103 protein-coding genes and 9 tRNA genes (1 of these 112 running past the window's edge) are annotated in these 115,343 nt (G+C 35.7%); 70 read left to right on the top strand and 42 right to left on the bottom strand.

Features of this window, described 5'->3' with window-relative positions; genetic code table 11:
- Together WH267_RS14860 and ligA are read right to left on the bottom strand one after the other, a co-directional pair.
- On the bottom strand, positions 1-1,626 hold the 5' portion of the coding sequence (locus WH267_RS14860) for a DUF7619 domain-containing protein (RefSeq protein ID WP_340009308.1). It extends 1,083 nt beyond the left edge of the window; 1,626 of the gene's 2,709 nt are visible here — the first part of the coding sequence; its start codon is at positions 1,624-1,626; the stop codon falls past the left edge of the window.
- Positions 1,627-1,733: 107 nt separating this feature from the next.
- Entirely contained in the window at positions 1,734-3,740 is a 2,007-nt protein-coding gene (ligA, locus tag WH267_RS14855; protein WP_340009306.1) for an NAD-dependent DNA ligase LigA, read from the bottom strand.
- Between the two features lie 240 nt (positions 3,741-3,980).
- Between ligA and WH267_RS14850 the strand changes: the two genes are divergently transcribed.
- Entirely contained in the window at positions 3,981-7,076 is a 3,096-nt protein-coding gene (locus WH267_RS14850) for a TonB-dependent receptor (RefSeq protein ID WP_340009304.1), read from the top strand.
- Positions 7,077-7,241: 165 nt separating this feature from the next.
- The gene (locus tag WH267_RS14845; RefSeq protein ID WP_340009302.1) at positions 7,242-7,988 is read left to right on the top strand and encodes a glycerophosphodiester phosphodiesterase family protein; all 747 of its coding nucleotides are present in this window, start codon (positions 7,242-7,244) and stop codon (positions 7,986-7,988) included.
- A gap of 362 nt (positions 7,989-8,350) precedes the next feature.
- Here the strand turns inward: WH267_RS14845 and WH267_RS14840 are convergent, their stop codons facing one another.
- The 5 genes from WH267_RS14840 to WH267_RS14820 all read right to left on the bottom strand — a co-directional run bounded on the left by WH267_RS14840 (position 8,351) and on the right by WH267_RS14820 (position 12,076).
- Complete coding sequence (locus tag WH267_RS14840; RefSeq protein WP_115970942.1) at positions 8,351-9,172, bottom strand: GLPGLI family protein; 822 nt, start codon at positions 9,170-9,172, stop codon at positions 8,351-8,353.
- Positions 9,150-10,184, bottom strand: coding sequence for a grasp-with-spasm system SPASM domain peptide maturase (gene gwsS / locus WH267_RS14835; protein ID WP_340009300.1), 1,035 nt, complete (start codon positions 10,182-10,184; stop codon positions 9,150-9,152). Before gwsS ends, WH267_RS14840 begins: the two co-directional genes overlap by 23 nt.
- 169 nt (positions 10,185-10,353) lie before the next feature.
- Positions 10,354-11,325: a hypothetical protein gene (locus WH267_RS14830; RefSeq protein ID WP_115970939.1), complete on the bottom strand. Its 972-nt coding sequence runs from the start codon at positions 11,323-11,325 to the stop codon at positions 10,354-10,356.
- Positions 11,326-11,332: 7 nt separating this feature from the next.
- Positions 11,333-11,788, bottom strand: a complete 456-nt coding sequence (locus tag WH267_RS14825; RefSeq protein ID WP_115970938.1) for a hypothetical protein — start codon at positions 11,786-11,788, stop codon at positions 11,333-11,335.
- 96 nt (positions 11,789-11,884) lie between these two features.
- Entirely contained in the window at positions 11,885-12,076 is a 192-nt protein-coding gene (locus WH267_RS14820) for a hypothetical protein (protein ID WP_115970937.1), read from the bottom strand.
- A 203-nt stretch (positions 12,077-12,279) separates the two neighbouring features.
- Between WH267_RS14820 and WH267_RS14815 the strand changes: the two genes are divergently transcribed.
- The 9 genes from WH267_RS14815 (at position 12,280) to WH267_RS14775 (ending at position 24,344) form a co-directional block, all read left to right on the top strand.
- Complete coding sequence (locus tag WH267_RS14815) at positions 12,280-12,489, top strand: hypervirulence associated TUDOR domain-containing protein (RefSeq protein ID WP_340009296.1); 210 nt, start codon at positions 12,280-12,282, stop codon at positions 12,487-12,489.
- A gap of 243 nt (positions 12,490-12,732) precedes the next feature.
- Entirely contained in the window at positions 12,733-15,705 is a 2,973-nt protein-coding gene (locus WH267_RS14810; protein WP_340009294.1) for a SusC/RagA family TonB-linked outer membrane protein, read from the top strand.
- 10 nt (positions 15,706-15,715) lie between these two features.
- Entirely contained in the window at positions 15,716-17,161 is a 1,446-nt protein-coding gene (locus WH267_RS14805) for a SusD/RagB family nutrient-binding outer membrane lipoprotein (protein WP_340009292.1), read from the top strand.
- Between the two features lie 40 nt (positions 17,162-17,201).
- A complete protein-coding gene (locus WH267_RS14800; protein WP_340009330.1) occupies positions 17,202-18,767 on the top strand; it encodes a calcineurin-like phosphoesterase C-terminal domain-containing protein in 1,566 nt (521 codons plus the stop codon).
- A 363-nt stretch (positions 18,768-19,130) separates the two neighbouring features.
- Positions 19,131-19,844 (top strand): 3-ketoacyl-ACP reductase, encoded by a 714-nt coding sequence (locus WH267_RS14795; RefSeq protein ID WP_115970934.1) that lies wholly within the window; start codon positions 19,131-19,133, stop codon positions 19,842-19,844.
- Positions 19,845-20,174: 330 nt separating this feature from the next.
- Positions 20,175-21,002 carry a 50S ribosomal protein L11 methyltransferase gene (prmA, locus tag WH267_RS14790; RefSeq protein WP_340009288.1) on the top strand — a complete coding sequence of 276 codons (828 nt, stop codon included), beginning with the start codon at positions 20,175-20,177 and terminating at the stop codon, positions 21,000-21,002.
- 21 nt (positions 21,003-21,023) lie between these two features.
- Complete coding sequence (locus WH267_RS14785; RefSeq protein ID WP_340009286.1) at positions 21,024-21,869, top strand: SH3 domain-containing protein; 846 nt, start codon at positions 21,024-21,026, stop codon at positions 21,867-21,869.
- A 115-nt stretch (positions 21,870-21,984) separates the two neighbouring features.
- Positions 21,985-22,617: an MgtC/SapB family protein gene (locus tag WH267_RS14780; RefSeq protein WP_340009284.1), complete on the top strand. Its 633-nt coding sequence runs from the start codon at positions 21,985-21,987 to the stop codon at positions 22,615-22,617.
- A 668-nt stretch (positions 22,618-23,285) separates the two neighbouring features.
- Positions 23,286-24,344 (top strand): serine hydrolase domain-containing protein, encoded by a 1,059-nt coding sequence (locus WH267_RS14775; protein ID WP_340009282.1) that lies wholly within the window; start codon positions 23,286-23,288, stop codon positions 24,342-24,344.
- A gap of 70 nt (positions 24,345-24,414) precedes the next feature.
- On the opposite strand, the gene WH267_RS14770 is transcribed toward WH267_RS14775, so the two are convergent.
- From WH267_RS14770 to WH267_RS14750, 5 genes are all read right to left on the bottom strand, one after another.
- A complete protein-coding gene (locus WH267_RS14770; RefSeq protein WP_340009280.1) occupies positions 24,415-25,239 on the bottom strand; it encodes a 5'-nucleotidase, lipoprotein e(P4) family in 825 nt (274 codons plus the stop codon).
- A gap of 193 nt (positions 25,240-25,432) precedes the next feature.
- A tRNA-Arg gene (locus WH267_RS14765) sits at positions 25,433-25,506 on the bottom strand.
- Between the two features lie 18 nt (positions 25,507-25,524).
- A tRNA-Pro gene (locus WH267_RS14760) sits at positions 25,525-25,599 on the bottom strand.
- 106 nt (positions 25,600-25,705) lie between these two features.
- Positions 25,706-25,779 (bottom strand) — tRNA-Arg (locus tag WH267_RS14755).
- A gap of 18 nt (positions 25,780-25,797) precedes the next feature.
- Positions 25,798-25,872: transfer RNA gene (locus WH267_RS14750), tRNA-Pro, on the bottom strand.
- Positions 25,873-26,110: 238 nt separating this feature from the next.
- On the opposite strand from WH267_RS14750, the gene WH267_RS14745 reads away from it, so the two are divergent.
- The 6 genes from WH267_RS14745 to WH267_RS14720 all read left to right on the top strand — a co-directional run bounded on the left by WH267_RS14745 (position 26,111) and on the right by WH267_RS14720 (position 30,812).
- Positions 26,111-26,395 carry a hypothetical protein gene (locus WH267_RS14745; RefSeq protein ID WP_340009278.1) on the top strand — a complete coding sequence of 95 codons (285 nt, stop codon included), beginning with the start codon at positions 26,111-26,113 and terminating at the stop codon, positions 26,393-26,395.
- Positions 26,396-26,406: 11 nt separating this feature from the next.
- The gene (locus WH267_RS14740; protein ID WP_340009276.1) at positions 26,407-27,126 is read left to right on the top strand and encodes a hypothetical protein; all 720 of its coding nucleotides are present in this window, start codon (positions 26,407-26,409) and stop codon (positions 27,124-27,126) included.
- Positions 27,127-27,265: 139 nt separating this feature from the next.
- Complete coding sequence (locus WH267_RS14735) at positions 27,266-27,697, top strand: hypothetical protein (RefSeq protein WP_340009274.1); 432 nt, start codon at positions 27,266-27,268, stop codon at positions 27,695-27,697.
- 501 nt (positions 27,698-28,198) lie between these two features.
- Positions 28,199-28,735, top strand: a complete 537-nt coding sequence (locus WH267_RS14730; protein ID WP_340009272.1) for a barstar family protein — start codon at positions 28,199-28,201, stop codon at positions 28,733-28,735.
- An 86-nt stretch (positions 28,736-28,821) separates the two neighbouring features.
- Positions 28,822-29,346: a thermonuclease family protein gene (locus WH267_RS14725; RefSeq protein ID WP_340009270.1), complete on the top strand. Its 525-nt coding sequence runs from the start codon at positions 28,822-28,824 to the stop codon at positions 29,344-29,346.
- 152 nt (positions 29,347-29,498) lie between these two features.
- Complete coding sequence (locus WH267_RS14720) at positions 29,499-30,812, top strand: hypothetical protein (RefSeq protein ID WP_340009268.1); 1,314 nt, start codon at positions 29,499-29,501, stop codon at positions 30,810-30,812.
- A 74-nt stretch (positions 30,813-30,886) separates the two neighbouring features.
- Here the strand turns inward: WH267_RS14720 and WH267_RS14715 are convergent, their stop codons facing one another.
- Both WH267_RS14715 and WH267_RS14710 read right to left on the bottom strand, forming a co-directional pair.
- Positions 30,887-31,717, bottom strand: a complete 831-nt coding sequence (locus WH267_RS14715) for an SDR family NAD(P)-dependent oxidoreductase (protein ID WP_340009266.1) — start codon at positions 31,715-31,717, stop codon at positions 30,887-30,889.
- Positions 31,718-31,800: 83 nt separating this feature from the next.
- Positions 31,801-32,697, bottom strand: coding sequence for a helix-turn-helix domain-containing protein (locus tag WH267_RS14710; protein WP_340009264.1), 897 nt, complete (start codon positions 32,695-32,697; stop codon positions 31,801-31,803).
- Between the two features lie 546 nt (positions 32,698-33,243).
- Between WH267_RS14710 and WH267_RS14705 the strand changes: the two genes are divergently transcribed.
- The 9 genes from WH267_RS14705 (at position 33,244) to WH267_RS14665 (ending at position 39,626) form a co-directional block, all read left to right on the top strand.
- A complete protein-coding gene (locus WH267_RS14705; RefSeq protein WP_340009262.1) occupies positions 33,244-33,693 on the top strand; it encodes a transposase in 450 nt (149 codons plus the stop codon).
- Positions 33,694-33,802: 109 nt separating this feature from the next.
- Positions 33,803-34,126, top strand: coding sequence for a helix-turn-helix domain-containing protein (locus WH267_RS14700; RefSeq protein WP_340009260.1), 324 nt, complete (start codon positions 33,803-33,805; stop codon positions 34,124-34,126).
- Between the two features lie 66 nt (positions 34,127-34,192).
- The gene (locus WH267_RS14695; RefSeq protein ID WP_340009258.1) at positions 34,193-35,098 is read left to right on the top strand and encodes a hypothetical protein; all 906 of its coding nucleotides are present in this window, start codon (positions 34,193-34,195) and stop codon (positions 35,096-35,098) included.
- Positions 35,099-35,111: 13 nt separating this feature from the next.
- On the top strand, positions 35,112-35,960 hold the full coding sequence (locus tag WH267_RS14690; protein ID WP_340009256.1) for a hypothetical protein: 849 nt from the start codon (positions 35,112-35,114) through the stop codon (positions 35,958-35,960).
- 9 nt (positions 35,961-35,969) lie between these two features.
- Positions 35,970-36,878, top strand: a complete 909-nt coding sequence (locus tag WH267_RS14685; protein ID WP_340009255.1) for a hypothetical protein — start codon at positions 35,970-35,972, stop codon at positions 36,876-36,878.
- A 149-nt stretch (positions 36,879-37,027) separates the two neighbouring features.
- A complete protein-coding gene (locus tag WH267_RS14680) occupies positions 37,028-37,819 on the top strand; it encodes an SDR family oxidoreductase (RefSeq protein WP_115970778.1) in 792 nt (263 codons plus the stop codon).
- A gap of 69 nt (positions 37,820-37,888) precedes the next feature.
- Positions 37,889-38,284 (top strand): GlcG/HbpS family heme-binding protein, encoded by a 396-nt coding sequence (locus WH267_RS14675; RefSeq protein WP_340009254.1) that lies wholly within the window; start codon positions 37,889-37,891, stop codon positions 38,282-38,284.
- A gap of 27 nt (positions 38,285-38,311) precedes the next feature.
- Positions 38,312-39,130, top strand: a complete 819-nt coding sequence (locus WH267_RS14670; protein WP_340009328.1) for a helix-turn-helix domain-containing protein — start codon at positions 38,312-38,314, stop codon at positions 39,128-39,130.
- A gap of 4 nt (positions 39,131-39,134) precedes the next feature.
- Complete coding sequence (locus WH267_RS14665) at positions 39,135-39,626, top strand: hypothetical protein (protein ID WP_340009252.1); 492 nt, start codon at positions 39,135-39,137, stop codon at positions 39,624-39,626.
- A gap of 88 nt (positions 39,627-39,714) precedes the next feature.
- On the opposite strand, the gene WH267_RS14660 is transcribed toward WH267_RS14665, so the two are convergent.
- The 3 genes from WH267_RS14660 to WH267_RS14650 form a co-directional block, all read right to left on the bottom strand.
- Positions 39,715-39,788 (bottom strand) — tRNA-Arg (locus WH267_RS14660).
- A gap of 31 nt (positions 39,789-39,819) precedes the next feature.
- Positions 39,820-39,894, bottom strand: a tRNA-Pro gene (locus WH267_RS14655).
- Between the two features lie 14 nt (positions 39,895-39,908).
- A tRNA-Ser gene (locus WH267_RS14650) sits at positions 39,909-39,993 on the bottom strand.
- 135 nt (positions 39,994-40,128) lie between these two features.
- On the opposite strand from WH267_RS14650, the gene WH267_RS14645 reads away from it, so the two are divergent.
- The 4 genes from WH267_RS14645 (at position 40,129) to WH267_RS14630 (ending at position 44,712) form a co-directional block, all read left to right on the top strand.
- Positions 40,129-41,154: an N-acetylmuramoyl-L-alanine amidase gene (locus tag WH267_RS14645; protein WP_340009250.1), complete on the top strand. Its 1,026-nt coding sequence runs from the start codon at positions 40,129-40,131 to the stop codon at positions 41,152-41,154.
- A 72-nt stretch (positions 41,155-41,226) separates the two neighbouring features.
- Positions 41,227-42,627 (top strand): aspartate ammonia-lyase, encoded by a 1,401-nt coding sequence (gene aspA, locus WH267_RS14640; RefSeq protein WP_340009248.1) that lies wholly within the window; start codon positions 41,227-41,229, stop codon positions 42,625-42,627.
- A 73-nt stretch (positions 42,628-42,700) separates the two neighbouring features.
- A complete protein-coding gene (locus WH267_RS14635; protein WP_340009246.1) occupies positions 42,701-43,555 on the top strand; it encodes a glycosyltransferase in 855 nt (284 codons plus the stop codon).
- Between the two features lie 110 nt (positions 43,556-43,665).
- The gene (locus tag WH267_RS14630) at positions 43,666-44,712 is read left to right on the top strand and encodes a hypothetical protein (RefSeq protein ID WP_340009244.1); all 1,047 of its coding nucleotides are present in this window, start codon (positions 43,666-43,668) and stop codon (positions 44,710-44,712) included.
- 39 nt (positions 44,713-44,751) lie between these two features.
- Here WH267_RS14630 and WH267_RS14625 read toward each other — a convergent pair whose 3' ends face one another.
- The 7 genes from WH267_RS14625 to WH267_RS14595 form a co-directional block, all read right to left on the bottom strand.
- A complete protein-coding gene (locus WH267_RS14625; protein ID WP_115973507.1) occupies positions 44,752-46,230 on the bottom strand; it encodes a lipopolysaccharide biosynthesis protein in 1,479 nt (492 codons plus the stop codon).
- Positions 46,231-46,239: 9 nt separating this feature from the next.
- Entirely contained in the window at positions 46,240-47,034 is a 795-nt protein-coding gene (locus WH267_RS14620) for an FkbM family methyltransferase (protein WP_115973508.1), read from the bottom strand.
- Positions 47,035-47,371: 337 nt separating this feature from the next.
- Positions 47,372-48,040, bottom strand: a complete 669-nt coding sequence (locus WH267_RS14615) for a DUF2461 domain-containing protein (protein WP_340009241.1) — start codon at positions 48,038-48,040, stop codon at positions 47,372-47,374.
- A 100-nt stretch (positions 48,041-48,140) separates the two neighbouring features.
- Complete coding sequence (locus WH267_RS14610; protein WP_340009239.1) at positions 48,141-49,370, bottom strand: ABC transporter permease; 1,230 nt, start codon at positions 49,368-49,370, stop codon at positions 48,141-48,143.
- A 20-nt stretch (positions 49,371-49,390) separates the two neighbouring features.
- Positions 49,391-50,140, bottom strand: coding sequence for an ABC transporter ATP-binding protein (locus WH267_RS14605; RefSeq protein ID WP_115973511.1), 750 nt, complete (start codon positions 50,138-50,140; stop codon positions 49,391-49,393).
- A 55-nt stretch (positions 50,141-50,195) separates the two neighbouring features.
- Entirely contained in the window at positions 50,196-51,464 is a 1,269-nt protein-coding gene (locus tag WH267_RS14600; protein ID WP_340009236.1) for an efflux RND transporter periplasmic adaptor subunit, read from the bottom strand.
- 3 nt (positions 51,465-51,467) lie between these two features.
- The gene (locus tag WH267_RS14595; protein WP_340009234.1) at positions 51,468-52,778 is read right to left on the bottom strand and encodes a TolC family protein; all 1,311 of its coding nucleotides are present in this window, start codon (positions 52,776-52,778) and stop codon (positions 51,468-51,470) included.
- A 226-nt stretch (positions 52,779-53,004) separates the two neighbouring features.
- Between WH267_RS14595 and WH267_RS14590 the strand changes: the two genes are divergently transcribed.
- The 8 genes from WH267_RS14590 to WH267_RS14555 all read left to right on the top strand — a co-directional run bounded on the left by WH267_RS14590 (position 53,005) and on the right by WH267_RS14555 (position 61,225).
- Positions 53,005-54,711, top strand: coding sequence for a DEAD/DEAH box helicase (locus WH267_RS14590; protein WP_115973514.1), 1,707 nt, complete (start codon positions 53,005-53,007; stop codon positions 54,709-54,711).
- 151 nt (positions 54,712-54,862) lie between these two features.
- Positions 54,863-55,501, top strand: a complete 639-nt coding sequence (locus WH267_RS14585) for a DUF47 domain-containing protein (protein WP_115973515.1) — start codon at positions 54,863-54,865, stop codon at positions 55,499-55,501.
- Between the two features lie 23 nt (positions 55,502-55,524).
- Positions 55,525-56,667 carry an inorganic phosphate transporter gene (locus WH267_RS14580; RefSeq protein WP_115973516.1) on the top strand — a complete coding sequence of 381 codons (1,143 nt, stop codon included), beginning with the start codon at positions 55,525-55,527 and terminating at the stop codon, positions 56,665-56,667.
- A 103-nt stretch (positions 56,668-56,770) separates the two neighbouring features.
- Positions 56,771-57,742, top strand: coding sequence for a polyprenyl synthetase family protein (locus tag WH267_RS14575; RefSeq protein WP_115973517.1), 972 nt, complete (start codon positions 56,771-56,773; stop codon positions 57,740-57,742).
- Between the two features lie 74 nt (positions 57,743-57,816).
- Positions 57,817-58,770, top strand: a complete 954-nt coding sequence (locus tag WH267_RS14570) for a GSCFA domain-containing protein (protein WP_340009227.1) — start codon at positions 57,817-57,819, stop codon at positions 58,768-58,770.
- Positions 58,767-59,294 carry a DUF4269 domain-containing protein gene (locus WH267_RS14565; RefSeq protein ID WP_340009225.1) on the top strand — a complete coding sequence of 176 codons (528 nt, stop codon included), beginning with the start codon at positions 58,767-58,769 and terminating at the stop codon, positions 59,292-59,294. Before WH267_RS14570 ends, WH267_RS14565 begins: the two co-directional genes overlap by 4 nt.
- A gap of 3 nt (positions 59,295-59,297) precedes the next feature.
- The gene (locus WH267_RS14560; protein ID WP_340009223.1) at positions 59,298-60,068 is read left to right on the top strand and encodes a TatD family hydrolase; all 771 of its coding nucleotides are present in this window, start codon (positions 59,298-59,300) and stop codon (positions 60,066-60,068) included.
- The gene (locus WH267_RS14555) at positions 60,068-61,225 is read left to right on the top strand and encodes a hypothetical protein (protein WP_340009221.1); all 1,158 of its coding nucleotides are present in this window, start codon (positions 60,068-60,070) and stop codon (positions 61,223-61,225) included. Before WH267_RS14560 ends, WH267_RS14555 begins: the two co-directional genes overlap by 1 nt.
- Before the next feature lie 46 nt (positions 61,226-61,271).
- Here WH267_RS14555 and WH267_RS14550 read toward each other — a convergent pair whose 3' ends face one another.
- From WH267_RS14550 to WH267_RS14530, 5 genes are all read right to left on the bottom strand, one after another.
- The gene (locus WH267_RS14550; RefSeq protein WP_340009219.1) at positions 61,272-62,573 is read right to left on the bottom strand and encodes a DEAD/DEAH box helicase; all 1,302 of its coding nucleotides are present in this window, start codon (positions 62,571-62,573) and stop codon (positions 61,272-61,274) included.
- 334 nt (positions 62,574-62,907) lie between these two features.
- The gene (locus WH267_RS14545; RefSeq protein WP_340009217.1) at positions 62,908-63,396 is read right to left on the bottom strand and encodes a DUF6438 domain-containing protein; all 489 of its coding nucleotides are present in this window, start codon (positions 63,394-63,396) and stop codon (positions 62,908-62,910) included.
- Between the two features lie 163 nt (positions 63,397-63,559).
- The gene (gene obgE, locus WH267_RS14540) at positions 63,560-64,543 is read right to left on the bottom strand and encodes a GTPase ObgE (protein ID WP_115973524.1); all 984 of its coding nucleotides are present in this window, start codon (positions 64,541-64,543) and stop codon (positions 63,560-63,562) included.
- A gap of 65 nt (positions 64,544-64,608) precedes the next feature.
- Entirely contained in the window at positions 64,609-65,187 is a 579-nt protein-coding gene (locus WH267_RS14535; protein ID WP_115973525.1) for an adenylate kinase, read from the bottom strand.
- Positions 65,188-65,310: 123 nt separating this feature from the next.
- Positions 65,311-65,865 carry a phosphoribosyltransferase gene (locus tag WH267_RS14530; RefSeq protein WP_115973526.1) on the bottom strand — a complete coding sequence of 185 codons (555 nt, stop codon included), beginning with the start codon at positions 65,863-65,865 and terminating at the stop codon, positions 65,311-65,313.
- 195 nt (positions 65,866-66,060) lie between these two features.
- Between WH267_RS14530 and WH267_RS14525 the strand changes: the two genes are divergently transcribed.
- On the top strand, positions 66,061-67,653 hold the full coding sequence (locus WH267_RS14525; protein WP_340009212.1) for an ABC-F family ATP-binding cassette domain-containing protein: 1,593 nt from the start codon (positions 66,061-66,063) through the stop codon (positions 67,651-67,653).
- A 69-nt stretch (positions 67,654-67,722) separates the two neighbouring features.
- Here WH267_RS14525 and WH267_RS14520 read toward each other — a convergent pair whose 3' ends face one another.
- The 5 genes from WH267_RS14520 to WH267_RS14500 form a co-directional block, all read right to left on the bottom strand.
- On the bottom strand, positions 67,723-68,295 hold the full coding sequence (locus tag WH267_RS14520) for a hypothetical protein (protein WP_340009210.1): 573 nt from the start codon (positions 68,293-68,295) through the stop codon (positions 67,723-67,725).
- A gap of 16 nt (positions 68,296-68,311) precedes the next feature.
- The gene (locus WH267_RS14515; RefSeq protein WP_115973529.1) at positions 68,312-68,830 is read right to left on the bottom strand and encodes a HEAT repeat domain-containing protein; all 519 of its coding nucleotides are present in this window, start codon (positions 68,828-68,830) and stop codon (positions 68,312-68,314) included.
- A gap of 11 nt (positions 68,831-68,841) precedes the next feature.
- Entirely contained in the window at positions 68,842-69,105 is a 264-nt protein-coding gene (locus WH267_RS14510; RefSeq protein ID WP_340009209.1) for a zinc ribbon domain-containing protein, read from the bottom strand.
- A gap of 237 nt (positions 69,106-69,342) precedes the next feature.
- Positions 69,343-70,023, bottom strand: a complete 681-nt coding sequence (locus WH267_RS14505) for a helix-turn-helix transcriptional regulator (RefSeq protein WP_115973531.1) — start codon at positions 70,021-70,023, stop codon at positions 69,343-69,345.
- A gap of 265 nt (positions 70,024-70,288) precedes the next feature.
- Positions 70,289-71,221, bottom strand: coding sequence for an alpha/beta fold hydrolase (locus tag WH267_RS14500; protein WP_340009207.1), 933 nt, complete (start codon positions 71,219-71,221; stop codon positions 70,289-70,291).
- Between the two features lie 640 nt (positions 71,222-71,861).
- Here WH267_RS14500 and WH267_RS14495 point away from each other — a divergent pair.
- From WH267_RS14495 to WH267_RS14375, 25 genes are all read left to right on the top strand, one after another.
- The gene (locus WH267_RS14495) at positions 71,862-73,148 is read left to right on the top strand and encodes an adenylosuccinate synthase (protein ID WP_068941636.1); all 1,287 of its coding nucleotides are present in this window, start codon (positions 71,862-71,864) and stop codon (positions 73,146-73,148) included.
- 160 nt (positions 73,149-73,308) lie between these two features.
- A complete protein-coding gene (locus WH267_RS14490) occupies positions 73,309-73,599 on the top strand; it encodes a hypothetical protein (protein ID WP_115973535.1) in 291 nt (96 codons plus the stop codon).
- A gap of 197 nt (positions 73,600-73,796) precedes the next feature.
- Complete coding sequence (locus tag WH267_RS14485) at positions 73,797-74,642, top strand: energy transducer TonB (RefSeq protein ID WP_340009204.1); 846 nt, start codon at positions 73,797-73,799, stop codon at positions 74,640-74,642.
- Between the two features lie 163 nt (positions 74,643-74,805).
- Complete coding sequence (locus WH267_RS14480) at positions 74,806-75,579, top strand: ParA family protein (protein WP_115973537.1); 774 nt, start codon at positions 74,806-74,808, stop codon at positions 75,577-75,579.
- 70 nt (positions 75,580-75,649) lie between these two features.
- On the top strand, positions 75,650-76,540 hold the full coding sequence (locus tag WH267_RS14475) for a ParB/RepB/Spo0J family partition protein (RefSeq protein ID WP_340009201.1): 891 nt from the start codon (positions 75,650-75,652) through the stop codon (positions 76,538-76,540).
- Positions 76,541-77,182: a DUF5683 domain-containing protein gene (locus WH267_RS14470; RefSeq protein WP_115973539.1), complete on the top strand. Its 642-nt coding sequence runs from the start codon at positions 76,541-76,543 to the stop codon at positions 77,180-77,182.
- 58 nt (positions 77,183-77,240) lie between these two features.
- Entirely contained in the window at positions 77,241-77,942 is a 702-nt protein-coding gene (gene dapB, locus WH267_RS14465) for a 4-hydroxy-tetrahydrodipicolinate reductase (protein ID WP_340009199.1), read from the top strand.
- A 123-nt stretch (positions 77,943-78,065) separates the two neighbouring features.
- Positions 78,066-79,715, top strand: coding sequence for a signal peptidase I (gene lepB / locus WH267_RS14460; RefSeq protein WP_123321229.1), 1,650 nt, complete (start codon positions 78,066-78,068; stop codon positions 79,713-79,715).
- Positions 79,716-79,772: 57 nt separating this feature from the next.
- Positions 79,773-80,390: a WbqC family protein gene (locus tag WH267_RS14455; protein WP_409013150.1), complete on the top strand. Its 618-nt coding sequence runs from the start codon at positions 79,773-79,775 to the stop codon at positions 80,388-80,390.
- 80 nt (positions 80,391-80,470) lie between these two features.
- Positions 80,471-82,144, top strand: coding sequence for a S8 family serine peptidase (locus WH267_RS14450; protein ID WP_340009195.1), 1,674 nt, complete (start codon positions 80,471-80,473; stop codon positions 82,142-82,144).
- A 226-nt stretch (positions 82,145-82,370) separates the two neighbouring features.
- Positions 82,371-82,862: a lipocalin family protein gene (locus WH267_RS14445; RefSeq protein WP_115973543.1), complete on the top strand. Its 492-nt coding sequence runs from the start codon at positions 82,371-82,373 to the stop codon at positions 82,860-82,862.
- 25 nt (positions 82,863-82,887) lie between these two features.
- On the top strand, positions 82,888-83,577 hold the full coding sequence (locus WH267_RS14440; RefSeq protein ID WP_089732520.1) for an OmpA family protein: 690 nt from the start codon (positions 82,888-82,890) through the stop codon (positions 83,575-83,577).
- 108 nt (positions 83,578-83,685) lie between these two features.
- The gene (locus WH267_RS14435; RefSeq protein ID WP_115973545.1) at positions 83,686-84,573 is read left to right on the top strand and encodes a decaprenyl-phosphate phosphoribosyltransferase; all 888 of its coding nucleotides are present in this window, start codon (positions 83,686-83,688) and stop codon (positions 84,571-84,573) included.
- Entirely contained in the window at positions 84,570-85,889 is a 1,320-nt protein-coding gene (locus tag WH267_RS14430) for an FAD-binding oxidoreductase (protein ID WP_340009191.1), read from the top strand. The genes WH267_RS14435 and WH267_RS14430 overlap by 4 nt, the downstream gene beginning before the upstream one ends.
- The gene (locus WH267_RS14425) at positions 85,889-86,614 is read left to right on the top strand and encodes an SDR family NAD(P)-dependent oxidoreductase (protein ID WP_115973547.1); all 726 of its coding nucleotides are present in this window, start codon (positions 85,889-85,891) and stop codon (positions 86,612-86,614) included. Before WH267_RS14430 ends, WH267_RS14425 begins: the two co-directional genes overlap by 1 nt.
- Positions 86,615-86,617: 3 nt before the next feature.
- Positions 86,618-87,205 (top strand): HAD family hydrolase, encoded by a 588-nt coding sequence (locus tag WH267_RS14420; protein WP_115973548.1) that lies wholly within the window; start codon positions 86,618-86,620, stop codon positions 87,203-87,205.
- Positions 87,206-87,229: 24 nt separating this feature from the next.
- Positions 87,230-87,703, top strand: a complete 474-nt coding sequence (locus WH267_RS14415) for a hypothetical protein (RefSeq protein WP_340009188.1) — start codon at positions 87,230-87,232, stop codon at positions 87,701-87,703.
- Between the two features lie 2 nt (positions 87,704-87,705).
- Positions 87,706-88,881, top strand: coding sequence for a cysteine desulfurase family protein (locus WH267_RS14410; protein WP_115973550.1), 1,176 nt, complete (start codon positions 87,706-87,708; stop codon positions 88,879-88,881).
- Between the two features lie 83 nt (positions 88,882-88,964).
- Positions 88,965-89,282, top strand: a complete 318-nt coding sequence (trxA, locus tag WH267_RS14405) for a thioredoxin (protein WP_047099031.1) — start codon at positions 88,965-88,967, stop codon at positions 89,280-89,282.
- A 131-nt stretch (positions 89,283-89,413) separates the two neighbouring features.
- Positions 89,414-89,487 (top strand) — tRNA-Asp (locus tag WH267_RS14400).
- A gap of 32 nt (positions 89,488-89,519) precedes the next feature.
- Positions 89,520-89,593 (top strand) — tRNA-Asp (locus WH267_RS14395).
- A 650-nt stretch (positions 89,594-90,243) separates the two neighbouring features.
- On the top strand, positions 90,244-91,758 hold the full coding sequence (locus WH267_RS14390; RefSeq protein WP_340009181.1) for a reverse transcriptase family protein: 1,515 nt from the start codon (positions 90,244-90,246) through the stop codon (positions 91,756-91,758).
- 44 nt (positions 91,759-91,802) lie between these two features.
- Positions 91,803-95,144, top strand: coding sequence for a WGR domain-containing protein (locus WH267_RS14385; protein ID WP_340009179.1), 3,342 nt, complete (start codon positions 91,803-91,805; stop codon positions 95,142-95,144).
- A 3-nt stretch (positions 95,145-95,147) separates the two neighbouring features.
- Positions 95,148-96,803 (top strand): SWIM zinc finger family protein, encoded by a 1,656-nt coding sequence (locus WH267_RS14380; protein WP_340009177.1) that lies wholly within the window; start codon positions 95,148-95,150, stop codon positions 96,801-96,803.
- Between the two features lie 535 nt (positions 96,804-97,338).
- Positions 97,339-99,081, top strand: coding sequence for an amidohydrolase (locus tag WH267_RS14375; protein WP_340009175.1), 1,743 nt, complete (start codon positions 97,339-97,341; stop codon positions 99,079-99,081).
- A gap of 57 nt (positions 99,082-99,138) precedes the next feature.
- Here the strand turns inward: WH267_RS14375 and WH267_RS14370 are convergent, their stop codons facing one another.
- From WH267_RS14370 to WH267_RS14360, 3 genes are all read right to left on the bottom strand, one after another.
- Positions 99,139-100,320: a phosphatidylinositol-specific phospholipase C domain-containing protein gene (locus tag WH267_RS14370; protein ID WP_340009173.1), complete on the bottom strand. Its 1,182-nt coding sequence runs from the start codon at positions 100,318-100,320 to the stop codon at positions 99,139-99,141.
- 19 nt (positions 100,321-100,339) lie between these two features.
- Positions 100,340-103,186 carry a TonB-dependent receptor gene (locus WH267_RS14365; RefSeq protein WP_340009171.1) on the bottom strand — a complete coding sequence of 949 codons (2,847 nt, stop codon included), beginning with the start codon at positions 103,184-103,186 and terminating at the stop codon, positions 100,340-100,342.
- Positions 103,187-103,321: 135 nt separating this feature from the next.
- Positions 103,322-104,371 (bottom strand): helix-turn-helix transcriptional regulator, encoded by a 1,050-nt coding sequence (locus tag WH267_RS14360; RefSeq protein WP_340009169.1) that lies wholly within the window; start codon positions 104,369-104,371, stop codon positions 103,322-103,324.
- 141 nt (positions 104,372-104,512) lie between these two features.
- On the opposite strand from WH267_RS14360, the gene WH267_RS14355 reads away from it, so the two are divergent.
- The 3 genes from WH267_RS14355 to WH267_RS14345 all read left to right on the top strand — a co-directional run bounded on the left by WH267_RS14355 (position 104,513) and on the right by WH267_RS14345 (position 107,372).
- A complete protein-coding gene (locus WH267_RS14355) occupies positions 104,513-104,947 on the top strand; it encodes a hypothetical protein (protein WP_340009167.1) in 435 nt (144 codons plus the stop codon).
- Positions 104,948-105,456: 509 nt separating this feature from the next.
- Positions 105,457-106,215 carry a response regulator transcription factor gene (locus tag WH267_RS14350; protein WP_115971809.1) on the top strand — a complete coding sequence of 253 codons (759 nt, stop codon included), beginning with the start codon at positions 105,457-105,459 and terminating at the stop codon, positions 106,213-106,215.
- Between the two features lie 113 nt (positions 106,216-106,328).
- Positions 106,329-107,372, top strand: coding sequence for a L,D-transpeptidase (locus tag WH267_RS14345; RefSeq protein WP_340009164.1), 1,044 nt, complete (start codon positions 106,329-106,331; stop codon positions 107,370-107,372).
- On the opposite strand, the gene WH267_RS14340 is transcribed toward WH267_RS14345, so the two are convergent.
- From WH267_RS14340 to WH267_RS14330, 3 genes are all read right to left on the bottom strand, one after another.
- Positions 107,365-107,892: a hypothetical protein gene (locus tag WH267_RS14340; protein ID WP_340009162.1), complete on the bottom strand. Its 528-nt coding sequence runs from the start codon at positions 107,890-107,892 to the stop codon at positions 107,365-107,367. The genes WH267_RS14345 and WH267_RS14340 overlap by 8 nt on opposite strands.
- A 5-nt stretch (positions 107,893-107,897) precedes the next feature.
- Positions 107,898-109,232: a PDZ domain-containing protein gene (locus WH267_RS14335; RefSeq protein ID WP_340009160.1), complete on the bottom strand. Its 1,335-nt coding sequence runs from the start codon at positions 109,230-109,232 to the stop codon at positions 107,898-107,900.
- 123 nt (positions 109,233-109,355) lie between these two features.
- The gene (locus WH267_RS14330; RefSeq protein ID WP_340009158.1) at positions 109,356-109,994 is read right to left on the bottom strand and encodes an alpha/beta hydrolase; all 639 of its coding nucleotides are present in this window, start codon (positions 109,992-109,994) and stop codon (positions 109,356-109,358) included.
- Between the two features lie 349 nt (positions 109,995-110,343).
- On the opposite strand from WH267_RS14330, the gene WH267_RS14325 reads away from it, so the two are divergent.
- Positions 110,344-110,778, top strand: a complete 435-nt coding sequence (locus WH267_RS14325) for a hypothetical protein (RefSeq protein ID WP_115971804.1) — start codon at positions 110,344-110,346, stop codon at positions 110,776-110,778.
- A gap of 45 nt (positions 110,779-110,823) precedes the next feature.
- On the opposite strand, the gene WH267_RS14320 is transcribed toward WH267_RS14325, so the two are convergent.
- Both WH267_RS14320 and WH267_RS14315 read right to left on the bottom strand, forming a co-directional pair.
- Entirely contained in the window at positions 110,824-111,462 is a 639-nt protein-coding gene (locus WH267_RS14320) for a response regulator (RefSeq protein ID WP_115971803.1), read from the bottom strand.
- Positions 111,452-113,488, bottom strand: a complete 2,037-nt coding sequence (locus tag WH267_RS14315; protein ID WP_340009155.1) for a tetratricopeptide repeat-containing sensor histidine kinase — start codon at positions 113,486-113,488, stop codon at positions 111,452-111,454. Before WH267_RS14315 ends, WH267_RS14320 begins: the two co-directional genes overlap by 11 nt.
- Positions 113,489-113,628: 140 nt before the next feature.
- Between WH267_RS14315 and WH267_RS14310 the strand changes: the two genes are divergently transcribed.
- Both WH267_RS14310 and WH267_RS14305 read left to right on the top strand, forming a co-directional pair.
- Positions 113,629-114,051 (top strand): hypothetical protein, encoded by a 423-nt coding sequence (locus tag WH267_RS14310; protein WP_340009153.1) that lies wholly within the window; start codon positions 113,629-113,631, stop codon positions 114,049-114,051.
- A gap of 180 nt (positions 114,052-114,231) precedes the next feature.
- On the top strand, positions 114,232-115,287 hold the full coding sequence (locus tag WH267_RS14305; protein ID WP_340009151.1) for a fatty acid desaturase: 1,056 nt from the start codon (positions 114,232-114,234) through the stop codon (positions 115,285-115,287).
- Positions 115,288-115,343 lie beyond the last annotated feature (56 nt).

Here is a 115,343-nt window from a genome sequence, read left to right as displayed (position 1 = left end):
TGGACTTGTCTGTTGAGGAAAAGTGGCAGTAATGCTTGGCGGGGAAATAGTAAAGTACGCAGGATTTTCAAGAACCGGAGTCACTGTATGGCTGCCTGGCTGTACTGAAATAGAAAAATCTCCGGATGTATTGGCAATTGTAGTTCCTGTAATTCCACTTCCTGTTATGCTGAACTTTTGGAAAGCTTTGTTGACATCATTGGCATCACAGCCATTATTATTAGCATCTACCTTTGTATTTCCCTGAATTATATAAAATGTACCCCCAGGAGTAAAAGAACAGTATGAATTGATTTGTGTCATACCACTATTGATAGAAATATTTTGAGCATCGAAATAACTAATCTCATTTTCATCACAACAAATATAAACAAGGCTTGGATTAGGAAATAAGTTAGTAAGAACAGAAGTCTGAGAGGTTCCGTTCTTTAAAGATATTTTTTTCAGTTTGTGATTATAACTACAAGCTACATCCACCAGTGCTTTATTTTTTGAAAAATCAAGTTCTGTAAATAAATTTTCAAAACACAGCAGTGAAGTAAGGCTGGTCAGCATGCTGACATCCAGACTTAGAAGATTATTAGAGTGACACCATAACGTTTCGATATTTGTAGCTGTAGATAAATTAAGGGCAGGAAGCTTATTGCCGTTGGCATACAGAGTGATAAGTTTAGGTGCGTTATTGATGGTAAGATTGGTCAGTTGGTTATGATAACATTCTAAATGCTGCAGATTATAAACATTGTTTAACACTACAGAAGTAAGATTATTATTCGAAAGATACATGGTACTGAGCGCAGGAAGATTATTAAGACTGATGCTTGTGAGAAGATTGTTTTCCATTCTTACCAAAGAAAGAGCAGTACAGCCGTCAAGAGTTGCTGTCTGAAACTTATTATTGGTACATTCCAGTGTTTTAAGGCCTGTAAGATTGGTCAGATCCAGGTGAGTCAAACCTGTGTAATTCATTGTTAAACTCTCAAGTTTTAAGGACCCGCTCAAATTGAACTGTGAGAGCATTGGAGCGTTACTTATTGAAAGTTCCTCCAAAAATGGCATATTACCCCCGTTAACTGTCTGAAGATTGGAAAAACTTATCGATACTTTTTTAACAGCTGGAATTCCCTGTAGATCTAAATTTTGCAACTGAAGACCACCGGTCGTTAAATTAACTATAGAATTATTATTAAGGGCCTGTGTCGCAAGGTTGTTGCCTGTGATATCAATGGATTGAAGAAGTGGACAATTATTGACATTTATGGAACTTATATAGTTATTAGATAGGTTCAGAGAGGTAAGCACTGGAAAACTTGAATTAAATGAAGTTAAATTATTACTCCCTAGGTTTAATTCTTTCAGATTTGAAAATGCTTCAAGTCCATTTAAATTAGTAATTGACGAATTATCCATGTCCAGTTTATAAACAGTAAGGGCTTCGGTAATCTGAATTTCACCATCATTATCGGCATCTATTTTAATACTGTTTCCGGCGGAATTAACTGCAATATTGTTGGTTGCCGTTGAAGATAAAAGTTTGTTTTTTAGTTTAACATCAGGAATAGTAACAATCTGTGCCTGTACAACAGAAAGCATAGTCATGAGAAGGACTAGATAAATTTTTTTCATGGTTTAGTTTTGGTTATTCGTTTTTTATTCTTTTTATTGAATAGGTTGCAAAAATAAACCATTAAGTGAATATCTTAATGGTTTATTTAATAATTGTTTGAATTTTATTATTGTTTCTCAATCAGATCCAGAAACTGTTGCTCATCCAGAATTTCAATCGTTCCGATGTCTTGAGCTTTTTTAAGTTTACTTCCTGCTTTTTCTCCAACTACGAGATAATTCAGATTTTTCGAAACCGCAGAAATATTCTTTCCTCCGTGCTTCTCTACCATTTCCTCAGCAGCTTCTCTGGTAAATAGTGATAATTTTCCGGTAAAAAGGAATGTTTTTGCTTCAAGAACGTTAGACAAAACTTCATTGGTACTTTCTCCTTTTTCAAGCTGTACCCCGTAAGATTTTAAACGCTCAATCATTAATAAGTTTTCAGAATTCTGGAAGAAATCTACAATACTTACTGCAATTTTGGCCCCGATATCTTCTACCTGACAAAGTTCTTCAACAGTAGCACTTTTTAATTCTTCAATAGTAGGGAAGTTTTTCACCAGTTTTTTAGCAACCGTTTCTCCTACATGCTTGATCCCGATTCCATAGAGTACTTTTTCAAATGGAATTTCCTTAGATTTTTCAACGCCGGTAATGATATTCTGGGCAGATTTTTCGGCCATTCTTTCCAGTGGAAGAAGCTGTTCTTTTGTTAAAACATAGAAATCGGCAGGATTTTCAATCAGTTTTTCTCTGTAAAGCTGTTCAATAGTTTCACTTCCCAGATTGTCAATATTCAAAGCCTTTCTTGAAACATAGTGAATCATTCTTCCCACAACCTGTGGTGGGCAGTGAAGCTCATTCGGGCAGAAATGAATCGCCTGATCTTCGATTTTCACCAGCTCGGTTCCACATTCCGGACAGTGTTTGATGTATTCTATTTCTCTGCTTTCGTCAGTTCTTTTATCTGTATTTACCCCAACGATCTTTGGAATGATCTCACCCCCTTTTTCTACATAGACAAAGTCATTTTCATGAAGATCAAGCTTTTTGATGATATCTTCATTGTGCAGGGATGCTCTTTTTACAATCGTTCCAGCCAATAAAACAGGCTTTAAGTTGGCCACAGGAGTAATGGCTCCGGTTCTTCCTACCTGATAAGAAACACTTTGAAGTTCAGTTTCCACTTTTTCAGCCTTGAATTTGTAAGCCATAGCCCAACGTGGAGATTTAGCTGTATACCCAAGTTGTCTTTGCTGTTGCAAAGAGTTCACTTTTAAAACAATTCCATCAATTTCAAATGGAAGATTGTGACGCTCTGTATCCCAGAAAGTGATAAACTCCTTTACCTCATCCATCGTTTTGCAAAGCTTTGCCTGCTGGGAAGTCTTGAATCCCCATCCCTGCGCTTTCTGAAGCAGCTCCCAGTGAGTTTCAGCAGGAATCTCATCAGAAATAAACTGATACAATACAGAAGAAAGTGAACGTTTTCTTACTTCGGCACTGTCCTGCATCTTTAAACTTCCACTCGCAGTATTTCTTGGGTTCATGAATGGATCTAATCCTTCCTCTTCGCGCAGTTTATTGAGTTTATCAAAGTTCTTTCTCGTTAAATAAATTTCACCACGCATAAAAAACTGCGGGGGAAAATCACCTTTCAGTGTCAATGGAATATCAGAAATCGTTCGGACGTTCGGAGTAATTTCATCCCCTTGAAAACCATCCCCACGGGTTACAGCCTGTGTAAGTTTTCCGTTTTCATAAAGAATGGAAATAGAAGCTCCATCATACTTTAATTCGGCAACAAATTCTACAGGATCATTGATAGTTTTGATAATTCTTTTTTCCCAGTCCTCAAGGTCATCAAAATCATAAGAGTTATCCAGAGAATACATTCTGAATTTATGCTGAATGGTAGGGAATACCTTGGTGATACCACCACCTACACGCATTGAAGGAGAGTTTTGATCGTAAAATTCAGGATGTTTGGCTTCCAGGTCCTGTAACTCTTCCAATAACATATCAAATTCATAATCTGTAATGGTAGGAGTATCCAGTAGGTAATAGTTTTCGTTATGCTGATGCAGCTCTTTGCGAAGCTGTTCTATTTTTTGTTGAATGTTTTCAGACATCGGATTTATATCTTTTGAGCAAAAATAGCTAAAGTAATTTCATTTAAAAAATAAGAGAATTAAATAGTACAGAAAAATTAATAATCTGTAACATGCTTCAATCAACTGACTCTCTAGAAAATAAAGCAAATGTTTAAAGTAATTTAACATTTCGTTTCAATTTAATTAAAAGAATGTTAAAGCTCCCTTAAACAGAAGCCTCTTAAAGTAAAAATACCTTTGCACATCTAATTTAAAGACATGAGAAAAGTAAAGATTGTACTGGGGTTGTTGTTTTTAGGATGGGGAACTATGGCGTATGCACAGACTACGCAGGCTTCCATCATAGGAAAAGTTACCGGGCCGGGAAGTTCCGCTCAGGAAAAAGTGAAGGTGATCATCATCAATGAATCTACAGGGTTCAGAACGGAAACAGAAACGAACTCAAAAGGAGAGTATATCTTTAAAGAAATTCCTTTGGGAGGACCTTACACGGTGATTGTAAATGATGATAAAAGAGAAGGCTACAATGTGAACTTCGGAGATCAGGTTACCGTAAACATGGATCTTGGTGGAGAGAAGCATATTGAAGAAGTAAAGATTACCGGAAACCTGAAAAACAAGATCGGAAACCTGGGAGCAGCTACCGCAATCTCTGCTAAGAACATTGGTATACTTCCGGTGAACGGAAGAAACTTTAACAATCTTACAGAACTGTCGCCTTTAAGTGGAAAAGGAGGAAACCTTTCCGGGCAGTTAGGATCTTCCACAAACTTTACTATTGATGGGATGACAGCTAAAAATCCAACTTCTGCAGGAGCTACTACCAGCCGAAGTGGTGCCCCTTTCTCAATCTCTATTGAAGCGGTACGTGAATTTAAAATTACGACCAACCAATATGATGTGACTTTAGGAAGAAGCGGTGGTGGAACAGTAAGTGCTGTAACCAAATCCGGTACTAATAAATTTTCAGGAAGTGCCTGGGAGTATCTGAGAGCCAACTGGCTTTCCAGCCCTTACGACATCAGAGGAAACAAAAGACAAAATGATTTCTCTACTTCTCAGTTCGGATTCTCTTTGGGAGGGCCGATCATCAAAAATAAATTACACTTCTTTGCAGCCTGGGATCACCAGCTGGATTCAAGACCTTTGATTATTGCTGATATCAGGTCCAAGGAGGATGAAAAGAGATTCAATACTACAACAGAAACACTTAATAAGTTTTTAGATATTGCAAGATCAAAATATGGAGTAGGAAACACTCCACAGTTCGGAAGCTTTGATAAAGTGAGAAATTCTGATGCCGCATTTTTACGTTTAGACTGGCAGATCAATGAGAAGCATTTGCTGACGTTAAGAAACAATTTTACATATGATCTTAATAAAAACGGACTGGGCGATAATACCAATATCAACTTTTTTGAATCTTATGGAAATGATAAAAACCTTGACAATAGCTTGCTATTGACTTTAAGATCCAATTTAAAACCTAATTTAACTAATGAACTGAAAGCTCAGTACCTGTATACTTTTCAGAATAGCTATCAGAATGATGAATTAGGAAGACCTGTACCAAGAGCGATTGTTGAAGGGGTAGCATCAACTGCCGGGTCTACGAATATCCAGATCGGAGGACATCGTTTCGCTCAGGAAAGCTTTAGAAATAATGTATTCCAGATTGTAGATAATCTATATTACAACACAGACAAAGTAAAATATACTTTCGGTGCAGATTTGATGTATACGACTTCAAAATCTGTTTACGGAAGCGAGGTAAACGGAAGATTTCACTTCAAAGAAGATCCGGATAAAAAAATAAGCAGTCTTGATAATTTTGAGAACCTTAAACCTTACAGATTTTACAGAGAAGTACCTTTAATGGATGATCCATCAGTAAGATCCAATATCTGGAATATCGGTGTTTATGGACAATTCCAGACTAAGATTGCAAAAGGACTGGATTTGATGGCCGGTCTGAGATTAGATTATGGAGGGTATCCAAAAGCAGAATTCAATCAGAAACTGTATGATGAAATGGGAATCAGAACGGATAATAAGATCAAATCTTTCGTAATCCAGCCTAGATTCCAGTTTGAATGGAATATCAATGAGCAGAATAAAGATTTCTTAAAATTCGGAGCAGGAATATTCTCCTCAGATATCAACAATTATATGATTATCAATAATCTGGTATTTGATGGAAAACATCTTGCTACAGTAGATGTAGATCCCGCAACGGTTGGACTGACACCGGATTTTAACAGCTATAGAAATAACTACGGTACAGTTCCTACGCTGGCTAATGAGCAGGTCCCAACCATTAACTATACTGGTAAAGATGCTAAAATTCCGATTGTTTACAAAGCGAACATCTCCTATACACACTTCTTTAATGATAGATTCAGAGCAGGATTGGCGGCATATATGGCTTTAGGAAGAAACAATTACTACTATTATGACAGGAATATGGTGGCTAACCCATTCTTCACATTGGATAATGAAGGAGGAAGAGGAGTATTCGTTCCTACTACAGCGATAGATGGATCAAAAATTGACTGGAAAAAAGGAAGAATCAATAATAATTTCGGAAGGGTATTGGAATTGGTAAGTGATGGTAAAGTAAACCAATTTTCGTTTGTAGTGGATACCAGCTACCGTTACTGGAAGGATGGTGAAATTACAGCAAGTTATACCTGGTCTGATATTAAGGATAATACTTCATACAACGGAAACGTAGCAAATTCTGCAACATTGTCCACCATGGTTCAGGGGGATCCGAGAGATTTGAGAATGACATATTCTGACAACCAGTTCCGTAATAAAGTCGTGATTTATGGTAATTCGCCTACGATTGCAGGCTTTACGTTAGGAATCAGATATTCAGGAATTGGAGGTACACGTTTCTCTATGACCGCAGGAGGAAATATAAATGGAGATTTTGTTGATAGTAATGACCTGGCTTATATCTTCCCTAATATTGCCCAGTCGATTCTGGATGATCCTAATGTAGGGAAAGCATTGAAAGATTATGTAGACGCATACAACGGTAAAATTGCAGAGCGTAACGGAGGTAAGAATGGATTCTATGGTGTTTGGGATTTACGTTTAGCCAAGAAAATAAAATTTGATAAAATCGGTGCATTTGAACTTTCTGTAGATATCTTCAACGTAGCCAATCTTCTTAATAAAGAGTGGGGTGTAAATGAATCGTATGGAAATACTTCTATGTACAAGATTAAAAAGTTTGATCCTGTGACCAAGCAGTTTGAGTATAGCAAGAATGTGAGCGGTAGCGGCCTTGCTCCTCTATCCGGAAATCCGTATCAGATTCAGATTGGAGCAAAATACAGTTTTTAATCAATAATAATACTAGCAGCCACAAAAGATAGATTTTTAAGAAAAAGTATTCTAAAATACGCTGTTAAGGTCTTTCTTTTGTGGTTTTATATTTCTCAATAAGTCCTGTAATACCTACCTTTATCAAAAGTTACAGAACTTTGTTTTAATTATCTAAATTATATTATGAAAAATTTTATCTTAGGGTTAGCAGTTTTAAGTACAGTTTTGATGAAAGCACAAACACAGATTATTGCCCATAGAGGATATTTCCAGGCACAGCCTCCTACAACGGAAAATTCAATTAAATCATTGGAAAACGCTCAGAAATTAAAAGTTTATGGTTCTGAGTTTGATGTAAGGATGACCAAGGATGGCGTTTTGGTGATCAATCATGATGAGCACCATGGTAAAATGGAAATCTCTGAAGCCTCATTCAAAGAATTGGAAGCTCTGAAATTGTCGAATGGTGAAAAATTTCCTACTTTAAAAGATTATTTAAAGCAGGGAAAGAAGGATACATCTGTGAAATTAATCGTGGAGATCAAACCGGATAAAACGCCTGAAATCGAAAATGAGATTACCCAGAAGACGATCAAAATGATCAAGGATATGAAACTTGAATCTCAAAGTGAATTTATTTCCTTCAGTCTGAATATCTGTAAAGAAATCAAAAAACTGGCACCATCATTTAAAGTGCAGTATCTGAACGGAGAATTGTCACCGGAGCAGATCAAAAAAGAAGGTCTTGACGGAATGGATTACCACTACAGCGTTTTCCAGAAAAACCCGACATGGATTGCCGAAGCAAAAGCATTGGGACTTATTACCAATTCATGGACAGTAAATGAGGTTGCTGTATACGACGAATTGAAAAAGCAGGGAATCGGTTTTGTAACCACAAATATTCCTGAACAGCTTAAAAATAAATAATATAGACTGAGCTCAGAATCAGATATGTGATAATGTTCCAGTATGTTATTGTAAATACAGAACAGGATATTGCCCTGAATTTTACAAAACTGAGCCCTACAAATAAACCTGTGATGTAAACTTCACTGTTTATTATATTGTTGGGCTGGGGATTGGCTCTGTTTGGGGCATACTCTCGTATGTATAAAAAGAGCATACGAGATCAAGAGCAGAATTCTTCAGAAAATTAACGGAATTTTAGAAGCCCGGGAAAATCCAATTCATAGGATCCGGCAATTTAAAAAAGAATAAACAAAAGCTGTTTTCCGACTATTAAAGTTTTAAATCTTGGTTTTTTCCAAAAAGCTTAACTCCAAAGTAGATTAAGGGTATTTTACCACATCTGATAACTCAATAGGATTATTATTCCGTTTTATTACTTCTTGCTTGTTTTTTGTTAATTCGTTCCAATTGATATTCTTAACTTCATTACCCTTTTCGTCAACAAAATTCATTTTTATTTTCCCCATTTTAGCTTCTTTGTAGGGATCTAAATAATAATTAATGTAAATTTTGTTAAGTTGGTCCTTATTTATTTTAACGATATTTTCAGAATTGAAATCTATACCGTTATAAGGGTCATAAAAATCTTTAGTAAGTTTTTTTAGGGAAAAATCATAATTGTTTTTATCATCATGAACCCAGATAACCAGCCCTGGTAATCCTTTAAAAAACGAAGGACCTTCAGAAATAGGAATATCTTGAGTAAACCACGCAGTCCATTGTCTGTTTTTATATTTTAATGTCGCACTTTGACATTCATACTCACCGATTTTCTTTTTATCGGAACTGATTTTCCATTCCAGGGAAGGCATTTCTTCTGTAATCTCGTATACATCAGTTAATACCCGGTAATATTTTTTCAAATAAGCCTTATTTCTGATTGTAGCATGATTGAAATCCAAAGAATAATATTGGCCTGAGGTTCCATTTTTGCGGATAGAATCACTTTTATACAATTTCTCGGGATAAAATCTTGAAGCATCAGAACTATAAATATCCAGTAGCATGTCATTTTCTTTATGTGCTGATTGTAGTGAATCTGTTTTATATTTCAGATGATATGTTACTCTTATCTTTTGAGCTGAGAGCAATTGAGTGGCAAAAATTAAAAATGCAATATTAGTTAAGGTTGTCAAGTTCATAATATTTAATAGCTTTCAATTTTAAAGGATTAGTACTCCAGTCTTCCCAGATCCCTTTATAAGGATCATATCCACACTTTAAGGGTTTGGAGAAGATATTTTCTGGATTTTCCCTGTACATTCGGCAATCTGTACAGAAATATCTATACTCACAGTCTTTACAGACCTCGATCTGATCTTTGGTAATAAATCTTTCTTTTTCTTTACTTATTTCCTGAGTTAAAGAAGAAACTGAAGCTTTATCTATATTATTAATGATTCTTTGAGAGGACGGGCAGTTTTTCAAATCTCCGTTTCCAGAAATAAATAACTTCCCATAAAGACAGTTATTTACAGCTTTGCTTTTTGAGATATTATTTATATCATTCAGAAAATAATCTTCCTGAATAATACCACAGTATTTGGGATTTATAATATTTTTTTCATAGTAGATAACAGTGAATAAATTATCATCATCAACAACTGATCTATTTTCCGGAGCATTATAATAATAAACCGTCTTTACCCTGGGATTTTTTTCTAATATTTCTATAACCGCAATATTCTCTGACTGATCCGTATAGGGAAGCAGAATTTCAGCTGTTCTTATACTGGAGAACTCAATTAAGGATAAAATTTCATTCAGCCTAACCAAAGAAAACTCCAGAAATCTTATCTGGAGAAAACTTGTAGAAAGTTCTTCTATTATCTTGTATGCTCCGGCTGTATCAAAATCATCTTTAATTTTGTGTTCAATTATAACTTCATTAATCTTGTTCGGCGTTCTCCACTTAAATTTCTTCCGAAATTTTTCTGAAGTAACATTTTCTGTTAATGTGCCAAATTTTTCTTCAATTAAAAATGTTATAACCTCTGAAAGATCCTCATCTACAGGGAAATAATAATCCTCAAAAAAAATGTCATAAAAATCTGTGATATCAAGAATTTTATTAAAATGAACATCAAATAGGAGAATATTCTTTGCTCCTTTCACGATAGAGCAGTCCTGATACAATTCAAAATACTGTCTCATTTTTCAAAAGATTTTAAATCTATAAATGGGGTACATACTTTATCATATACTTTCACTTTATAGTTTATAGAATTGTATTTATGAGAAATAACCCTGTACCTTTCCTTTTCCGAAGTGAATTTTTTAAGGGTTTCTGCAAATTGATCGTCCAATAGGGGATGGATGAGGTTTATGTATTTTTTATGCTGCATTCTTTTAATAATTTTTTTAAGGCAAGGGCAATTTCAATTTCTAAATAAGTATTATTAAATACGGAGTGGTAAGTAAACTGACCCACAGGATTTATTTCTAAAAAATAGTGTTCATTCCGGGTGTTTACAATCAGATCTACGGAAGCGCAGTTTAACTGAAAGGTATCTAACAGATGACGGAGCTTTTCTTCCACATCTTTTGGAAGCTGGTAGATTTCAAAGCGACAGTCGTCATTCGCAACAGAAATACGGTGATCTACCATCGTATTATCGTTGGTAATTATTTTCGTAGAAAAAAACACTCCCAGCAGATAAAATACCCGGATTTCGAACTGCCTTTCAATTTTTGATTGAATAAGTGCTGGTCTAAAATAATCAGGAATGGCATCCAGCTTATCATTTACCGCAGTAGTCTGCATCGTAATAAACCGGTTTTCCGACCTGAAATTGACACAGTTTTCAAATGGTTTCGTAATAAGTTCTTTCCCTGAGTTTACAAGTGTTTTGACTTTTTTCTTATTATTGACAATGAAAGTTTCAGGAACCGAAAGTCCGCAGGCTTTTGCTGTCTGCATTTGAATAAGTTTGTTTTCGGTCATAAAAAAGGGATTCGTCAACCATACCACATCTCTTTTTTTTAATTCAAAGAATAGGTATTCACGAAGGGCTCTGGCTTCAATTAAATTGTATTCTACGAGTGAAAAGTATAAGTTGTTTCTGATATCTTTTTTTTGGCTTTCCTGCAGAGCATAGGGAAATTTTCGAAACCAGACCACTTTAAACATATCAATAGAATACCCCCCAATAAATATTTCTCCGCTGTTGAAATTAATTTCTAAAACATCATAAATATTCTCATTGAGAACAAAAAAAGGTACTTTATATGTATTCAGCCAATTGGCAACCTGCTCGGTTGGGGTATCATCAGATTTTGATATAATTAAAACCATAGTAAAATTACTCTTTCAAGCATTTGAAATTTTTAAAATAAAATTGCATTGTTTCGTCAAATGTAGTTCTGGATATTTTAAATGATAGTGCAGAATTACCACACTGTATAGTTTTAGTAATGAATTGTTTTGATTCTTTCATCTGTTCCGGGAGTTTTTTATTCTCAACCAGCAGAGCGCAATCATATGTTTTATATGTGGAATTTTGAAGATAGAACAATTTGTCACCTTTGTATTTATGGGTAGGCTGGTGCAAGACTTTATTAATAGAATCGAATTCTTTTTTATTTTCAGCCATTTCAAACCCTCCAAATATGAGCATGGTTACATCCAGAGAATCATTTTTAAACCGGTAATAATCCCCTTCTCTTTCAAATGAATTATACTTAGATAATCGGTTGAATTTATTAGTGCCACAGCTGTATAAAAAAAGGATACAGATACCTATTATTAATTTATACATATCGTTCAGAATTAAATTTGAAAAACAAAATAGAGTAAAAATATAACTACCTCAGATTAATCTGAGGTAGCCAATTAAAAAATGTATTTAAATTTCTTAGTAAGGACCATCATTTGTTTGGTCAATTGGAGCATCATCGTCTTCCTGTAAATGATGTACTGTAATTACAATCTCTTTAATTGATCTTGTAGGAGCTCCTTCTCCTCCGAATACTTTTTTACCAAACGTTTTAGTAAAATTACCTAGTCCTTTTGCTTCAAGATTCTTGATTGATTTTTGCTTTTTCATAATTATTTTGTTTAAAGTTTAAATGTATAGAATTTAAATTAAATAACTCTAATAATGTGTGATTAATTTATTATGTTAAATTGCTTTTGCAAAGGGGAATTCAGCCGAAAATAAAATCAGGTGCAGTTTTTTGTAACCAAAAAATAGGACATTATATTAATATATACTGTAACTTTATTCTGGCCGTTTTAAACATAAACAGTATGGAAACAAAGTTCAAAATAGGAGATAAAGTAAGCTGGAATTCAGAGGTGGGCAGAGTATCCGGAACTATTATTAAAGTTCATGCCAAAGATTTTGATTACAAAGGATATATCCATCATGCCACAGAAGAGAGCCCGCAATATGAGATCAAAAGTGATAAATCAGATCATATTGCCGCCCATAAAGGTTCCGCACTTACAAAAATCTGATTGAAGAAATCCTTCTTTGGATTTCACTATTATCTCAAGGCAAGACAATAAAGATACACAAATAAACAGAACTTCAAAAGAGTGTTAAAAAATATTAATTTTTTAAGCGATTGTTAATCAGTGAAATAAATGTTTTTGTTAAGGAATACTTAATGTTGTATTCAGTAAACATTTAATAAACGTTAAAATACTATTAAAACCATACTCATAATGTCGTTTTAATTTTGCGCAAACAAAAAGGATATGCGTAAAGAGGTACAAAAAGTGTTGGTTTTGTCGCTGTTAGGGTTATTCAGTGCCAGTCTGACAGCTCAGCAGAAAGCAAAAAAAGATACTGTTAAAGGACTTGATGAAGTAGTAGTGACTGCTTTGGGAATCAAAAGACATGATAAGTCTTTGGGATATTCTACCCAGACTGTTAAATCTGAAGAAATTTTAAGAACCCAGAACAATAACTGGGCACAGGCTTTGGAAGGTAAAGTAGCCGGATTAAAGATTCAGACTGCCGGAGCTGGGCCATTAGGTACAACCCGTATCACACTTCGCGGCGATATTTCAATGAATATGGGAAACAACGATGCTCTGATTGTTGTAGACGGGGTTCCTTTGAGTGGTAATAAAACCGGAACCGGAACATCAGCGTATGGAGCAGGTTCAGGTGGTGATTTACCTATCGATTACGGAGACAGTTTCAATAGTATCAACCCGGATGATATTGAATCTATCTCTATCCTGAAAGGTCCTAGTGCAGCAGCACTATATGGTTCCAGAGGTTCCAGGGGAGCCATCATGATCACTACAAAATCCGGGAAGAGTAAAAAAGGAAAAGTTCAGATAAGCTTTAACTCCTATACAAATTATGATTCCGTTCTGAAATGGCCGGATTATCAGTATGAATATGGGCAGGGAACCCAACAGAAAGATAAAAACGGAAATTATTACTATTCTTACGGAAATTCCGTTGATGGGATCAATACCGGCTCTACCAGCAGTGCATTCGGACCAAAGTTTGCCGGCCAATACTATTTTCAGTATGATCCGGATATAGAAACACAAGGTAAGGAAAGACAGCTTTGGAAACCTTATACCAATAATATCAAGGATTTCTGGCAGGTAGGTTCCAATTATTCCAACAGTTTGGCTGTAGAGCATTCCAACGAAACCACAGCTTTCAGAACCTCACTTACCTATCTTAAAAATGAGTGGATGATGCCCAATACAGGCTTCGACAGGTTCAGTGCGGCATTATCTTTAGATCATAAGCTTAGCAGCAGACTGAAAATAGGAACCAAGATTAACTTCAGCCAGACAAAAAGTGACAATCTCCCGGCAACAGGGTACAACAACCAGTCTATCTCTTACTTCATGATCTTCCAGAATCCGAACGTAGATCTTGCATGGTACAGACCTGTCTGGAAAAAAGGCCAGGAACAGATTGAACAGGTTCATCCTTTCAGTTCCTATATCGATAACCCTTATCTGATTGCTTATGAAAACCTTAACGGAACCAATAAGAAAACAATTACGGGAAATATTAATATCAGTTACCAGCTGGCCAAGAACCTTGATGTGGTTTATAAAACCGGTTTGGAATGGAACAATGAACTGCGTACCCAAAGAAGACCCTGGAGTTCCGCGAATTACCTGAAAGGCTTCTATAGAGAGCAATATATAAGATACATGGACCTGAATAATGATGTCTTGTTCACCTATAAAAATAAATTCGGAAACATTGGAATGACTGCTTCTGCAGGAGGAAACATCAGATATCATGAATATACCATGAACGATTACAGAGCCAACGGACTGAATAAAGTAGGACTTTATCAGCTTTCTAACGGTATTCAGGTAGAATATAAACTGCCAAGACCTAATGACAAGCAGGTAAACAGTGTATATGCATTGGCTAACTTTAACTATAAGGATCTGATATTTCTGGATGTGACAGCAAGAAATGACTGGAGCAGTACTTTACCCAGTCAAAACAGGTCTTATTTCTACCCATCCGTATCATCATCTTTTGTATTATCAGATATCTTCAAAATAAAATCAGATAATCTGAACTTCTGGAAGCTGAGGTTGTCATGGTCCAAAGTAGGAAATGATACCTACACTTATATGCTTGATAAGTATTATGAAAACAGTTCATTTGTAGGATCAGTAGAATCTCCTTTATTATTCCAGAATCCAAATCTTAAACCGGAAATGATCACCAATATTGAAGCCGGGATGGATTTTACAGTCCTGAAAAACAGATTGACATTCAATTTTACAGCATACCAGAACAATTCAAAAGATCAGTCTATTATTATTCCGATGCTGTATGAAACAGGATACAATAAAAGGATCATCAACTCCGGTGAGCTGAGAAACAGAGGACTTGAAATGACATTGAATGCCTATCCGGTCAAGAATAAAAATTTCTCATGGAACGTGAGTGCTAACTGGTCTATGAACAGAAATGAAATTCTTTCCCTTCCTGAAGAATTCCAGGGGAAACCTTATACCATGGCAAGCGTAGGAAGTGTGGTGTTTTATAATGCTGTAGTGGGAGGTTCGCTTGGAGATATGTATGGAGCAGGATTAGTGTACTCACCAGATGGGCAGGTCATCTATGATAAAGACGGGCTGACCATGAAATCAACTGACATCAATAAAATCGGAAATGCATATCCAAAATGGAGAGCAGGTCTTCAGAATGAATTCAGATATAAGAACATTACTCTAAGTTTCTCTTTTGACGGGCAGTATAAAGGAATGGCCTACTCACATTCTCATCATAAAATGTCTGAGCAGGGAAAACTCACCCATACTCTCGCAGGAAGAGACAATCCAGGTGGCTTGATCGTAGGACAGGGAGTGGTTCAGAATCCTGATGGTACTTTTTCACCTAATACAAAGGGAATTTCTGTTTCCAGTTATTATGGAGACTATTACAGAAGAGCGAATGTGGAAACCAATTCATTTGATACCTCATTCATTAAACTGAGAGATGCCAGAATCTCTTACTCTTTTCCGAAATCGATCATTGAACCTTTAAAAGTTACAGATATTACGCTAGCATTATACGGGAGAAACCTTTGGATGTGGACCAAGTTCCCACTATTCGATCCGGAAGCAGCTACATTGGATGATTCTACCATCGTGCCGGGAGTTGAAATGGGACAGTTACCTCAGGCAAGAACTGTAGGGATTCAGTTAAATGTTAAATTTTAAAATGAAAAAAATGAAAAAGTTAATTTATATATCTTCATTTCTTGCTCTGATAAGCAGTACCGTTTCATGTGACAGAAGTCTTGATGAGATCAATAAAGATACAAGCAGAATTAATGAACCTGTGGCCAGCGCTTTGCTGGTTCCTATCCAGTACAATATGGCTGCAGTGGGATACAACAGAGCCAATGACTTTACCTTTGATATTATGCAGGTTTCTCTGGATTTTCCAAACGAAGGAAACTCATTGAGTCGTTATTACGTGACAGAAAATACAGGAAATGGTTTCTGGAATAATTCTTACAGATGGCTGAAACAGGTTGATGATCTTAAAAAAGCTGCAACTGCTGAAGGCGATAAAAACTATATGGCAATCTCAATGGTATTAAATGCATGGATCTATTCCAACCTTACCGATACCTACGGCGATGTTCCTTTTTCTGAAGCTTCACGACTGGATGATGTCATCTCAAAACCAAAGTTTGATAAACAGAAAGATATTTACATCCAGCTATTGAATGACTTAAAAGCTGCAAACTCTCTCTTCACTAGCAAAATCCTTACCGGAGGAGATTTATTTTTCAAAGCAGATACAGATGTCAACGGAATTGTCAGTTGGAAAAAATTCTGTAATTCACTTTCTCTTAGACTTCTGACAAGAATACTGAACAAAGATGGAGAAATAAACGTTAAAGAAAGGATACAGGAAATTATAAATAATCCTACTGTCTATCCTGTTTTTCAAAGCAATGCTGATGGAGTAAAGGTAGATATTACAGGAATTAATCCTTTGATGCCACCTATTGCAAGATATCAGGATTTTACAACGGGAAGAGCTGTTTCAGAATTCTTTTTAGATGCCCTGAAAGCTAATAATGATCCCCGTGGTCCTATGTTTTTTACTCAGGCAAAAGACTTAAAAGGGAATAATATCGGATACTTTGGAGCCCCTTCAGGATATGCTTTCGGAACAGTGTTTAATGTTCAGCCGTCCAATTTTAACCAAAACCTTGCAAAAGCCCCTCTGAAAATCTTTGTATATCCGTATGCAGAACTTCAGTTTACCCTTGCAGAGCTTGCTTTTAAAGGGATTATCCAGGGGAATGCAAAGACCTATTATGAAAATGGTGTAAAAGCTTCTGTTGAACAGTGGGGAGCTGTAGTTCCTGCAAACTATTTCGATAATCCGGTGGTAGCATATGGAACAGGAGGAATGGAAAAAATAATGCTTCAGAAATACATAGCACTCTTTTTTGTAGACCAGCAGCAATGGTTTGAAAAAAGAAGAACAGGTTTTCCGACACTCCCTGATAATGGTGGGCTTTTGAATGAAGGAAAACTTCCTCAAAGATTGATGTATCCGCCAAACTCAAGAGTTTTAAATTCAGAAAATTATCAGGCCGCAGTGCAGCAGATGGGTGGTGATAATATCAATGTAAAAGTATGGTGGAGTAAATAATTTAAATAAAGAAAAAATGAGTATCAATAAAAAACTTTTAATGCCATGTATGCTGGTTTCAGCAATGGTATTTTCTCAGTCTTCTGTTTCAGGATATGTATTTGAAGACCTTAATAAAAACCAGAAGAAAGAAAACCGCGAAAAAGGAGTAGAAGGAGTAGCCGTTTCCAATGGAGTACAGGTGGTATTAACCGATAAAAACGGACGCTACAGTCTTCCGATCCAGGATGGCCATACTATTTTTGTGATCAAACCGTCAGGATATCAGACTGCTTTAAATAGCAATAACCTTCCTCAGTTTTACTACCACCATAAAATGAAAGGATCTCCGGCAGATTTTAAATATAAAGGAGTTGCCCCAACCGGAGAACTTCCCAAAGAATTAAATTTCCCACTTTATAAACAGAATGAAAACAAAAATTTTGATATTCTGGTTTTTGGTGATCCTCAGCCTTATACAGAAAAAGAATTGGATTACTTTAAAAGAGGAATTGTAAACGAAGTGAAAAATACCAAAAAAAATGCAGTTTTAGGAATCAGTTTGGGTGATTTGGTAGGCGATAACCTAAGCCTTCAGAAACCTTATGCTGATGTGATGAAGGAAGTGGGATTACCCTGGTATAATGTAATGGGAAATCATGACATGAACTATGATGCCAAAGAAGATAAATTTTCAGACGAAACCTTTGAATCCAATTTCGGACCTGCAAACTATTCTTTCAATTTCGGAAATGTACACTTCATTATCCTAGATGATATTCTGTATCCGGATCCAAGAGACGGAAAAGGATATTGGGGTGGATTTCGTGAAGATCAGCTTCAATTTATTGAAAATGACCTGAAACTGGTCGACAAAAACAAACTTATTGTAGTTTCTTTTCATATTCCTTTGGAGCATCACAATGAAGACAGTTTCAGAAATGCAGACCGTCAGAAATTATTTGATTTCCTGAGCCCTTTCCAGAATGTATTGCTTTTATCAGCACATACTCACATCCAGCAGCAGATTTTCTATGGTAAAAAAGCAGGCTGGAACGGAATAAAAGAACTGCATGAGTATAACGTAGGAACCACTTGTGGAGACTGGTATTCCGGAACGGCAGATGATGCCGGACTTCCAACCTCTACTATGAGAGACGGAACTGCAAAAGGATATTCATTTATCAGCTTTACCGATAATCAATACAAAGTAAAATATAAGACCGCCGGAAAACCGGATGATTATCAGATCAAATTATATGTGCCGAAAGTGATTCCATTTCCATCAAAAACCTCTGCAAAGGTATTAGCCAACTTCTTTATGGGAAGCAAAAAAGACAAAGTAGAGTATAGGATAGACAACAGCAAATGGGAAGAAATGGAGTATGATGAAACCATAGACCCAAACTTTGCTCTTTCCGTTTTCAAATGGGATACTACCGAGAAAATTTTGCCAGGAAGAAGACCTTCCAACCCTGAAATGTCAAAACATATCTGGGAAGCAGATTTTCCTAAAAAACTATCCTTAGGAAAACATAAAGTTGAGGTTAGAGCTGTAGATATGTATGGAAATGAGTTCTCCGCTTCAGAAGAATTTGAAGTTCAGAACGCCATCCAGATTCCTTAAGCTTTTCATTTTTTACTATACTTTTTTTAGATTTTAGAACCGGTTCTTCATGAGCCGGTTTTATTTTTTGCTGAAATTGAAGAGTTTAAACCACAAAAGTCACAAAAGATTATTTTGCTGTTTTAGAATAATAAAGATTTATCTAAGTTTGGGTAAAAGTTCAAATAAGATAAAATCTATGATTTTATAAAACTTAAGTATTCTTATCAACAGTATGCACAATAACTTCTATGTGCTTAAGTGGTTAAATCTTTTGTGCCTTTGGTGATTATGTAAAAACCATTAAAAAACTATTAAATATCCTTTCTTTCCATTCCATAAAAATGTTCTTTTGTAACTTTGTGTCATAAAAGTATTACTACTATGAATATAAACGGAAAAAATGCCATCGTAACAGGTGGTGGAAGAGGATTAGGGAAAGCTGTAGCATTAGCTTTGGCGAATGAAGGAGTGAACGTTGCCATTACAGGAAGAAATGAAGAAAATCTTAAAAATACAGTTGATGAAATTCAGAAACTAGGAGTAAATTCCGCTTATGCAGTATTCACTATCGATGATGAATCTGCTGTAAAAGCAGGAATTGAGGCTTTGGCTGAAAAACTTGGGGGAGTAGATATCCTTGTAAACAATGCAGGAATCGGAGACTTCGGTACGATTGAAGATATGCCATCTGAAACTTGGGAGCAAGTGATTAAAACCAATTTATTTGGAGTGTACTATGCAGCTAAAGCCGTTCATCCATTTATGAAAGCTAAAGGAGAAGGAGATATTGTAAACGTTGCTTCTACTGCAGGATTAAAAGGTGGTCCGAACATGTCAGCATATGCCGCTTCAAAAGCAGCAGTAGTTTCTTTATCTCAGTCGATGATGGCAGAATGGAGAAAACAAAATATTCGTGTGATTACTCTTACACCAAGCACTATTGCTTCTGATATGAGTATCCAGGGTGGACTCACAGACGGAAATCCGGACAAAGTATTACAGCCTGAAGATTTCGCAGAATGGGTAAGAGATATCCTGAAAATGAACAGAAGAGCATTAATCGCTAATGGTTCTATTTTCTCTACAAATCCATAAGAAGTTTAAAGTTCAGAATTTAAAGTTTGAAATTGTCATAGAAGAACTAGATGCAATTAATTTTAAATTTTACACAAAGAAATTCAATAAAAGCGGGCTAAAGCCCGCTTTCTTCATAATATCAAATTCCAACGGCTTTAGCCAAAACTTAAAATACAATATGTTCATTGTGATCTGCATGATCCGTACAATCTGTGAGAGATAAAAATTCAATAGAAGAAAGCTTTATGGCAGCGAATAAAACCCAAAATCTGTCAGCTTTATTTAAAACTTACCCTTTCCATTTTTTTAACCGTAATAACATTAGTATTTTTGCAGCAAATTATTCACATGCAAAATTATTTAGAATTCAACTTCAGGATTTCTCCACTGCAGCCCTGGAATGAGATATTAATGGCAGAGCTTATTGAAATAGGTTTTGACAGCTTTACAGAAGAAATTCACGGAATCTTAGGTTATATCCAGACTGATTTGTTTAATGAAGATCAGCTTAAAGCACTTCCGATCTTTGACAATGAAAATGTAAAAATCGAATATTCTTTTGAAGAAATGCCGAACATCAACTGGAATGAAGAGTGGGAAAAGAACTTTTCACCCATCAACATTGATGATAAAGTATTGATCAGAGCAGAATTCCATGAATCTGTACCGGGAATGCATGAAATTATCATTCAGCCTAAGATGTCATTCGGAACAGGCCATCACCCTACCACACACCTGATGATTCAGCAGATGATGGATATAGATTTTAACGGTAAGAAAGTCCTGGATATGGGATGTGGAACGTCTGTATTAGCGATCTATGCCAAGCAACAGGGAGCAGGAGATACCAAGGCAATTGATATCGATGAATGGTCTGTAGAAAACTCAAAAGAAAATGCAGCAAGAAATAGTGTTGAACTAGACATTGAGCAGGGAACAGCAGATAACTTAGGAAATGAAAATTTCGATATCATTTTAGCCAATATCAACAGAAATATTCTGATCTCAGATATTCCAACATATGTTTCTGTCCTGAATGAAGGTGGAAAATTATTGCTTTCAGGACTTTGCTTCTTTGATGTAGATGATATTCTGGAAGTATGCAGAGAAAGTGGTCTTACCCTGAAGAAGCAGTTGCAGAGAGAAGAATGGGTTAGCCTACTGCTTGAAAAATAATTAAAAAAACGAAATACAAATATGAAAACCTTATTGACAGCTTTATTTTTACTGCTGCTGCAGTTTTTTACTGCACAGGAAAATGAAGTATATGCGGATGGTGTTTTTAACTTTACAGAAAATAAAAGCCAGAAGGTCTTTACAGACTGGACCAGAGTAAGGAAAGAGCCTGGAACTACTGCTCAGATAATAGATTCGCTGCAGACTAATCAACAGGTAATGATCCTTAAAAAAGAAGAGGCTGTTCCGGTTTTACAGTTGGGAGAAAGAAGAGCCAATTGGTATAAAGTTTCATATCAGAAAGGAGACGCCACTTCCGAGGGGTATGTTTGGGGAGGCAATCTTTGCGTGGGTTATCGTAATAAAAATGGATATGACTTTCTTTTCGGGTTGTCTAAAACAATAGATAAGAAAACCAGGCCATTTAACGAAATTGATAAGCAGAATATAGCAGGAATCAAAATGATGGAAGGAAATACTCTGATTGATGAGGTATATTTTGATACCGGAAAAGGAGAGGAACTGAGTACGGCATCCTTTAGTATTGAAAGCAATCACAAGCTGCAGGAGGTAGAGTTTACTTTAAAAGCAATGGTTTCTGGTGAAGCATGTGGAATAGCAACTTATGATCAATATGTTCTTTTAAAAGATAAAAAATTAATAACGCTTCCACAGTTGATGAATGTAGGGGATGCAGGGGCCTATTATCATAGTGAAGAATATGTTTTCCCTAATGATAAAGGAGGAATTCCTAATGTATTTATCCTTAAAGTAGAAGATATGGAGGTAGATGAAAAAGATAGAGAGCATAAAAAACGATCTTCCAAAACTTATCTTTGGAACGGAAGTTCTTACAGGCTTAAATAATCTTTTATTTAAAATAAATGAAACCGTTGTATTGTACAGCGGTTTTTTTGTTTAAAAACAGAACTTTCCCATTTGAAAAAAATCAAATACATTTAACCATAAAAAAAACTGAGCAATGAATTTACTTGATGATATCCTACCCATTCTGTTCTCTGTAATTGTAGGAGGTATAATCGGTATTGAAAGAGAATATCAATTGAAGTCAGCAGGGCTTCGGACTATGATATTAGTAACTCTCGGGTCTTGTATTTTTACTATGCTTTCTCAGAATTTAGGGGGATCAGGCAGCCCGGACCGTATTGCAGCTAATATTATCACCGGAATAGGTTTTGTAGGAGCTGGTGTGATCTTTAAAGAAGATAACCGCGTTTCCGGTCTTACCACGGCTGTTACGATATGGATTTGTGCAGCCTTGGGAATGACAATAGGAGCAGGATATTACCAGGAGGCTACCATTGGTTCTCTGGTTGTATTTTTATTACTTATCATGTTTAAATATGTTCAGGATGTTATTGATAGGATCAGCACCCGGTATATTTATCAGATTACACTTACCTACGAAGACGGAATCATGGAGAAATATGAAAATATTTTTAAGGAAAACGGTTTAAAATCAATCAGAGGAAAGCAGGTAAGGAGTGGAGAAAAGTACACAGCGATATGGAGGGTACAGGGAGCGAAAAGAAATCATGAAGTCTGTACAAAGGCCTTGCTGAATGATCCTAGGATAGATGAATTTAAGTTTTAAAGATAAAGAGCCTTTACGCCCATGTAAAGACTTTGTTTTGCTATAGTGGTTAAAAACAAAATAGGGCTGGAAACTACCAGCCCTACCCAAACATGATTAAGTGTATAGTTTAGCCATAAATGGCTACAAGGAATATTTGCACAAAAAAGATTTTTATTGATGCTTAATCAATGTTTCTTTAAATAATAATTAAAACTAACTTTTATAACGGCTTCCCGGTAAAAGATTATACTGTAAAAATACCACGAATTGAAGTTCACTTCTCGAAAAGTTAAGCTGATTCCGCAAAATAGACCATTGAAACGGAATTTTCATGCTGTGAAGCGTATAGGAGACAGGTATAATGTTATTTGGAAAGGAAAATGATAGATTACAGTAACAAATTAATACTGGATATGATCCACTTTAAACTTTTGAAATGCTGTATGAAGTAAGTTCTAATTCAAAATGATATTTTAAAAGCACTTTAAGAAAACACAAGAGATATGTCAAGTGGGTTTTGTAATAATCTGTATTTTAGTGTCTTGTAATTACTCGTACTTGGTTTTGAAATTATCTGTACTCATTTTTTTAACAAATAAGATCGAATGTATTTATTCGGTCGTATAGGATTCTTTTCTTTCACACATTTGTATCGAAATAAATATTTAACCTCAAAAAACGATACAATGAAAACTTCAATCACATTTTTCGCCCTGTTATTATTCATCAGCAGTTTTTCTTTCGGACAAGATTTTACCCAAAAAATTGATTCAATTATAAAAGACAATTATCAAAAAAATCCGGAAGTTGGAATTAGCGTTGGCTTTATCAGTAATAATAAAGAATATTACACAGCTTATGGTAAATTAAGTAAAGAAAGTTCTGTTGATATTAATAAAAACTCACTATTTGAAATAGCTTCCATTACTAAAATTCTTACTTCAAATTTAATTGCGCAAGCCGCTCTGGATCATAAGCTGAAACTGGACGATTATATAGACAGCTATCTTCCAAAAGGGTATGTTTTAAATCAGAACATTAAAAATAAGATCAAAATTTCAGATTTAGCTTCTCATCAATCCGGATTACCTGATATAGATTTTGCCAAATTAATAGAACAAAATCCACAGCAGCCTGTAAGTAACGTTACTGAGCAGTCATTAGCCTCTATAATTAATAACTGTACTGAGCTTATTGACTATGGAAAATATCGCTATTCCACCATTGGATATACTCTGCTTGGACAAATATTAGAAAAAGTATATGGTAAAACTTACGACCAAATCATTCATGAGAAAATAATTAATCCTTTAAAAATGTCCCATACATTCACAAAAGAATTTAATGTAAAAAACAAAACAACAGGTTACAATCCTAATGGAGGTGCCCAGGAATTTTTTAATTGGAATGTTACAGCATCTGCAGGCTTGGTAAAGTCAGGTGCATCTGATATGATTACTTATTTAAAAGCAATTTTGACGAAAGGAAACCCAATATCTGAAGCAGCTCTAATCACTGAGAAAATCTATTATAAAGATGAAAAGAGAGAAATGGGATTAGGTCTTAACATCAGTACAGATGATCAAAATACAATCTATTTGAAGTCAGGAGACTCTATGGGGCAGTCATCCATCATTTGCTATAACAGAGCAAAAAAATGGGGGATTATCATTCTTCTAACCCAAAGAAATTCAAAGATGAGACAGAATCTGTTGAATGAAATTTATGAAAAGATTCTAAAATAACCTGAATTGGAAATAATGTAGAAAAAATAAAACCCCTCACCATAAAAACTGTGAGGTTTTTTTTTATAAGTTAAGGAGTAGCCTTTACAGCATTATACATCATTGAATCTTTCTGCTGATGGGTATAATCATATTTATATTGATAAAATGAAGATTCCCAGTCCCCATATCCAACATTAGGAATGATAATGAATTTTTTACCAAATTCATTCGCAGAGTTTTTCACCGCAGCAGATCGCTCTGTTTCAGACTTTTTATCAAATAGACTGGAGAAATCGGCAAGATTATCACCCAGCAGCAAAACAATATTATAATTTTTAGCAATATCCAACCGTCTGTTTTCCTTACTGCTTTCCTTAGACCGGAGAATAAGATTGTTGTCACTTTGAACAGGAAAGTTGTATTTCTTAAGGTTTTTTAATGTTCCGGCACGTTCCTGCTCTATACGATTGGTAACATAAAACACCTGTACACCTTTACCGGCAGCATACTGATAGAATTCCTGAGAACCCGTAAGGGGTGTTGCTATCCCTTTGGCAGTCCATTCTTCCCATGTTTTCTGATCATAATCTTTTCCCATTTTTGCACGCTCAACGGCGTAATAGGAATTATCTAAAAACGTCTCATCAATATCCGAAACAATAGCTAAAGGTTTCCCTGATTTTTGTGCTAAAGCTTCATCCAAACGGAGTTTTGCAATATTGTATGCCTGCAGGCAAAGTGCTTCATATTCTGCAGACCGTTGCTGATAAAACGCAGCATATATTTTTCCGTCACGCCCAAGATTCTGATAAGAAACATTCTGAACAGAAGCCTGTGAAACCGGAGCTGCTGTTTTACACGATAGAGTCAAAGCAAAAATGCTGCTTGCGATAATGAACTTGAAATTTTTCATTGAATTTGAATAGAGAATACAAAATTAAAACAATTTGATTGGTATCACAACTATTTTCCATGTGGATTGGTATTTTGTAAAAGGTCTTGGTTTGGAAAATATCTGAATAAGTAATGGAAGTTTTCAGGTATTTCTCACACAGAATAATTAGATTAAGAACAAAAAACCTCACCATAAAAATGATGAGGTTTTGTGAGCGCGAAAGGATTCGAACCTTTGACCGTCTGCTTAGAAGGCAGATGCTCTATCCAGCTGAGCTACGCACCCTTAAAATTTTGAAAAAAGTCGGGGCGGCAGGATTCGAACCTGCGACCTCCTGGTCCCAAACCAGGCGCGATGACCGGACTACGCTACGCCCCGATGAGGTCATCTTTAATGAATTTTACTTCATTGTTTTAATTTAAAAAAAGTAAAATACTTTCAAAAATCAAAATAAATAAACTCACATACAATATGAGCTATTTTGTGAGCGCGAAAGGATTCGAACCTTTGACCGTCTGCTTAGAAGGCAGATGCTCTATCCAGCTGAGCTACGCACCCTTAAAATCTTGAAAAAAGTCGGGGCGGCAGGATTCGAACCTGCGACCTCCTGGTCCCAAACCAGGCGCGATGACCGGACTACGCTACGCCCCGATTAAAGGTCATCATTAACGAATTTTATTTCGTTTTTGCGGTTGCAAAGGTACAATACTTTTTGAAATAAAAAAATAAATTAAAGGATAATTTTTAATTAAATTTTGGAGAAACTTTTTTGTTAACTTTACTTGATTAATAACCATGGATTTAGAATAACTGGACTTTTTTTTATTTTTTTATTTTTTCCATAGCTCATTACCGAATTTTGTCATCCCCATCTTTAAAAATTAAAAATATGAGATCCCATGATTTTTATAAAATATATCTTCCCGCTCTTGAAAAAGCACTTCAAAATGATGAAGTGAATGAAGGTTTTTATGTTAAAGGTCCGGAGGATTATATAGATCCAAAATTGATAGAAAAGGTCACTCAGTATCTGGAAGAGTACGAAGATGATTTTTTGAAAAAAGTAGCCTATTATTTTGATGAGAAATCACATAATTTTCCGTCCATTCAGGGAGTTGATATAGAAGTTTATAAAGAACAGTTGAAAAGTTATATTTCAAAATTAAAATATTGATAATAAGTGATATGATGACTGTAAGTGTGAAATACAATGATTTGATGATCTGTAAAGCTTTACAGATTAAAATGGAATCTTTTAATCATAGTTTTGAAAAGATATTTGTTTTAAATGAGATTTCGTATGTAAGCAAAGATATAGATTGGGACGATTTTTATATGAATATTGTTTACTTTTCTATTGAAGTCACTGATCAATATGGGAATGAGGAAGTTTTATATGATTTTCATTTTAGAATAGAAGATGCAGCTGCAACGGAAGATTGTATTACAGCTAGAGGAATACCTATTATGAGATATGATGGAAATAATTACAATCAATATGTTATAGATATTCTTTCAGCCTGGTCAAAAAATCAGGAAATAGATTTTTTAAGTTTAGATCAGGATAAAAAAGATGCATATTGTTCTTCTTGCAGAATCTGGAATTCGGGAACTGACAAGCTTAATAATACGTTTTATGAAGTGGATTTGGATCTGGCAAAATCAGATATAGACTTATTTAATTTAATGGGAGACGTATTATTAGGATCTAAAGGCTATCTTGGGCATGATTCCTATACTTTTGAAGATCGATTGGGGACAATCATCAATAAGGTTGAAGCAGATACAGTTATCAGACTTAAAAATTATCAAAATCTTAAACTATCAGTCAATTCCAGAGAGTGGGAATATATTGACAAGGCTTTTAGGAGAGAATATAAAAATCTTGCTTTTGTAATGGCTTAGATATTTATAAAGCTGTCCCATGTTTTGTTTAAATTATTAAGTTTTTAATTGATATCTTTTCAGAAAAAAATACTATGAATTACTTTGTATATGCACTGGAGCATATCTATACAGACGATACTCACACGGACTGGAATTTTTGGGATATTTTGATGATATAGAACTGCTCGAAATAGCAAAGGAGAACGTATTAACTCTCCCTGGATTTAGTACTTATCCTGACGGAGTTATTGTCCGGAAATATCAATTAAATACGATTCATTGGCAAAATGGATTCAATAGTGTTGTGGGAGAAATCGGGCGGGATTATTTAACGAAAGAAGATGTGATTAGTGAGGGCAGCAAATCAATAAAAGAGTTGAACTTACAATATGTTTTTCGGGTTAGTCATATTTATACTATTCATACTTTTTTAGATGATGAGAGAGTTATTGGTGTATTTTTAGATGAAGACAAAGCTGATGAAATTATTGACGAGTTAAAACAGAAACAAGGATTTGAAAATTATCCTGATGATTTTATATTGGGTCGATTTACTTTAAATGAGCAATTGTGGACATCCGGTTTTTAAAAAAACATCTCTTCTTGTAGAAGACAAGTTGTATCTGGGCACGAACGGGAGTATCATAGGAGATTACCATGTCGATATTATTTCGAGGTAATTCATAAATTTCCGGATGGTTTTCTACATAAAATTTACTGCCTTAAACAAGGCTAGTCAAAGTTTTACACTTAATAAAGTCTCAACTTTAGCTTTATTCTTCCCTTTGAAGTCTAGATTTGCCGCATGAATTGATTGATGTTGGTGAACTACAGATAGGGATTGTAAGAAAGTTTACGAAATAAATAAAAAATAAATGACAATAGAGCTAAATAATAAATATTGTGGAATCAATTATATCAATTTAAAAAGGAATGAAAATATAATTCAAGATAAATTACTTTTAAAGATTGATAAAGCTTATAGACAAGACATTTTAGACCAAATTGAAGATGATGGGAAATTAAGTATTTATGTTGAAAGTAGAAATAACATTACCTTTTGTTTGTACGAAATAACATTACCTTTTGTTTGTACGAAATAACATTCACTACAGATTATATTTATTTACTTGAAGAACGTGATAATATTGAAGAGATATTTTTGGATGTTATTATGTCAAATCATAAAAGTGCTTTAAGCGATAGTTATAATCAATTTATTGTTGATATTTTCTATAATTGGAATAATAGTATTGAGATTGATTGGACTAAGATTAAAAATTTAGAAATAAAAGGAGCTTATCTTACAGCTTGTTATCTTTGGAACCATAATATTTTTGAAGTTAAAAATATCAATGAAGTATATATTGACGGTAGATTAATTGAAAATGATGAAGATTTGTATTATTATTTAGGAGAGCAATTAATTGGTAAGAGAGGTTATTTCGGGAGTAATTTAGATTCTTTAGAGGATTATTTAATTGATATAGTTAAAAACAATGAGATCAATACAGCAATAATTTTTGATAATACTGATATTATCATTCAAAATACAAGTAAATATTATTTTGAAACACTTGTTTATTTATTAGAAAAAGCTCAATTCAAAATTGAAGTAAGAGAGTAGTTTTCACTGGTATGTGCTTTGATCTTCATTGCTTCCATCCTCCAGCTTCCTTTATTTTATTTCTTCTTAATCCCTATATTTGCCGCATGAAACGATTAATGTTGATGAGCTTGTTTTTCCCTGCAATCCTGTTTTCACAGACAAGCGGAAAAGTAATTAAAATCTCAGATGGAGATACCATTACCGTCCTTTTAAAAGGGAATAAACAAAAAAAACTCAGATTGGCAGATGTTGATTGTCCGGAAAATGGACAGGCTTTCGGGAAAAATGCCAAGCAATTCACATCTTCTCAGGTGTTTGGGAAAACAATTAAGTTTACTGAAACCAGTACAGACCGTTATGGGCGCTCTATTGCCAAAGTATATTACGATCAGGATAAATACCTTTCAAAAGAGGTGATAAAAGCAGGAATGGGGTGGTGGTACTTCTCTTATTCTAAAGATGATTCTTTAGGGAGGCTACAGGAAAAGGCTCAACAGAAAAAGATGGGTCTTTGGCAGGATGTTCATGCTATTGCTCCCTGGGAATACAGAAAGATGAAACGGGAGCAATCAAAAAAGAAGAAAATGGAAGCATCTAAAATCCAAGTGAAAATGAAAAAAGATGTTTAAAAATAATGAAGAGCCTTAGATTGATTTCTAAGGCTTTTTTATATTCTTAAAATCATCAGATTAAAATAAGAATTGTAATTTATTATATTTGTGGTACAGACACTTACAATAACTGTAATAGGTGGTAGTCTGTGAAACTTAAAAACTTAACCATGCAGCAGACTTTTACTTTCATCATACTGTTTTCTTTATTGGGACAATATCTAACGGGGCAAAAAAATATGATTTCTTTAGATAGTATTTCAAACTTTTATAATGAACTTAAAACCGAGTCTAAAAAGAATATAGAACTTTGGAATAAAGATCTCTATGGCCCAATACTTTTAATTAACCCAAAGACAAGAGCAATTTTTGCCAATGAGGCTGATGAAAATGGTATTTTAAAAGCAGCTGGAAATGTTTATACGGGAGTTTTACCTGATAAAATTAATATTGCGAATACTGCATTAGACTGGAATGGAAAACGATGGGCAATGATTATGCTTCCTCTCCCTCAAAATAAATATAACAGAGTTGGTTTGCTTGCCCATGAGTCTTTTCATCGTATACAGCCATCATTGGGTTTTGAATTGAGCAATGCTGAAAACAATCACCTGGATCAGAAAGAAGGTAGAGTTTATCTCCGTTTAGAACTTGAAGCCTTGAAAAAAGCCTTGAAATCTGTTTCAGAAAAAGAATTACAGGGACATCTTACGAACGCACTTACTTTCAGGAAATACAGACATAGCCTTTATAATGGTTCTAACGTCAGTGAAAATCTATTGGAACTCAATGAAGGAATGGCGGAATTTACAGGAGTGGTAGTGAGTAACAGAAATAAAACACAGACTGCTGCTTTTTTAGTGGATGGAATTAATAGTTTTTTTAAGAATGCAACATTTGTGCGATCATTTGCTTACTACACAGTGCCTGTTTATGGATACTTACTCTATAATAAAGATAAAAACTGGAATAAAAAGATGACGGGAAAAACGGATTTGACAGATTATTTTATGAAAGCATTCAATATTACTATTCCGGATCGTTCAAATAATACGGTGACAACAATATCCGATCATTACAACGGAAGAATAATTACCGAAGAAGAGACAAAGAGGGAAGAAAAAAAGAAAAAGCTTATTGCTGAATATAAATCCAAATTGATAGAAAGTCCTCATTTTGAAATAAAATTCGAAAAGATGAACGTTTCTTTCGATCCAAGAAATATAATTCCTATTGAAGATAAAGGAACCGTATATCCTACTATCAGAGTTACAGATAAATGGGGAATTCTGACTGTTGAAAATGGTGCATTAATGAGCCCAAACTGGGATAAGATTTCAATATCTAATCCTGTCAGGATAGAGGGTGAAAAGATATCAGGCGACGGCTGGGTTCTCGAATTAAATGAGGGGTATAACATTGAAAAAAATGAAGCAAACGATAACTTTATGCTGGTAAAAAAGAAAGATCTTCAGAAGAATTAAAATAAACTGCAATCCATAAACGAAAAGCCCATCATTTCTATGGTGAGCTTTTTCGGGCTAAAGCATAAAACAGACTAAAAATCCGTTGATTCCGAGAGCTTTTTCCATTGCTCTATTTCCTCTGATAGTTGGACGATTTTATCATTGGCTCTTTGATAAGCATCACTTCCTAAGAAAAGATGTACAGGGGGATTTGGTATGTTTGTTAGGGTGATGAAAGCATCAGCAATCTTATCAGGATTACCTTGCTGTTTGCCATCTAATGCACTAAATTTTTGATGAGCTTCTCTTATGAATTGATAATCATCAATCTGCTTGCTGCAAAACTCAATAGACTCAGGATGAGCAAAACTCGTGCGAAACCAACCTGGTAAAACAGATGTGACATGGATACCCAGAGGCTTTAAATCATTGGCAAGAGCTTCCGATAAGCCATTTACTGCAAATTTAGAAGCGGCATAAATACTCCATCCGGTTCCTGGTGCAAACCCTGCTATTGATGAAATATTGATAATATGCCCCGAAAGCTGATTTCGTAAATAAGGAAGAGCTTGTTGAATGACTTTGGTAACAGCAAAGAAATTGACATTAAAGTTGTCCTGAATCTCCTGCTCAGACAGTTCTTCTAATGCTCCGCCAATTCCATATCCTGCGTTATTTACAATGATATCAATCTTTCCAAATTTATTTTGTGTTTGTTTAAGTGAATCTGCAATTGATTTTTCATCCGTAAGATCTACCTGCAACGGAAGAAAATTTTCATTTTTTCTGATGATTTCTGAGAATGCTGATGCCTGCCTAGATGTAGCGGCAACTTTTTGACCCTGAAGTAACAGTTGTTCTGTCAATGCCCGACCCATACCTTTTGATGCACCGGTGATATACCAAATCTTAGAATTCTCCATTTTTGTACTATTTTTTATCAGTGCAAAATTAAAATGTACAAATGATGAGATGATGGTAGAAATAATACTGATATTTGTAAAAATCAAACCAATCGAAATGAAGTGGGGTTGGTTCCGGTTTGTTTTTTGAAGAATTTATTAAAATGAGCAGGATCATCAAAACCAAGCACTTCGCTTATTTCCGAAATGGCCCAGTCTGTATCTCGGAGTAGAATTTTTGCTTCTGTAGCTATTCTTTCAAAAATATGTTCTCCGGTCGTTTTGCCTGTTGTTTTTTTAATACACCTATTCAGGTAATTAACATGAACAGACAATTTTTCTGCATAATTTTTAGGATGGCGCAGCGCTAAAGTATCTGTTTTATACTGAATGGGAAACTGTTGTTCCAATAGTTCGGAGAAAATAGTAGTAATTCGTTTTCCGGCATTTCCGAATTGGGAAATAGTATTTCCGGGAGGTGTCCATTTCATAGCCAGATAATACAATTCACTGACATAATTACGGATCAGATCATATTTGTAAATATAATCACTCTGTGCTTCCTGAAATATTTTAATGAAAAGATATTTTGCCTCCTCGTATTGAATGTTAGATAATGTAAAAACAGGAGGGAGAGAAGTATTAAAAAGAGGGAGCTGATCCAGTTGTAATTTATGAGTGCTCTGGAAAAATTCATTTCTGAAAATACAAAAATACCCTTTTGTATCAGAAGATAAAGGTAAGTAGGAATAAGGGATATCTGGGTGAAAAAATAATAGTGTGTTACCACTTACTTTGACTGTTTGATGGCCATATTTGAATATGTTCTCCCCTGAAAAAAGCATAATTTTAAAGAAATTTCTACGAATATGTGGAGGAAGCTCTTCATTATTTTTCATTCGTTCTTCAATACGGAATGCATTGAACTGACCTATCGTATCGTATATATTTTCTGGATATGTATTAAATTTATGATGATAAAATTCCTCTATGGTTTCCATTGATTATTTTCTGGATAAGTAAAACAATACCAAAGTACGAAAAAGAAAATATAAGCAAAACCAAAATCTATTTATGCTTGATTCTAAATAAAGGAGAGATGCATAGAAATGTTATTGGATTAATAGATAAAGTTATTTAATTGGCCATGAACCTTTCAGTAATATAAAATAAAACCTTACGGCAATATTGGTTTTGTGTATTTCAAGCAAATTTGTTAACAAAACAATTGTAATCATGGGAACAATGTCTGCATTCAAACACGCATTATATTCTTCATAACATCAATAAAAATATACCATCAATAATTATTTATTCTATGCAATAGTAAGGGATGATTCCAATTTTAGGAATGTTCATCTTAAGTAAAAAGATGACTTTGATAGTAAACTAAAAACAAATTTTATGCAAAGAAAAAGTGGTTTATGAATCGAATACAGGCTTTTTGTTGAATAAAATTCCGAATAAAATTAAGTTCAAACGATTGATAAAAACATAATAAAAAACACAAGTGATGAAAAAAAATAACCGTAAAATGAGCCTAATCTATGAATGTTGATCTAAAAAATATACATATTGGCTCTTTGATAAATGTACGTATTGAAGAATGTAAAATGGAGGTATTTAGAATCTGTAATTTTTTAAAATGTACCGAAGCTGAATTGAATTCAATGCTTTTGCAGAAGAATTTAAATACTGAAATAATCTTGCAGTTTAGCATATTGCTGGAGTATGATTTCTTTCGACTCTATTCTCAATATTTAATCCTTTATGCTCCACCAGCCAATGCTGATTATACCCGCAATGAAAATACAAAAAGCAGGCTTCCCCGATACAGAAAAAACATTTATACCCGTGAATTGGTAGATTTTATTCTGGAACAGATAGAAAATGGGAGTAAAACAAAAGTACAAATTATAGAAGAGTACAGAATTCCCAAATCTACACTGTATAAATGGCAAAACAAATATCAACAGACAAAAAATATCACTAAATAGCTTTTGTACAGAGCATATATCTAGCTTATCGAATTATATCTATAACCATAAGTCGCTTTATATCTTGTAAATACAGTATTTTTGACGGCGGAATTATGTGAAAAAAATTATGAAAAACACTCCTGATTACAAAAAAATATACAGTGATATTATCAATATAAAGTATCCTGAAAAAGAAGAGATGTGTAGAATTTTTTTATCTAAAGAAAATTTATCAGTACTGGACGTTATACAGATCAACAAAGTTCTTTTTAATACCAATTCCAGTGATAATACCCAATTCAATCAAAGACACCGTTCTTATGATGTCTCAGCAATATCTCATATATTGAATTACCAGAAAAAATATCAATTAAATAATTCTCAGCTTGCTAAGCATTTTAAGTTAAGCAGGAATACTATAACCAAATGGAAAAGCCAGGTGCTTGTGTAAGGAACGTCTGCCTTACTTCAGTCAATCACCTGAATTTCTACAAAATTCAATCCAAAAATTATACAAATGAAAAAGAAAATTCGTTTTCTAATACTCTTCTTAGGAGTAATTTATCCATGTATTGACCTTGTGTATGCCCAAATTGGGATAGGAACACCTAATCCCCAAGCGGCTTTACATGTAGATGGAGCTAAAGACAATTTAACAAGTGAAACATTATCTGCGGTACAGGTATCCAATGATGTTGTGGTAAGCAAAACAACAGGTTTTATTGGAGTAGGGGTTTTAAAACCTCTTGTAAAACTTGACATGAGATCCCAGGGAACAGAAAATGCTTTAGGCCTCAATACTACTACCATGACTGCAACTGATGCTGGTGCCGGAGCGGTAAGGTATGATGTAGTGAATGTTCCTGTAGGAGCAAAAATTGAAGTATCAGACGGTTCTGTATGGCACAAAGCATATATAGCCCCTCAAAAAGTGGTGATTGTTACCCGTAAAGTGAGCAGCCAGTCAATAACACAAAATACAGCTACCAATATCAGTAATTGGAATGTGGTACGTGATATGAGCAGCAGTTTTGATGGAACATCGGGTGTTTTCACAGCTCCCCGTAATGGAACCTATACCTTTTTGCTAACCTTTAATTTCAATGGAGCTGTAATTAATGACGGGACCAGAGTAGAATCCCAATTTTATAATACGACAACCAACACAGTGCTGGCGAGTGTTTACAAAACCTTCGGACAATCTATGACAGGGACTTCGGATGACGCCAATTCTACCCGATCTACACAGGCGGGAGGCTCAAGTACAGTTACACTTACATTAACTGCCGGAACAAAGGTTGTAACAAGACTTTGGCACAATTTGATCTCAAGTGGATCCATAGGGTTGCGAGTGACCACTAATCCTTCTGATCCAACTAATCCGGATGACGGATTCAATAACTTAACGATTATAGAACATTAAAAGATAGATTACTATGAAGAATAAAATCAATATTATATATCAGGCATTTGCTTGTATTCTATTTTTTTACTCGTCTAAGACAGCTGCACAGGTAGGTTTTTTTACCTCTAGCCCTTCACAGCCCTTACAAATAGATGCAGCAAAAGACAACGGAACAACTCCTGATGCTGCAAAGCTTTCCAATGATATGGTTGTAGATGCCAATGGTAATCTGGGCATTGGTGTTTTAAATCCCATAACCAAAGTGGATCTTCGTTCAACAGACAATAAGGGGCTTATTGGTCTCGGAACCGGCACACAAACACCCGCAGAAGCTGGTGCAGGGGCTATACGCTATAATACAGGTGGTTTTTTGGAATATTCTGATGGTGAACAATGGATTGCCCTGCCTCTTGCCCCGCCAACCAAAGCACTCGTTAATGCCAATAAAAGTTCTGCCCAAAGTATAGGAGGTAATAGTACAACCTATATATCCGGCTGGAGCGAGACAGTAGATCTGGGAACCACTCCGAATGGCGATTTTGATCCTTCTACGGGTACTTTTACAGCCCCTCGTGATGGGTTCTATCTGGTATCTTTCAATATTACTTTAGCTAGTGGTAACATTCCAAAAAACACTTACATAGAAACAGCAGTAGAAAGTAATCGGAATGTGGAAAATATTCAAATATTCAAAACAGTCAATTCTTATCCTGCATTTCAGGCCGGAGCTGTAAATAATTATATAAGTGGAAATTGTAATGCAATTTTTAATCTTAAAACTGGTAATACCATTAAATTCAGTGTAAAGCATAATATAAGTTCCGGAAGAAATACCTTAAACGATGGGAAGCTAAATAACCTAAGTATTAGCGAACTATAAAAACAAATAATGATGCAACAAAATAATATAAAGAATTTAATCAGAATATCCGCACTGTTGCTTTTCTGGGCAGGGCATAGCAATGCACAAATAGGGGTGGGTATAGAAAATCCCACCAATCCTGTTGAAATTAAAACCGATGCAGGGAAGGTTATTGTTGACAATACCGGTAGACTTGGTGTATTGGTTGCCAGTCCAAAAGTTGCCATAGATTTGCGTAGTGGAAATAATGGCGCTGTAGCAGTGGGAAATACCAACAAAACGGCTGTGCAGGCTGGTGCTGGTGCATTGAGATATGTTGGAAGTCCAGCTATTGGAGTGAAAGGATATTTAGAGTTTTCAGATGGAACGAATTGGGTTAGTTTTTTTCCAAAAGGTAAACCACGAATTATTGTAATGGCCAGTAAAACTACTCAGGATACATATGTGTTTGAGAGTGGTACACCTGCAGAGATTGGACCTAAATCCGGTATTGTGCAAAGGAGATCATCATATTTAACCAATTGGACAGAAAAATTAGATTCTGACTCTGGTGTTCCCACCAGTAACTTTAGTCCATCTACCGGTGAGTTTATCGCTCCTCGAACTGGAATATACTTTGCCACTTTTACTTTTGCATTACAATCGAGCCAGGTCAATACAGGAGGGAATAATCAGACAGAAGCAATTTGGGAGGTCAGAAATCCGGCAGGGACCATCACTCAAAGAGTCAAAACAAATAATGGATATGCTTCCGATACCGGAGCTGCTCCAAATGCAGTACCGGTCGGATCAGCTTGCACGGTAAGTGTTTATTTGAATAAAGGAGATAAATTAAGACCATTTACATGGATTACTGTAGCATTTGATGGTACAATCAGCCAATTCGATATTTCAGATAGTGGGGCCTATAACTCACTTACCATTGTGGAGCAATAATATCTTTTAACCCAACTTTATACTTTTTAAATAGTAAATACCTCCATAAAATAATATTGAACTTTTGAGCAATATAAAATAGAGCTGTGAGGCAATATTGGCTTTGCGTAATTTAAGCAACTTTGTTATAGAATTTAAACAAACATTAAATGAGCAAAACAATTTTAATTACAGGAGCTGCAAGTGGTTTTGGAAAAATCGCTGCATTTGATCTAGCCCGAAAAGGGTATAAAGTAATTGCCACGGCACAGGTATATCCCCAGATGAGTGATCTGATTCGTGAAGCAAAGGAACTGGGTGTTGAATTGATCGCTGATAAGTTGGATGTCTCCAATTCTCGTGATATCAATTACATTGTAGATAAGTACGATGTTGATATTCTGATCAGTAATGCAGGAATTATGGAAGGAGGACCAATTGCTGAACAGCCTTTGGAACTTATCCGTTCTATGTTTGATGTGAATGTTTTTGGAGGGCTGGAGCTTGCTCAGGGTTTCATTAAGAAATGGGTAGGGCAGAAGAAGGCTGCAAAGATTGTATTTACAACTTCTATGGGAGAATTATGGACGGTTCCATATGTTGCAGCTTATTGCTCATCAAAACATGCTATGGGTGCTATTGCTGAGGGGCTGAGAACAGAACTGGCAGATTTTAATATCAAAATTGCAACCTGCAACCCTGGGGTTTTCGGTACAGGTTTTAATGATCGTGGTGTAGATTCGATCTTCAGATGGTATAACCCTGAAACTAATTTTACCCCATCATCCGCATTTGACGGAGCTGCTGAGTCTTTAAAGCAACAGCTGGATCCACAATCAATGGCTGACTGCATTGTAAATGTAGCTTTGGACGATAATTCCAATTTCAGAAATGTACATCCTAAGGAAACTGAGGATTTTGTTAAGCAGCTGCAGGCAGAAGCCTGGACTGCAAAAAGCTAATTGATTTTAGGAAAGCATGAACATATTCTTGTTCATGCTTCTTTCATTTAAACTTTAAAAATATATAAAATGAACATTACATATAATGAGGCAACTCAAATTTTGAATGCCTCTATAGAAAAAGCCAAACATTTAGGAATAGCAGTTAGTATAGCAGTTATAGATACAGGTGGACACCTGGTTGCTTTTGCAAGATTGGATAGTTTATATGGAGTTATCGACTTTGCTCTAAAAAAAGCCAGAACTGCAGCTATGTTTGGCGTTGATAGCGAGGTCATGGGGGCTATTATCTCTGGTGCTGAGATGCACGCCTATGGAATGATTAATTCCAATGGAGGACTCCTTACTATTCCAGGAGGGGTAGTTTTAAAGAATAAGGACGGTAATATTATAGGTGCTGTTGGTTGCTCAGGCGGAACAGCAGAGCAGGACAAAGAAATTGCTGCTGCAGGAGTTCATAAATGAAATATTTAATTTTTTACAATTCAAATGATGGAACCTGTGTACGAAATAATATTTGATAAGCTGGTGTACTCTTGTATGTTTGAAATGCAAAGAGGAACTGAAGAATATTATCCTGATCATTTTTTAGGATTTCAACTGGCTGGCGAGACTCATGCTTTTTACGATAATGATACTACAATTATTAAGGAAAATACGGTGATACTGGTAAAGCGAAACCAGCTGATCCGAACGATTAAATATCCTTCAAAATCTGGGAACTATAAGTTTATTGCTATTACATTAGATAGTAAGACACTCCAGCATTATGCTTTTGAGAATAAAATTAAGATTAAAGAATGTTATGAGGGAAAGCAGAAGTTTTTTTTTGAACCCAATGAGTTCTTACACAGCTATTTTATTTCGTTGGCTCCCTATATCAACAAAACCAAAGAGGCAACACCTAGACTGGCAGAATTAAAGATCAGGGAAGCGATTGAACTTTTGCTGGATAGTAATCCTGACCTTAAATATGTTTTGTTCGATTTTGCAAAACCACATCTTGTTGACCTCGAGAAATTTATGAATAATAATTTTATGTTCAATATTAGTGTAGGATCATTTGCCAAGCTAACGGGACGTAGTATTTCAGGGTTTAAACGTGATTTTGCCAAAGTTTTTAACCGCCCTCCACAACAATGGCTGAAGGAAAAACGCTTGGAAGAAGCTTATTATTTAATCAAATATAAACAGAAAAAGCCTACAGATTTTTACTTAGACCTCGGTTTCGAAAACTTGTCACATTTCTACTATTCTTTCAAACAAAAATTTGGTGAAACAACCACAGAAGTACAATATTCTAAAACCTAACATCATGGATTTTATTCAACTGCAATCCTGGGCAAACGGAGATGCTGAGCAGGGAAAATGGATGCTTTCATTTTCAGTATTACTCGTTCTGCTATTTATTTTGGTACTCAGGAGTGAAAATACACTTTTGCGTGGAATGATGATCCCAATTTTCTTATTATTAGTATTGAATACCTGCTATGGTACATACCTTGTAATGAACAGAATCAGATATGCAGAAGAAATAAACCAAAAGTTTAAAAAGGATGCTCAGAAAACAGTTGCAGCAGAATATAGGAAAATAAAAAATGATGAAAAGTCCTATACTGTATTTAGAATTGTATGGGCTATGCTCACTATTATTTCACTAATTCTCTGTTTCATTTTTACAGCGGATTATTATAGGGGATTATCATTAGGGTTTACGGGCTTATTCTTTGGACTATTATGTATTGATACCTTCCTGCATTATCGTATATCACTTTATTTTGCAGATTTGCAAAGCCTTCTGAGTTGAGTTTGATCTTTCTATTTTCTTAAAAAGGCTGGTTTGAAAGAAAAATAAAAACAAAAAAACCTCATCATAAAAAATGATGAGGTTTTTGTGAGCGCGAAAGGATTCGAACCTTTGACCGTCTGCTTAGAAGGCAGATGCTCTATCCAGCTGAGCTACGCACCCATTTGTAATTTTGAGAAAATTACTAAAACAGTCGGGGCGGCAGGATTCGAACCTGCGACCTCCTGGTCCCAAACCAGGCGCGATGACCGGACTACGCTACGCCCCGAATATATAAGAGTGCGGAGGGTAAGGGATTCGAACCCTTGCGACACTTTCGCGTCGACAGTTTAGCAAACTGCTCCATTAACCACTCTGGCAACCCTCCTTTTTGTTTATTTTTTAATGATCGTTGTTCTGTTATTGCGAGTGCAAATATAGAATAGATTTCCTTATTTACCAAATAAATTTCAAGAAATTTTTGCGTATTTTTGAAGTAATAAATTGATAAAAAACCAAACTGATGCGTAAGACATTATATATCATCGGATTAAGCACTTTAGTTTTTTCGTGTGCTTCTCAGAAAAATGTAAAAAAAAATACCTACCAACCGAAAACCCCAGTGGTACAGCCAAAAACAGCAGTTAAGACGCAAACTCCGGAAGCTCCAAAACCAAAAGTTGTAAGCGATCATGGAGTAGACTTTTTTACTACTAATATAGCAGACCCAACAAAAAATGATAATACAGCAAGTTATGGTTCTATTGTATCCGCAAAACCTGCAGGATATAAAGTTGTAAAAACGTATTTCCCTGCCATGGCGCAGAACTTTAGACAACGTTATCTGATCATGCACTATACTGTACTTCCTGATGACAAGTCCATCACTGTTCTTACCCAGCCGGGAGTAAGTGCTCATTACCTGGTAAACAATACCGGAGATAATGAAATCTATCAGTTGGTAGATGAGAATAAGCGTGCTTATCATGCCGGAGTAAGTTCATGGAGAGCTGACAAGAATCTTAATGATACTTCCATAGGAATTGAAATTGTAAATCCAGGCTTTACTACTGATGCAACAGGTAAAAGACTTTTTGTTCCTTTCAGTGATGCACAGATAAGAAAAGTAGCAGCGTTGGCAAAAGATATTGTGACAAGATATCAGATCCCGGCAACCAATGTGATTGGCCATGCAGATATTGCACCTACAAGAAAGCAGGATCCCGGGCCAATGTTCCCTTGGAAAAAATTATATGATGAATACCAGATAGGAATGTGGTATGATGAAGCAGCCAAACAAAACTACTTCGATCTTGCACAGACAGAACTTCCGGCAAAATATAATGATACAGTCTTCATTTTTGCTATACAGACTGCATTACAGAAATTGGGTTATGGAATAGAGCTTAGCGGAAAATGGGATGATGCCACCAAGAAGACGATTGAAGCTTTCCAGTATCATTTCCGTCCACAAAATTATGACGGAATTATGGATGCCGAAACATGGGCTATACTGCAAGCTTTAAATGTAAAATATTCAGTAAAATAATTCAAATTAAAGCGCATCGGATCGATGCGTTTTTGCTATCTTTAAACGATCAAAAACAGTAAAATATCTGTAATGGAAAATTTCAGAAAAGAAAGTGATCTATTAGGCGAACTGAACGTGCCTTTAGACGCTTATTATGGAGTGCAGACCCAAAGAGCAATCAACAACTTCAAAATTTCCGGACAACTTCTGTCAGCGTATCCGGATTTTATCAAAGGACTGGCTTTCGTAAAAAAAGCAGCCGCAAAAACCAACTATGAATTAGGACTTCTTGATGAAAACCTGTATTTCAAAATTGCAGAAGCATGCGATGAGATCGTAGCAGGAAAATACCATGAGCAATTTCCGGTAGATATGATACAGGGAGGAGCAGGAACTTCAATCAATATGAATGCGAATGAAGTAATTGCTAACATTGTATTGGAAAAATTAGGGAAAAATAAAGGCGAATATGAGTTTTGTTCACCTAATGATCATATCAACCTTTCACAGTCAACCAACGATGCTTATCCTACCGCAATCAAAATGGGATTGCTGCATATGAATATCGGTCTGGTAGAAAAACTGGAGAAAATCATTGAAGCTTTCCGTGCAAAAGGACAGGAGTTCCATGATGTTATCAAAATGGGACGTACACAGCTTCAGGATGCTGTTCCTATGACATTAGGACAGGAGTTCGAAGCATATGCTGCTACACTGGAAGAAGATATTTCCAAACTGAATAATAATGCAAGCCTTTTCGTAGAAGTAAACATGGGAGCTACTGCCATAGGAACAGGACTGAATGCCCCAGTTGGATATGCTACACTTTGTGCTAAAAATTTAGCTCAGATCACAGGATTCCCGATTGTTTCCGCACCTAACCTTGTAGAAGCTACACCGGATACAGGATCTTATGTGATTTATTCTTCAGCGATGAAGCGTCTTGCAGTAAAATTATCAAAGATCTGTAACGATTTAAGACTGCTTTCATCAGGACCAAGAGCTGGACTGTTCGAAATCAACCTTCCGCCAATGCAGCCGGGATCATCTATTATGCCAGGTAAAGTAAATCCGGTTATTCCTGAAGTGGTAAACCAGGTTTGTTTTAAAGTATTTGGAAACGATCTTACAGTAACCTTTGCTGCAGAAGCAGGACAATTGCAGCTTAACGTAATGGAGCCGGTACTTTCTCATGCTATTATGGAAAATATCAATTTCCTTTGCAATGCACTAGATACCCTTCGTGATAAATGTGTGGTAGGAATTACTGCCAACAAAGAAGTATGTCTGAATATGGTAAAACACAGCATCGGAATTGTTACAGCATTGAACCCTTATATCGGTTACAAACAATCCACACAGATTGCCAAAGATGCATTGGAAACCGGAAAAAGTGTATACAATCTTGTTTTAGAAAGAGGAATTCTTTCTCAGGAAAAACTTGATGAGATCCTTGATCCGAAAAACATGCTGAAGCCGCATAACAAGTAAAATAAAACAATGAGTGGTAAATGATGTGAAAGCACCATTTATCACTTATTATTCATCATTTATAAAATAATCCGTGAGGTTTTTAATTATTATTCCTGCCCATAACGAAGAGCAGAACCTCTCATTCACTCTGGATTCCCTGCAACAACAAAGTAGTAAGGACTTTAAGGTAGTAATCGTTAATGACGGTTCCATAGATGCTACTCCTGAGGTGATCAGGAAATATACAGAGACTGATTCCCGTTTTGAAACAATAAACCTTCAGAAATCAGAACATCAGCCTGGTTCAAAGGTTGTTCATGCCTTTAAAAATGGTTTGCAGACACAATCTGTAAATGAGTTTGATATCATCTGTAAATTTGATGCTGATATTATTCTACCTGAAAACTATCTGGAAACTGTAAAAGAAGCTTTTGCTAATAACCCTGAATATGGATTGGTAGGAGGTTTACTTTATGTGGAACAGGAAGGGAACTGGGTGTACGAAGGAAACTCCAATAAACATCATGTAAGAGGACCTATGAAAGCTTACCGAAAAGAATGCTTTGTTCAGATGGGTGGTTTAAGGGAAACATTAGGTTGGGATAATATAGATTCTATTGTATTGGAACATTTGGGATGGAAGGAAGTGGTCCTGCCGGAACTCCATGTAAAACTTATCAAAGTAAAAGGAGCCGATTATACCATCAAACCGGCTGATTATTACGGCCATTATTTCTATTTTTTAGGATTAAACAGGTTTCTGGCTTATATAGCCTCTTCAAAGGAAGCAATGAAAAGCAAATCGCCATCATTCTTTTTTGATATTGTAAAATCCTATGAAGCTTGTAAGTCAAGAAAACTGGAGCTTAAAATTACAAAAGAAGAACAGAAGGTAGTCAATGATCAGCGTTGGAAAATGCTGAAGAAAAAATGGCTGAAAATATAATGCTGTAATCCAAAATAAACATCAATAGGAATGGACTTTAGCCCATTCGTAATGAAAAATAAAAATTAAATCGGCTTTAGCCAAAACCTAAAAATAACCGCTATCAGTTAGTGAAAAAAATAGCCTACATAGAAATAGACACCCACGCAGAAATAGCACAGGCTTTCATAGATATTATGGAAGGATCTCAGAATTTCAGTGTAGATTATTATTTTTCAAAAAAAATTAAAGATCAGCTCGGCGAAACAGAATCAAATGTTTTTTTGTCTGATAGTTCTATGATTTTAGATCAGCTTAAGACCAAAGAATATGATTTGGTTATTGTAGGAACCGTTCATCGTTTCTTTAATACATTTCTTGCTGTAACAAATAAATACAATACAGCTGTTATTACCCATAATCTCAATTTTACCAGGGCTTCAAAATTTGATTTGCTTAAAAGTATATTTAAAGGAGATGTTATCTACCGGATGAAGTTGTGGTTAAAAGAAGGGTTGCTGTATGCCACTAAAGTATATCAGGAATCAAAATCCCTGATGGTGCTGGATGAAGCATTGACCTCTGACAGACATCAGTTTTTACCTCTTTTTTATGCCAGAGACTTTGTGAAATCTAAGAATGAAAGTCTTATGATTGTCATCCCCGGTGGTGTTTCACAAAAGAGGAGAGATTATAACCATATTTTCACTACTATTCAGCAGATCAGAACAGATCAGAAATGTGAATTTATTTTTCTTGGAAAAGCTAAGGATAAAGAATTGAAAAAGCTCGAACATTTATCTTCAAACCTGCCGGAGAATATTTCTGTAACCTATTTTTCAGAAAGGGTTTCTGCAGAAGATTTTGAGAAGTGGATGAAGAAAGCAGATGTGCTTTGGTGCCCGATTCAGCAGGGGACTGAATTTTTCAGCATACAGGAAACATATGGACAAACCAAGATGACAGGAAACCTGGGTGATTCAATTACCTATGGGAAACTGGCTGTTTTTCCAAAGAATTATCCTTCAAAACTGAATTTCATTGTACCTGAAAAAGAGAATATTCTCGAACAGCTGAAAGAGCTTGCCGAAACTCATTTCGATTTTCAGAAAAGTTATGGTAGGGCAGAAGTCCAAACAAAAGTAGAACAGTTATTAAACGGTTTTATTGCCGGTTAAAAAACTGCATTTTTGTTCCTTTATTTTTCTTTCTAAGTTTTATTTAAACTTAAAAATACTCTTAATAAACTTTGCATTCAGGTAATCCTCGATCGGGAAAATTTTTGTAAAATAGTTTCCGATATAAATTAATGCAAGAACTACGGCTGGCTTATAGATCAGATTGATGAAGTTGTTGTCAAAATTAGGCAGAACAATTGCTACAGTAATCGCCAGGGTACAAATGATAGATACGAAGATCATTTCAATAGTTAATGGTGAAACTTTGAAAACAATGTAGTTGAATAAAATTTTAAGAACATTATAGATGGTAAGGGAAATAGCTGTAGATAAAGCAATTCCGATAAGCTTCAGATCAGTGTTTTTGATGAAATAGAAATTCAGTCCAATCGTTAATCCTGCCAATAAAAGCATTAACAGAATATTGAATCTGTAATACTTTGAAAGAGAGATGATATTTCCGTTAAATCCTGTTGCCAGATCAATTAAAACTGCAGAACCCCAGATCCATACAACCGGTTCGTATTCTCTTAGCATAACACCGTTTTTAGGCATAAACTGAGTTAGGTAAGGAAATCCAACCATAATACAGGAAAACAATACAGCTCCCAGAAAATATAAGGTTAATGATGTTTTTTTATGAAACTTATCAAGGCCTTCCATATCACCATCGGCAAGATGCTTACTGATAATAGGGGCCGAAATATTAAATAACCCCAATTGTGGAATGGAAATTAAAGAGATAAGAGCATACAGTACAGAATAAATACCATTTTCTTCCATGCCCATAAATTCTCCAATCATAAAACTATTGATTGCTAGATAATTTCCAAAGGTCCCCAGAAAACCAAAAAAACTGTAGTTTAAAAACTCCTTCCAGAAATTATTCTTTTTAAAATAATCTGTGCTGATATCAAAATGAATTTTCTCAAGCTTATTCGTGTAATAAATATATCCGAAAAGCATTAAAGTAAACATTCCGAAGAAAAAGGCTAATGCTATATTCTGAGACAGAGCAAAATAAGAGAAAAGACAGAAAGCTCCCAAATTGGCTATTTTAGGAAAGAGATTGTCAAAGATATTAGAAACAACAATTCTTTTATAATTAGACGTGTATTTATTGAAAATAGCACAAAGAGATAAAACCAGAATAAGAGGTAGGATAATTCCCTTAATTTTCCAGGCTTCCGAATGCATGAACTTGGGATAAAAGTAAGGAAGAATAAAAAATACAATAGAAAATATCAGGAAGTTAATTAAAATCGTAACAAGCGATAGGGAGAGCATGTTCTGATTTTTACCGTCTTTTTGTAAAGAATGAAAAAATTTTACATTAGCGTATGAAATTCCAAAAACCACAAAAGGAACAAGCATTTCTGCAGTCTGCATACTGTAGCGGAGTTTTCCATAAAATTCAAAATCATTTGGAAAAATGAATATTGCAGAAACTGTGCCCAGCAAAAAACCAATATAGCCAATAATGGAATATTTGAAGCCTTGTCTCGCTACTACACTCATAAAGTTGTTTTAAGGGTTTTTAGGTATAAAAATAATATTGTTAATGTACTGAGTTTTATTTTTTTCGTCGTTTGTATTTTGTAATAGAATATCCTCTGTAAGTGGCTCAAGGGTAAAGCTGTTCCTGTTCAGGTATTTCACTTCATATCCCCAGCTTGCTACTTCAGAGATTTCATTCCATATTGGTGTTTGGTGATGCCTTTGTTCCATCTCAACCATTAAGGTAGGCATAAACTGTCTGATGGTTTCTTTTGCTCCCGAAAGAGTTTTTATTTCGTTCCCTTCAACATCTATTTTAATAAAATCTAATCTGTTGAAGTGCTCAAGGGCTGCCCATTCGTCCAGTTTGATAACCTTTACTTTCTCAGTATAGCTTTTCTCTTCGCCTTTTTCTTTGTAAGCAGTGTTTAAGGTTCCACGGGAAGCAATCGTTTTTCCGTTGATAATGGGAACTTTGAATTCCGCTATTGTATTTTCGTCAGAAAGAGCCAAAGGAAGTACCCGCATTGTAGGGAATAGTCTTTTCAGTCTTGTATAAAGCTTTTTATTAGGTTCGAAAGCATAGATATGCTCATGATTTAATTTGCTTTCCAGCTGATATAGAAAAGTTCCTACGTTGGCACCAATGTCCAGTATTACAGCACTTTTGGGAAGGTATTCTTTGATCCATACCAGTTCCGGTTCTACATTGCGTTCCGAAAAATTATCTTTATTAAGATGGTTTAAGGTCTTAAAGTATCTTTTTTTATAAAAATCCGGACTTATATATTGTAGTTTTTCTGCAATTTTTTGGTATAAAGACATCCTTAGCTTTTTGACGAACAGCAAAGATAAACAAAAATGTAAAACTTATCTTAAAAAATGTTAAATATAATAAATTGATTTTCAGGAGATAGTCTTTATTAGATGTTTTGTAAGGGACTGAATTGTAATATATTTTAAGTTTGTCACAGAAACGCCTTATGCAAGCTTTTTATTTTAAAGAAGAGGTAAGTGCAAAATATAACCCGAGAGCTTCACAGGTTTTTAAACACAAATAACACGAATGTTTTCATAAATAACATAATTTACATCCTCAAAGCATTTACTTATAAGAATCTGTGTATTCAAGGAGATCTGTGGGGGAAAAAATCAGGAATTTTTAAGCCTGGAAAGGTGTATTCAGAAAATCATTAAATGGTTTCATCAGCTTAAAAATCTTAGTCATATTCTTTAGAGCGTTTTGATCTAAAACCTCTTCATCTTTGAGTGAGTACACTACAATAAAATTCTTAAGTTTTAAATATTCAGCCATAGGATCTTCCTTTTCAAAACCCTGAGGAACCTTTTTCAGTTTATCATCCTGATCCAGTTCCGGAAAATGTTTTTTGAAGTCTTTATTATCTAGAATTTTAAGAAAATCATTACCGTAGAGCGATATCTCTTTTCGTACTTCCTTCAGTACTGAGGACTCAGGCATGTAGATTCCGCCGGCTAAAAAAGATTTTCCCGGTTCCATATGAAGGTAGTATCCACCCTTCTGATGTCCTTTTCCCATTCCTAGTGAAGCTCCGAAATTGGTTTTATAAGGGGATTTATCTTTTGAAAATCTGGTATCACGGTAAATTCTGAAGAGTGATTTTTTGCTGTCGATTTTAGAAAGTTCTTCATCAAAACCAGACATTTCCCTGATCAGGTCATCCAAAAACTCAATAACATTTCCCTGAGATTCTGTATACAGTTTTTTATGCTCATTGAACCATTCACGGTTGTTGTTTTTGCTTAATTTCTTTAGAAAATCAAAGGTTTTGGAAGAAATGCTGGCTGACATACTTTTGTTTGGTATTTAATTGTTTTAGTTGTTTCAGGGTTAAGATATAAACTTATGTCTGATATCTCAAAGCCGCAACGTTATTCAAATTTACACAAAACTATTCATATCTCAATGCGTCAATAGGATCCAGTTTTGAAGCCTTCAGGGCAGGATAATACCCAAAAAATACTCCGGTTACAGCACAGACAATAAACGAAATAATAATTGACGATTCTGTAATAAAAGTAGGCCACGACAAGAAGAAGGTGACCAGCTCCGAAGTGAGAATACCTAAAATAACGCCAAGTATTCCTCCGGTAATACTGATGAGAACGGCTTCAATCAAAAATTGATACAGTATATCCTTTCCTCTTGCTCCGATAGACATTCTAAGGCCGATTTCTTTAGTTCTTTCCGTAACGGAAACATACATGATATTCATAATTCCGATTCCGCCCACGATAAGAGAAATTCCCGCAATAGCTGAAAGCAGTACTGTCAGAAGCTGGCTGGTGGAACTCATCGTGGAAATCAGTTCAGCCTGAGTTCTTACGCTGAAGTCATCATTGCTTCCATCCAGGGGTAACTTATGCTGTTTTCTCAGGATCTCTGAAACCTGATCGGTAGCCTGTTGTGAAGTATTCTCATTCGTAGAAGATGCATAAATGGTCTGTACATACGTTATTCCTAAAAATCTTCTCTGAACAGTATTAAAAGGTGCAATAATCACATCATCCTGATCCTGCCCGAATGCATTGGAGCCTTTGGGAGCAAGGATGCCAATGATTTTCATAGGAACTTTATTGAATCTGATAATACTCCCCACCGGATCTTCACCATTAGGAAATAGATTATTATAAACAGTTTGTCCCAGAAGGCAGACTTTGTTGGAAGAAGTGACATCTTTTCTGGAAAAAAGGTTGCCGCTGGAAATATTCCAATCCCTGATCTGAAAATACTCTTCATTTACACCCTGCAATTGAGTAGGCCAGTTATTGGGCCCGTTGATAGACTGTCCATTGGTCTGTACAGCCGGAGAAACAGAAGAAACATCCGCAGCGCCTTTGGAAATGGCTTCAGTATCCTGTGGTTTTAAGGTTTGTAATCCGGAAGCTCCTATTCTTGCTCCACCTGAAACATTCACGTTACTTGAAGGACGGATCGTAATCATATTGGAACCCATTGAAGAAAGCTGGTCACTGATGCTTTTTTTAGAACCTTCACCAATAGCTGTCATGGCAATTACCGAGGCAACACCAATGATAATCCCAAGCATGGTTAAAAATGCACGTAGTTTATTTCTTAAAAGGGCTTTCCAGGCAATTCTGAAGAGATTGGAGAGATTCATTGCAATGGGTTTTGGATTAGCTATTGATAGTCATCATTTACCGGAAGGTTATCCAGAGCTTCTCTGGCAGACTTTATATTGTCATTTTTAATATCCTTGATAACCTTCCCGTCCCGTAGTGTTACCGTTCTGCTGCTAAAAGTAGCAATATCAGGTTCGTGTGTTACAAAGACAATTGTACGTCCCTGTTTATTGAGATCCTGCATAAGAGCCATTATTTCATATGAAGTTCTTGTGTCAAGGTTTCCTGTAGCTTCATCAGCTAAGATCATTACAGGTTCATTGACTAAAGCCCGGGCAATAGCCACTCGTTGCTGCTGCCCACCGGACATCTGATTAGGGAGGTGATCTATTCTGTTTTCCAATTTTACAGCAGCAAGTGCTTCTACTGATCTTTTATATCGTTCCTCCGTTGAAATTTTGGGATTATAAAGAAGGGGAAGCTCTACATTTTCCCTTGCAGTAGTTCTGGCAAGAAGATTATAGGCCTGAAATACAAAACCTATTTTTTGGTTTCTTAATATGGCCAGTTCATCGCGGTCAAGGTTTTTAACATTGACTCCATCCAGAATATAATCCCCGTTTGATGGTTTATCCAGACAGCCTAAAATGTTGAGCAGGGTAGATTTTCCCGAGCCACTGCTTCCCATGATGGTTACGAATTCACCTCTTTCTACTGAAAAAGTAACTCCTTTCAGCGCATGAACGATTTCTTCACCCATCCTGAATTCTCTTTTCAGATCCATGATTTCCAGAATTTTTTCTGTCATGACTTTTATTTTAGAATTGCTGATTCTCTTAATTTAAATTTTAGATAAGGTACTATTACTGTCTTGGTCCGCCACCACTGCTGCCTTTAGTATTTCCACCACTTCTTCTTTGAGGCATAAACGGGCTTTTTGCCTGCCCGCCTGAAGATTTTTTAGATAAAAGCTTATAACCGGTGATAATATTGTCATTTTTATCCAAGCCTGAAATTACCTGCATTTCAGTATCATTATCCATTCCTGTTTTAATCTTTTTACGGGATATCGTACTGTCTTTGGCAATGACCCATACACCCATCTCATTCTTTTTATCCATCCCTTTCGTTTTCTGCTTTTTCCATTGTCCTTTTTCATGTTTTTTGCCATTGGCAAAAGGAGAGTTGATTTTGTATTTCTGAATAACAAGGCTGTCGGGCCTAAAACTGGTTGCAGCAACCGGAATCTTCATTATGTTATCTATAATCTGCGTATAAATTGTGATATTAGCTGTCATTCCCGGCTTTAATTTTAGTTCGGGATTATCAGCATTGATAATGGTTGTATAGTTTACAACATTCGAGGAGACAGTAGGATGGAGTCGGACTTCGGCAACTTCACCGTCAAATGTTTCGTCAGGAAAAGCGTCAACTGTAAAAGTAACTTTCTGCCCAACTTTCACATTTCCGATATCAGCTTCATCTACTGAGGCGCGAACCCTCATCTTCGTAAGGTCCTTTGCTATACTGAATAGAGTAGGTGTACTGAAGCTTGAGGCGACAGTCTGTCCTTCACTTACATTCCTGTTAAGAACCGTGCCGTCTATCGGAGAATAGATGTTCGTGAGTGAAAGATTTTTATTGGCGGTAGAAAGCTGAGCAGTTACAGTACCTACCTGTGCTTTTGCTATATTATATTGATTGGTGGCATTGTCATAATCCGCCTTACTGATAGCACCTACTTTATAAAGCTGTGACTGTCGGTTGATATTGATTTCATTATAGGCAAGGTTACTTTTTGCATTTTGTAGATTAGACTGGTACTGTTCAGATTGAAACTTGAGGAGATCCGGATCAAGAGTAGCTAAAAGCTGCCCCTTTTTCACTGTAGAATTAAAATCTACATAAATATTTTTGATGATACCTGATACCTGAGTCCCTACAGCAACGGTATCTACCGGCTGAATAGTTCCTGTAGCTGTAATAGAATTGGATATTTCTCCCATTTCGGGTTTTACAGTTTCCAGTTGGATTTTTATCTCTTTTTCTCTGATGAAGAAAAACCAGACTGCACCTAAAACAATGATGCCGCCTACAACCCAATACAACCATTTTTTATTCTTTGTTTTCATAGTTTACTTTAGATTTATAGGGTTACCTGCGTAAAATTCGTAGATCTGTTTATTAAGAACTGCAGTGTATTTTGCCTGCAGGTAATTTTGAATAGATTGGATGTAAAGCAATCGCTGCTGTTGAAGCTGCACATAGTCGATACTGCCTATTTTCATTTGAGCATTTACAATATCATAGCTCTGTTTACTGATGTTCATTTGTTTGGAAGCGGAATCAAATTGTGACAGGGCGTTTTGCAGATTGATATATGATTGCTCGATTTGTTGGTTCAGAATTGTTTTTGTGTTTTGCAGATCAAGATTGGCCTGTTCTATGGCAATCTTCGATTTTTCAATCAGAGTTTTGTAGATTCTGTTGTTGTAAATTGGAATTCCGAGGCTTAATCCGATAGGCATGTAGAAATTGTTACCCAATTGATTGAAATAATTTCCATTTCCGTTGGAATAATTGGTTGAAATGTTTCCTACCACACTTAAGGTTGGTTGAACAGAAGCCTGTGCCATTTTAAGATTGGTATTGGAATTTTCCACATTCAATTCTCCATATTTGACCTCCGGACGTTGGCTTTGAGCGAGATTCTGAACGTCCGGTAATGGTTTTAGCTGATCATCTACAATAATGCTGTCAGGTTTTGCAATCTGAAAGTCATAATTGGTTGGTAATTGCAGGAGTTGCTTTAAATTGACAATATTAGTCCGTAAATTATTCTGGGTTGAAGTCAGATTATACTCATCCTGGGCAACCTGTGACTGAATCTGTAGGTAATTGAGTTTTGACAGACTTCCTGCTTTATAAAGCTGATCTCCCTGTTTTAATTGAGTTTGGGTTGTTTTCAGAACATTTTCCAGGGAAATGATATTTTCTTCATTCATCAGAATATTCAGATAAGCCTGTGTGATGCTTAGGGTGATGTTGTTTTGGGATTCCTGTACAGATAAGTCAGCCATCTGGACCAGCAGGTTTTTTGATGCTTCATTATTTTTAATATAATTGGCATGATAGATCGTCATGGAAGAATTGGCTCCAATGCTTTGGGTTTGTGCACCCGTTACATGAAGTCCATCGTTACTATTCAGTGCAAAAAGTCCTTGTGAAACCGTTCCGTTGAGGTTAGGGTATTTTGCTTCTTTAGCTTGGAATAAATCCTGTTGGGCCGAATTTTTAGAAAGCCTTAATGAATTGATAGAAATATTATTTTCCTTTGCATATTCAATACATTTATCCAGGGTCCAGCGGGTGGGATAATTAGGTGTCTGGGCCAATATTTCAAGCGTTATCAATAAGAATATCAAAAAGAAAAATTTGCGTTTCATAGTTTTGTTTTTGAAAATTCATAAATAATCCAGAAAAAATTAATCCAATTTAATAAAAAAAACTAATGTTTAACAGTTTTTTAATATAAAGCTTGTTTTTTATGTTTATTTTTTCAAATATTAAAAAAGTATTATAAGATTCTGAATTTAACTTTGTATATTTAAAACTTTATTCAAAAACAAGTCAAATATTTATTGTATCTTTGCAAAAATTTTAAAATAGTTAATGAATTTATTTACGGAAACCAATTTAAGTCCTGATATCCTTAAGGCAATTGGCGAACTGGGCTACGAAAGCCCAACAGAAATCCAAAAACAGACTATCCCTTTTATTCTTTCAGATATTCGCGACTTGATCGCACTTGCGCAGACAGGGACAGGCAAAACAGCAGCGTTTTCGCTTCCGATTTTGGATATGATTGACGATACGAGTCGCAAAATCCAATTATTGGTGCTTTGTCCGACACGGGAATTATGTCTTCAGATTTCTAAAGACATAAAGAATTACTCTAAGTACATGAAAGACATCAAAACTACAGCAGTTTATGGTGGAAGTAGTATTGTAGATCAGATGAGATCTTTAAAGGATAAGCCACAGATTATTGTGGGAACTCCTGGTAGAGTAATTGATCTTATCAACAGAAAAGCACTTGACTTTTCTGCTATTCATTGGTTAGTATTAGACGAAGCTGATGAAATGCTTTCTATGGGATTCAAAGACGAGTTGGAAACCATCTTAAGAGAAACACCGGAAACTAAACAAACTTTCTTATTCTCGGCTACGATGAATAAAGAAGTGGAAAGAATTTCCAAAAATTACCTTACAAAGCCACACCGTATTTCAGTAGGTTCTATCAACGAAGTGAAGAAGAACATTACACACGAATATTATGTGGTAGGGTACCGTCAGAAAAAAGAAGCATTAAAGAGATTAATTGATGCCAACCCGAATCAGTATTCCATTATTTTCTGTAGAACAAGAATGGAAACTCAGGAGGTAGCTGATTTCTTGATGCAGAACGGTTACGCAGCTGATGCCCTTCATGGAGACCTTTCTCAAGCGCAAAGAGATACGGTAATGAAGAAATTCAGATTGAAAAACATTGATATTCTTGTAGCCACAGACGTTGCAGCAAGAGGATTGGATGTAAACTCTTTGACTCACGTTATTCATTTCTCTTTACCTGATGATCCTGAAGTATTTGTTCACAGAAGTGGTAGAACAGGTAGAGCTGGAAAAAATGGTATTTCTATGGCTTTAATCAAGCCTGAAGAAAGCAGAAAACTGAAGCAGATTAAATCTGCAACAAAAATTGAAATTAACGAAAAATTCATTCCTACAGGTGAAGATATTATCAAAGCTCAGGTAGGAGGTGTATTCGAAAAATTATTGACGGAGCACGAAGATATTTTCGAATTTGATAATAGCTTAATCCCGGATTTGAGCAATTTCACAAAAGAAGAATTGGTACACCAGTTACTGCAATTCCAATTGAAAGACCTTGCTTTATATTACAAAGACAAGCATGATCTTACTGAGCAGAAATTGAGCAGCAGAGATGATGATTACTCAAGAAGAGACAGAGGACGTGACAGGGATAGCAGAGACCGAGACAGAGGTCGTGATAGAGACAGAGATCGCGGAAGAGATAGAGATCGTAGCAGCAAACCAAGAAGAAGAGATGAAAACATGGTTAGATTCTTCTTTAATCTTGGAAAAAAAGATCATTTGAAGAAACTTGATGTTTTAGATATTATCAATAAGGCAACTGATGATGGAAAAAGCAAAAGAAGAGCTGAAATCGGTGATATTGAGATTTTAGAGAAATTCTCTTTCTTTGAAGTTGAAAAATCCTTTAAAGATAATGTTTTAAGTAACATTCAATCGATGAAATTCAAAGGGAAAGATATGAGAGCTGAAGTAGCTAACTAATCCCTTTTTATACTATATAAAACCGGCAGTAATGCCGGTTTTTTTATTTGGTAATCAGCAGGTAAGCGAATGTTAACAAAACTTAATGTTATATAGTTTCACGTGCGATCCTTTTTTAGGAAATTTGCACTCGAATTATAAATACTAAAAAATGGGAATTGGTAATATTTTCCACGCTTTTCAACCAAAAGATAAAATCTTCTTTGTACTTTTTGAAAAGGTAACTGAAAATCTAGTTGCAATGTCTGAAGATTTCAACGCTGGAATCAAGGATTTCGATCTTAATGACGATTCAATGTTGAAAAAAATGAGTGATTTCGAACATAAGAATGACGAGCTTACTCACGAAATCTTTGTAGAACTTGGAAAAAACTTCATCACTCCTTTTGACCGTGAAGATATTCACACACTGGCAACAGGTTTAGATGATATCGCTGATTATATCTACGCGTCTACAAAATATATCTTCCTATACAAATCTCCTGAGATGAAAGCGTATTCAGATTTCTCTCTATTGATTCACAAGGCATGTCTTGAAATCCAGAATGCAATGAAAAACCTTAAAGGATTCAAGAACATGGAGCAGGTGAAGGAAGCTTGTATTAAAGTAAACTCTATTGAGAACATTGCAGATGACCTGCTTTCTAACTCAATGGTAGAGTTATTTGAAACCAACGATGCCATCAACATCATTAAGGTTTCTTCTGTATTGAACTATCTTGAAATCGTAACTGATAAAGCTGAAGATGTTGCCAATACAATTGAGAACATCATGATTAAATACGCCTAAAAGATAACAATACCTAGCAAAAAATGGAATTTCCGATTTTACTGATAGTTATTATTGCGTTGGCGCTGATCTTTGATTATATCAATGGTTTTCATGATGCAGCTAATTCGATTGCAACTATCGTTTCTACAAAAGTTTTAACTCCATTCCAGGCTGTACTTTGGGCAGCACTTTGGAACTTTGCGGCTTTCTTTATTGCTGCTTATATTATTGGAGAATTTAAAATTGGTAATACAATTGCCAAAACAGTTAACGAGAATTTTATCACGCTTGAAGTTATATTTTCCGGTTTGATGGCAGCTATTGCCTGGAACCTTCTGACATGGTGGTTTGGGATTCCTTCCTCATCGTCGCATACACTGATCGGAGGATTCCTGGGAGCAGCTTTAACGCATGCTTTTATGATGGATTACCATGATGTGGCGGCAGCACAGCCAGGACTTGGGATGTGGGAAACCATTAAAGAAGCTTTCATTCAGGTAACTCATCAAGGTGTAGTGAAGTTTGATAAAGTTATTCCTATCTTCTTGTTCATTTTCATGGCACCAATCATAGGGATGATTATTTCAATCATTATTACATTAATTATTGTACACCTTTATAAAAGATCAAACCCACACAAAGCAGACAAATCTTTCAAAAGATTGCAACTGGTTTCTTCAGCCTTGTTCAGTTTAGGACATGGTCTGAATGATGCTCAGAAAGTAATGGGAATCATTGGAGCGGCGGTGATTTACTATCACGTTAATATGCTTCAGGATACACAGTATTTGGATATTCCTTCTGCGGGACGTTTTGATTACTTTGCACAACATTATATTTGGGTTCCTTTAGTTTCATTTATTGCCATTGCTCTAGGAACTATGAGTGGGGGTTGGAAGATCATCAAAACAATGGGAACAAAGATCACTAAAGTAACTTCATTGGAAGGAGTGAGTGCAGAAACTGCAGGAGCTATTACTTTATTCATCACAGACCACTTCGGTATTCCTGTATCTACAACGCATACGATTACAGGATCTATCATTGGAGTTGGATTAACGAAAAGAATTTCAGCAGTAAGATGGGGTATTACCGTAAGCTTACTTTGGGCTTGGGTATTAACCATTCCAATCTCAGCAATCGTAGCTGGTATCACTTATCTTCTTGTAACTTTCTTATTTTAAGATAAAAAATCACAATTATCATATAGACTTTGTCCATTTGGGCAAAGTTTTTTGTTTTATAAAGCCTTGAAAAATTGTATTTTTGTTCAAATTATAAGATTTTATGGAATTTTTAGACAGATACCAACAGATTGTTGGGGAAGCCATCAATAAGTACACTTTTAAAGATAAGCCTACGGAGTTATATGAGCCGATGAACTATATCATTTCCCATGGTGGAAAACGTCTTCGTCCCATTATGGTGCTGATGGCCTGTGATCTGTTCGGTGGAGACCTGAAGCAAGCTATAAAGCCGGCTTTAGCAATCGAGTTTTTCCATAATTTTACTCTGATCCATGATGATATTATGGATGAGGCTCCTTTAAGAAGAAATAAACCTACCATCCATACACTACACGGGATCAATGTGGGAATTCTTTCCGGGGACGGATTGATGCTTAAAGCTTATAAATTCTTTGAAGACCTTGAACCTGAAATTTTCAAGGCTTGTATCAGAATATTTACCCATACTGGACTTCTTTTATGTGAAGGACAGCAGTATGATATCAATTTCGAAACTCAGGAAAATGTAACCTTTGATGATTACATTAGAATGATTACCTACAAAACCGGAGTATTGAGTGCTTCTTCTTTTGAGATCGGAGCATTAATCGCGAGAGCTGATTTTAAGGATGCAAAAGCAATCTTCAATTTCGGAAAACACATCGGAATTGCATTCCAGATTATGGATGATTATCTTGATGTATTCGGAGATCAGGCACAGTTTGGGAAAAAACATGCCGGAGATATCTATGAGAACAAGAAAACAGTTCTTTACCTGTTAGCAAGAGAACATGCTACAGATGAAGAAAGAAAAGAACTGGATTACTGGTATTCTAAAAAGACAGACAATATTGATAAAATCTACGGGGTTGAAAAGATCTTCAGAAGAACAAAAGTAGATGAAAAAGCACTTCGTCTGATCGAAAAACACAACGAAATCGGTCAGAGCTATCTTAAGAAAATTGATATTCCGGAAGAAAAGAAAAAGCCGTTCATTGAGCTGGCAAACTATCTTTTAAGAAGAGAAAGCTAAATAAGGTTCCAGATGATAGGTAGTAGGTCGCAGAATTGCCTGCTACCTATTACCTGTCACCTAAAATCTATACAATGAAATTCAGAACAGAAGTCGATATTCCGAAATCAGAGAAAAAGATTGAGATTGAAGACAGAATATTTTCAATCGGTTCCTGCTTTGCCTCTGAAATGACAGAACTGTTGAAAGAGGGGCAGCTTCAGACCCTCAACAATCCTTTTGGGACGATTTTTAACCCCTTTTCTATCAATAATGCAGTAAAAAGACTCCATGATTCGGAGTTTTATGTAGAGGAAGAGCTGATTGTCTATAATGAAGAATATATCTCGCTGGATCACCATACAAGCTTTGATACAAGATATATTCACCAGACGTTGGATAAGATCAATAGAGCCATTGAAGAAGGAAATGCCTTTCTACAGGAAGCAGACTGGATCATTATTACCTATGGATCTTCCTTCATTTACGAATTCGTACCCAAAAATAAATTAGTAGCCAATTGCCATAAGATTCCACAGAAGTTTTTTGAAAAAAGGCTGCTTTCCCATCAGGAGCTTACAGGTTCTATTTACAATACCATTCTGGAGCTTAAAGATATCTGTAAAGAAGGAGTTCAGATTCTGTTTTCTGTTTCGCCGGTAAGGCATACCAAAGACGGAATGGTGGAGAATCAGCTGAGTAAATCTAAGCTGATTACAGCCATTCATGAGTCTATATCTATGTTTGAAGACTGTCATTATCTTCCGGTTTATGAGATTTTGATGGATGACCTGAGAGATTACCGTTTCTATAAAGAAGATATGATTCATCCGAGTGCCCAGGCCGTTAATTATATTTTTGATAAGTTTGGAGACTCTTATTTTTCAGGGGAAACCAAAGACTTTATCAAAGAAAACTTTAAGATCATGAGAGCGTTGGAACACAAAACCAATGATGTGAAAGATCCTAAGTTTATAGAATTCAGGGAGAAACTGGATCAGAGAATAGAAAATCAGCGTACAAAAGTAAAACATACAATATTCAAATGATTGACTTTACGGAGATTGAATACTTAAAGTTGGGAAATGAAAGACAAAAAAGAGCCTATGAAGTCCTTACTCAATATAAGATCTTTGAAAAGCTGAGTAAATATTCTCCATTACTAGCAGGAACAATTCCGATTGAAATTGATGTTGAAAACAGTGATCTGGATATTATCTGTGAGGTGGATCTGAGATTTGAAGAAGACTTTTTAAAGGAGATTATGTTCACAGAACTTATACCCGCCGATGTAAGAGTTTCCGTTGAAAAAACGATTATAAACGAAGAAGAAAGTATTACACTGAACTTTATGCTGGAAGAATTTTCTATCGAGATTTTCGGTCAGAATAAGCCTCCAATAGAGCAGAATGCTTATCGGCATATGGTTGCTGAACACAAAATATTACAGGAAAAAGGAGAAGATTTTAAACAAAAAATAATAGAGCTTAAGAAACAGGGAATCAAAACAGAACCGGCATTCGGAATATTGATGCATCTGGAAAATCCCTATGAAGATCTGTTAAAATTATAAAAAATGATTGATACACATACCCATTTATACGCAGAAGAATTTGATGAAGACAGAAAAGAAGCCATTCAGAGAGCTTTAGATAAAGGAATTACGGAGTTTTATCTTCCGGCAATTGATTCCGAATCCCATGGGAAAATGCTTGAACTGGAAGCAGAATATCCGGGACAGATTTTTTCAATGATGGGGTTACATCCTTGTTATGTAAAGCCTGAATCCTGGGAAAAAGAGCTTGAGATCGTTAAAAGTTATCTTGACCAAAGGCATTTTCCGGCAATAGGAGAGATCGGTATTGATCTGTACTGGGATAAAACAACCCTGGACATTCAGGTAAAAGCTTTTGAACAGCAAATCGACTGGGCGATAGAAAAAGATCTTCCTATCGTTATTCATACCAGAGAAAGCTTTGATGAAACATTCGAGGTGCTGGAAAGAAAGAAACATCCTAAATTAAGAGGAATTTTTCATTGCTTTTCCGGAAATCTGGAGCAGGCACAGCACGCAATGGACCTGAATTTTATCTTGGGGATCGGTGGAGTAGTGACCTTCAAAAACGGAAAAATAGACCAGTTTCTGAGCGAAATCCCTTTAGATAAAATCGTATTGGAGACAGATTCCCCTTATTTAGCTCCGGTTCCGCACAGAGGAAAAAGAAATGAAAGTTCATATCTTGATCTGGTAGCTGGAAAGCTGGTAAATATTTACGGTAAAGACTTTTCTGAAATAGACAGAATCACTACCGAAAATGCACGGAATCTTTTTAAAACTGAGGTATAATGAATGGAATTCTAAAGTTTGTAAAAGATAACCGGCTCAATAGTATTATCCTGTTTGCTGTTTATTTTGTTATTAATCTTTTATTCCTGACAAAGTATGGGATCAGGCAGTCTTTTATACCTCTCAGTATTTTAGTGGCTGTTTTCGCTGTAGGAAACGCAGTGATGTTTTTTTTAGGGAAATGGTCGGGATTTAAGAAAATAGTGTCGGCAAAACTGGTTTATATCCTGATAGGATGCATTGCTGTTGCTTATATTGCTATGTGCCATGTGATGAAAGATCCTTACAAAATGAATATAGATAGATGGCAGACTTTAGAGTTTTCTTTAGAATACTGGATCAAAGGAAAGTATATTTATGATACTCCGAACTTTATGGGGAATCTGTCCTCTTACCTTCCGGGGCAGCTGCTTATTTCCAGTATATTTTATTTTTTAGGAAATGTAGGATACCTTCAGGTGGGTGCTTTTTTACTCTTTTCATATACGATCTGCCTGGAATTTAAAAGCAATTTCATTCGGTTTATAGCAGTATTGATGCTGGGAGTATCATTGGCCTATATTTATGATGTGGTCTGTAAAAGTGATTTTATTGCTTCTTTTATTGCTGTTGCTGCGTTTATGCTCTTATGGCATAGCAGATTTAAACATGATTATTTTCAGAAACCTCTCCTGCTGGGAGTAAGTATAGGTATTCTGTGTCTTACAAGAAGTGTAGTGATTATACCATTAATTATTTTTATGTTAAGACCTTTTTTGCTGACTCACTGGGAAAAGAGAATAAAGTTTGGGATAAGTTTTTTACTAACAGTAGCAATATTACTGGCAACAGTCTTTCTGCCTGCCAAAAGCCTTGATCACTTGTTACACTATAATCCCTTAACACTCCAGGGACAAAGTAACAAATACGTGATGTTATTTTTCATTGTACTGGCAATCATTTCCTCATTGTATGCTAAAAGAATAGAAATGGTGTTTTATTTTTCAGCTTATATCACTTTTTTAGTAATGGTAAGCTTTGTGACTGAGAAATATCTGATTTTAGGATTTTCTTTTCAGAGTAATTTCTTTTCTACCACATATTTAGCAGCCTGTTTGCCTTTTTGTATTATCGGATATTGCTATACCAAACGGAAAGAATCAGACGCAATAGATTAACCTCAATAAAAAATAAACCCCTCTCATTTTGAAAGGGGTTTACTATTTATTTTTTTCTGGTGAAATTTTTGTTCTTAGGTTTTTTAAACCCAACCGAAGCTCCTCCAGCCGGTTTCTTTTTATTTGACCTGGAATTGTTACTGTTATTAGAAATTCTGGCCCTGTCGGTACCAGCAGAAGCCGGTTTGTTATTAGAATCTCTTTTCTGAGCTATAAGATTATCCGTATGGAACGGGTGATTTTTGATGACAGGAATTTTCTTTCCAATCAGCTTTTCTGTGTTTTTCAGGTTCGTAAGATCAAGACCATCTACAAAAGATATAGAAGATCCTTCAGCTCCCGCTCTTCCTGTTCTTCCGATTCTGTGTACATACGTTTCAGAAACATCAGAAAGCTCAAAATTGATCACGAATTTTAATTCATCAATATCAATACCTCTTGCTGCAATATCTGTAGCGACAAGAATCCTTGTTTTTCCTGATTTAAAATTATTAAGGGCGTTCTGTCTTGCATTCTGAGATTTATTCCCATGAATCGCCTCAGCAGAGATATTGTCCTGCTGAAGTTTTCTTGCAATCTTATCAGCACCGTGCTTCGTTCTGGAAAATACCAATACAGAGTCTGAAATGTCATTTTGTAGGATATGAGATAACAGATTTAGCTTGTTTTCCTTTTCTACAAAGTAAACGGATTGCTTAATGGTATCTGCAGTAGAAGAAACCGGAGTCACCTCTACCTTTACCGGGTTGTTCAGAATGGAATTAGCCAGTTTCTGAATCTCTACGGGCATCGTTGCAGAGAAGAACAGAGTCTGTCTTTTTTGTGGTAAAAGTTTGATGATTCTTTTTACATCATGCACAAATCCCATATCAAGCATTCTATCCGCTTCATCAAGAACAAATATTTCAAGATTTCTTAAGCTGATAATACCCTGAGCAATAAAGTCAAGAAGTCTTCCCGGTGTAGCCACCAAAATGTCAACCCCTCTTTTTAAAGCAGCTTCCTGATTTCCCTGTTTTACTCCTCCGAAAATAACAAGTTCCTTTAGCGGAAGATATTTACCATAAGCATTAATGTTCTCTTCAATCTGGATCGCCAATTCTCTGGTAGGCGTAAGGATTAAAGCTTTAATATTTTTATTTGGTATTTTATTTTTAGATAGATTCTGTAAAATAGGAATAGCAAATGCTGCTGTTTTTCCTGTTCCTGTCTGTGCACAGCCTAAAAAGTCTCTGCCTTGTAAAATATCAGGAATAGATCTTTCCTGAATGGGTGTTGGAGTCGTATATCCCTGTTCCTGAATTGCCTTGGCAATAGGTTCTATTAAGTTTAAGTCTGTAAAATTCAAATGAATTATTTTAAAATTTTAAATAAAAAATTCCCTCTGTTTGAAAGAATTACATTTTGCAAAGGTAGGTTAAAAAAAATTAAGATTTTCACAATGATGAAGTAGGCTTTATCTGCCCTGATTAATTCATTATAAGGCTCATACCCATATTTGTTAATTGGTGAATGTATTTAATTATAGTTAATGGCTTTTTCTTAAATGAGATTATCAATATTACAACTGAAAAAGGTTCGGTTACAAAACAGTTTATTAAAAAATAAATACGATTATTTTATATAAAGAATGGCTGCCTAATCTAAGGCAGCCATTTATATTTATTGTATCAGATGAGTGGTTATTTCACCTTGATCCATTGCTGGTTCTTTCTAAGATTTTCAAAAAAGTGATACACTTCTGAAAGCTTTTCGCTTCCCCGTTTCCCATAATCTTCCACATTTTTTGAAGTACCATCTGCAAAATTGATTCTTAAATAAGAGGTAGGTAAGTCTGTAATGTTTTTTTCTCCGTATTTGTCATTTAAATTTTTTACCTCTAAACCGTCCAGTAAACTGATGAGCTTATTGTAATCTGCCTCTTTAATGGTTCCTTTAAAAGTTCCTTCTCTGGGCTTGGAGAATTCGTCTTTTGAAGGTTTATCGGTGAAATTAAAATGTTCCGCTTCAAAAACTGCTGTTCTGTCCGGATTGATGGTCATGGTGAAGACAGGGCAGAACCCAAAACACGGGGTGGCCTGATATTCTATTTTAGAATATTTTGAATTGACTTTCTGAGAAGTACAGGAAAATAAAAATATAAAAGCACAAAGGCCTAGTACATATTTCATAGCTTACAATTTCTTTAGACACTTTCAATAACCATTCCAATCTAAAACATACGGAAAATAAAATTGGAAAAATAGGAGAGTATTATTAAAGGCTAAAAAATAAAGAGGAACAAAACTGCTCCTCTTTATTAATATTTTTTAAAATCAAATTCTCAATCTGAAATTATCCGTGTAGCTGTTTCCAGATAGCATCCTTCAGTTCTACAAGACCTTCTCCGGTAACTCCTGAAAAGAATAAAGGTTGTTTATTCTCCGGGAACTCCGCTGCAATCTCCTTTTTAAGTTCATCATCCAAAAGATCGGATTTTGAAACAGAAATAATGAAATCTTTATCTAAAAGCTCAGGATTATATTCTTTTAATTCATTTTCCAGTACCTTAAATTCCTGGAAGTGATCTTCAGAATCTGCAGGAATTAAAAACAACAGGATAGAGTTTCTTTCAATATGTCTCAGGAATCTGTGTCCTAATCCTTTTCCTTCTGCTGCTCCTTCAATAATTCCCGGAATATCGGCCATTACAAATGATTTGTAATTTCTGTAATCCACAATTCCAAGGTTTGGAGTCAGGGTTGTAAAGGCATAGTTAGCAATTTTAGGCTTTGCTGCAGAAACAGAAGCTAGAAGTGTAGATTTTCCGGCATTCGGGAATCCAACCAATCCTACATCGGCCAAAATTTTAAGCTCAAAGACTACATAGCCTTCCTGGCTATCCATTCCTGGTTGAGCATATCTTGGAGTTTGATTGGTAGAAGATTTGAAGAATTCGTTTCCTTTTCCTCCTTTTCCTCCTTCCATCAAAATGATTTCCTGCTTGTCTTCAAGTATCTCGCCGATAATTTCTCCTTCTTCATTTTTAGCGATCGTTCCAATAGGAACATCAATATAAATATCGGAACCATCAGCACCGGTAAGCTGGTTTTTGGCTCCGTTTTCACCACGCTCAGCTTTTATGTGGCGGGTGTATCGAAGCGGAAGTAAAGTCCATTCCTGAGCATTTCCTCTCATAATGACGTGTCCACCGCGACCTCCATCGCCACCATCGGGACCACCTTTAGGAATATACTTTTCACGGCGAAGGTGGGCAGAACCAGCACCTCCGTGTCCGCTTTTACAATGGATTTTTACGTAATCTACAAAGTTAGACATATAGTATTTGTTACGAGTTGCGAGCTACGGGACGAAAAATACGTATCCCGTATCCCGAATCTCGATTATTTAATTTTCTCTACCTCAGCGAAAAGTTTCTGGGAAATTTCGTTAATTTCACCTACACCGTTTACTTCAACATATTTACCTTGTTGCTTGTAAAGTTCGGCTACTTCTGCTGTTTTAGTATAATATTCTTTAATTCTGTTTTCAATGATCTCTACATTGCTGTCGTCTGATCTTCCGCTGGTTTCCCCTCTTTTCAGAAGTCTTTCCACCAAAATTTTATCCTCTACGATTAATGAAAGACAAATGTCAATATCATCATTAAGTTCTTCTTTAACGATTTTTTCCAACGCTTCTGTCTGAGCAGTAGTTCTTGGATATCCATCAAAGATAAAACCATTAGTGTCGGTAGGTTTTCTGATCTCATCAATCAGCATATCTGTTGTTACCTGATCCGGAACCAATTCTCCCTTATCGATGTAAGACTTAGCCAGTTTTCCTAGTTCGGTGTCATTTTTCATGTTGTATCTGAAAAGATCACCTGTTGAAACCTGTTTTAAGTTGAATTTTTCGATTAGATTCTGAGCTTGTGTTCCTTTTCCACTTCCTGGAGGGCCGAACAGAACAATGTTTATCATAATGTTGTTTCGCTTCCGGCAATTGGCAAGTGCTTCTTGCTTTTAGCTTTATTTAGTTAATATTTTACTTTATTTCGATTTAATATTTAAAGCTAAAAGCCAGTAGCTGATAGCTATAGGCATTTAATGATTAATTTGTCCGTCTTCTAATTGGTACAAATTAGGTAGGTTTCTTCCCAATTCATCGTAATCCAATCCATAACCAAGAACAAATTTATTTGGAATCTCTCTTCCAATATAGTCCAGTTTGAAGTCCTTCTTGTAAATCTCAGGCTTCAGTAAGAAACTAGCCAGCTTTACAGATTTAGGACGTTGTGTTTCCTGAAAATATTTGAACAGACTTTCAACCGTATTTCCTGTGTCAACGATATCTTCTACAAGAATAATGTGACGGTCTTTTACATCTTTTGTCAGCTCCATTTTTTGATAAACAATCCCTGTAGATTCAGTTCCTACGTAAGAACTCATTTGAAGGAAAGCGATTTCGCATTCCCCAGGATAATATTTTAAAAGATCTGAGAAGAACATGATAACCCCATTCAAAACACCAATGAAAACAGGAACTTCGTCTTTGTAATCTTCATAAATTCTTAATGCTGTCTCTTTTACAATTTCCTGAATTTCGGCATCCTTTAAATAAGGAACGAAAGTTTTGTCGTGAACTTTAATACTTTCCATAAAAAATTTTAGTAGTTGGCAAAGTTACGGATTTTAGATTTTTCATTAAAATCTTTTTGTGTTTAATCACCGTTTTATACTATATTTGTTCTTTCGAACCCATAAATACAGACATGTAGGATATAATTTCTTTCAGATTCAATGAAGCGGTAGCCCATGAGTTACCGGTGTTTAACCTTTATTAAGAAAGAAATCATGATTTTACTGCAAAATATATCCTTTGGGTTTCCGGGAGGAGATCTCCTTTTTAATCATATCAATTTAACAGTACCATCTCATACCAAATCAGCTTTGGTAGGAAGCAACGGCATGGGAAAATCTACCCTGCTGAAAATTATAGCAAATGAAATACAGCCATTAGAGGGAAGTGTAAACATTCAGGGTGAAATTTTCTATGTTCCCCAAATGTTCGGAAATTTTAATCATTTAACGATCGCAGAGTGTCTGAATATAGATCAAAAGCTTTTTGCCCTTGAAAAAATCACAAGTGGGGAAGTGGATGAACATTATTTTGAACTACTGAATGACGACTGGGATATTGAAGAACGCTGTCAGAATGCACTACAATATTGGAATCTTCAGGATTTTGACTTAAACCAAAAACTAGAGAGATTGAGTGGCGGACAGAAGACCAAGGTTTTTCTTGCCGGAATTCAGATCAATCAGCCTGAGATTATTATTTTGGATGAACCTACCAATCATCTGGATCTGGAAGGAAGAAAACTCCTGTATGACCTGATTGAAAAAGTAAGTGCTACCGTTGTTATTGTAAGTCATGACCGGACATTGCTGAACCTTGTCGATACAATTTTTGAACTAAGTAATCAGGGAATTGCTACCTATGGCGGAAATTATGATTTCTACACAGAGCAGAAGGAAGTGGAGGATGAAGCTTTACAAAATGATATTCATGCCAAAGAACGGGCATTGAAAAAAGCAAAAGAAAAAGAACGGGAAACTCTGGAACGAAAACAAAAGCTTGATGCCAGAGGAAAACAGAAACAGGAAAAATCCGGTGTGGCCAGAATTATGATGAATACACTTCGGAACAATGCAGAAAAAAATACCTCAAAACTGAAAAGTGTACATACAGAAAAGATCAGTGGTATCTCAGGAGATCTGAGAGATTTACGTTCCTCTGTAAAGAATGCTGATCAGATGAAAGTCAATTTCAATGATTCCGGTTTACATTCCGGGAAGATTTTAATTACAGCAGAGCATATTAATTTTAGTTATAGTGAAGAAAAGCTCTGGAAAGAGAATCTTGATCTTGAAGTACGAAGTGGAGACAGAATTTCAATTAAAGGCTCTAATGGTTCAGGAAAAACTACTTTGATAAAGCTTCTTTTGGGAAGTATAAAACCTTCCATCGGAAATATCAGTATTACTGAGTTCAACAGTATTTATATCGATCAGGAATATTCATTGATTGATAATGAGCTCACATTATATGATTTTGTACAAACATTCAATGACAGCGCTTTGCAGGAATCGGAAGTGAAGACCTTATTGTCACGGTTTTTATTCAGTAAAGAAACCTGGGATAAAAAATGCGGTGTTTTAAGTGGAGGAGAACGGCTGAGACTGCTTCTTTGCGGGCTTTCCATCAGTAATAAAGCTCCGGATATGATGATTCTTGATGAACCTACCAATAATCTGGATTTGCAGAATGTAGAAATTCTGACCAACTCTATTAAAGATTATCGTGGGACGCTGCTGGTGATTTCGCATGATGAAGTGTTTCTTGAAGAGATTGGAGTGAGCCGTGAGATTTTATTGGGCTCATAAAATATTTATATATTATTTGTCATTCTGCAGAAATCTTTATGTGTAAAAGATTTCTGCGGGACGACAAAATTATTTAGCTTCTGACAATGTCCAGTTGAAATAGATATCTGTGTTAATAAGATCAATAAGAACATCAGCCAAATCATGAGAAAAATATTTACCTAAGTTGATAGGAGTCTGTTTTAAAATTTCTTCCAATTGTTCTTTAGTGTAATAATGAAAATGTGTTTTATTGTTTTCATCCAGAGTAGAATATTCAATTCTGTTTCTTAATAAAACGGTGATCAGGTTATTAAGATCTTCACCATCATCATCTCTGTATATATCATTGATTATTAAATGGTAATTGTTGTTTTGGATATTATATTCTTCATAGAAAATTTTTATTAACCTTTCCTTATTTAATTTGGTGACTACCTCAATAAGAGCTTGTTTTACTCCTGTAGCACTTCCATATTCAAATATTCTTCCATCCTTTTTTACAAGAAGTATTGGCCCTTGACCTATTAACATTATTTTTTTATCTTTTGCTTGATAACCGAAGACAAAGATGTCATCATAATCTTCTGTGTAACTAACTTCAACATGATCCCCTGCATTATTCAGGACATATTCTTCGGCTGTTTTTATAAACTCATTCATGTTTTTTTATAGCATTTTATTTTTTGGTTTTCTTAATCGCATCCAGATAAATTTTCTTGATGCTGTTCTTTTCCTCTTTTTCACTAATGTTCTCAAGTGCTGGAAGAAGAGTCTTATTGTGTGGAGTTTTCAGCTTCAGTATTTCTCCCAATGCAAAAGCAGCGCTCCAACGGACAACTGTTCCTTCATGCTCAGTGTTTGCTGTCAGATTGGTGATGGCCATGTCCAGATTCTCGGGGAATAACTGAGCGGTGTTACCAATCACTTTAGCGCTTTCCCATTTTATTCTGGGAGCTTTTTCAGTAAGGGTATTGGTGATAAAAGTGAATACGGTTTCGTCTGCCAGGTTAGGGTTTTGCTTGGTAGCATATTCCATAGCTTCTATGCAGGTCCCTTTTACCGGGTCTTTTGCTTTCTCAGCAAAAGCAATCAGTTCATCTGTTGGCAGAGAAGTATCAATAATCCATTTGCTGATGATTTCTGTTTTTTCCTTTGCTTTGGAAGTCTTGTCTTTAAAAAGTTCTTCTATAGTCATGGTGTTGATTTTTAATTTTTCCAGCGTTCTAATTTAGGAATTCCTTTTGAAAATAAACTGGCCAGAAAACCGGGAAACCCTATATCCTTCATTTTATTTTTTACAAATTCCTGCATTTCCAGTGCTGTGATATTTGATAGTTTGAACTGTCCTTTTTCATAGCAATAATCACAATATTTTGTGCTGATAGAACCGTCAGTATTGGTTCCGCCTCCGTTGGGTGATTTTTTCAGAGGCATCCCACAGCTCTGGCAATTTTTGTATACTTTATCCATGTTGTATTATATGTTGGACAAAGGTAAATAAGGCAACTGTCAACCCTATGTCAGTCTGTTTTTTTATTTGAAAGGTAGTTGGGTGCTGGGAGATGGAAGTTGTGGAAGCCGGAGGCTGGGAGTAGATGTATATAGCTATTTATTCAGTTTATTTTTAAGAATAATTACAAAGGCTTTCAGAAGTTATTCACCTGGGAGAAACTTCCAGCATCCCTCTTCCTGCTCCCATCCTATAAACTACGTCAAAGAATTAATATACTCCTCAAGGGTAAAATGCATCTCTTTTTTGAATGGCTGATCCGCATTCTTCAAGTCCTGAATCTGCAAAACCTTAAAATCCCGGTATTCCTTTCTTTTCCAGCACCATGCAATCAGATGCCATTGGTTGGTGTAAAAGCTCATACCGATAGGTTCAATTTCCCTTTCACTGGTTTCGTTTGAATTGTTGAGATAGCTTATTTTTAAAATCTGCTTATCAACAATAGCATTCTGTATGATGGTAAGATAATCCTTGCTATGGTCGGTATCACGAGAAACATAAATGCCGATCTTTTCCTGTAACTGATCAGCTTTTTCCTTCTCGCTATATCGTAAGACCGATTTTATCTTGTCTATTGCATTGCCAACATTTTTCTGTATCGTTTTGTCTGTATAACGCTCAGAAAGTTTGGAAATTATAATTAAAGCATTGGCTTCATCACTGGTCAGAAGAACAGGAGGAAGAAAGAAGCCCTGCAAAACGGTATAGCCTTTCTGCGGTTCATAATCAATAGGAACTCCAATTTCACCCAAAGCTTTAATATCCCTGTAAACCGTTCTGATGCTGATTTCATATTTGTCAGCAATATAATCAGCGGTTACAAACTTTTTAGATTGCAGGGTGGTAAGCACGGAAATCAGTCGGTCAATTCTGTTCATTATTTAAAGCATGAGATTCAAAAATATAAAATTATTGAATATGGTGACCATTTCGGGCGCAGCGCAGCAATCTCAGCACATACAAGTTCTCCCAGATCTTGCAAATATATCCATAGACATCAGCGAAATCTGTATAATCTGTAGGAATATCATGAATATTAAACTTTTTGAATGGATTATTGAAAGCAATGGAGGGTAAAACTTGGTTAGAATAAATGTAAATAGCTTTTGTAACTAAGAAAAAATCTGCAAAACCAGCGAGAGTCTATTTACAATGTTTCAAGATCCAATCATAAATCCCGTTCAGTACCTGCTCCCATATTTCCTCATTTAAAATCTCATGACGCATTTCTGGATAGACCTTCACATTTACATCCTGAAAGCCATCAGCTTTTAAATTGTTAACAGTAACCATCACTCCCTTGCTGAAATCACCAATCGGATCATTCTGCCCGCTTACAAACAGAAAAGGAAATGACGGAGAAATAGCAGCAGCCCAATCCCTTGAGGTCGCTCTTTTATAAACCGTAAACAGAGTATAAAAAGCATTGTGAGTAAAAGGAATTCCACACAACTCATCTTGTTCGAAATTTTTTCTGTTCTTAGGATTAACACTGAGCCAGCTTGTATCACCAAAGTCTTTATCATCTTTAAAATGCTTATTGTTTACCTTGGTAAAAACAGAATTTAAAAAAGTACGATGTCGTGGAGCGATCATATTGGCCAAAGATAAATATCCTCTTAATAGGTCAATTCCCGGTAAAGGTCCACCAGTTCCTGTGATGATTGCTCCAGCAAATTTATGACTGGCCTTCTGAAGTAGACAACGCGTAATAAATGATCCCATGGAATGCCCCAAAATAAAATGGGGAACATCCGGATATTGTACTGCAAGATGATCTGCCATCATTTCTGCATCAGCAATCAATCTTTCATCCGGTTTTTCAAGCTGGAAGAACCCGATATCCTTTTTCTCTTTTACAGATTTGCCATGGCCTAGATGGTCATAAGTCAGTACTGCAATTCCGTGATTGGCAAAATATTCTGCTATTTCAGCATATCTTCCACTGTGTTCCTGCATGCCGTGAACGATGAGGAGAGTGGCTTTTGCTGTTTGTGGAATAAACGGAGTGTAGTAAAGCTGGGAGGCTTTGTTGGAGTTGGAGGGAATGTATGCTGATTTTTGAGATACTGGCATAATAGCTTATTTAGATGCTAATCAAAGATAAGGAATAAAAAATGTTTTAATTAATGGAAACTATTCCTCTTTTTTTATTGATGTTGCCCACAATTTTTTATTCAGCATATATTTTTTTTCTATACTTAGATTTGGAATAGTCCAACCGAAATCAGTTTGGCTTTTGTTAATGAGACTTAGTGTGTAAATTTTATCTTTTTCAAAAAAATGATTCCCATAAAGTTCTGGGCATTTAACTATAATGGGAATTTTTTTATCTGTATAGTTTTTTAAATTTGAATTAATAATTTCAAATTCTATAATTGTAGCATAAGCTATATATATCCACAATTTGGAGGAAGAGAAATATTATTAACTATTCTTCCTGTTACTTCATACTTTCGGACTGTAGTTCGTTTGGTGGAAAAACTCAAAGAAATCACTAGAATAAGTGTGAGAGGGAGTAAAATAATATTTTTCATTTTAAATATTTGATAGTAAATATAGGCGGTTTTAAGAAGATGCAAAAGTAAAATAACCATAAATAAGATAATATTCAACCTCATGATTTTCACCCCACCCAAAAATAAAATCAGCCTCAAATTTGCCCACTCAATTTTTTAAAAGTAATTTTGCACGAATCTTAAAACAAAAGTAAAATATGTCAACTTATGTAGTTGTAGGTCTTCAGTATGGAGATGAAGGTAAAGGTAAAATCACGGATGTTTTATCAGCAAAATCAGACTATGTAGTGCGTTTCCAAGGGGGAGACAACGCTGGTCACACGGTATATGTTGGTGAAGAAAAATTCGTTCTACACCTTCTTCCTTCAGGAGTTCTTCAATGCAAAGGGAAATGTATCATTGCGAACGGAGTAGTGGTAAACCCTAAGTCTTTTATTAGAGAAGTTGGTCAGATCGAGAGCAAAAACTTGAGAACAGATCACATTTTTATCAGCAGAAGAGCGCATGTTATCATGCCTTACCACATCCTTTTGGATACTTACCGTGAAGAGGAACACGGCGGAACTCAGATCGGAACAACCAAAAAAGGAATCGGACCTTGCTATGAAGATAAAATCGCAAGAGTCGGAATCAGAATGGTTGACCTATTGAACCCTGAAATTTTAAGAGATAAAATTGAGAAAAACTTAAAAGTTAAGAACTCTCTTTTTGAAAAATATTACGGAAAACCAGCCTTAGACGTTGAAGAAATCTATAACGAATATTTAGAAATCGGAAAACAGCTTCAGGACAGAATCGTTGATACTGAATTAGAGCTAAACGAGGCAATCAGAGACGGTAAAAACGTTTTATTTGAAGGAGCACAGGCATTAATGCTTGATATCGACTTCGGAACGTATCCATACGTAACTTCATCTTCACCATCTACAGGAGGGGTTTGTTCAGGAGCAGGAGTTCCTCCAACATCACTTCAAAACCTGATCGGTGTAGCAAAAGCATACTGTACAAGAGTAGGAAACGGACCTTTTCCATCTGAATTAGATAATGAATTAGGTGAAAAGATCAGACAGATCGGTGGGGAATTCGGAGCTACTACAGGGAGACCAAGAAGAACAGGTTGGTTAGACCTTGTTTCTTTAAAGCATGCTTGTATGATCAACGGGATCAATAACCTTGTGATTACTAAACTTGACGTTCTTACAGGAATTGAAAACCTTAAAATCGTTACGCATTACAAAACTGAAGACGGAAAAATTATCGATTACTTTACTTCGTCAACAGAGAAGCTATACAACTATGAGCCAATCTACCAGGATTTACCAGGTTGGGCGGAAGATATCACAAAAGCTAGAAGCTATGATGAACTTCCTGATAACGCTCAGAAATACATCGAGTTTATCGAAAAATATTTAGGAATTAATGTATACTTAGTTTCTGTAGGTCCTGAAAGAAGTCAGAACATCATCAGAAAAGAATTATTCTAATATTCTTAGAACATATATAAAAAGAGACTGTCAGATTTGATGGTCTCTTTTTTTTGTTTGCTGTCCATGTCAGGGTTTTAAACCTTGATATTGGTAATTATGTGCTCTCAAAATGTTTATGTTATTGAAAACGCTTATATTTAATCTTATATATAATCGGATGGAAAACAATAAATTGCCTCAATCTGCCATGAACAATATTGTAATTAGCTTATACTTTACCATTGCATATGCTGTTTTACTAAGTGTTTATTTAGGATTTCCAATAAATATCCGCAGTAATTTTTTGCTGATGTTATTTGTTGTTTGCAGTTTACTGTTTAGTGTTGCTGCTATATATTTTGCTGCTAAAAGTTATAAGGAAGCAAAGATCAGCTCGGTCATTCTCATTATTATCAATGCACTGGGACTATTAATACCATTGATAATGTTGCTGATGATTTTTACATAATTCAATACTTTGAACGATTTTAAGCGTATATTTTTACTATTTGAAATGTTAAATTTTAAATATTTTCATAAAATTTTATAATATTATGTTGTTTTGGTAAAATTCTGGCAAATATTTTGATATTGAAACATTGCTTATCGATAAGAACTAATCAAACTAATAATCACATTTTTTTAACAGTTTAAATAGTAATAGTGATGAAACACCAGAACCAAAACCAGGAGTTTCGTTTTAACGAAGTCCTTTTTGAGCACCGCAATAAACAATACGGTGCTTATGTATTAAGAAACGAATCAGATAGAATATTAACCAAAGCACTTTTTATAGGAGTAAGTTTAATGGCTGCGGTCTCTATTACACCAGTTGTAATATCAGCTTTTAAAGGTCCGGAGATTTTGCACACTTCTTGTGATATTGGTCCGATTAATATTCAAAATGTAGATACTCCAGAAGTAGCGCCTCCTGTAGAAATTATAAAACCAACAACTGCTCCCGATAAAAGAACATTTGACAGTACAGTGCCTACACCATCAAGTACAGCACAGGATAATGTGAAAAAAGATGTTGTTCCTGATGATGCTGTGGCAGGCTTTACAGATCATTTTAAAGGAGATGTAGTCGCTCCGAATACATATGTGCCAACAACGGCACCTGTGGGATCAGGGCCGGTAATCAATACTCCGCCGCCAGTAATTTCAGAGCCGGTAGATAAAAGCAAAATCGTAGATGCAGGCGATCTTGGAGTGGAAGCGAATTTTAAAGGAGGGATAGATTCTTTCAGAAATAAAGTCATGAACAGCTTCGACGGTTCAGGAATTGAATCAGAAGAAATAATAAAAACTACGGTTACATTCATTGTAGAAATGGATGGAACAATTTCAGGGGTAAAAGCTAACGGAACCAACGCCGATTTTAATAATGAGGCAATCAGAACAGTGAAGGCAATTTCAAACAAAGGAATCTGGATTCCTGCCAAAAACAAAAAAGGTGAATTTGTAAGAAGTTACTTCAAATTTCCAATCTCCATGAAGTTTGATAATTAATATCAAAAATCAATTTTTAATAGTTATCCACAAAGATTTTTTTTTGTGGATAATTTTTTTTATTGTTAAATTGCTTATTAACAGTATTTTAACTCAATTTTGATTTTCTCTATCTATCGGGAGCAAAGAAAAAAGTGTATTTTTGAAACTTAAAGTTCTAATAATGGCAAAAATCATAGGTATTGCTAATCAAAAAGGTGGGGTAGGAAAAACTACTACCGCTGTAAACTTAGCAGCAGCATTAGGAGTATTGGAAAAGAAAATATTGATCATTGACGCTGACCCTCAGGCCAATGCTACATCTGGCTTGGGAGTAGAAGATGTTCAGTATTCCACATATAATCTACTGGAGCATAGTGCAGATACAAGAACCTGTATCAAAAGAACGGCAACGCCGAATCTGGATATTATTCCATCACACATTGACCTGGTAGCAGCGGAGATCGAATTGGTAGACAAAGAAGATCGTGAATATATGCTGAAAAAGGCTCTGGCCAGTGTAAGAGATGATTATGATTATATTATCATAGACTGTGCGCCAAGTTTAGGTCTGATTACAGTAAACGCTCTTACCGCAGCAGATTCTGTGATTATCCCCATCCAATGTGAGTACTTTGCATTAGAAGGACTTGGGAAACTTTTGAATACCGTTAAAAATGTTCAGAAGATCCATAACAAAGATCTTGGAATAGAAGGTCTTCTTTTAACGATGTATGACAGCCGATTAAGACTTTCTAATCAGGTAGTGGAAGAAGTCAATCTTCACTTTCCGGAAATGGTTTTTGAAACCATCATCAGCAGAAATGTAAGATTGAGCGAAGCACCGAGTTTTGGAGAAAGTATCCTGAACTATGATGCAGAAAGTAAAGGGGCTGTTCAGTATATTCAGTTAGCTGAAGAAGTTCTTTTAAAGAACGAAAACTTAATAAAGAATTAAATTTAATAATAAATGGCCAATAGGTGAGAGGTAATCATCACTTAGCAAACATCATTTATCAATTATATCTATGAAGGACAAAAAAAGAGCTATGGGACGCGGCTTGGGCGCCATTTTAAGTGCAGAATCCAAAGCAACTGTCAATTCCGCTACAGATGAGGGAGCAGATAAGTTTGTGGGAAATATTGTAGAAGTTGCGCTTGAAGATATATATCCGAACCCGACGCAGCCGAGAACTTATTTTGATGAAAAAGCATTAGAAGAATTAGCACAGTCTATTAAAAACTTAGGAATAATCCAGCCGATTACCTTAAGAAAAGACGGTGAGAAATTCGAGATCATATCAGGGGAAAGACGTTACAGAGCAAGTAAAATTGCAGGTTTAACGACTGTTCCTGCGTATATTCGTTTGGTAAACGATCAGGAGCTTCTTGAGATGGCTCTTGTAGAAAATATCCAGAGAGAAGATCTTGATGCCATCGAAATTGCCCTTACTTATCACAGGCTTTTGGAGGAGATCGGTCTGACTCAGGAAAACCTGAGCCAGAGAATAGGGAAAGATAGAAGTACTATTACCAATTCAATCAGATTGTTAAGGTTGAATCCGGATATCCAGAATGCTATCAGAAGTGGTGAGATTTCCGCTGGACACGGCAGAGCGATCATCAGTCTGGAAAGTGAAGAAGATCAGCAGGTTTTGTTTGATCTGATCATTAAAGAAAAATTGAATGTGCGTCAGGCTGAACAGGCTGCCGCTGCATTGAAAAATCCAAAATCTCAGGCTGCTAAAAAAGTAAATGCCGAGTTATCCAATAACTATAAAAGAGCCCAGAAGACCATCGCTGACATCCTGGATGTAAAAGTGGAGATCAAGGCTTCTGGAAATGGTAAAAAAGGTAAGATTGTTCTGGACTTCAAAAATGAAGAAGAGCTGGAATATATTTTATCCCATATTAAATAAATGAAGAAAATATTTTTCACATTTTTCTTGTGTATTGCTGTATTAGCTTACTCACAAGTTGCGCCTATTGATACTGTTCGGGTACAGACACCTCCGAAAGAGGAATTTCGTTTGACGAAACCTGCTACCAAAACAGAAGCCAAGATCATTGAAGATCTTGAAAAAGCCAATGGGCCTACCAGAAAAACAATAAAGCTTAATCCAACCAAAGCAGGACTGTATTCTGCAGTATTGCCGGGATTAGGCCAGTTTTATAATAAAAAATACTGGAAAATTCCAATTGTTTGGGGAGCTGTTGGAGCGGGAGTAGGTATTGCTGTATGGAATGATAATCAATACAGAAAATACCGCGAATATTATGTAGCCAAATTAAACGGGACCCCTAATGAATTTGTGGATGCCCGTCCATGGTTAGACAAGAAAGCCTTAGGGAATGCTCAGGACAGGGCAAAAAGACAAAGAGATTATGCGATTGCCATTACAGGATTGATCTATATTTTAAATATTGTAGATGCAGTAGTGGATGCCCATCTTTATGAAAGCCGCCATGATCCTGATTTAACCTTTAAGCCTTCAATGATCCAGGATCAATATGGTTTTGATACACCTAAAACAGGATTCGCTTTAAGTTATAGATTTTAATAGACAATACATACAGAAGCCGAAAGGTTGAATGTAACAATAAAATAAAAAAGATTACATGAAAATAGCATTAGTTGGTTATGGTAAAATGGGTAAAATCATTGATGAGATCGCACAGAAAAGAGGTCATGAAGTGGTTGCCCGACTGAAGGAAACCCCAACTGCTGAAAATCTGAACAATCCGGATGTTGTTATTGAATTTTCTTTACCGGAAGTTGCCTATGATAACATCAAAGCTTGTCTTGAACATAAGATCCCTGTAATCTGTGGGACAACAGGCTGGCTGGAGAAAAAAGATGAAATAGAAAAACTTGCTGTAGATAACGATACAGCCTTTTTATATGGTTCTAATTTTAGTTTAGGCGTTAATTTATTCTTTGCTCTAAATGAAAAATTAGCTGATCTGATGAAGAATGTAAATGAATATTCTTGTCAGCTGGAAGAAATTCACCACATCCATAAAAAAGATGCCCCAAGCGGAACTGCAATCTCTATTGCAGAAGGAATCATTCATAATAATCCGAAATTTGAAGCTTGGAAACTGGAAGAAACAGAAGGTAAACAGCTTGGAATTTTCGCCGTTCGTGAAGATGAAGTTCCGGGGACTCACAGCGTTTACTACAGAAGTGAAGTGGATGAAATTGAGATCAAACATACCGCATTCAACCGAAATGGATTTGCATTAGGAGCAGTAGTCGCTGCCGAATGGATCAAAGATAAAAAAGGAAACTTCGGAATGAAGGACGTTTTAGGGCTTTAATTGTAACAAATTCTGTAAATTGCAGACCAATATGAAAATGATGAATAGTAAATAGCAGCGCGCTGTAATCGTTTATTACTCATCATTTATCATTTATATATTTAGAACAGGCACAAAAAAATTATGAATTATTTTTTAACTTATACAGTGTATGTCCTCATTTTATCCGTATTGATGGGGATTTCAACTTGGAAGTTGTTCAAGAAAATGGGGTATAGCCCTTTATTTGCATTTATACCTTTTTATAACTATTTCATTATCCTGAAAGAAACAAAACATCCGAAATGGTGGGCTATCCTTTCCTATCTTCCGATTGTAGGACCTATCATGATGTCTGTTTTTCATCTTTATTTAGTAAAGAAATTCGGGAAAACCCTTTTCAAGGATCAGATTCTTACTGTGATCCTTCCGTTCATTTATATGGCAACAATCAACTATTCCAAAGATGTAGAATTAGAAGATGAAAATGCCAATGAGCTGTTTCTTACCGATGAAGAAAAAGAAGCAAAAAAGAAAGATACATTTTTGGGTTCTATTACGTTTGCAGTAGTATTTGCAACTATTATTCACGTTTTTGTAACGCAGCCGTTCGGGATTCCTACAGGTTCCATGGAGAGAACATTATTGGTAGGAGACTTCCTTTTCGTAAACAAATGGAGCTACGGATACAGACTTCCGATGCGTCCTGTAGCAATACCTTTCCTTCAGGGAACGATCATGGATACCGGACAGAAAGGAAACCCAAAAGATGATCCGAAATCCTATGTAGACGGAGTAAAATTACCTTATACAAGAATATTACAGTTCAGTAAACCTCAGAAAAATGATGTAGTTGTTTTCAACTATCCTCAGGATTCTGTTCATACAGCAATCGACAGAAAAGACCCTTATGTAAAAAGATGTGTGGCTACAGCCGGAGATACTTTTGAAATGAGAGCCGGAAGACTTTTTGTAAACGGAAAGCCGGAAACTGTTTTGGGAGATCAGGAAGTACAGCACAGATATATTGTGACTACTGATAGCCAGTTAGATATTCCTACACTATATAAAGCTTACGGGTTTTTACCGGTAGTAGAACAGCAGCAGAATAACGGAGGATTTATTTATGCTTTTCAGGGCCTTACAGATAAAACGGCTAAAGATATTAAAGGACTTCCTCACGTAACCGATATAACAGAAGATGTTTCGGTAAAAGGAGAAGCAGCAATAGCTTACAGAGATGAAGCCAGAACAAAAATCGATACTACACAGTCTATTTTCCCGGTTAACAAACCTTGGAATCAAGACTGGTACGGACCGGTAAGAATTCCTAAGAAAGGAGATGTGGTAGCAATCAACAATGAAACCCTTCCAATGTTCCAGTGGATTATTTCTGAATATGAACATAACAGCTTAGAAAAGAAGAACGGAAAGATCTTTATCAATGGTAAAGAAGCTAATCAATATACTATTCAACAAGATTATTATATGATGGTGGGGGATAACAGAGATGCTTCATTAGATGCAAGATTCTTTGGCTTCGTTCCGGAAGAAAATATTGTCGGAAAGCCGATGTTTACATGGATGAGTGTTCAGGGAGCTTTTGCAGACAGCAGCTCCAGCTATCAGGCACCATTCAAGATCCGTTGGGACAGAATGTTTAAAGCAACCAATACAGGAGAAGCCAATAAAACTTCATACTGGTGGATTGCTGCAATGATTTTAATATTATTCTTCGGTTGGGAATATTTTGTGAAATTATTCAAAAAGAATAAGACAGAAGACGAGTTATAAATAAAATTAAACTTAAAATAGAATGAAGTATTTGAAAAAATACTTCATTTTTGTATTATGAATATGAAGAATGTTTTATTACCGGTATTTTATATGCCACCGGTTTCATGGTTTTCAGTGTTTTTAGATCCTGAAAATGAAGTTGTTTTTGAACAGTTCGAAAACTTTCCGAAGCAGACCTATAGAAATAGAGCCAATATTTACGGAGCGAATGGGAAATTATCTCTGATTATTCCTATCAACCATAACGGGAAAAGAGAGATGAAAGATATAGAACTTTCTTACAGAGAAGATTGGAGAGGTCTCCACTGGAAGTCAATCAAAACCGCTTATCAGAGCTCTCCTTACTTCGAATACTATGAAGATAAGTTCAGGAAAATTTTTGATCTTAAAGAAAAGTTTCTTTTGGACTTTAACCTTAAAGGGTTAGAAGTTATCCAACAGATATTGAAAACAGAAAAGGCACACTCTTTGAATGAAGAATATATCAAAAATCCGGAAGGAATCAGTTTCAGAGAAAAGTTTTCTGCAAAACTTCCTTCAGAATTTGAAATGGAAAGCTATTATCAGACCTTCTCAGACAAATTAGGATTTTTAGAAGATTTATCGGTTCTGGATCTTATCTGTAACAAAGGCCCTGAATCACTTGTTTACATAAAAAATATAAAACATTAATATACGGTCGTCACTGTCGGATTTTTATTGAAAATAAAACACATGACGACTGTATATGACTTTAAAACAAATATCAATATATGAAAAAGGTATTATTAGCTGCAGTTTTTTTGACCGGTTTTGGATTCTCCTTTGCACAGGAGTCAAAAGCTAAAAGTATTGACCCGAATGAAGATAAAAACCTGATGATGTGGTATCATAAGGATTTTGCAACTTCAAAAATTTATGGAGTGAATACAGAAAATGCATATAAATATCTGGAATCAAAAGGTTTAAAGCCTAAAACAGTAATCGTTGGAGTTTTAGACAGTGGAGTACAGGTAGATCACCCGGGATTGGTGAAAAACATGTGGACCAACCCTAATGAAATCCCTGGAAACGGAAAAGATGATGATGGAAACGGATATATCGATGATATTCACGGATGGAATTTCATTGGAGGAAAGAATGGGGACGTTGATATCGATAATATGGAAGTAACAAGAGTTGTTGCCAAATATAAACCCGTTTTTGAAGGTGACGATTCTGCAAAGAATAAAGCTAATCAGGCTAAAATGCCGGAAGACTTTGAAATGTATATGAAAGCTAAAGACCTTTTCACAAAGAAAAGTGTTGAAGCTCAGCAGAATTTCAGAACATATTCCATGATAAATGAGCTGATTCCTAATATGGTAAAGCTATTGGCAGGAAAGCCAGTGACAACAGAAACTATTTCAGCCATTAAGAAACCTACAGATCAAAAGGATGCAATTGCTCTGGAGGTCTTGGGTAATATCTCTCAAAGTCCGGATTTTAAAGGAAAATCCTCTGCAGAATTTGAGACCAGAATGAAAAAGGATATGAAAGAAGCTATCGATCATTTTGCACCAGCAGCAAAACAATATGATCTTTCATATGACCCAAGAAAAGAAATTGTAGGAGATAACTATGATGACTATTCTGAAAAAAACTATGGAAACAACCATTACGAAGGGCCTGATGCAGAACATGGAACCCACGTATCCGGAATTATTGCAGGGCTTCCACAAGGGAAGGAGATACAGCACGGTATTGCTTCAAGAGTTGCTAAAATTATGACGGTAAGAGCCGTACCTAATGGAGATGAAAGAGATAAAGACGTTGCCAATGCAATCAGGTATGCTGTAGATAATGGTGCTAAAATCCTGAACATGAGTTTTGGTAAACCTGTTTCCCCAGGTAAAAATGTAGTTTGGGATGCTTTCAAATATGCTGAAGATAAAGGCGTTCTTTTAGTAAAAGCAGCAGGTAACGAAAATGAAGACGTAGCAGAACATCTGGCGTATCCTACCAACTACAAGAATGTTAATGATGAAAAACCATTTGTGAATAACGTGGTCGTAGTAGGAGCGAGTACCAATGATAATAATGCCCTTAGAGCTAATTTCTCCAATTTCAATAAGAAAATGGTGGATGTTTTTGCTCCCGGAGAAAGAATCTACTCAACCGTTAAAGGAAGTAAATACGAATATTTAGATGGAACATCCATGGCATCTCCGGTAGTATCAGGAGCTGCAGCAGTTCTGTTAGCGTATATGCCGAATCTTAAATCTGACCAGATCATTGAATCATTGAAAAAATCAAGCAATCTGAGCTCAGCGAACGGTTTTACAGATTTCTCTGCAGCAGGAGGAGTTATAGACGTGAAAAAAGCAGCTGAATATGCTTATAATAACTTCTATAACGGAAGTAAAACCCCTGTTGTTAAAAAAGCAACTAAAGCTGTTAAAAAATAATTATTTATAAATGATTATGATATCCATTTTATAAATGAAGCACTTGGAAATATCAGGAATAAACCGCCATACAGTGCAGTTTTGTTTTCTTTAAAAAAAATGTTAAAATATTCATTTTTAAATAGCTAATAAAAAAGTCCGAAATTTTTCGGACTTTTTTATTTTTTAAATACAATTTTGGCACGGTTTTTTGTAACTTTATTGTAACAAAATAATAAACAACAAAATGAAAAAGTTACTACTTGCAGGGATGTTAGGAACATCACTTTTTGCAGTGTCTTGTTCCTCTGTGAATAACGCAGCTACATCTCAGAATCAAAAGGCTGAGTTTCTTAAATTAAAAGGAGACTGGCAGATTGTGAGCATAGACTACGATAAAGGGTATAAAATTAAGCCTTTTGACGAAGGGGCAGATGCACAGTGTTTCGTAGGAAGCCACTGGAGATTGATCCCTAATAACTGGACAGGTGCTTACACTCTGAACGGAGGAGGAAGCTGTCCGGCAATTACACAGCCTATCAAGTTTGAAATCAAGAATGGAGATACATTTATGTTTAAAAAAGTTCTTGCAGGTACAAAAGCAAAACAGAATATTGCAGGATATACTTTATCGGTAATCAACCAAAGTACAGATCAGTTTTCTCTTCAGCAAGACGTTCCGTTTGAAGGTGGAAGTGTAAAAGTTGTTTACAACTTCGAAAGAACCGGAATGAAATAATTGAATAACATAAAAGATAAAAAAAATGAAATTTACTAAAACATACGTAGGAGCTCTTTTCTTGTCATCAGCATTATTACTGACAAGTTGTGAAGCCGTTCAGAATTCAAATAACCAACAAAGAGGTACAGCTGTAGGAGTTGCTTCAGGAGCTGTATTAGGAGGTATCCTTGGAAACAATGTAGGAAGAGGTGGAAATGGTGCTATTGGTGCTGTACTAGGAGGTATTATCGGTGGTGTTGCAGGTAACGTTATTGGTAACAAAATGGATAAGCAGGCAAAAGATATTAAAGAAACTTTACCAGGTGCTCAGGTAGAAAGAGTAGGAGACGGTATCAAAGTAACGATGAATGAAAGTATCGTAAACTTTGCTTTCGATTCTTCAAATCTTACTTCTGTTGCACAAAATAACTTAGATAAATTAGCTAAAGTATTGGTTGATAATCCGGATACTAATATCAATATCTATGGTCACACAGACAGCGTAGGTAAAGATGCGTACAACGTAGCACTTTCTCAAAGAAGAGCTGATGCTGTAAAAGCTTATTTAGTAGGAAAAGGATTGGCAGGAAGCAGAATGTTCACAAAAGGTGAAGGTAAAAATATGCCGGTTGCCAGCAATGATACAGACGAAGGAAGAGCTAAAAACAGAAGAGTTGAATTCGCTATTACTGCAAATGAAAAAATGATTAACGATGCCAAGCAAGGGCAGTAATTAATTTAACATATAAATATTTTCGTAAAAGACCGCTCCGGCGGTTTTTTTTGTATTTTTATGGCTGTCAATTTTGAATTTATTATTTTTGTAATCGAAATAACATAAATGAAAAAATATTTAAAACTGCTCCGGGTGGAGCAATGGGTAAAAAACCTTTTTGTATTTGTCCCTCTATTTTTCTCCGGTAATATTACCAATCTTGATTTACTTACCAAAAGTATCTTTGCTTTTATCATCTTCTCATTCGCTGCAAGCATTGTTTATATTCTGAATGATTATAATGATATTGAGGCAGATAGGAAACATCCTGAAAAAAGAAGACGTCCCTTGGCAAGCGGTGCGATCTCAAAATCTACAGCCATAGGAATCCTTATTGGGCTGGTGATTGCAGATATTGTTTTTGTAGGTTTTGCCCAGATGTATTTCCAGCAGCCGCTATGGAAATTTGCTACCATTATCGCTTTTTATGTAGTGATGAATCTGGCGTATACCTTTAAACTGAAACATGTGCCGATCATTGATATCTTTATCATTGCTATAGGATTTGTACTGCGGGTTCTGGCTGGTGGTTATATCACAGGGATCAGTATTTCCCAATGGGCAATCTTACTGACTTTTGTATTGGCTTTAGTATTAGCCATTGGAAAAAGGAGAGGAGAGCTTATCAATGCTCAGGTTTCAGGTAAAACAAGGAAGGCTTTGGATGGGTATAATGTACAGTTTGCTGACATTGCTCTGTCTATTTCCATTACATTGGCTATTGTTTGTTATCTGATGTTTACCCTTTCACCTGAAGTACAGGCAAGATTTCATGAAAGAGTTTTTTATACAGTGGTTTTCGTTGTATTTGCTCTTTTAAGATATCTGCAGCAGACACTGGTGTACAACAGAACAGAATCTCCCACAAAAATTGTGTACAGAGACCGTTATATACAGGTTACTTTATTACTTTGGGTGGCCACATTTTTAATTCAAATTTACTTTAAGAAATGAAGCCGAATTTCACACAGAAAGTTACAAACTGGGGCAATTACCCGGTAGTGGAAAAAGAAATGAGATCTGAAGACAGCTTCAAAAGCATAAAAGAGTTCGTACTCAATCACAATGAAGTTATTGCAAGAGGAAACGGAAGATGTTATGGAGATGCTTCATTGGGTGAAAGCATTTTTTCTACCAAAAAATTAAATAAATTCATCAGCTTTGACCGCCTGAACGGAATTATAGAGTGCGAATCCGGAGTTTTACTATCGGAGGTGCTTGAAATATCAGTTCCACAGGGATATTTCCTTTATGTAACACCAGGAACGAAGTTTGTTTCTGTTGGGGGAGCTATTGCTTCTGATGTACACGGAAAGAATCACCATGCAGAAGGTTGTTTTTCAGAATATGTGATTGAATTTAAACTGATGATTGAAAACGGGGAAATCATTACCTGTTCAAGAGAAGAGAATTCAGATAAGTTCTGGGCTACCATCGGTGGAATGGGGCTTACAGGAATTATCCTTACAGCAAAATTTAAGCTTAAAAATATAGAATCAGCCTATATCCGTCAGGAAAGTATCAAAGCTGATAATCTTGATGAGATCTTTAAGCTGTTTGATGAAAGTGAAAGCTGGACATATACCGTAGCATGGATCGATTGTCTTCAGAAAGGAAAAAATATTGGAAGAAGTATTCTGATGAGAGGAGAACATGCTTTTCAGCATGAATTGCCGCAGACTATGACAAAAAATCCTTTAAGATTAAAGAAAAAATTACAGCCAACTGTACCTTTTTACTTTCCGGGATTCGTATTGAATGCTTTGACAGTAAAGATTTTCAACTGGCTCTATTATAAAAAACAGTCTAAAAAAGAAGTTAAGAATTTCATCGATTATGAAACCTTTTTCTATCCCTTGGATGCCATTAACGAATGGAATAAGATCTATGGGAAATCTGGTTTCATACAATATCAGATGGTGATCCCAAAAGAAGCGGGAAAAGAAGGAATGAAGAGAATTCTTGAAACCATTGCCAATAGTGGAAACGGTTCGTTCTTAGCTGTTTTAAAACTTTTTGGAAAGAATAATCCGGAGGCTTACAATTCATTCCCTGTTGAAGGGTATACATTGGCGCTGGATTTTAAAGTTAATTCAAAACTGAAAAAACTGGTAGATCAGCTGGATAGTATTGTTCAGGAGTTTGGAGGAAGAATTTATCTCACCAAAGACAGTATGAGCAGATCCTCGCTTACCAATTACCTGAAAAACATTCGAAGTCCTAAATTTGTGTCTTTACAGCACAAAAGAATCTTAAATAATAACTCATAATGATAGTCCTGGGAAGTACATCTGAAGTGGCACAGGCTTTTGTGGAAAAAGCACTTCAGGAAGGAGAAAAGTTTGAAAGAATCTATCTTTTCACCTCAAATAAAGAAACTACGGAAAGGTTTGCAAGACATATTGATGTAAAATTTCTACAACAGTCTGAAGTGATAGAGCTTGATCTGATGAAAGAAATTGATTACAACAAATTTGATTATATCAATTCAAATGTATTATTTTGTGCCGTAGGATATTTGGGTGAAGGAACAGAAGAAGGATTATATGATAATAAGAACACGGAACGTATCATTAATATCAATTATTCTAAGCTGATTCCGGTAATGAACTATTTTGCCCATAAATTTGAAAACAGAAGATCAGGAACGATCATCGGACTTTCATCGGTGGCAGGAGACAGGGGAAGACAGAGTAATTTTATCTATGGAAGTGCAAAAGCCGCTTTTACGGCTTATCTGAGTGGGTTAAGAAACTATCTTTTCAGTAAAAAAGTACATGTACTGACGGTAAAACCAGGGTTCATGGCAACCAAAATGACAGAAGGCCTGCCTTTGAATCCTAAGTTAACAGCAACACCAAAACAGGCTGCTGCCTGCATTTATAAAGCGTTCAAAAAGCAGAAGAACGTGGCATATGTTTTGCCGGTTTGGAGTATTATCATGATGATTATCAGGAATATCCCTGAATTTATATTTAAAAAGTTAAAGCTTTAAGAAATGAAAAAATTGTATTGTTTTGATTTTGACGGAACCCTGACGTATAAAGATACCATGTTTATGTATCTTAAATTCTATGATTCTACAAAATATAGAATACAATTTTTAAGACATGTACCCCTTTTTATTCTGCTGAAGCTTAAACTGGCAGAAACAGAAAAAGTAAAGAAAAGCTTTATCGGGTCTATTTTAAAAGGACAGTCACAGGAAAAAATAGAATTGAAATCCAAGCAGTTCTTTGAATTGCATTACCCTAAAATTGTAAGAGAGAATGCCTTGGATTTTATTCAAAATATCGATAGGAATAATACACAGAGTTTATTGGTAACAGCTTCTCTGGATATCTGGGTAAAACCTTTTGCCGAAGTTCTGAAAATGCAGCTTGTTTCTACACGGGCAGAGTTTAAGAACGGTGTTTTTACAGGAAACTTTGTAGGAAAAAATTGTAACGGAAAAGAAAAACTGGTGCGGATAAAGGAAGAAATTAATAATTCCAGGTATGATAAAATTATTGCATTTGGTGATACTTCCGGGGATAAGCCAATGTTGAAATGGGCAAATGAAGGACATTACCAATTTTTTCACTAATTTTGGGTGATAAAAGTGTAAAAAATGAAAATTTTGTTAACTGCAATTGCAGCCACCCTGATGAGCTGTGCAAGTACAACATCATCCCAACAAAATTCTTCTGATATGCAGCAGAAAGCAGAGTTTATTGTATCCGGTTCTCAGGGAGGTACAAAGGAGCGTGGCTTCAAAATCATTAAAGATGAAAAAGAATTTCATACTGTGGTTAAAAGTGGCTCCGGACTTATAGAAGAAGGGAAAAATTCCACTGCTGATTATCCGGAATTTCCCAAAGATAAAAAGGTTGTTGTATACAATCTGGGAAGCTTCAGATCAGGTAGCCACAGTATCAATGAGATCAAGGGGATATCTGTAAAGAATAATGTCCTGCATGTAGAAGTTCCAGCTGGAGAACCTTCAGGTGGAATGGAAATTCAGATACTTTCCAATCCTTGGTTCGTTTTTGCTGTTCCTGCAAATTACCAGTTTACCTCCGTAGAATTAAAATATTCAAAATAACAATGAATAAAATATATTTAGATAATGCCGCAACCACTCCGCTTGCAGAAGAAGTTATAGACGCAATGGTTGGTACGATGAAGATGAATTTCGGAAACCCGTCTTCAACTCATAGCTTTGGACAAGAAGCCAAAATCCTTATTGAAAATGTAAGAAGACAGGTTGCAGACTATCTTCATGTAACTCCTGCTGAAATTATTTTTACTTCCTGTGGAACAGAATCCAATAATATGATCATCAAATCCTCGGTGGAACACCTTGGAGTAGAAAGAATCATTAGCTCGCCTTTGGAACATAAATGTGTTTCTGAAAGTATTCTGGATATGAAAGCGAGAAAAGGAGTAGAGGTAAACTATATCCGTCCTAATGAAAAAGGAGATATTGACCTTGATAAATTAGAAGAACTTTTAAAAGCTTCAGATAAAAAGACTTTGGTAAGCTTAATGCATGCCAACAACGAAATTGGAAATATCGTTGATATTAAAAAAATTGCAGCATTATGCAAAGCGAATAATGCCCTTTATCACTCTGATACAGTGAAGACAATGGCTCATATGAAATTTGATTTCTCAGATATCCTTGTAGATTTTGCTTCTTGCAGTGCTCATAAATTCCATGGTCCAAAAGGAGTAGGTTTTGCTTTTATTAGAAAAGCAACCGGTTTGAAAGGAATTATTACAGGTGGACCTCAGGAAAGAAGTCTGAGAGCAGGTACTGAGAATGTTGCTGGTATTGTAGGGTTAGGCAAGGCTTTAGAGCTTTGCATCAACAATATGGAGGCTTATGCTGCCCATATCAGAGAAATTAAAGAATACGCAATCGAAAGATTATCTGCGGAGGTTCCCAATATTAAATTCAATGGACGAAGTGGTGAGATGGAAAATAGTGTTGACAGTGTTTTAAGTGCATTGCTTCCGTATAAAAACCCATTAATCGGACTTCAGCTGGATATGAAAGGAATTGCCATTTCTCAGGGAAGTGCATGTTCTTCCGGAGCATCCAAGCCATCAATGGTGATGATGATGGTGCTTTCTGAAGACGAAATGGATCATTGTACGCCATTACGTATTTCTTTCAGTCATCTAACGACAAAAGCTGATATAGATGCACTCGCAGAGGCATTAAAGGAGATTTCGAAAGATTACACTATAGAAAAAACTAATGTTGAGCATAGATAGTCTTATGATGTAAAAATCGTAATTTTGAACACTCAATAGAATTGAAAAAAGAAAATAATATTAATTAAAATAAAAGAAACAAAATGGCTTTAGAAATTACAGACAGCTCATTCCAGGATACGGTTTTAAAATCAGATAAACCAGTTTTAGTTGACTTCTGGGCAGTATGGTGTGGACCTTGCAGAACGCTGGGACCAATCATCGAAGAAGTAGCATCAGATTTTGAAGGAAAAGCAGTAGTAGGGAAAGTGGATGTAGACAACAATCAGGAAATTTCAATGCAGTATGGTATTAGAAATATCCCTACAGTTCTTATTTTTAAGAACGGAGAAGTTGTAGATAAACTAGTAGGTGTAACTCCAAAAGAGGTTATCGCTGAAAAATTAAGCGCTCACTTGTAAAAAAATAAGTTTGATAATGAATGCCTTCCACGATTGGGAGGCATTTTTTTTAAAAATAGTTTGCAGGTAATAAAAAAAGGTGTAATTTTGCAACCACGAAAAAGAAACGAAGTTCTTTAACAAAAAAACAAGATCCGGTAGTTCAGCTGGTTAGAATGCCGCCCTGTCACGGCGGAGGTCGCGGGTTCGAGTCCCGTCCGGATCGCAGAAGTTTTCTCAATTTCTTTTAAAAAAATTGATCCGGTAGTTCAGCTGGTTAGAATGCCGCCCTGTCACGGCGGAGGTCGCGGGTTCGAGTCCCGTCCGGATCGCAAAAAGTCTTCTAGAAATAGAAGACTTTTTTTATTTATACCTACTTTGAAAAAACAGATGTCATATCAGGAGGAAAACTTACCCTCAGAACTAAAGTCTGCTTTTTAATACCAATCCAATTATTCAACTGCTTTATTTTTAAGAAAACTAAAAATTTTGGTAAACCGCTGATGAGGCAATATAGTGATCTAGCCACTTAGAAGTATCAATGAAACTGATTCTATCTTAGCTTCCTTAAAAATGTGATATCAACTTCTTAAAACTTTGCATCAGAATTAAACCCTTTATCTCCAACTTTTGGAAGTTCATTTCAGTCTAAAAAATAATAAAGAATTTTAAAATGGAATTGGATGCTATAACCAATTTTTTTATATATTTGGAAAAGATAGATCCTTGCTTTTCTTTTTAAGAAATGATGATGTTTCGTCATCGATGTAAAATTGCTTAGCATACTGCACTACATACTATCTTTAATGGTGAAATTGGTACTAGTGCGTGCCTTTTCAGTTCATTTTCCGGGAAAATAAAGGTACGCACTAGTACCATTTCTGGAGTTGATAGATATAGTTCTCAGAAGATACGAAGGTATATCCAAAAACAAAGCCCTATTCAATTGTAGGGCTTTTTATTTATAAAAATACACCAAATCATGTCACAAAGTCTCACCAGGCAACAGATTTATGATCGTATAAAGGCATCTTCCAAAGACAGCTATATTTTGGAAGAAATGAAAAGGCTTGGTTTCTGGCAGGAAACATCTACGCCTTCTCTGCCGGAACAACTGATCCAAAAAGAAGCCGTTTTACAGCAGGAATTACAGGAATTACTGGCAAAAGACCGGAAGTATGGCAATCAGGAAGCAATGCTTCGAGAAATGCGTAAAAAACGGATGCAGGAAGCCAAAGCCAAAAGAGAAGTCACCAAACAAAAAAACGAACAAAAGCTACAGGATAAAGCTGATCACTGGAAAACGCTGCAACAGCAGCAAATCATTTATCTTGGCGAAAATGTTTCAAAGGGGCTTCATAAAACGGATTCTGATACCGAAAAGCTACTTCAGTTTTCACTTCCTGTTTTTGAAAACATATTAGATTTCAGTCAAAAGTCAGGGTACAGCCTTTCAGTAATCAAATATCTTGCTTTTCACCGGAGAGTTTCAAAAAAATCTCATTATCATATTTTTGAAATTTCAAAAAAATCAGGTGGGAAAAGAAAAATTTCTGCTCCGAAATCACAATTGAAAGGTTTCCAGCAATGGATTCTGGATAATATACTGAATAAAATATCGGTAGGAGAGGTTGTTCATGGTTTCACAGCAAAAAAATCAATTGTTACCAATGCCGAACCGCATCTTGGTAAGGATATTATCATTAATATAGATCTTCAGGATTTTTTTCCGTCAATCAGCTATAAAAGAGTGAAAGGCTTATTTGTTAAACTTGGGTATTCAGAACAGCTGGCAACTATTTTTGCATTAGCTTGTACCCATGCTCATACAGAAGAAGCTCTGCTTGATGGTGTTAAATACTTTGTACATAAAGGAGACCGGTTTCTGCCTCAAGGTTCCCCTGCAAGTCCGGCAATCAGTAATAGTATTGCTTATAAGCTGGATAAAAGATTGCAGGGCTTAGCACTGAAATTAGGATTTGTATATACACGCTATGCAGATGATCTCACTTTTTCTACCAATGATGATAATGAACAAAACATTAATAAGCTTTTATACTTTGTAAAACAGATAATCAAAGACGAAAACTTTACGGTTCATCCTGATAAGCTTCACATCATGAGGAGAAAGCATCAGCAAAAGGTAACGGGAATCGTGGTGAATGAAAAACTGAATGTGGAAAGGAATAAACTGAGAAAATTCAGAGCCCTTTTACACAATATTGAAGTCAATGGATGGCAAAACCAAACCTGGGGAAAAGCATTTCATCTGATCAATGCCATTGAAGGGTATATCAATTTTATTAATATGGTAAATCCTTCAAAGGCGTTAATTTTCAGAGAAAAATTAAACATGATCATTGCAAAACACGGCAAACCGATTGTAGAAACCGGAAAAGCAATTCCTGAAAAGGTAGAAGTAATTGAAGTTTCCGAAATTAAAGAAAAAATAATAGCACCAAAAGAAGACAAAACCGATTGGTGGAATATTTTTTAGCCTGAATTCAATACATAATAACAACATCTTAATCCATAAGATAGATGAAAATCATCAAACAAACCAAGCTCTTCTTCCACGAGGGAAAATCAGATAAAGTTTACGAAATCGATCTTTGTGAAATTAATCCCGATGCCTTCATTGTCAATTTCCGCTATGGAAGAAGAGGAGCTGCATTGAAAGAAGGAACTAAAACCCCTGAATTTGTTTCCATAGAAAAGGCAGGGAATATTTTTGACCAACTCGAAAAAGAAAAAAGAAATAAAGGATATCAGTCTGAAGTAGAAGTATTCGTAGAGCTTCCTTCACTGGAAACACTGAATGTGGATTCCAAAGAAGGGGTTATGCTGAAGCGTCTGGAGGATGCCATACAGGGTATTAATTCTTTCAAAACAGAATGGAAAACTTCCCGTGTCATCTGGAAAGCAGCTCAAATGGAAATCAAAGAAGCCACTCCTTACATTCTGAAATTGGCAACAAAAGGGGATGAAATGCAGCTGTACGCTTCTATTTTTGCCATCAGAAGATTGAAAATTGTTCAGGCTTCCGAACTGCTTCACAGCATTGCACACAGTACAAGACATAAACAATACATCAAAAATGTTGCTTTTGATGCTCTTTTAACAATTAATGAAGGTTCGGAGCTTGAAAAAAATGTTTCAGAATTACTGGAAAGCTTACCATCTGAAATTCGATACGCTATTGATAAAAGAGACTATGAAAGTCTGAAAAAGCATTACACTGAAAAATTTTCCAAAAAAGAAAAAATAGATGAGCTGGTTTCTCTTTATCTTTTATCAAAAGCTTATCCTTCTTTGGTTGAAATCATTGAAAACGTAATGTGGCAGATTCCGTTTGAAGCACCTTATTTTAGAAATATCCGGGCCATATACAAGCTTGCACGTTTCAGAGATGATGCTCAGATTCTGGGAATGCTTTCATTTTTATTCGAAAAGAAAACGCCAACGTTCAACAGAACGGCCAGTCTGGATAAAGAATCGTGGAATCAGACTCAATATTTCTATCAGTTCGGAGATTATATTAACGTAAGAAAAGAGCTTTCCCATAATGAAAGCCGATTGGCATTTTCAAACTTCACCAAACTTTATTTCCAGAAGAATGGTTTTTTCTATTTAAAAGAGTTGGGAAAACAAAATGAAGCAAAAAAATATTTAAGGTTTGCTGTAAATGCTCTTATCCAGTATTCTGATGAGGATTATACTTCTGCCAACAGAAGGCCTTTAAGCGTATATGGGACTTATGACTGGCAAAGCAGTAGGTATCATTACACTGTAGTTGATTTCCCTGAATGTTATCAATCATTATTGCTTACTACGATACTTTTCGGGAACGATAGAACCCGTAAAATGGATTCTAGGCTTCAGTTTTATTTAAAAAAAGAAGAGTTCTGGAGCTCAGATTATTATTATCAGGAAAATAAGGTAACAAAAATAGAATCAGTAACAAATAGCAACCCGGTTTCTTCAGAAGACTCTTCTGTTAAAAAACAGGATGGAGCTTTAGACAATATCATCAATACATTTAAAAATATTTTTGGTTCCAATAAAGAAAAGCAGACAGATCCTCAATCTATACAGGAAGAAGCTGTAATACAACCTGAGGTAAGCTCATCAAGGTCTGAACTTTATCCTGAATTTTGGGATGAAATGCCTGAAGCTTACATTCAGCTTTTGATGCAGGGAAAAATGAATAGGGTAATGAGATTTGCGTATGAAAATCTTTCTGTTCATCCGGATTATAAAAATCTGCTGTCGAAAATAGAACCTGAAATGATGATCCGATTGCTTAATAAGTCTTCAAAATATCCTCAAAATTTAGGGTTTGATGCTTTGGAGAAAAGAGAAACGGAATTAAGACAAAAAGAAAGCTTTGTAGCACAGGTTTTAGTTTCCGGAAATGAAAAAGCAAGAAACTGGGCGAAAGTGAACATAGAAAATAATACACAATATTTTCTTTCCTCTATAGATTTTATGGCCATTCTGGTGATGAATTCAAGAAAAGAGTCCAATGAATTTATTAATAATTTACTTCAAAAAGCATCTTTATCGGAAGACAGGCAAAAAGCTGTGCTTGGAAAAGTAATCATACAATTGATTGCTCTGGAAAATAACGAGGAAAACGATGAAATCGCGGAAGCAGCTACAAAAAAACTCAAGATAACGGCTTCTTCTAATTTTTCTGAGATCAGTTGGGATATTATTGCCCAATTATTGACTTCTCCGTTGAATAACAACAGGTTTTTAGCCAGTGAAATTCTGCTTTCCAAGTCCCAGAAATATCCTGTTACAGAAATCCCAATTTCAATTATTGAGCTGCTGTTAAATAATGAAAATGAATCCATCAGACAAAACGGGATTAGCCTTTTGCAGCAATATCCGAAAGAAGAGATCGGGAAAAACTGGCCGCAAATCCTTCAATTGCTTTCTTCTGGTTACAAGGAAGTTACAGAAAGTGTTCTTTCATTGAATGATCGATTTGAGTCCCAGCCTGAAATTCAGCAGCAGACCATTGGAAGACTGTTTGATGTATTGATGGCCGAACAGAAATTTGAAAATTCACATCAGTTATTCCGCGATTATCTGGATAAAATGATTCTGAAATATAAGAACGATATTCCTGTAAAATGGATGATCAGATTAGTGTTTGCGAACAGTGTAAAAAATCAGCTTTTCGGTTTCGAGTTGCTTAAAAAAGTAAATGATGACAGTAGATTCACCTTAAAACAGGTTATAGCTCTGGCCAATCACGAATTTTTGGCAATAAGACAGTGGTCCTGGAGTTTTTATAAAAATAATGTGGAAAGAATCAAATCAGACCGGAATCATGCCTTGGGAATTCTGGATGCAAAATGGGATGACAGCAGAGCGTTTGCTTTTCACTTCTTCCAAACCGAATTCACAGAAGAAGATTGGGATACCGATTGCTTAGTAGGAATTGCAGATTCTGTACGTCCTGATGTAGAAACTTTCGGTAAAAATCTCATTATGAAATTCTTCAAAAAAGAACAGGGATTGGAATATCTTACAAAATTGAGCCAACATCCGAGCCAGAACATACAGCTTTTTTTGACTTCTTATCTTGAAGAATATGCAACAGATAATGCTGAAAAACTTAAAGAGTTGGAATTTTACTTCCGTTCTGTACTTTCAAGGGTAAACCGGGCGCGAACTGCCAAAAACAGGATTTTTACTTTTCTGGAAAAAGAAGGAAGAAAAAATACGGAATCGGCAGAAATTGTCAGTAAAATTTTAGACGATTTATCAGCAACAACAGCCATTCAGGATAAAGCTAAATGCATCAATATTATTTCTGAGCTGAAAATGATTTATCCTCAACTGAATGTTCATCTTCAATTAATCTCTTAAGCCATGCAATTCGATTATAAATTTCATAAAGATACCGCAGTTACCAACTCTGCAACGAGTACGCAGATGAGCTTTTCACCTGATCTGCAAAGAGACCCTACATTTTTTGTGGGTAAGCTCAATAAAAAAATACCTTTCAGGGAAGCGATTTCAGCTTTGCATGATGTAGTGGTCTCCGATCTTCGTTTTAAACCAAAGGATAGAGAGGAATACAGAGAATGGGTTGCAGAACAGGAAAAACTTTGGCTGAGTGATTATATGGCAGAATTTCAGATAGAAGAAGTCCGGAAAAGAATGGCCGAAGTAAGAGGAGAGCTGGATCATGTTTATAAAGAAAAAAACAGGGTGTTAGGTCCTTTCAATATTGCGAAAAAGGCTTACTTTGATTATCTGTATCAAAAAGATAAAGATGCTTGGTTTGTTCTTGATCCTGTTATTACGGTACATCCTGATGAAGTTTTCTTTGAATGTTTCAGTCAGGACGAATCCACTTACGGAAAACTGAGCAGCAGCTATAATGTTTTCACAGAAATCAACGAATTCAAATGTGGAACCACCAATATCGATTATTCAGCTGCACTTTATAATGAGTTCCAAAAGATAAGAGATTATAAGGATACCGAGTTTAAAATTGATCCTTCAGGGTTTGAAGCGCTTACTACAAATGAAGAAGTTTACAAAGAAGAAAAAATAGATTTACCTGATTCCTGGGTTCGTGGATTTTTACAGGTAAGCTCTGCAATGACTTTACCAGCCACCACTTTTGATCTTCATCCGATGGATATTTTCAGTATTTGTCAGTATCTAAGAAGGTTTAAAGAGAAAAAAGGGCCGAGAGCACTGCGTTTTATTCTTGAGCCTGGAAAACCTATTCAGGCCGTTTTTGAGCCATGGTATGAAGTTTTAACCTTTCACCGCTCTATTTATAAAGGACCGGAAAGCAAGACGATCAGAATCTGGGGGAGAAGAAGGCTGCTGATTCTGGAAAGATTAATTCCTATCGCTCAAAATTTCAGAGTGGTTTTGCTGGGAAATGGGCTGCCTTCATTTTATATTGCAGATCTTGGAGACATGTCCTTTACACTGGGACTTTCAGGCTGGACAACCAATGACTGGAGCCGAGCTGGAAATTTTGATCTGATGGCTCCAAGAGGTCATGTAGATTTACTGACACAGGAAAAAGTTTTCAATGCCTTAAAGGAAACATGGTTTGGAACAACTACTGATCTTTCCAAAAAACTAGATCTTGATACTGCTACCATTTCAGCTTCACTTACCTCATATACACAGGCGGGAAGGGTTATTTATGATCTTAATTCGGGATTGTACAGAGTTCGTGAACTGACTCAGGAACCTTTGGATATGAAACAGCTTCGCTTCTCCAGCCCGTTAGAAGAAAAAGCAGATCAACTGATTTCAGAAGGGAAGGTGAAAATAGATTACAGTGTGAAAAATGATGTTCTCAATATTCGAGGAACGATCAAAGAGAATAATTTCACTCACAAAACGGAAGCTTTTGTCGATAAAGACCAACGTTTAACAGATGGAAACTGCCAATGCAGCTTTTATAAAGCAAACGGTTTGAGACAAGGACCTTGCGAACATATTCTGGCGACAAGAATGATGATTAGCAGAAAAGGTTCAGATATTCCGGGATAATAGATTTCCACGGAAAATTCCGGACAATACTTATCAAAAGAAAAAGAAAGTCTTCTATCATCGGAAGACTTTTTTTATTTGTATCGGTTTTATGAATTTTTGAATAATAAGGATTTTAAATCGTTTGTTGTATTGTGATTATTTTAATCATATAAAATTATTTCTATTAATATTTGTAATTAATTCTACAAATTATTTTAAATTTATCTTTTAATTTCTTTTATTTTTGTAAATATTGCTTAGCCGTTAAGAGTGAAAGTTCCATGGAAAGGAATTTGTAGATCTGTGTTTAATTAAATTTAAAAATCAGACCAGCTTTAAACTAAGAAAAGATCACCCTGGATTGTAGGATCGGCAATATCATTTTCTTTTTTATCATTCTCAAATACTTTCACGGAAAACTCTCAAATAAATTGATGATACTAGCCTCCTGTATGATATTGATTGTGAGGTGATTCTTTATTGTTTAAAAAATTAGTCCTGATAGTGGGACGGTTTAATAATAAAAAACTAATAACAAAAATCAAAAATTGACATGAAAAAGATTAAGTTTTTTCTGTTGAGTATTGCTCTTGCCGGTTTAATCTCCTGTAAGAACTCAACCACTACGTACAAAGACATTACGGAAGCTACAGGTAATGGCGTTATCTATTTCGGGGGCGATATCCTCACGATGGCAGGAGATACTCCAAATTATGCTAAAGCGGTATGGATTAAAGATGGGAAAATTGCTTATATAGGCAGTTTGGAGGAAGCAAAAAAACAGGCTCCGGACGCAAAATTGGCAGATCTTGAAGGAAAAACTCTAATGCCTAGCTTTATTGATGCTCATAGTCATTACATCAATTCTTTAACGGTATCAGATCAGGCAAATGTTTCTCCTAAGCCTATTACTGATGGAAAAGGTGATAATGTAGATGAAATTATTGCCACCATAAAACAGCTTAAGGATAAAGGGAACATTCCTAAAGATTCTCTTATTCAGGCGTATGGTTATGATGATACAAAAATGCCGGATGGAAGATTGCTGAACAGGGATGATTTGGATAAGGCCTTTCCGGATAATCCTGTTATAGTAGGACATATTTCAATGCATGGGGCGGTATTAAACTCTAAAGCTCTTAAAAGATTTAATATCACGAAAGATACTCCAACTCCAAAAGGAGGTGTGATTGTAAGGGACAGCAATGGTGAACCTTATGGTTTAATTATGGAAACTGCTTATTTACCAATCTTTGACAATTTACCGAAACCTAGTCCGGACCAGCAGATTGCGTGGTCAAAAAGAGGTCAGATGTTGTATGCAGAAGCTGGTATTACAACAGCTCATGATGGAGCTACCAAATTTAATGACCTGGAAATTATGAAAAATGCTAATAAAGCAAATGTGAATATGATTGATATTATTGCATTTCCCTTTATTGGAGATTTGAAATCTATTCTGGCAAAATACCCTAAAAAAGATTGGTTGAAATATGATAATCACCTTAAAATAGGAGGCGTTAAAATTACAATAGACGGTTCACCTCAAGGTAAAACAGCTTTCTTTAAGGACCCTTATCTTACCGGAAGCCCTAGTAATAAAGATGACAAAAACTGGACAGGAGAACTTACTTTTTCACAAGCCGAAATCAATGCTATGGTTGGAATGGTGTATGAAATGGAAGTTCCTCTGAATCTTCATGCTAATGGGGATTCTGCGATTGCTACCTTTCTGAAAGCTCATGAGATGGTAGCCAAACATGACCTTGGAAAAGAGAGGCATGTGACAATGATACATTCTCAGTTTGTGAACAACAAGCAGTTGCAGAAATATCCGGAATATAAAATTTTACCTTCATTTTATAGCTTGCATACATACTACTTTGCTGATGCACATATTAAAAACAGAGGAGCTAAGCAGGCTGCGTATATGAGTCCAATGAAAGATGCGATAGGATTGGGGTTAAAGCCAACCAATCATACAGACTTTGTGGTTCTTCCATTGAATCAGATGATGGTGCTTTGGTCCTCAGTCAATAGAATTTCATCTGATAATGTACCAATAGGTCAGGATCAGTGTGTTACTCCTTATCAGGGGCTTCAGGCTATTACGATACATCCGGCTATTCAGTATATGGAACAGGCTACTAAAGGAACTTTGGAGAAAAATAAGCTTGCAGACCTGGTCATTCTGGATAAAAATCCGTTAAAAGAGGGTAAGATGAAAATTAAAGACATTAAGGTCCTTCAAACCATTAAAGAAGGAAAAGTGATTTACGATAAAAATAAAGTGTAAAAGATCAGCATAAAACATTGAAAAAAGCCAGCTCTGGAAACAGAGCTGGCTTTAATTTTATTTACATGAGCTGTTGACAGGGTTATCAAGGAAGTCTTTTCCTTGAGGAGGCTGTACAAAGTAAGGAGTACCATAAGTGTTTCCCGGACGGAAAAAATCTGTGGAAACTACTTGTGCTCCGCTACTGAAGGCTGCTTTAGATCGTGTAAAATCATTAACCTTGGCTTCATAGGTTTCAATATCTGATCTTGTTCTTACCATATATCCCTGTTTTACCAGTTTCTGAATTTCTTTTTGTCTTACAATGGCATTATCCCTTAATATAAATCCTGCGAAAGAATCCTCAGGTTCACTGTTCAGAAACATCACTCTTTCTTTCAGTGAGCCGTTTATAAGATAAGGATTGTTTTTAGATGACAAGGTTCCTGCACTTCCCGGCAGCAGCATAAAGATGAATTTCCCTTTGCTGTCATTCAGTTTTGGCCAGTTATTATGGGTGACTGCTTCTTTTAAGGTGTTGTATTTTCCCTGAACCTGTATTGGGGTAATGATCTTATCTTTTCCCAAATATTTTACAATTTCAGCATCCAGATCATCATAAGCCTTTTTATCAAATGCTAAAACCTTTGTACTGTTTTCAAGAATAGGAAACCCTGAATCTTTTGCTTCAATCATCATAAAGACAGGGGTGTGTCCGGGATGTTGATCCGACCATGTTCTAAGTGTTGTAAGGGCATCTTTTAAAGTAGGATAGTGGGTTCTGAAATCAATATCAGCCATGTGCAACACCTTAAATCCAGGCTGATCCAATCCTTTGGTATTAAAAGAAGCTAAATCTGTTACTCCTTTTGATTTTAAAGCTTCATATGAGGCGGGATGGCTGAACCTGTTGCCTTCCGGATCATAATAAACATCTATTTCCAGGCCGCGCAGATTGGCATTGAGCTGTTCTGTAAAATCAGGATGGTTATAGTTCAAACCTTCTTGGATATCCATTCCGTTAGGATGATATTCCTTGAACTTTGCTTTCTGTTCTTCAGACATCATACTGTCATATTTTTGCATCATCCCTTTAATGATTGGGCTTACCATATCCAAAACTTTGGAGTCTGCAGGCTGAGCATATGAATTATGTGTTCCCACAATCTGCAGTTGATTGATCTTTGGATTCTGACATTGGTTCTGTGCCTGTAATAATGCTGTCATACAAAATGCAGCTCCATAGATATACTTTTTCATTGATGAATAAATTTTTTGATTAAAAATTGTAAGTGAATCCCATTTGTCCACGCATCCCTGAGTAGGACATATTTTCTACACGGTCTTTAGTTCCCATATAATAGCGGTTGGGTTCATTGAAAATATTGTTAAGCTCTAAAAATAACCGGACATTTTTTGAAATACTGTATGAAGTAGAAAGATCTACAGTGAAGTTTTTATCAAAATACTGATAATGATCTGCACCTGCAGCAGCTCTAATCTCGCTTACATAATTACCTTTGTAATTACCGGCAACACGAAACATCAGTTTACTGGTTTCATAAAATAAGATGGTATTGAAGATATGTTTCGCCTGATTAGGAATTGTAGTGGACATGGTTCCTGTTTGCTGTCCGTTTTCATAAATCGGCATATTCATTTTGGAAGAGATATAGGTATAATTCCCTTCAAAACCTAGATTCTTCAAAAATCCGGGTAAGTTTTCAAAACGTTTGGAGATCCCCAACTCAAAACCGAACAGTTTTGCTCCTTCAAGGTTTTTAGGAGCGGTAAAGGTGTAGGTTCTGCCTCCAATATCTGCCACTGACTGATCTTTATAAATGAGATTGGTAATGTCTTTATAGAATACTCCGGCGGTAATCAGATCCAGTTTTCCAAAGTAGTTCTCGAACATCAGGTCAAAGTTGTTGGAAAATGTAGGATCTAGTTTAGTATTTCCCTGAGTGATGGTGTTAGTGATATCATTGACGATGGTTCCCGGATTCAGGTCATTGAAATCAGGTCTTGCAAAGGAACGGGTATAAGCCAGCCTTAGAATACGGTTACTGTTGATATTCCATTTCATATTGACCATGGGAAGTATAACATTGTATGTTTTACTGTCTTTAATATCTTCCGTTTTATGATCCTTATCCGAAACTACTTTTTTACCCCAGAACGTAATATCATTGTATTCATTTCTGAAACCTCCCAGTATCTGAAGCTGATCGGTCACTTTCCATGTTCCCATCATATAAGCAGCCCATACGTTTTCGGTTCCGCGGTAAGAGCTGGTGATATTGGAACTGCTGTCTTTACTGCTTACCTGCATCAGTCCTAAACTATTCTGTGTACCGGGATTGTACATCTGATCAATCTGTCCGTTCGTAATCTGATCCATGATAACAGGATTGTAAGGATTTCCAAGAGGATTCATAAAACCTCCTTTATATGGGAATGCTTCGCGTTCAAGCTGGCTCATAAAAGTTACCGGAGCTCCGGGAATTCCAAGTGCGGATTTAGGCATCCATACCAGTAAAGAACTGTCTACATTTTTATTCTTATTGTTATATTTTGTCCCGAATTTAAGTTCAAAATTATCGGATATTTTATATTTTAAATCTAGCTGTCCTCTAAGGTCTGTTTCACTGTTGTGATTCTGACTGAGGATAACCTGATTTAATTTCAGTTTATCCGCTGCTATAACCTGTTGGTTATAAGGTAAGATGTAGCTTCCGGTATCTCCGATGCCATCAGGAGCATCCATTGCCATATATTTTCTTCCATCTGCAGAAAGATTTCCATAGGTCATTGGCTGTACAAAATTGACCATAGGATAGCCTCTCTCATTTCTGTCAAGTTTTTCCGGAGAATTGAATCTGAACTCTGAACGGGCTTTGGATAAAGACCAGTTTATTTCCAAACGTTGTCCCTCCTGATGATTTCCACCCAGCTGCATAGAATAGAGGTCTGTGAGATAATCTGCATGACGGGCCTGAAGGGTTACATTTTTATTATCAAAATTAAAATAGGTTTCCCTTACGGACTGCCCATCCTTATATTGGCTGTATAAACCTTTAAAATATAATTTATTCCTGCTGTTTATCTCATAATCCAGTCCCAGATTAAAGCCCAATGTCCTTCGGTTTGCCAGGTAATCACGGAGCTGAAGCTGATTGATAGAGTAGGAGGCTGTTTTGTCTTTCAAACCATAGTTAAAAATATTTCTCATCTGATCTATGGCAGTAGAACGTTCCCAAATCACGGCCGAAGAAATAAATTTCAGTTTGTTGGTAATTTTGTTGCCATAAACAATGGAAGAGTTGTACGTTGGGGATTTCGACATGTTAACATATCCGGAAGACATACTGATGGCTAAAGTTTCTTTATTGGGGGAAGTTTTGGTAATAAAATCTACATTTCCGCCAATGGCATCACCATCCAGATCCGGAGTTAGGGCTTTAGATAAACGAACATTCTGGATAAGTTCTGAAGGGAAGATATCCATCTGAACTCCACGGTTGGCATTGTCACCACTTGCGCTAGGCATTCTATTACCATTTAAAGTAGAAGCTGTCCATTGTATAGGAGTTCCTCTTACCGCTACAAAGCGTCCTTCACCCATATCGCGTTCAATAGATACTCCCTGCATCCGTTGTACCGCATCTGCTGCATTACGATCCGGAAGTTTCCCAATGGCATCGGCAGAAAGCACTTCTGTGATGGTGTTGGAGTTCTTCTTCATTGTAATGGCTCTGGCTTGTGAGGCTTTGTAAACACTGGTGACCACTACTTCCTGAATACTGTTTTCTTTAGGCTTACTTCCAAACTTAACCAATCCAAGATCTACCTCTTTTTTGTCTGTTACATTGAAAGGAATGTAAACAGTATCATAGCCCTTGTATTCTACAACAAGCCTGTAACTGCCATCATGAACATTATTCAAAATGAAGGATCCGTCGGTATCGGAAGTAACCTTTTGACCACTGTTTTCAATGTAAACCAGGGCATTGGGAAGATTTCCCTGACTGTCTATTACAGTTCCGTGAACTGAGGTCTGTGCAAAGGCTAAAGGGCCTAAAAGAAAAAATGCTGCTTTTGTTAGAAAAAGACTTTCTCGTGACATCTTAGTGAAATTTTTACAAAGATGCCGGCTCATCAAAAAGTTTTAGTTCATTTAAATTTAAGACAACCAATTCTGCTGAGTTCGAGGTGAATTGTATTGTAAATCAATGGGTTGTTAATATTAAATAATTGTAAATTAGTGAATAAGCTGAGAAGGAAGACAATCAAATTCCTTTTTAAAATACTTATAAAAAGTTGATTTGGATTTAAAACCACATTGAAAAGCAAGATCAATGACACTGGCAGACGGATCCTCTGATAAGATTTGTTTGAAATGTTGAATCCGGTTTCTGTTGGTGTACTCATGGAAATTGGTGCTGAGGTGCTTATTAAAAGTAAGACTTAGATCTGCTTTACTTATTTTTAAATGGCTGGAAAGTTGATCCAAAGTAAATTCTTCATCCAGATAGATATCACTTTCTTTATAAAAAGAGATAATAGCATTTTGTAATGTGTCAAAATCTATTTTTGAGAGGTCTTTATATTGATAGGTTTCTTTGGGAATCTGAAAGGGAGATGTATTTTGCTGTTCCAGCAGCCTGTGCTGGTACGTTAAAATATAAACGTACAAAATCCATCCAAACTGGAAAAGAAATAGAAGACTGTAGACCTTCTGATAGATTAGTGTATCCCAGTCCAATTGATAAACCGTCCAGAAAACCAGTACACCCATTAATACATAACAGACCAGATAACGGAAATTACTGGCCACAGGATGAGTGATGCTTTTACGGTATTTTGTAAGAAAATAAATACAGGTAATAAGACATGCTACCCAATAATAGCTATAATAAGTAAAATAAGCCTGGTATGACCTGATAGCAATATCTGCCCAGGACAGATCAAAGATTTTTGCAGATAAGGCAATGGCATGATGAACAACAATTAATGTAAGAGGAACAATCAGATATTTAAGCTTGTCTCTCCATTTGGCATGAATTAAATAAGTAGTAATATATAAAAAAATAAGCCCTTTAAAAACCCGGAGACTTCCAGGAATTTCATAAAGAACAGACTCATAGCCGAATCTCTGAATAATGAAATATTCATATCCCATATCCAATGCAACCACTCCGATATACAGTATCAGCATGTTCAGGACAGATTCCCTGTTTTTAATGAGATAGAGTAATAGGGTTAGGGTGATAAGTGCCTGTAGTACAACTACCATAATGATGTATAACATGATAACTGATATTTTGTCAAAATTATAGATAATATGGGTATGGTATCTTTAACAAATTATTAAATATCAGTCAGAAAACAATCAGGTATATTTTGTAAAATTGAATAGTTATAATTACTTTAGCATTTAAAGCAGAATTTGATGTCAAAAAAGAAGTTCATATTATTATCAGTATTGAAGACCTGGTTTTTCTCAACCATTATTTCAACCATTCTTCTCATTATATTTATGAACCTTACTAAACCCGAGATGGGGGAACATCCAAGAAATTGTGATATGAGTGGTTTGGCTTATGGTCTGGTGATTATCTGGATTTTATTTTTAAGTATTGTTTCATTCAGTAGTCTGTTTTCACTTTTAAGATCTTTTCATAGCAAAATGAAAACGTTTCTGTGTTGGTTTTTGCTTCCGATTCTTTTTATCATCTATTATTTCTTTATGATTACGGAAGGACAAAAAATCAATGGAGAGGATATTCTGTTTTTTCTGATTACGAATCTGCCCTGGTTTGCAATTTGGATTTTTTATTATTGGAGATTTGGAACTCTTTATTTCAATCATAAAATTCAGTCATAGAGATAATGGGATCTCTTTCTTGGATTATGAATTGAAAAGGTGAATATTATATAAAAAAAAATTACTGTCTGATAGGACAGTAATAGTAAAAATCAGTGATATGGTGTGCTGATCAGTTTGTAATTTAAAGCAGAGATTTATGCTGTTTAAAAGGCTGATCTTTTGAGCTGTTTCTATTCGGTCAATTATTTAATATTTAGTCTGAATTAGGTGTCATTGTCTGAGTTATTTTACGATAAAAACTTGACGAATCAACTTTGTTTGGACCGAATTTCTGCAGCTTCTATATCATGGTTATTGATGACAAAAGTTGGTGTTTTTTGATAGGCTGTATGTGATGTTTTTCAGACTCATCCTGATGATGCGGTTCTGAAAAAGGTACAATCATGCAAATCATTTGCAAATGTATATCACGGTATTTTGAGAATCGCTACACTTTTGTGTAGATTTGTGGGATGAAAGCTAAAAACTATCCTTTAGTGTAGTAGTGAAGAACGCTTTTAAAAAATATGGAACAGATTAACAGGTTTTTCAACGAAAAAAATGAGGTCAGTAAAGATGCTGACATTGATTTAAGCCAGGGTGGTGATTATCTGGAGGCTATAAAAGCACTTGCCAGAACCACATACCAGAGTTTGTATGTCATCAACTATCAAACTAAAGGGTTTGAATATGTCTCAGAAAATCCTCTTTTTTTATGTGGGAAAACGTCAGAAGAAGTAAAAAATCTGGGGTATGCATTCTATTTTCAGAATGTAAAACCTGAAGATGTGGAAATGCTGATTAAGATCAATGAAGCAGGATTTAAGTTTTATGATAAGATTCCTATAGAGGACAGGAAGCTGTATTCCATTTCCTATGACTTTTATCTTATCAATAGCAAAAAGAATATGATCCTGGTGAATCATAAACTTGCCCCTATGTTCCTTACTGAAGACGGACAGGTGTGGAAGGCTCTATGTGCTGTTTCCCTTTCTAATAATACTTCCTCCGGGAATGTAGTACTTAGCAGAGAAGGCTCCGATGAAGTCTGGAAGTATGATCTCACAGCAGATAAATGGGAGAAAAGTGAAAAGATAAAATTGTCCTCACGCGAATATGAGATTTTAAGCCTGCATACCAGTGGTCATACGATCAGCGAAATTGCTGACAAGCTTTTTATTACGGCAGATACGGTGAAATTTCATCGGAAAAAACTTTTTGAAAAAATTGGAGTAAGCAATATTGCAGAAGCATTATCTTATGCTAAAACCAATAAATTACTGTAGATAAAACTTATTAGACACCGTTTTTTTACGGTATTTTTCAGAATGTCTTTTAGGATTCAATTTTAGGTCTGATATTTGTACTGGGTAGCCAAACTAAATGACCTGTTTTATTTATGAAGAACATATCTGTGAAAAAATCATTTCTATACGCCTGTTTCTGTGCAGTATTTCTTGTTTCCTGTAAGAAAGAAATAGAAAAGATAAGCGATACTTTTAAAGATACCGTTTCTGCTTCTGAGACTCCTGAAGCAGAAAAAGACTCTATAAAAAAAGATTCAGTACCTGTGGTAAAAAAAGAATCAGCTCCGCCAATGATGCAGGAGAATGGTTTTTATAATGCCTTTGCCCTTCCAAAAGACAAGAAAATGAGGGATTCTGTATATGCGGAATTCAGTAAAAAATATAATGAGAAGGAACGTACTGCTATTTTAGCCTTAAACAGGCTGGATTCTAAAAGCAAATGGAATGCCGATACGCTGGTGGTTCCTGCGAAAATAGATACTACTCTGATGGCATATTCGCCGTTTCCCATGCAGCTTGATGTATTAAGCGGTGTGAAAAAATTTGTGATTTTTTCATATCCTATTCAGGCTTATGCTGTGTACTCCAATGGAGGTCTTGTAAAATGGGGGCCAACGAGTATGGGAAAAAAAGCAGCACAGACCACAAGAGGTCTTACTTTTGCCAACTGGAAAAAGAAACTCTCTATTTCTACAGTCAGCAGTGAATGGAAACTTCCTTATAACTTTAATATCCACAATATAGGTGGTATCGGATGGCATGAATATACACTTCCGGGATATCCGGCTTCACACTCTTGCTTAAGATTATTAAGAAAAGATGCCCAGTGGCTGTATTCCTATGCTGATACCTGGATCCTGAATCCCGGTGGGGCCACTACAAAAGCAAGAGGTACTGCAGTAATGGTATTTGGTGACTATAACTGGGGCGGAAGAAGACCATGGAAAAAACTTCTTGATGATCCTAATGCCAATAACATTTCTGTAGAAGAGCTGACAAAATTGTTGGAACCGGATGTTCCTAAAATGCTGAAGGAACAAGCCAACAGAGAAAAAGTAGCTGATTCTATTAAAACGGCCAAAGCAATGGCAACTCCAATTCAGAATGAGAGACCTACAGATACTTTGTCTAAATAATCTTCTTCTCAAACTGTAAAGTGGATTCCTCAGCAAATTGTCTTAATTTAAGCATTTCATCTTTCCCTTTATGCTGCCCGAACCTTGCAGCAATATAAGTAAGAAGAATAAAAAATAACATGACAAAAGAAGCGCTCAGTGCCCAAGGGTATTCAGCGCTTTTTATTTGTTTTTCTACGTAATACATGGTAAAGAAGGTCATCCAGAAAATGGAAAAGGTAAAATAAAGGAACATAAAGAATGTCCAGACTGCAGAGCTGGGGCCAAAAATTCCGCGTATTACTGTTTCATCATCTTCCATTTCAACACGGAGGGCAAGGCGGGGTTTCCAATAATTATCATACTTCGTTTCCACCCAGATAGTAGCCACTTCCTTATTGATATTGCCGGAGAATTCACTTTTATGTTCGGCGAGATATTTTTTCAGATTATCAGCATACTCTTCCTTGGTAAGATGGGTAAACATCTTAAATCTCGGGCGGGTTCTTATTCTGTCTAAGGTGGTTTCTTCGGTTGTCATACTATTTATTCTTGATAAGGAATCGGGTCCTCCAAATTAAAACGGAAAGTCATTTCTTTTTCCTGTCTTTGAATAATCATGGTGATGGTTCGTCCTTCAGATGATTTCATGATCTCAAGGATGCTCTCAAGTTTCATTTCTGAAGTTTTATTTCCATTGATGCTGATGATCCTGTCATCTTTTTTTAACCCTGCTTCATAAGCTGGCGAATCTTTTCTGATCCCAGCAATAGAAAATATGGGTTTCAGACTGAATTTATACTGAAAGGAGTCTTTATATACTTCGGTGGCATTACTCGTATTATCTGTATGACCCATTGTTTGGGTTTCAATTTTAACTCTGTCCTTTTGCCATTCCAGTCCATCCTGTTTGAAATCCAGTCCACTCATATTAAAATGAAAAGGATCATCAAAATTTCTGTTTCTCTTCAAATATAGTTTATTGTTAGCATAATCAAAAATGATGGAAAACCGTCTCATGATTTCGCCACCTACAGAACCCTTCCGGTCTTTTACCAATTTCACATGCTGAATGGAGAATTCATCAGGCATTGCTGTAAGAGGTTTGGCAAACTTAAAATCGTTGATATAAAAATTATGAATTCTGCTTCTTTTACCATAAATATCTCCATTGAATCCACGGCCGAGAAAATCATCAATATTAGGTCTGTTATAAACAAAATCTTTGATAAGAGTAGGGAAGAGCCAGATGGCATCACTGTTTCCAAGATCGATCAGCAGTTTTGAGCCTTTCTTTTCATTGGTCATTTCTACATCAGCAATAAGATAAGGTTTATCTTTTTCAATGCTGATCGGGACTTCATCAAACTTTCTGATCTTCTTTTTTAAAGAATCTATATTTTCGTAGACCGTTATTTTTTTAGAAATATAATCGATGGCGATAGGATGGTCCTTAAAAAAATGATAGCCGATAACACCGTTTACGGGGATTCCAACATGGGAAGAAATATTGAATTCCTCATCAAGGATCACGTAAATAGACATGGAAGTATTAATGATCTGATCACCGATTCTGGCAAGATTACGCTCAGACTTTAACCCATCGATACTTAAACTTCCTCCAAGGCCTGAGAATTTTATTTTTTCAACATTTTCCAGTTTAATTTCTTTATTATTCAGGCTGAACAGAATGGTTTCTGCTACTCCCGTATCCAGCATAAAGGTAAGGTCAGCTCCATTAATATTGACAGGAATGAAAATCAGATTATTGATAAGCTGAAAAGGAATAACCGTTTTGTTGGTATTGATCAGCCTGAAAGTGTCCTGGGCATTAATAAAAATACCTAATAATAAACCCAGTAAAAGAAGCTTTAGTTTCATTTACTGAATTTACTGAATTTATCTTTATTGTAATAAAAAAAACATTCCAAATACAGGAATGTTTATATAAACTACAATGAATTGTTGTTTTGTGTTGAATTTATCTAAAAAAATGAATTCTGCTTATTTAGAGAAAAAATCCATTAGATCCATATAATTTTTCTGATTCACACCATGCCCACTCATATACTCTCTGAATGTAAAGTAGCAGTTAAGATCATAAAGTAACTCAGCCGATTTTCTTCCCCATTCCAGAGGGATTACAGCATCATCCGTACCATGGGATACAAAAAATCTCAGTTTTTCCAGTTTCTTTTTGTCCTTTACAATTCCGTCCAGAATCTTTTCTTCCGCATAAGCACTCAGACAGGCAACATTTGTAAATAACTCAGGGTGTTTTAAGGCCAGGGCATAGCATAATATCCCTCCCTGGCTGAATCCGCACAAATGGACTTTACTCTCTGTAAGACCATAATGATTGATTACTTTTAATATGCTTTCCAATGCAGAATTTAAAGATTCTTTAGCCTGAGGAACATCAATATAGTTTTCAGGATCATTGAAGTTGATATCAAACCATGAATACCCTTCAAACTGAGTATCTCTGGGAGCTCTGAAACTAATGATGATCCAATCTTTAGGAAGGGTTTCTCTGAAGCTGAAAAGGTCCTGCTCATTGCTGCCGTAGCCATGAAGCATAAAAAGTATAGGGGTCGAAGATGTAATATTTTCCGGCTCTCTTACTAAGTAATCTAAATTCATACAGCAAATATAATTAATAAATTACATTGTAAATCCTATCTTTTATTATTCATATAGAGGAATCTGAAAATCATTTTCCGGCTACAGCAAGGATTGATCTCTGATCTGAGAGCGTATCATTATGAATATTTATATTCTGTTTTTATCAGTATTAAAATAATTCTAAATATAAAGATGTTTTATGTTTAATAATTAATGAATTACATTGTATTATTGGGTTTTTTAACTTGATTTTATTTTTTATTGATTTGATATTTTTTGTAAAAAAATGTTGTAAAATTTTTATCAAAGATGTTTTTATATTAATAAAAAACTTATATTTGGAACATTAAAAAATCTATTTGGAGAAATGAAGCAATTTTACAATTTAAAAAGTTTACTTAGACTTTCTTCTTTATTCGTTTTGTTATTTTCAGTGATTACTGTTGTAAATTCGTGTAAAAAAGATGAAGATGAAGAATTTAAGGATCACGTGGTTCAATTTGTAGCTAAAACCAGTACAGGTGGAGAACTTATCTCTACAGTAACTCAGATAGGAACTGCTCAGAATACTACCTACAGTACTGATCTTAAGCCTTTAAAAGAAAGCTGGTCAAGTGGAGAAGTATGGGTAAATTCAAGCCAGGCACAGATTAATTTTGCAGCTAATGCTATGTTGCCACAGGCGAACTCGGAAATGACAATTACTCTTTATATAGATGGAGAAATTGCCAGAACTGCTAAAGTTACAGGACAAGGTGATAACAAAGTTGCCAAAGTTGCTTTCAGTTTCCTAGAACCGTAAATAAAACTATTATATAAAATAAAAACCGCTCCTGGAGCGGTTTTTTTATTTTTCAATCAGATGATACTCTATAGCCTGGTTAACGAGTTCTGTAGAGTTTTTAGCCTGAAATTTTTGGAGAAGGTTTTTACGATGAGTATCTACCGTAAGCGGACTTAGAAACAGCTCTTCCGCAATCCGGTTGCTTGTTTTCCCTTGTGCTACCAGCTGTAGGATCTGTTTCTCCCTTTTGGTAAGTCTTGGAATTGGTAGTTCATTTTGAGAAGGTTTACTGATGATCTGTTTGGTTTCATTACAAAAAACAATGTCTCCGGATAACGCCCCTTTAATGCAGATCACTAATTCTTCAATAGAGGTATTCTTAAGAAGATAGCCACTCGCTCCGTTTTGGATAGACTGCATGATGATACTTCTTTCTGAACGGTTACTGAACATAATGACAGAAGTATCGGGAGATATTTTTTTAATCTCCCGGCAAAGCTCTGTACCATTGGCGTCCGGAAGTGTAATATCCAAAAGGATAATGTCCACTTTATTGGATCCAATAAAGCTGATAATTTCAGAACCGGAAGTAAAAGTTTCCGGAATATTAAAGAATGGCTGGCTGCTCAGCATCATTTTCAGTCCTTCGATGACGATAGGATGATCGTCTACGATGACAATATTTATTTTTTCAGTCCCCATCTATATTGAGTTCTATATTAATCGTTGTGCCCTGACTGTCGGAACTGATTTCCATATTTCCTTTCAGATAATCTACTCTGTTTTTTAAGTTATGGAGTCCCATACTTTTGGTTTTCTGTTCCCTGTTGCTTTCAAACCCTTTTCCGTTGTCTTCAATAGTAATGAAGAAGTCTTTTTCAGACTGCGAACACTGTAATAGAATACTGCTGGCTTTAGCATGTTTAATGGCATTAGCCAATAATTCCTGTACAATCCTGTAGATATTGAGCTGAATATTGATTGGCAGATTTTTCTCAATGCTGATCGCCTGGAAATCAATGTCCATATCTTTTCTGCTGTAAAATTCACACAGATCATTCAGGGCTGTTTCCAAACCGAAATTAAGCAATGATTCAGGCATTAGGTTTCTGGCAACATGTCGTAATTCACTGACAGAGTTATCCAGTTGCCCAAGAATCCTGTAAAACTCTGCATCTTTTTCAGGGTCTAAGTGACTGGCTGACCACGTAGAAAAATTGATCTTTACTCCGGCAAGCATTCCTCCCAAACCATCGTGAAGATCTCTTGCGATACGTTCTCTTTCCCTTTCTTCTCCGTCCAGAATGGCTTTGGTTAAGGAAAGTTCTTCTTTCTGTTTTATATCATTGATCTTCTGCTCAGAGATTTTTTTGTTTTTTCTGAAGATGATATAAAGAAAAATCAGGAGGCTTAGGACTAGTAATAAAAAAAGGCTTAGTCCCCATAAATAGGAATTTTTCTTATTAACTTCCAGCTCTTTTTGCTTTTTTTCGGAATTTAACGTAGCTATTTTTCTCTCTTTTTCTGCAGCATTAAACTTGGATTCAATTTTATTGATTTCCAGTTTTACATTTTCTGTATTCAGACTGTCATTAAGCTTGGAATATTTCTGTTCCCATATCAAAGCCTGTTTAGTATTGCCCATTTCCTCATGTAAAGAAGAGAGCTGCTTATAAATGGTTTTTCGGTTGTTAAGATCAAGCGCAAGGGATTTTTCTGTTAAAACATCTTCAAGAACATTTTTTGCGTCATTGTATCTTTTTAACTTTCTTAAAATGTCATATTTATTGAAATAGAACATCTGTGCCAATAGATTCTGATTAAACTTTTTAGCATAATAAATCCCTTTTTCAATAACGGGTAAGGCTTCCGGGTTCTTTTGTCTGGTAATATAATAAAGCGTTTTACCATAATAATAAAAAGCATTAACGGAGGAATCCGGATGAGGCTCAATAAGAGTTTCGGCTTTATCCAAAAACTTTTTAGCTTCATCTCCCTTGGCCTGATAGCAGAAATTGTTGGCTAAATTTAAGTAAGTGAAAAATAATTCCGGAGAATTGGGATCGTGTTTTTCAAGAATCTGTAAAGCTTTAGTATTATAATCTTCAGACTTTTTAAATTCTGCATTATAGGTAAGGATCACGGCAAGTTGAGTATATAAAAATCCCAGGTTTCTGCTGTTCTCATATTTTTTTGCCAGTGGAATACTCTTTTCAAGGATTGTCTTTACCAAAAAAGGATATCCTTCCTTGTCCTTCTGTGTTACTCCATAGCTGTACCAGGCTGCAGCCTGAAAGAGATCGGATTCTTCATTTTTGAATTTTGAGAATTGTTTAATAGCCTTTTGATAAGAAATAGCTGCTTTCCCTTTATTTCGGTCAAGGTTATACTGAGCCTCATAGAAATTATACTTTGCAGATAGAAAGTCATCGCCTTTAATGAATGTTTTACCGTTTTCCAGATATTTTTTACTTAAAAGAGAATCTATATTTCTGTAATAATTGGACAGCAGAAAAGAAGCATTTGCCTTTGCCGTGTTTGCTCCGTTACTCTTTATTACGCTTTGTAAGCTGTCTAAATAAGGTTTCTCATTAAGGGGAATCAGTTGCTGTGACTGTACACCAAAAGACAGCAATAGACTTAACAGGATCAGTAATCTCTTCATCGGGTATCGGTTCTGTAGAATATCTTTTTTATAAACGCTGAATTTAATTAAAAATTTCAGCATAAAAAATACCTGAATTTAGGTAGAAAAAATTACACATTTTTCAGGATTGATAATGTTTGATGACTCTAATAGCTTTGCACATACAGAATCACTAATCATAGAATATCAAATAAAGTAACTAAAATTTAAACAAAAAAATTATGAAAAAACCAGGAATGAGTCAGCTGTTGAAAGGTACATTTGTAGTACTTCTTGCAACTATGTTATTGGGGTTTGTAACTTCTTGCAGTAAAGATGACGATGATGATAACAATGTGAATGGAGCAAATAAAAGTCATAAAGTGGTTTTCAAGGCAATAGCTTCTGCAGGAAGTGATATAGGTGTAGCAGTGTATGGAATTGATGGTAACCCAACTACAGCTTCCAGCCTTAGCGGAACAACGTGGTCTAGCCCTGAAGTGACTGCAGAAAAAGGAGCTTATAATGCAAATGTAGCGGTAAATGCTGTAGGTGCAAACGCATCTTCTACTTTAAAAGTTCAGATTTGGGTAGACGGTGAACTGAAAAAAGAAGGAACTTCCAGCGGTCAGTACCTTTCTGCTTCTGCCAGTTATGTATTTTAAAAAAAAACTAATACTTTCAAAATAAAGAAACCGGCGTTGAGATTCATCTTAACGCTGGTTTTGTTTTAGTTAGATATAATGCTATTTATATTATTTTTTAATGTATTTGTATTAATAATAATTATTTATGTGTTGAGTGATTGTATAATTTATTATTTTTGATTACAAAATCACCAAATAGTGAAACATCAGGAGAAATCGAGATACATAAGGAAAGAAATTAATCAATCCTATCAGGAGCTTAAGGAACAATATCCTCTATTGAAGAGGCAGGACAGCATTGGGTTTTCTATATTTTTACTTTCAATTATTGCGATTATTGCTACATCTGTTGGCTGGTATGAAGCAATTATTCCAACCTGGCTGATGATTATTATGAATGCCTTTTTTATGGGAGTTCTTCACGAGATCGAGCATGACCTTATTCATTGGCTCTATTTTAAGAAGCAAAAACCAATACATCATTTTATGCTTTTAAGTGTCTGGATTTTACGTCCATTAACGATTAATCCTTGGATCAGACGTACATTGCATTATCATCATCATAAATTTTCAGGGACCTTACATGATGTGGAGGAACGTGGGGTAACGAATGGTGAACGCTGGTCCATCAAACGTTTATTGACCACGGCTGATATTGTTTTAGGTGGCCTTCTGCGTCTCCAGCAAATGTTTAAGGATATGGACAGGGAAGTGGAGAACGGAAACCTTAAGAAAGAAACTTCTTTAACCTTAAAACGAATTACATTTTTGAGTTTAATCCCCGTGACCATTTTGGCTCATGTGATATTGTATCTCTTTTTTGCAGATTTGCTATTGCACTGGATCAATGCAAGGATGATGACAGACTTCGGTTTTCCTTCTTATATTGAAAACATATTAAGCAGCTTACATGTGATTATTTATACGATTTTTCTTCCCAATTTATTACGACAGTTCTGTTTACATTTTATCACCTCCAATATGCATTATTTCGGTGATATAGAGGAAGGAAATGTGATTGAACAGACACAGGTCCTGAATGTATGGTGGACTTTCCCTATGCAGGTGTTCTGTTTCTTTTTTGGCTGGACCCACAGCATTCATCATTTTGTGGTTAACGAGACATTTTATGTACGTCATATAGGAAGAAAACAGGCCCAGGAAATATTGAGGAAATATGGGGTCCGGTTTAATGATCTGGGGACTTTCAGAAGAGCCAACCGCTTTCGGGAATTCTCCAATAAGGTCAATTAATTTTTTTAGAAAAAATATTGTTTGACTTAAAATAAAACGGCCGCCGAGATTTATCT

The organism is Chryseobacterium sp. MYb328, assembly GCF_037572595.1.
In the GTDB taxonomy this organism is placed as follows: domain Bacteria; phylum Bacteroidota; class Bacteroidia; order Flavobacteriales; family Weeksellaceae; genus Chryseobacterium; species Chryseobacterium pennae.
Note: the sequence above shows the minus strand (reverse complement) of the source record. Positions and strands in the feature narration are given on the sequence as shown.

Coding starts and splice junctions, on each gene's coding strand:
- ligA (WP_340009306.1), bottom strand. CDS start 3,740: ATGTCTGAAAACATTCAACAAAAAATAGAACAGCTTCGCAAAGAGCTG.
- WH267_RS14850 (WP_340009304.1), top strand. CDS start 3,981: ATGAGAAAAGTAAAGATTGTACTGGGGTTGTTGTTTTTAGGATGGGGA.
- WH267_RS14845 (WP_340009302.1), top strand. CDS start 7,242: ATGAAAAATTTTATCTTAGGGTTAGCAGTTTTAAGTACAGTTTTGATG.
- WH267_RS14840 (WP_115970942.1), bottom strand. CDS start 9,172: ATGAACTTGACAACCTTAACTAATATTGCATTTTTAATTTTTGCCACT.
- gwsS (WP_340009300.1), bottom strand. CDS start 10,184: ATGAGACAGTATTTTGAATTGTATCAGGACTGCTCTATCGTGAAAGGA.
- WH267_RS14830 (WP_115970939.1), bottom strand. CDS start 11,325: ATGGTTTTAATTATATCAAAATCTGATGATACCCCAACCGAGCAGGTT.
- WH267_RS14825 (WP_115970938.1), bottom strand. CDS start 11,788: ATGTATAAATTAATAATAGGTATCTGTATCCTTTTTTTATACAGCTGT.
- WH267_RS14820 (WP_115970937.1), bottom strand. CDS start 12,076: ATGAAAAAGCAAAAATCAATCAAGAATCTTGAAGCAAAAGGACTAGGT.
- WH267_RS14815 (WP_340009296.1), top strand. CDS start 12,280: ATGGAAACAAAGTTCAAAATAGGAGATAAAGTAAGCTGGAATTCAGAG.
- WH267_RS14810 (WP_340009294.1), top strand. CDS start 12,733: ATGCGTAAAGAGGTACAAAAAGTGTTGGTTTTGTCGCTGTTAGGGTTA.
- WH267_RS14805 (WP_340009292.1), top strand. CDS start 15,716: ATGAAAAAGTTAATTTATATATCTTCATTTCTTGCTCTGATAAGCAGT.
- WH267_RS14800 (WP_340009330.1), top strand. CDS start 17,202: ATGCCATGTATGCTGGTTTCAGCAATGGTATTTTCTCAGTCTTCTGTT.
- WH267_RS14795 (WP_115970934.1), top strand. CDS start 19,131: ATGAATATAAACGGAAAAAATGCCATCGTAACAGGTGGTGGAAGAGGA.
- prmA (WP_340009288.1), top strand. CDS start 20,175: ATGCAAAATTATTTAGAATTCAACTTCAGGATTTCTCCACTGCAGCCC.
- WH267_RS14785 (WP_340009286.1), top strand. CDS start 21,024: ATGAAAACCTTATTGACAGCTTTATTTTTACTGCTGCTGCAGTTTTTT.
- WH267_RS14780 (WP_340009284.1), top strand. CDS start 21,985: ATGAATTTACTTGATGATATCCTACCCATTCTGTTCTCTGTAATTGTA.
- WH267_RS14775 (WP_340009282.1), top strand. CDS start 23,286: ATGAAAACTTCAATCACATTTTTCGCCCTGTTATTATTCATCAGCAGT.
- WH267_RS14770 (WP_340009280.1), bottom strand. CDS start 25,239: ATGAAAAATTTCAAGTTCATTATCGCAAGCAGCATTTTTGCTTTGACT.
- WH267_RS14745 (WP_340009278.1), top strand. CDS start 26,111: ATGAGATCCCATGATTTTTATAAAATATATCTTCCCGCTCTTGAAAAA.
- WH267_RS14740 (WP_340009276.1), top strand. CDS start 26,407: ATGATGACTGTAAGTGTGAAATACAATGATTTGATGATCTGTAAAGCT.
- WH267_RS14725 (WP_340009270.1), top strand. CDS start 28,822: ATGAAACGATTAATGTTGATGAGCTTGTTTTTCCCTGCAATCCTGTTT.
- WH267_RS14720 (WP_340009268.1), top strand. CDS start 29,499: ATGCAGCAGACTTTTACTTTCATCATACTGTTTTCTTTATTGGGACAA.
- WH267_RS14715 (WP_340009266.1), bottom strand. CDS start 31,717: ATGGAGAATTCTAAGATTTGGTATATCACCGGTGCATCAAAAGGTATG.
- WH267_RS14710 (WP_340009264.1), bottom strand. CDS start 32,697: ATGGAAACCATAGAGGAATTTTATCATCATAAATTTAATACATATCCA.
- WH267_RS14705 (WP_340009262.1), top strand. CDS start 33,244: ATGAATGTTGATCTAAAAAATATACATATTGGCTCTTTGATAAATGTA.
- WH267_RS14700 (WP_340009260.1), top strand. CDS start 33,803: ATGAAAAACACTCCTGATTACAAAAAAATATACAGTGATATTATCAAT.
- WH267_RS14695 (WP_340009258.1), top strand. CDS start 34,193: ATGAAAAAGAAAATTCGTTTTCTAATACTCTTCTTAGGAGTAATTTAT.
- WH267_RS14690 (WP_340009256.1), top strand. CDS start 35,112: ATGAAGAATAAAATCAATATTATATATCAGGCATTTGCTTGTATTCTA.
- WH267_RS14685 (WP_340009255.1), top strand. CDS start 35,970: ATGATGCAACAAAATAATATAAAGAATTTAATCAGAATATCCGCACTG.
- WH267_RS14680 (WP_115970778.1), top strand. CDS start 37,028: ATGAGCAAAACAATTTTAATTACAGGAGCTGCAAGTGGTTTTGGAAAA.
- WH267_RS14675 (WP_340009254.1), top strand. CDS start 37,889: ATGAACATTACATATAATGAGGCAACTCAAATTTTGAATGCCTCTATA.
- WH267_RS14670 (WP_340009328.1), top strand. CDS start 38,312: ATGGAACCTGTGTACGAAATAATATTTGATAAGCTGGTGTACTCTTGT.
- WH267_RS14665 (WP_340009252.1), top strand. CDS start 39,135: ATGGATTTTATTCAACTGCAATCCTGGGCAAACGGAGATGCTGAGCAG.
- WH267_RS14645 (WP_340009250.1), top strand. CDS start 40,129: ATGCGTAAGACATTATATATCATCGGATTAAGCACTTTAGTTTTTTCG.
- aspA (WP_340009248.1), top strand. CDS start 41,227: ATGGAAAATTTCAGAAAAGAAAGTGATCTATTAGGCGAACTGAACGTG.
- WH267_RS14625 (WP_115973507.1), bottom strand. CDS start 46,230: ATGAGTGTAGTAGCGAGACAAGGCTTCAAATATTCCATTATTGGCTAT.
- WH267_RS14620 (WP_115973508.1), bottom strand. CDS start 47,034: ATGTCTTTATACCAAAAAATTGCAGAAAAACTACAATATATAAGTCCG.
- WH267_RS14615 (WP_340009241.1), bottom strand. CDS start 48,040: ATGTCAGCCAGCATTTCTTCCAAAACCTTTGATTTTCTAAAGAAATTA.
- WH267_RS14610 (WP_340009239.1), bottom strand. CDS start 49,370: ATGAATCTCTCCAATCTCTTCAGAATTGCCTGGAAAGCCCTTTTAAGA.
- WH267_RS14605 (WP_115973511.1), bottom strand. CDS start 50,140: ATGACAGAAAAAATTCTGGAAATCATGGATCTGAAAAGAGAATTCAGG.
- WH267_RS14600 (WP_340009236.1), bottom strand. CDS start 51,464: ATGAAAACAAAGAATAAAAAATGGTTGTATTGGGTTGTAGGCGGCATC.
- WH267_RS14595 (WP_340009234.1), bottom strand. CDS start 52,778: ATGAAACGCAAATTTTTCTTTTTGATATTCTTATTGATAACGCTTGAA.
- WH267_RS14590 (WP_115973514.1), top strand. CDS start 53,005: ATGAATTTATTTACGGAAACCAATTTAAGTCCTGATATCCTTAAGGCA.
- WH267_RS14585 (WP_115973515.1), top strand. CDS start 54,863: ATGGGAATTGGTAATATTTTCCACGCTTTTCAACCAAAAGATAAAATC.
- WH267_RS14580 (WP_115973516.1), top strand. CDS start 55,525: ATGGAATTTCCGATTTTACTGATAGTTATTATTGCGTTGGCGCTGATC.
- WH267_RS14575 (WP_115973517.1), top strand. CDS start 56,771: ATGGAATTTTTAGACAGATACCAACAGATTGTTGGGGAAGCCATCAAT.
- WH267_RS14570 (WP_340009227.1), top strand. CDS start 57,817: ATGAAATTCAGAACAGAAGTCGATATTCCGAAATCAGAGAAAAAGATT.
- WH267_RS14565 (WP_340009225.1), top strand. CDS start 58,767: ATGATTGACTTTACGGAGATTGAATACTTAAAGTTGGGAAATGAAAGA.
- WH267_RS14560 (WP_340009223.1), top strand. CDS start 59,298: ATGATTGATACACATACCCATTTATACGCAGAAGAATTTGATGAAGAC.
- WH267_RS14555 (WP_340009221.1), top strand. CDS start 60,068: ATGAATGGAATTCTAAAGTTTGTAAAAGATAACCGGCTCAATAGTATT.
- WH267_RS14545 (WP_340009217.1), bottom strand. CDS start 63,396: ATGAAATATGTACTAGGCCTTTGTGCTTTTATATTTTTATTTTCCTGT.
- obgE (WP_115973524.1), bottom strand. CDS start 64,543: ATGTCTAACTTTGTAGATTACGTAAAAATCCATTGTAAAAGCGGACAC.
- WH267_RS14535 (WP_115973525.1), bottom strand. CDS start 65,187: ATGATAAACATTGTTCTGTTCGGCCCTCCAGGAAGTGGAAAAGGAACA.
- WH267_RS14530 (WP_115973526.1), bottom strand. CDS start 65,865: ATGGAAAGTATTAAAGTTCACGACAAAACTTTCGTTCCTTATTTAAAG.
- WH267_RS14525 (WP_340009212.1), top strand. CDS start 66,061: ATGATTTTACTGCAAAATATATCCTTTGGGTTTCCGGGAGGAGATCTC.
- WH267_RS14520 (WP_340009210.1), bottom strand. CDS start 68,295: ATGAATGAGTTTATAAAAACAGCCGAAGAATATGTCCTGAATAATGCA.
- WH267_RS14515 (WP_115973529.1), bottom strand. CDS start 68,830: ATGACTATAGAAGAACTTTTTAAAGACAAGACTTCCAAAGCAAAGGAA.
- WH267_RS14510 (WP_340009209.1), bottom strand. CDS start 69,105: ATGGATAAAGTATACAAAAATTGCCAGAGCTGTGGGATGCCTCTGAAA.
- WH267_RS14505 (WP_115973531.1), bottom strand. CDS start 70,023: ATGAACAGAATTGACCGACTGATTTCCGTGCTTACCACCCTGCAATCT.
- WH267_RS14500 (WP_340009207.1), bottom strand. CDS start 71,221: ATGCCAGTATCTCAAAAATCAGCATACATTCCCTCCAACTCCAACAAA.
- WH267_RS14495 (WP_068941636.1), top strand. CDS start 71,862: ATGTCAACTTATGTAGTTGTAGGTCTTCAGTATGGAGATGAAGGTAAA.
- WH267_RS14490 (WP_115973535.1), top strand. CDS start 73,309: ATGGAAAACAATAAATTGCCTCAATCTGCCATGAACAATATTGTAATT.
- WH267_RS14485 (WP_340009204.1), top strand. CDS start 73,797: ATGAAACACCAGAACCAAAACCAGGAGTTTCGTTTTAACGAAGTCCTT.
- WH267_RS14480 (WP_115973537.1), top strand. CDS start 74,806: ATGGCAAAAATCATAGGTATTGCTAATCAAAAAGGTGGGGTAGGAAAA.
- WH267_RS14475 (WP_340009201.1), top strand. CDS start 75,650: ATGAAGGACAAAAAAAGAGCTATGGGACGCGGCTTGGGCGCCATTTTA.
- WH267_RS14470 (WP_115973539.1), top strand. CDS start 76,541: ATGAAGAAAATATTTTTCACATTTTTCTTGTGTATTGCTGTATTAGCT.
- dapB (WP_340009199.1), top strand. CDS start 77,241: ATGAAAATAGCATTAGTTGGTTATGGTAAAATGGGTAAAATCATTGAT.
- lepB (WP_123321229.1), top strand. CDS start 78,066: ATGAATTATTTTTTAACTTATACAGTGTATGTCCTCATTTTATCCGTA.
- WH267_RS14455 (WP_409013150.1), top strand. CDS start 79,773: ATGAATATGAAGAATGTTTTATTACCGGTATTTTATATGCCACCGGTT.
- WH267_RS14450 (WP_340009195.1), top strand. CDS start 80,471: ATGAAAAAGGTATTATTAGCTGCAGTTTTTTTGACCGGTTTTGGATTC.
- WH267_RS14445 (WP_115973543.1), top strand. CDS start 82,371: ATGAAAAAGTTACTACTTGCAGGGATGTTAGGAACATCACTTTTTGCA.
- WH267_RS14440 (WP_089732520.1), top strand. CDS start 82,888: ATGAAATTTACTAAAACATACGTAGGAGCTCTTTTCTTGTCATCAGCA.
- WH267_RS14435 (WP_115973545.1), top strand. CDS start 83,686: ATGAAAAAATATTTAAAACTGCTCCGGGTGGAGCAATGGGTAAAAAAC.
- WH267_RS14430 (WP_340009191.1), top strand. CDS start 84,570: ATGAAGCCGAATTTCACACAGAAAGTTACAAACTGGGGCAATTACCCG.
- WH267_RS14425 (WP_115973547.1), top strand. CDS start 85,889: ATGATAGTCCTGGGAAGTACATCTGAAGTGGCACAGGCTTTTGTGGAA.
- WH267_RS14420 (WP_115973548.1), top strand. CDS start 86,618: ATGAAAAAATTGTATTGTTTTGATTTTGACGGAACCCTGACGTATAAA.
- WH267_RS14415 (WP_340009188.1), top strand. CDS start 87,230: ATGAAAATTTTGTTAACTGCAATTGCAGCCACCCTGATGAGCTGTGCA.
- WH267_RS14410 (WP_115973550.1), top strand. CDS start 87,706: ATGAATAAAATATATTTAGATAATGCCGCAACCACTCCGCTTGCAGAA.
- trxA (WP_047099031.1), top strand. CDS start 88,965: ATGGCTTTAGAAATTACAGACAGCTCATTCCAGGATACGGTTTTAAAA.
- WH267_RS14390 (WP_340009181.1), top strand. CDS start 90,244: ATGTCACAAAGTCTCACCAGGCAACAGATTTATGATCGTATAAAGGCA.
- WH267_RS14385 (WP_340009179.1), top strand. CDS start 91,803: ATGAAAATCATCAAACAAACCAAGCTCTTCTTCCACGAGGGAAAATCA.
- WH267_RS14380 (WP_340009177.1), top strand. CDS start 95,148: ATGCAATTCGATTATAAATTTCATAAAGATACCGCAGTTACCAACTCT.
- WH267_RS14375 (WP_340009175.1), top strand. CDS start 97,339: ATGAAAAAGATTAAGTTTTTTCTGTTGAGTATTGCTCTTGCCGGTTTA.
- WH267_RS14370 (WP_340009173.1), bottom strand. CDS start 100,320: ATGAAAAAGTATATCTATGGAGCTGCATTTTGTATGACAGCATTATTA.
- WH267_RS14365 (WP_340009171.1), bottom strand. CDS start 103,186: ATGTCACGAGAAAGTCTTTTTCTAACAAAAGCAGCATTTTTTCTTTTA.
- WH267_RS14360 (WP_340009169.1), bottom strand. CDS start 104,371: ATGTTATACATCATTATGGTAGTTGTACTACAGGCACTTATCACCCTA.
- WH267_RS14355 (WP_340009167.1), top strand. CDS start 104,513: ATGTCAAAAAAGAAGTTCATATTATTATCAGTATTGAAGACCTGGTTT.
- WH267_RS14350 (WP_115971809.1), top strand. CDS start 105,457: ATGGAACAGATTAACAGGTTTTTCAACGAAAAAAATGAGGTCAGTAAA.
- WH267_RS14345 (WP_340009164.1), top strand. CDS start 106,329: ATGAAGAACATATCTGTGAAAAAATCATTTCTATACGCCTGTTTCTGT.
- WH267_RS14340 (WP_340009162.1), bottom strand. CDS start 107,892: ATGACAACCGAAGAAACCACCTTAGACAGAATAAGAACCCGCCCGAGA.
- WH267_RS14335 (WP_340009160.1), bottom strand. CDS start 109,232: ATGAAACTAAAGCTTCTTTTACTGGGTTTATTATTAGGTATTTTTATT.
- WH267_RS14330 (WP_340009158.1), bottom strand. CDS start 109,994: ATGAATTTAGATTACTTAGTAAGAGAGCCGGAAAATATTACATCTTCG.
- WH267_RS14325 (WP_115971804.1), top strand. CDS start 110,344: ATGAAGCAATTTTACAATTTAAAAAGTTTACTTAGACTTTCTTCTTTA.
- WH267_RS14320 (WP_115971803.1), bottom strand. CDS start 111,462: ATGGGGACTGAAAAAATAAATATTGTCATCGTAGACGATCATCCTATC.
- WH267_RS14315 (WP_340009155.1), bottom strand. CDS start 113,488: ATGCTGAAATTTTTAATTAAATTCAGCGTTTATAAAAAAGATATTCTA.
- WH267_RS14310 (WP_340009153.1), top strand. CDS start 113,629: ATGAAAAAACCAGGAATGAGTCAGCTGTTGAAAGGTACATTTGTAGTA.